Origin of the sequence: Enterococcus sp. CWB-B31 (assembly GCF_020567645.1) — a bacterium.
In the GTDB taxonomy this organism is placed as follows: Bacteria; Bacillota; Bacilli; order Lactobacillales; family Enterococcaceae; genus Enterococcus_L.
In genome coordinates, this window is the sequence record NZ_JAJDJW010000001.1 from 405,361 (window position 1) to 520,703 (window position 115,343).

The 115,343-nt window shown below is 38.3% G+C and carries 102 protein-coding genes, 2 pseudogenes and 1 riboswitch (2 of these 105 only partly in view); of the genes and pseudogenes, 77 read left to right on the plus strand and 27 right to left on the minus strand.

Translation table 11 applies throughout. The annotated features are described in order from the left end of the window. The 3 genes from LI954_RS01640 to LI954_RS01650 form a co-directional block, all read left to right on the plus strand. Positions 1–347 carry the 3' portion of a hypothetical protein gene (locus LI954_RS01640; RefSeq protein WP_202066465.1) on the plus strand. It extends 58 nt beyond the left edge of the window, so the window shows 347 of its 405 coding nt (coding positions 59–405); its start codon lies off the left edge, out of view; it ends in the stop codon at positions 345–347. Positions 348–359: 12 nt separating this feature from the next. Continuing rightward, complete coding sequence (locus LI954_RS01645; protein WP_202066467.1) at positions 360–989, plus strand: WxL domain-containing protein; 630 nt, start codon at positions 360–362, stop codon at positions 987–989. A gap of 92 nt (positions 990–1,081) precedes the next feature. Further along, a complete protein-coding gene (locus tag LI954_RS01650; protein ID WP_229443316.1) occupies positions 1,082–2,179 on the plus strand; it encodes a DUF916 and DUF3324 domain-containing protein in 1,098 nt (365 codons plus the stop codon). A 317-nt stretch (positions 2,180–2,496) separates the two neighbouring features. On the opposite strand, the gene LI954_RS01655 is transcribed toward LI954_RS01650, so the two are convergent. The 3 genes from LI954_RS01655 to LI954_RS01665 all read right to left on the minus strand — a co-directional run bounded on the left by LI954_RS01655 (position 2,497) and on the right by LI954_RS01665 (position 4,750). Beyond that, a complete protein-coding gene (locus LI954_RS01655; RefSeq protein ID WP_229443317.1) occupies positions 2,497–3,498 on the minus strand; it encodes a peptidylprolyl isomerase in 1,002 nt (333 codons plus the stop codon). A gap of 463 nt (positions 3,499–3,961) precedes the next feature. Then, positions 3,962–4,321 carry a YtxH domain-containing protein gene (locus LI954_RS01660; protein ID WP_202066473.1) on the minus strand — a complete coding sequence of 120 codons (360 nt, stop codon included), beginning with the start codon at positions 4,319–4,321 and terminating at the stop codon, positions 3,962–3,964. Beyond that, entirely contained in the window at positions 4,322–4,750 is a 429-nt protein-coding gene (locus LI954_RS01665) for an HIT family protein (protein ID WP_229442306.1), read from the minus strand. A 430-nt stretch (positions 4,751–5,180) separates the two neighbouring features. Here LI954_RS01665 and LI954_RS01670 point away from each other — a divergent pair, with 430 nt between their 5' ends. The 5 genes from LI954_RS01670 to LI954_RS01690 all read left to right on the plus strand — a co-directional run bounded on the left by LI954_RS01670 (position 5,181) and on the right by LI954_RS01690 (position 9,630). After that, positions 5,181–5,918: an ABC transporter ATP-binding protein gene (locus tag LI954_RS01670; RefSeq protein WP_202066477.1), complete on the plus strand. Its 738-nt coding sequence runs from the start codon at positions 5,181–5,183 to the stop codon at positions 5,916–5,918. Position 5,919: 1 nt separating this feature from the next. Further along, on the plus strand, positions 5,920–7,137 hold the full coding sequence (locus tag LI954_RS01675; RefSeq protein WP_229443318.1) for an ABC transporter permease: 1,218 nt from the start codon (positions 5,920–5,922) through the stop codon (positions 7,135–7,137). Positions 7,138–7,140: 3 nt separating this feature from the next. Then, the gene (gene dat, locus LI954_RS01680; protein WP_229442308.1) at positions 7,141–7,992 is read left to right on the plus strand and encodes a D-amino-acid transaminase; all 852 of its coding nucleotides are present in this window, start codon (positions 7,141–7,143) and stop codon (positions 7,990–7,992) included. A gap of 148 nt (positions 7,993–8,140) precedes the next feature. Beyond that, complete coding sequence (trmB, locus tag LI954_RS01685) at positions 8,141–8,788, plus strand: tRNA (guanosine(46)-N7)-methyltransferase TrmB (RefSeq protein ID WP_229443319.1); 648 nt, start codon at positions 8,141–8,143, stop codon at positions 8,786–8,788. Between the two features lie 569 nt (positions 8,789–9,357). Then, positions 9,358–9,630, plus strand: a complete 273-nt coding sequence (locus LI954_RS01690; protein WP_229443320.1) for a hypothetical protein — start codon at positions 9,358–9,360, stop codon at positions 9,628–9,630. 173 nt (positions 9,631–9,803) lie between these two features. On the opposite strand, the gene LI954_RS01695 is transcribed toward LI954_RS01690, so the two are convergent. Then, a complete protein-coding gene (locus LI954_RS01695) occupies positions 9,804–10,139 on the minus strand; it encodes a PepSY domain-containing protein (RefSeq protein ID WP_202066484.1) in 336 nt (111 codons plus the stop codon). A gap of 250 nt (positions 10,140–10,389) precedes the next feature. Here LI954_RS01695 and pepA point away from each other — a divergent pair, with 250 nt between their 5' ends. The 3 genes from pepA to ytpR all read left to right on the plus strand — a co-directional run bounded on the left by pepA (position 10,390) and on the right by ytpR (position 12,592). Continuing rightward, positions 10,390–11,466, plus strand: coding sequence for a glutamyl aminopeptidase (gene pepA, locus LI954_RS01700; protein WP_202066486.1), 1,077 nt, complete (start codon positions 10,390–10,392; stop codon positions 11,464–11,466). A gap of 9 nt (positions 11,467–11,475) precedes the next feature. Next, entirely contained in the window at positions 11,476–11,799 is a 324-nt protein-coding gene (locus LI954_RS01705) for a thioredoxin family protein (RefSeq protein ID WP_202066488.1), read from the plus strand. 178 nt (positions 11,800–11,977) lie between these two features. Then, entirely contained in the window at positions 11,978–12,592 is a 615-nt protein-coding gene (gene ytpR, locus LI954_RS01710; RefSeq protein WP_229443322.1) for a YtpR family tRNA-binding protein, read from the plus strand. A gap of 1,134 nt (positions 12,593–13,726) precedes the next feature. On the opposite strand, the gene LI954_RS01715 is transcribed toward ytpR, so the two are convergent. Further along, positions 13,727–15,010 (minus strand): S1C family serine protease, encoded by a 1,284-nt coding sequence (locus LI954_RS01715; RefSeq protein ID WP_229443323.1) that lies wholly within the window; start codon positions 15,008–15,010, stop codon positions 13,727–13,729. 552 nt (positions 15,011–15,562) lie between these two features. On the opposite strand from LI954_RS01715, the gene rlmH reads away from it, so the two are divergent. After that, positions 15,563–16,042 (plus strand): 23S rRNA (pseudouridine(1915)-N(3))-methyltransferase RlmH, encoded by a 480-nt coding sequence (rlmH, locus tag LI954_RS01720; RefSeq protein ID WP_229443324.1) that lies wholly within the window; start codon positions 15,563–15,565, stop codon positions 16,040–16,042. A gap of 150 nt (positions 16,043–16,192) precedes the next feature. Beyond that, complete coding sequence (locus LI954_RS01725; protein ID WP_229443325.1) at positions 16,193–18,835, plus strand: AAA family ATPase; 2,643 nt, start codon at positions 16,193–16,195, stop codon at positions 18,833–18,835. Positions 18,836–19,106: 271 nt separating this feature from the next. On the opposite strand, the gene LI954_RS01730 is transcribed toward LI954_RS01725, so the two are convergent. Continuing rightward, positions 19,107–19,466, minus strand: coding sequence for a hypothetical protein (locus tag LI954_RS01730; RefSeq protein WP_229443326.1), 360 nt, complete (start codon positions 19,464–19,466; stop codon positions 19,107–19,109). A gap of 563 nt (positions 19,467–20,029) precedes the next feature. Then, a complete protein-coding gene (locus tag LI954_RS01735) occupies positions 20,030–20,296 on the minus strand; it encodes a hypothetical protein (RefSeq protein WP_229443327.1) in 267 nt (88 codons plus the stop codon). Between the two features lie 146 nt (positions 20,297–20,442). Between LI954_RS01735 and LI954_RS01740 the strand changes: the two genes are divergently transcribed. Both LI954_RS01740 and LI954_RS16295 read left to right on the plus strand, forming a co-directional pair. Then, complete coding sequence (locus tag LI954_RS01740; RefSeq protein WP_229443474.1) at positions 20,443–20,661, plus strand: hypothetical protein; 219 nt, start codon at positions 20,443–20,445, stop codon at positions 20,659–20,661. Further along, entirely contained in the window at positions 20,658–20,915 is a 258-nt protein-coding gene (locus LI954_RS16295; protein ID WP_420705959.1) for an integrase core domain-containing protein, read from the plus strand. Before LI954_RS01740 ends, LI954_RS16295 begins: the two co-directional genes overlap by 4 nt. 156 nt (positions 20,916–21,071) lie before the next feature. Here LI954_RS16295 and LI954_RS01745 read toward each other — a convergent pair whose 3' ends face one another. Both LI954_RS01745 and LI954_RS01750 read right to left on the minus strand, forming a co-directional pair. Then, positions 21,072–22,400, minus strand: coding sequence for a DUF4872 domain-containing protein (locus LI954_RS01745; protein ID WP_229443328.1), 1,329 nt, complete (start codon positions 22,398–22,400; stop codon positions 21,072–21,074). 14 nt (positions 22,401–22,414) lie between these two features. After that, the gene (locus tag LI954_RS01750; RefSeq protein WP_202066670.1) at positions 22,415–23,890 is read right to left on the minus strand and encodes a phytoene desaturase family protein; all 1,476 of its coding nucleotides are present in this window, start codon (positions 23,888–23,890) and stop codon (positions 22,415–22,417) included. Positions 23,891–24,472: 582 nt separating this feature from the next. On the opposite strand from LI954_RS01750, the gene LI954_RS01755 reads away from it, so the two are divergent. The 27 genes and pseudogenes from LI954_RS01755 (at position 24,473) to LI954_RS01885 (ending at position 50,760) form a co-directional block, all read left to right on the plus strand. Then, positions 24,473–24,772, plus strand: a complete 300-nt coding sequence (locus tag LI954_RS01755; protein WP_202066672.1) for a phosphopantetheine-binding protein — start codon at positions 24,473–24,475, stop codon at positions 24,770–24,772. Between the two features lies 1 nt (position 24,773). Continuing rightward, complete coding sequence (locus LI954_RS01760; RefSeq protein WP_229443329.1) at positions 24,774–25,979, plus strand: beta-ketoacyl-[acyl-carrier-protein] synthase family protein; 1,206 nt, start codon at positions 24,774–24,776, stop codon at positions 25,977–25,979. Continuing rightward, the gene (locus LI954_RS01765; RefSeq protein ID WP_202066675.1) at positions 25,972–27,198 is read left to right on the plus strand and encodes a hypothetical protein; all 1,227 of its coding nucleotides are present in this window, start codon (positions 25,972–25,974) and stop codon (positions 27,196–27,198) included. Before LI954_RS01760 ends, LI954_RS01765 begins: the two co-directional genes overlap by 8 nt. Positions 27,199–27,203: 5 nt before the next feature. Further along, the gene (locus LI954_RS01770; protein WP_202066677.1) at positions 27,204–27,650 is read left to right on the plus strand and encodes an acyl-CoA thioesterase; all 447 of its coding nucleotides are present in this window, start codon (positions 27,204–27,206) and stop codon (positions 27,648–27,650) included. Then, positions 27,622–28,374, plus strand: coding sequence for a hypothetical protein (locus tag LI954_RS01775; RefSeq protein WP_229443331.1), 753 nt, complete (start codon positions 27,622–27,624; stop codon positions 28,372–28,374). Before LI954_RS01770 ends, LI954_RS01775 begins: the two co-directional genes overlap by 29 nt. 2 nt (positions 28,375–28,376) lie before the next feature. Then, on the plus strand, positions 28,377–29,393 hold the full coding sequence (locus LI954_RS01780) for a BtrH N-terminal domain-containing protein (RefSeq protein WP_229443476.1): 1,017 nt from the start codon (positions 28,377–28,379) through the stop codon (positions 29,391–29,393). A gap of 4 nt (positions 29,394–29,397) precedes the next feature. Continuing rightward, entirely contained in the window at positions 29,398–29,832 is a 435-nt protein-coding gene (fabZ, locus tag LI954_RS01785) for a 3-hydroxyacyl-ACP dehydratase FabZ (protein ID WP_202066686.1), read from the plus strand. Between the two features lie 5 nt (positions 29,833–29,837). Further along, positions 29,838–30,896 carry a beta-ketoacyl synthase N-terminal-like domain-containing protein gene (locus LI954_RS01790; protein WP_202066687.1) on the plus strand — a complete coding sequence of 353 codons (1,059 nt, stop codon included), beginning with the start codon at positions 29,838–29,840 and terminating at the stop codon, positions 30,894–30,896. After that, positions 30,893–31,633, plus strand: a complete 741-nt coding sequence (gene fabG / locus LI954_RS01795) for a 3-oxoacyl-[acyl-carrier-protein] reductase (RefSeq protein WP_202066688.1) — start codon at positions 30,893–30,895, stop codon at positions 31,631–31,633. Before LI954_RS01790 ends, fabG begins: the two co-directional genes overlap by 4 nt. Before the next feature lie 19 nt (positions 31,634–31,652). Next, positions 31,653–32,369 (plus strand): SDR family NAD(P)-dependent oxidoreductase, encoded by a 717-nt coding sequence (locus LI954_RS01800; protein ID WP_229443333.1) that lies wholly within the window; start codon positions 31,653–31,655, stop codon positions 32,367–32,369. A 21-nt stretch (positions 32,370–32,390) separates the two neighbouring features. After that, positions 32,391–33,737, plus strand: a complete 1,347-nt coding sequence (locus LI954_RS01805) for an aspartate aminotransferase family protein (RefSeq protein WP_202066690.1) — start codon at positions 32,391–32,393, stop codon at positions 33,735–33,737. Positions 33,738–33,760: 23 nt separating this feature from the next. Next, positions 33,761–35,176: a phytoene desaturase family protein gene (locus tag LI954_RS01810; RefSeq protein ID WP_229443335.1), complete on the plus strand. Its 1,416-nt coding sequence runs from the start codon at positions 33,761–33,763 to the stop codon at positions 35,174–35,176. Beyond that, positions 35,173–35,868 (plus strand): ABC transporter ATP-binding protein, encoded by a 696-nt coding sequence (locus LI954_RS01815; protein ID WP_229443337.1) that lies wholly within the window; start codon positions 35,173–35,175, stop codon positions 35,866–35,868. Before LI954_RS01810 ends, LI954_RS01815 begins: the two co-directional genes overlap by 4 nt. 2 nt (positions 35,869–35,870) lie before the next feature. After that, on the plus strand, positions 35,871–38,135 hold the full coding sequence (locus LI954_RS01820) for an FtsX-like permease family protein (RefSeq protein WP_229443338.1): 2,265 nt from the start codon (positions 35,871–35,873) through the stop codon (positions 38,133–38,135). Between the two features lie 43 nt (positions 38,136–38,178). Then, entirely contained in the window at positions 38,179–38,961 is a 783-nt protein-coding gene (locus LI954_RS01825) for a 4'-phosphopantetheinyl transferase family protein (RefSeq protein ID WP_229443339.1), read from the plus strand. 15 nt (positions 38,962–38,976) lie between these two features. Next, positions 38,977–40,725 (plus strand): acetyl-CoA carboxylase, carboxyltransferase subunit beta, encoded by a 1,749-nt coding sequence (gene accD, locus LI954_RS01830; RefSeq protein WP_229443340.1) that lies wholly within the window; start codon positions 38,977–38,979, stop codon positions 40,723–40,725. Beyond that, complete coding sequence (locus LI954_RS01835; protein ID WP_202066696.1) at positions 40,715–41,185, plus strand: acetyl-CoA carboxylase; 471 nt, start codon at positions 40,715–40,717, stop codon at positions 41,183–41,185. The genes accD and LI954_RS01835 overlap by 11 nt, the downstream gene beginning before the upstream one ends. Continuing rightward, the gene (locus tag LI954_RS01840) at positions 41,182–42,564 is read left to right on the plus strand and encodes an acetyl-CoA carboxylase biotin carboxylase subunit (RefSeq protein ID WP_202066697.1); all 1,383 of its coding nucleotides are present in this window, start codon (positions 41,182–41,184) and stop codon (positions 42,562–42,564) included. The genes LI954_RS01835 and LI954_RS01840 overlap by 4 nt, the downstream gene beginning before the upstream one ends. Before the next feature lie 53 nt (positions 42,565–42,617). Further along, entirely contained in the window at positions 42,618–43,052 is a 435-nt protein-coding gene (locus LI954_RS01845; RefSeq protein WP_229443341.1) for a hypothetical protein, read from the plus strand. 162 nt (positions 43,053–43,214) lie between these two features. Then, positions 43,215–43,817, plus strand: a complete 603-nt coding sequence (locus LI954_RS01850) for an accessory gene regulator AgrB (protein WP_202066699.1) — start codon at positions 43,215–43,217, stop codon at positions 43,815–43,817. Next, entirely contained in the window at positions 43,814–43,948 is a 135-nt protein-coding gene (locus LI954_RS01855) for a cyclic lactone autoinducer peptide (protein ID WP_202066700.1), read from the plus strand. The genes LI954_RS01850 and LI954_RS01855 overlap by 4 nt, the downstream gene beginning before the upstream one ends. Before the next feature lie 464 nt (positions 43,949–44,412). Next, positions 44,413–45,321: pseudogene (locus LI954_RS01860) on the plus strand (IS982 family transposase). 142 nt (positions 45,322–45,463) lie between these two features. After that, positions 45,464–45,928 (plus strand): GHKL domain-containing protein, encoded by a 465-nt coding sequence (locus tag LI954_RS01865; protein ID WP_202068129.1) that lies wholly within the window; start codon positions 45,464–45,466, stop codon positions 45,926–45,928. A gap of 329 nt (positions 45,929–46,257) precedes the next feature. Then, positions 46,258–47,286, plus strand: a complete 1,029-nt coding sequence (locus LI954_RS01870) for a sensor histidine kinase (protein ID WP_202068128.1) — start codon at positions 46,258–46,260, stop codon at positions 47,284–47,286. Positions 47,287–47,295: 9 nt separating this feature from the next. Beyond that, complete coding sequence (locus LI954_RS01875; protein ID WP_202068127.1) at positions 47,296–48,030, plus strand: LytR/AlgR family response regulator transcription factor; 735 nt, start codon at positions 47,296–47,298, stop codon at positions 48,028–48,030. A gap of 625 nt (positions 48,031–48,655) precedes the next feature. Then, positions 48,656–49,930 (plus strand): annotated as a pseudogene (ltrA, locus tag LI954_RS01880) (group II intron reverse transcriptase/maturase). A gap of 314 nt (positions 49,931–50,244) precedes the next feature. Next, complete coding sequence (locus LI954_RS01885) at positions 50,245–50,760, plus strand: DUF1456 family protein (RefSeq protein ID WP_229443342.1); 516 nt, start codon at positions 50,245–50,247, stop codon at positions 50,758–50,760. A 1,233-nt stretch (positions 50,761–51,993) separates the two neighbouring features. Here the strand turns inward: LI954_RS01885 and LI954_RS01890 are convergent. From LI954_RS01890 to LI954_RS01920, 7 genes are all read right to left on the minus strand, one after another. After that, positions 51,994–52,833, minus strand: a complete 840-nt coding sequence (locus LI954_RS01890) for a sugar phosphate isomerase/epimerase family protein (protein WP_229442625.1) — start codon at positions 52,831–52,833, stop codon at positions 51,994–51,996. Between the two features lie 48 nt (positions 52,834–52,881). Then, positions 52,882–54,270, minus strand: coding sequence for a glucuronate isomerase (uxaC, locus tag LI954_RS01895; RefSeq protein WP_229443343.1), 1,389 nt, complete (start codon positions 54,268–54,270; stop codon positions 52,882–52,884). Positions 54,271–54,313: 43 nt separating this feature from the next. Further along, entirely contained in the window at positions 54,314–55,819 is a 1,506-nt protein-coding gene (locus LI954_RS01900) for a UxaA family hydrolase (protein ID WP_229442623.1), read from the minus strand. Between the two features lie 562 nt (positions 55,820–56,381). After that, the gene (locus LI954_RS01905; protein ID WP_229442622.1) at positions 56,382–57,794 is read right to left on the minus strand and encodes a tagaturonate reductase; all 1,413 of its coding nucleotides are present in this window, start codon (positions 57,792–57,794) and stop codon (positions 56,382–56,384) included. Between the two features lie 466 nt (positions 57,795–58,260). After that, the gene (locus LI954_RS01910; protein ID WP_202068120.1) at positions 58,261–59,274 is read right to left on the minus strand and encodes a LacI family DNA-binding transcriptional regulator; all 1,014 of its coding nucleotides are present in this window, start codon (positions 59,272–59,274) and stop codon (positions 58,261–58,263) included. A gap of 162 nt (positions 59,275–59,436) precedes the next feature. Then, the gene (locus LI954_RS01915; RefSeq protein WP_229442620.1) at positions 59,437–60,807 is read right to left on the minus strand and encodes an MATE family efflux transporter; all 1,371 of its coding nucleotides are present in this window, start codon (positions 60,805–60,807) and stop codon (positions 59,437–59,439) included. Between the two features lie 737 nt (positions 60,808–61,544). After that, positions 61,545–62,876 carry a glycoside hydrolase family 28 protein gene (locus tag LI954_RS01920; RefSeq protein WP_229443344.1) on the minus strand — a complete coding sequence of 444 codons (1,332 nt, stop codon included), beginning with the start codon at positions 62,874–62,876 and terminating at the stop codon, positions 61,545–61,547. A 486-nt stretch (positions 62,877–63,362) separates the two neighbouring features. On the opposite strand from LI954_RS01920, the gene LI954_RS01925 reads away from it, so the two are divergent. From LI954_RS01925 to LI954_RS01950, 6 genes are all read left to right on the plus strand, one after another. Beyond that, positions 63,363–64,706, plus strand: a complete 1,344-nt coding sequence (locus tag LI954_RS01925; RefSeq protein ID WP_229443345.1) for an ABC transporter substrate-binding protein — start codon at positions 63,363–63,365, stop codon at positions 64,704–64,706. A gap of 113 nt (positions 64,707–64,819) precedes the next feature. After that, positions 64,820–64,990: a hypothetical protein gene (locus tag LI954_RS01930; RefSeq protein WP_202068117.1), complete on the plus strand. Its 171-nt coding sequence runs from the start codon at positions 64,820–64,822 to the stop codon at positions 64,988–64,990. Between the two features lie 172 nt (positions 64,991–65,162). Continuing rightward, positions 65,163–66,044 (plus strand): carbohydrate ABC transporter permease, encoded by an 882-nt coding sequence (locus LI954_RS01935; protein WP_202068116.1) that lies wholly within the window; start codon positions 65,163–65,165, stop codon positions 66,042–66,044. Between the two features lie 15 nt (positions 66,045–66,059). Then, the gene (locus LI954_RS01940) at positions 66,060–66,917 is read left to right on the plus strand and encodes a carbohydrate ABC transporter permease (RefSeq protein ID WP_202068115.1); all 858 of its coding nucleotides are present in this window, start codon (positions 66,060–66,062) and stop codon (positions 66,915–66,917) included. 23 nt (positions 66,918–66,940) lie between these two features. Beyond that, positions 66,941–67,375: an RDD family protein gene (locus LI954_RS01945; protein WP_202068114.1), complete on the plus strand. Its 435-nt coding sequence runs from the start codon at positions 66,941–66,943 to the stop codon at positions 67,373–67,375. A 19-nt stretch (positions 67,376–67,394) separates the two neighbouring features. Next, positions 67,395–68,555 carry a glycoside hydrolase family 88/105 protein gene (locus tag LI954_RS01950; protein WP_202068113.1) on the plus strand — a complete coding sequence of 387 codons (1,161 nt, stop codon included), beginning with the start codon at positions 67,395–67,397 and terminating at the stop codon, positions 68,553–68,555. A 215-nt stretch (positions 68,556–68,770) separates the two neighbouring features. Here LI954_RS01950 and LI954_RS01955 read toward each other — a convergent pair whose 3' ends face one another. The 3 genes from LI954_RS01955 to LI954_RS01965 all read right to left on the minus strand — a co-directional run bounded on the left by LI954_RS01955 (position 68,771) and on the right by LI954_RS01965 (position 70,093). Then, positions 68,771–69,118 (minus strand): hypothetical protein, encoded by a 348-nt coding sequence (locus LI954_RS01955; protein ID WP_229443346.1) that lies wholly within the window; start codon positions 69,116–69,118, stop codon positions 68,771–68,773. A gap of 121 nt (positions 69,119–69,239) precedes the next feature. After that, complete coding sequence (locus tag LI954_RS01960) at positions 69,240–69,731, minus strand: hypothetical protein (protein ID WP_229443347.1); 492 nt, start codon at positions 69,729–69,731, stop codon at positions 69,240–69,242. Continuing rightward, a complete protein-coding gene (locus LI954_RS01965; RefSeq protein WP_202068110.1) occupies positions 69,731–70,093 on the minus strand; it encodes a hypothetical protein in 363 nt (120 codons plus the stop codon). Before LI954_RS01965 ends, LI954_RS01960 begins: the two co-directional genes overlap by 1 nt. Before the next feature lie 300 nt (positions 70,094–70,393). Here LI954_RS01965 and LI954_RS01970 point away from each other — a divergent pair, with 300 nt between their 5' ends. The 3 genes from LI954_RS01970 to LI954_RS01980 all read left to right on the plus strand — a co-directional run bounded on the left by LI954_RS01970 (position 70,394) and on the right by LI954_RS01980 (position 73,257). Continuing rightward, on the plus strand, positions 70,394–71,398 hold the full coding sequence (locus tag LI954_RS01970; protein WP_202068109.1) for an amidase domain-containing protein: 1,005 nt from the start codon (positions 70,394–70,396) through the stop codon (positions 71,396–71,398). 46 nt (positions 71,399–71,444) lie between these two features. Further along, positions 71,445–71,756 (plus strand): hypothetical protein, encoded by a 312-nt coding sequence (locus LI954_RS01975; RefSeq protein ID WP_202068108.1) that lies wholly within the window; start codon positions 71,445–71,447, stop codon positions 71,754–71,756. Between the two features lie 622 nt (positions 71,757–72,378). Further along, the gene (locus LI954_RS01980) at positions 72,379–73,257 is read left to right on the plus strand and encodes an AraC family transcriptional regulator (RefSeq protein ID WP_202068107.1); all 879 of its coding nucleotides are present in this window, start codon (positions 72,379–72,381) and stop codon (positions 73,255–73,257) included. Between the two features lie 474 nt (positions 73,258–73,731). Here LI954_RS01980 and LI954_RS01985 read toward each other — a convergent pair whose 3' ends face one another. Continuing rightward, a complete protein-coding gene (locus LI954_RS01985) occupies positions 73,732–74,223 on the minus strand; it encodes a cysteine hydrolase family protein (RefSeq protein ID WP_229443348.1) in 492 nt (163 codons plus the stop codon). Between the two features lie 167 nt (positions 74,224–74,390). Between LI954_RS01985 and LI954_RS01990 the strand changes: the two genes are divergently transcribed. The 5 genes from LI954_RS01990 to LI954_RS02010 all read left to right on the plus strand — a co-directional run bounded on the left by LI954_RS01990 (position 74,391) and on the right by LI954_RS02010 (position 78,965). Beyond that, a complete protein-coding gene (locus LI954_RS01990; RefSeq protein WP_229443349.1) occupies positions 74,391–75,323 on the plus strand; it encodes a helix-turn-helix transcriptional regulator in 933 nt (310 codons plus the stop codon). A 445-nt stretch (positions 75,324–75,768) separates the two neighbouring features. Continuing rightward, positions 75,769–76,701, plus strand: coding sequence for a PLP-dependent cysteine synthase family protein (locus tag LI954_RS01995; protein WP_229442602.1), 933 nt, complete (start codon positions 75,769–75,771; stop codon positions 76,699–76,701). A gap of 1 nt (position 76,702) precedes the next feature. Further along, positions 76,703–77,848: a cystathionine gamma-synthase gene (locus tag LI954_RS02000; RefSeq protein WP_229443350.1), complete on the plus strand. Its 1,146-nt coding sequence runs from the start codon at positions 76,703–76,705 to the stop codon at positions 77,846–77,848. A gap of 113 nt (positions 77,849–77,961) precedes the next feature. Continuing rightward, positions 77,962–78,330 carry a methyltransferase domain-containing protein gene (locus LI954_RS02005; protein WP_229443351.1) on the plus strand — a complete coding sequence of 123 codons (369 nt, stop codon included), beginning with the start codon at positions 77,962–77,964 and terminating at the stop codon, positions 78,328–78,330. A gap of 176 nt (positions 78,331–78,506) precedes the next feature. Continuing rightward, on the plus strand, positions 78,507–78,965 hold the full coding sequence (locus LI954_RS02010) for an S-ribosylhomocysteine lyase (RefSeq protein WP_202068102.1): 459 nt from the start codon (positions 78,507–78,509) through the stop codon (positions 78,963–78,965). A 373-nt stretch (positions 78,966–79,338) separates the two neighbouring features. Here the strand turns inward: LI954_RS02010 and LI954_RS02015 are convergent, their stop codons facing one another. From LI954_RS02015 to LI954_RS02025, 3 genes are all read right to left on the minus strand, one after another. Then, positions 79,339–81,969, minus strand: coding sequence for an HAD-IC family P-type ATPase (locus tag LI954_RS02015; RefSeq protein ID WP_229443352.1), 2,631 nt, complete (start codon positions 81,967–81,969; stop codon positions 79,339–79,341). A gap of 740 nt (positions 81,970–82,709) precedes the next feature. Continuing rightward, positions 82,710–83,378: a response regulator gene (locus LI954_RS02020; protein ID WP_229442592.1), complete on the minus strand. Its 669-nt coding sequence runs from the start codon at positions 83,376–83,378 to the stop codon at positions 82,710–82,712. Then, positions 83,375–84,904 carry a Spo0B domain-containing protein gene (locus LI954_RS02025; protein ID WP_229442590.1) on the minus strand — a complete coding sequence of 510 codons (1,530 nt, stop codon included), beginning with the start codon at positions 84,902–84,904 and terminating at the stop codon, positions 83,375–83,377. The genes LI954_RS02020 and LI954_RS02025 overlap by 4 nt, the downstream gene beginning before the upstream one ends. Positions 84,905–85,152: 248 nt before the next feature. Between LI954_RS02025 and LI954_RS02030 the strand changes: the two genes are divergently transcribed. The 8 genes from LI954_RS02030 to ribE all read left to right on the plus strand — a co-directional run bounded on the left by LI954_RS02030 (position 85,153) and on the right by ribE (position 94,891). Further along, the gene (locus tag LI954_RS02030; protein ID WP_202068134.1) at positions 85,153–86,421 is read left to right on the plus strand and encodes a 2-hydroxycarboxylate transporter family protein; all 1,269 of its coding nucleotides are present in this window, start codon (positions 85,153–85,155) and stop codon (positions 86,419–86,421) included. Between the two features lie 49 nt (positions 86,422–86,470). Continuing rightward, complete coding sequence (locus LI954_RS02035; protein ID WP_202068097.1) at positions 86,471–87,631, plus strand: NAD(P)-dependent malic enzyme; 1,161 nt, start codon at positions 86,471–86,473, stop codon at positions 87,629–87,631. A gap of 914 nt (positions 87,632–88,545) precedes the next feature. Next, positions 88,546–90,078, plus strand: coding sequence for a cardiolipin synthase (gene cls, locus LI954_RS02040; RefSeq protein ID WP_229443354.1), 1,533 nt, complete (start codon positions 88,546–88,548; stop codon positions 90,076–90,078). A gap of 72 nt (positions 90,079–90,150) precedes the next feature. Beyond that, positions 90,151–91,098, plus strand: coding sequence for an L-lactate dehydrogenase (locus LI954_RS02045; RefSeq protein WP_202068095.1), 948 nt, complete (start codon positions 90,151–90,153; stop codon positions 91,096–91,098). 195 nt (positions 91,099–91,293) lie between these two features. After that, a riboswitch (FMN riboswitch) is annotated at positions 91,294–91,428 on the plus strand. Positions 91,429–91,545: 117 nt separating this feature from the next. Continuing rightward, positions 91,546–92,604, plus strand: coding sequence for a bifunctional diaminohydroxyphosphoribosylaminopyrimidine deaminase/5-amino-6-(5-phosphoribosylamino)uracil reductase RibD (gene ribD, locus LI954_RS02050; protein WP_420705960.1), 1,059 nt, complete (start codon positions 91,546–91,548; stop codon positions 92,602–92,604). Between the two features lies 1 nt (position 92,605). Continuing rightward, entirely contained in the window at positions 92,606–93,226 is a 621-nt protein-coding gene (locus LI954_RS02055) for a riboflavin synthase (RefSeq protein WP_229443356.1), read from the plus strand. Continuing rightward, positions 93,227–94,408, plus strand: coding sequence for a GTP cyclohydrolase II (gene ribA / locus LI954_RS02060; protein WP_202068093.1), 1,182 nt, complete (start codon positions 93,227–93,229; stop codon positions 94,406–94,408). It begins immediately after the preceding gene. Positions 94,409–94,423: 15 nt separating this feature from the next. Then, a complete protein-coding gene (gene ribE, locus LI954_RS02065; RefSeq protein WP_229443358.1) occupies positions 94,424–94,891 on the plus strand; it encodes a 6,7-dimethyl-8-ribityllumazine synthase in 468 nt (155 codons plus the stop codon). Positions 94,892–95,236: 345 nt separating this feature from the next. Here ribE and LI954_RS02070 read toward each other — a convergent pair whose 3' ends face one another. From LI954_RS02070 to LI954_RS02080, 3 genes are read right to left on the minus strand one after another with little or no spacing between them, the layout of a single operon-like run. Beyond that, a complete protein-coding gene (locus LI954_RS02070; protein ID WP_229443359.1) occupies positions 95,237–96,691 on the minus strand; it encodes a response regulator in 1,455 nt (484 codons plus the stop codon). After that, positions 96,663–98,447 (minus strand): sensor histidine kinase, encoded by a 1,785-nt coding sequence (locus LI954_RS02075; RefSeq protein ID WP_229443360.1) that lies wholly within the window; start codon positions 98,445–98,447, stop codon positions 96,663–96,665. The genes LI954_RS02070 and LI954_RS02075 overlap by 29 nt, the downstream gene beginning before the upstream one ends. Continuing rightward, positions 98,432–99,070, minus strand: a complete 639-nt coding sequence (locus LI954_RS02080; protein WP_202068089.1) for a DUF624 domain-containing protein — start codon at positions 99,068–99,070, stop codon at positions 98,432–98,434. The genes LI954_RS02075 and LI954_RS02080 overlap by 16 nt, the downstream gene beginning before the upstream one ends. A gap of 727 nt (positions 99,071–99,797) precedes the next feature. Between LI954_RS02080 and LI954_RS02085 the strand changes: the two genes are divergently transcribed. From LI954_RS02085 to LI954_RS02125, 9 genes are all read left to right on the plus strand, one after another. Continuing rightward, positions 99,798–101,114 (plus strand): ABC transporter substrate-binding protein, encoded by a 1,317-nt coding sequence (locus tag LI954_RS02085; RefSeq protein WP_202068088.1) that lies wholly within the window; start codon positions 99,798–99,800, stop codon positions 101,112–101,114. After that, the gene (locus LI954_RS02090; RefSeq protein ID WP_229443361.1) at positions 101,098–102,042 is read left to right on the plus strand and encodes a carbohydrate ABC transporter permease; all 945 of its coding nucleotides are present in this window, start codon (positions 101,098–101,100) and stop codon (positions 102,040–102,042) included. Before LI954_RS02085 ends, LI954_RS02090 begins: the two co-directional genes overlap by 17 nt. A 6-nt stretch (positions 102,043–102,048) precedes the next feature. Further along, positions 102,049–102,885: a carbohydrate ABC transporter permease gene (locus tag LI954_RS02095; RefSeq protein WP_202068086.1), complete on the plus strand. Its 837-nt coding sequence runs from the start codon at positions 102,049–102,051 to the stop codon at positions 102,883–102,885. A 15-nt stretch (positions 102,886–102,900) separates the two neighbouring features. Then, positions 102,901–104,013, plus strand: coding sequence for a glycoside hydrolase family 88/105 protein (locus LI954_RS02100; RefSeq protein WP_229443362.1), 1,113 nt, complete (start codon positions 102,901–102,903; stop codon positions 104,011–104,013). 270 nt (positions 104,014–104,283) lie between these two features. Beyond that, on the plus strand, positions 104,284–106,932 hold the full coding sequence (locus LI954_RS02105; protein ID WP_229443363.1) for a beta-galactosidase: 2,649 nt from the start codon (positions 104,284–104,286) through the stop codon (positions 106,930–106,932). Positions 106,933–106,943: 11 nt separating this feature from the next. After that, complete coding sequence (locus tag LI954_RS02110; RefSeq protein ID WP_229442574.1) at positions 106,944–107,786, plus strand: sugar phosphate isomerase/epimerase family protein; 843 nt, start codon at positions 106,944–106,946, stop codon at positions 107,784–107,786. A gap of 93 nt (positions 107,787–107,879) precedes the next feature. Then, entirely contained in the window at positions 107,880–108,188 is a 309-nt protein-coding gene (gene rhaM / locus LI954_RS02115; protein ID WP_324254738.1) for an L-rhamnose mutarotase, read from the plus strand. Positions 108,189–108,542: 354 nt separating this feature from the next. Next, positions 108,543–108,725, plus strand: coding sequence for a hypothetical protein (locus tag LI954_RS02120; RefSeq protein ID WP_229443364.1), 183 nt, complete (start codon positions 108,543–108,545; stop codon positions 108,723–108,725). A gap of 413 nt (positions 108,726–109,138) precedes the next feature. Next, positions 109,139–110,020 carry an alpha/beta fold hydrolase gene (locus LI954_RS02125; RefSeq protein ID WP_229443365.1) on the plus strand — a complete coding sequence of 294 codons (882 nt, stop codon included), beginning with the start codon at positions 109,139–109,141 and terminating at the stop codon, positions 110,018–110,020. A gap of 312 nt (positions 110,021–110,332) precedes the next feature. Here the strand turns inward: LI954_RS02125 and LI954_RS02130 are convergent, their stop codons facing one another. Next, entirely contained in the window at positions 110,333–111,139 is an 807-nt protein-coding gene (locus LI954_RS02130) for a hypothetical protein (protein WP_202068081.1), read from the minus strand. Positions 111,140–111,650: 511 nt separating this feature from the next. Between LI954_RS02130 and LI954_RS02135 the strand changes: the two genes are divergently transcribed. From LI954_RS02135 to LI954_RS02150, 4 genes are all read left to right on the plus strand, one after another. Further along, positions 111,651–112,775: a M20/M25/M40 family metallo-hydrolase gene (locus LI954_RS02135; RefSeq protein WP_202068080.1), complete on the plus strand. Its 1,125-nt coding sequence runs from the start codon at positions 111,651–111,653 to the stop codon at positions 112,773–112,775. A 2-nt stretch (positions 112,776–112,777) separates the two neighbouring features. Further along, positions 112,778–113,617 (plus strand): YitT family protein, encoded by an 840-nt coding sequence (locus LI954_RS02140; RefSeq protein WP_202068131.1) that lies wholly within the window; start codon positions 112,778–112,780, stop codon positions 113,615–113,617. 21 nt (positions 113,618–113,638) lie between these two features. Beyond that, positions 113,639–114,844 carry a hypothetical protein gene (locus LI954_RS02145; protein WP_229443368.1) on the plus strand — a complete coding sequence of 402 codons (1,206 nt, stop codon included), beginning with the start codon at positions 113,639–113,641 and terminating at the stop codon, positions 114,842–114,844. Positions 114,845–114,945: 101 nt separating this feature from the next. Next, positions 114,946–115,343 carry the 5' portion of a GTP pyrophosphokinase gene (locus tag LI954_RS02150; protein WP_229443372.1) on the plus strand. 241 nt of this gene lie beyond the right edge of the window, so 398 of the gene's 639 nt are visible here — the first part of the coding sequence; its start codon is at positions 114,946–114,948; its stop codon lies beyond the right edge, outside the window.

Here is a 115,343-nt window from a genome sequence, read left to right on the forward strand (position 1 = left end):
TGACTTTCTTATTTTCCTCACAACAGGCTCAGGCAACTGTTACAAATGGAAATATCCATTACTTTGAGGAGAGTAGTACAGAAAGTTCTACCCAATCTGAAAGTTCCACTGACGACAGCTCTTCTACAAGTGAGAGCAGCACTACAAACAGCAGCAGTACCAGTACTACTGACACTCAGAATTCAGGCGCTCCTACGCAGCCTCAAAATTCCGGGCAGTCTGCTCCAATTGTCAAAGAAGGTACGGATGGGAATTTTCTAAAAACCAACGACACGGTCAATTATCTTTTTGTTGTCGTGGGAGTAATCTTTGTATTAATCGCTATTTATAATTTGAAAAGAATATAGGGGGAGAAAAACATGAAAAAACATACAACTATTTTATTATCTGCTGCGATTTTATTAGGAATTGGCTTAGGCTTTGGTACTACAAGCTTTGCGGAGGACAAAACCACAGATGCGACAGTAAACTATGCACCGGGGGAATTGATCTTTGATCCGGAAACAGGCGATCCGGCTGCATCATTACCAACCAACTTGAACTTTGGTTCACATAAAATTCAGTCAACTGAAGATGAAATTTGGGTTGCAACAGTTGATGGTGTACAAACATCAGCATTGACTACCGGAGCGGTTGCTGTGAGTGATAACCGTGGCGATGAAGCTTCAGGCTGGTCAGTAAAAGTACTACAAACAGATCAATTCAGTGATGGCACAAGCGAATTGACAGGTGCAGCACTTTCTATTGATGCCGGTGCAATTACAAATAATCTGAGCTCTATCCCAACAGGTGCTACAATTGCCAACAGTACGTTAGATTTAGAATTAGGAACAACAGCAGATGTTTTAACAGCAGCACCTGGTGAAGGTGAAGGGGAAACATCTTTGGCGTTAACTAAATTTGAATTGTTTGTTCCTAAAGATGTAGATAAAAATGAAGCAAATTATCAAACAACACTTACTTGGACATTATCAGCTACACCAGTTTAAAAACTAAATGAACGAAATCGGGGCAAAATCTGTACACGTAAATTTTGCCCCAATTTTTAAGAACTTGTATTATCAGCCTGGAGGAGAATGATATGAAGAGAGAACGCCGTACATACCAACCGATTATTTTTGCAGCAGCGATAGCTATTATTTATATTTTCAACTTAGTTGCTTTTCCCTCACTGGTTCATGGAGAATCGTTGAACAGTTTTGATGCAAGTATTCAAGTGCCAGACAGTCAGTCTGATAAGAACTTATCTTATTTCGATGTGACTCTTGATCCGGGAAAGGAAGAGAAACTGGCGATAACATTGGTGAATAAAAGTGAAAAAACTCTTTCATTGAAAGCTTCGTTTAACCGAGCAGTGACCAACAGCGGCGGAGTGATTGAATATTCCGGAATTAATGAAGATACCTCTAAATCCGCACCTTATGATATTGAACAACTCGTTACATTAAGCGAGGAAAATATTCAGCTGGAATCAAATCAGACGAAGGATGTTACGTTAACGGTCAAAATGCCTGAAGAAAAGTTTTCTGGAGTTTTGGCAGGTGGTATCTATTTCGAAGAGGTGTCTGATGAAAAAACAGAAGGAAATGTAAAAAATGTCTTTTCAAGAGAGATAGCTTTGCTGATTCATTCAGATGGACAGGAAGTCCAACCGGAGGTGACGATTACCGGAGCAAAAGCTGATCAGGCGAATTACCGAAATGTCATTGAAGTAGGAATTGAAAATACAGCAGCAGCTTATGTGAAAAAAGTGAACATCGACTACACAGTATTACTGGATGGAAAAGAAGTTTTGACAGGTAAAAAAGAACAGCTGAGTATTGCGCCCAATACCTTGTTTCCTTTCAGAATTCCGTTTGATGGGGAAGAGTTTGACGGCGGCGAGTATACCGTAGATATCAAAGTAAGCAATGATCAGGGTGAATGGGAAGGCAGTCCTCAATTTACAGTGACCAAAGAAGAAGCTGCAGATATGAATGAACAGGATGTCACAGTTCAAAAATCCGACTTTGAAATTCCATGGTCAACAGTGGCATTGATAGCTGTTTTGTTGGCATTGGCTGTTGTGGTGATTATCACGATTAACAAGAATAGAAAATTGAAGAAGCAGCTAGCTAAAAAGCATAAAAAGAGAAAAAAACGCCCGAGAGCTCAAGCGGTAAAAACTAAAGCAGAATAAACAGGAGCGTCCTTCAAAAAATTAAGCTGTTTTCTATGGTTAAGTGCAGTTGGTTTTGAGGTTGTGACAGAACACTTCTGTCACAACCTCAAACTCAAGGCAAAGCATTAAATGCCTGCAAGCTTCGCTGCCCGGGTAATTGGCAAAGTTTCTCTTCTCCAAACAGAAGAACTTAAAATAAAACCAGGAGTTCTCTGATTTTTATTCCTAGCTCTGCGCTTTTATTCAGTTTTTTTGTCTTACCAATACAATTTGATGTAGAACCCTAAAAAAAGCCAGCTGAATACTCAGCTGACTTTTTTTATCTATCATTGTTATTATTTTGAAGATTCAGTTGTGCTTGATGAAGATTCTGTTTCTGAAGAATCAGAAGATTTTTCAGAGGAAGAGCTTGAAGACTCTTCAGTTGCTGTGCTTGAGCTTTCTGTCTGCATGTAGCCTGACAACACATTCTTGAATGCATCATCTTTGATCTTCACGTTTGCAGCTGTCAGTTCATCACTGATTACTTTAGAAGTAAATGTTTGGTCAGCCATTTGTGTTTCCTTGGCAATTTCTTCTAATTGTTCTCTGTAAGGTTCAAGATCGTTCCCTTTAGAAGATGTTTTAGTCATTTTCACAAGGTAGTAGATAGTTTGGTAACCAGTACTGTCAGTTGCAGAAACTGGCTCACTCACTTCACCGTCTTTCAGTTTGTAAGCAGCCTCCTGTACAGCTGCAGGGATTGTAGTAGAAGTAGAGTCAAAGGTTACTTTCCCGCCATCTTCTTTAGTTGTATCTGTAGATTTTTCTTTGGCAATCTTAGTAAAGTCACCGTCTTTATCCAATTCAGCTTTAATTTCTTTTGCTTCATCTTCAGTAGCAACTGTAATGATTTGAGCTTCTACTTCAGGATGGAAGGACGTCCATGCTGTTTTGATGTCAGTTTCAGTTACATCAACATTAGCCTCAAGCCCTTTTTGGTATGCAAGCCCTTGTTTGATCAATGCCTTGTAAGATTTAGTAGTATAGCCTGCTTCCGACAAGTAGTCATCAAAATTGTAACCTTGTGCTTCAGCACTTTCTTTTGTTTTGTTAAATTCAGCATCAATCTCTTTATCTGTCACTTTATCCCCATATTTGTCTTCAAAAACTTTGAAGATAATCATGTTTGCTACAGTTGACTGACTTGTGCTTTCATTTTTGATTCTGTCATAGAAATCTTCAACAGTGATTGTTGAACCTTTCATTGTTGCGATATTGTCAGAACCGCCTGAACAAGCTGCTAATGTAAATACTGCCATGGTACTCGCTGCAGCTAAAATTAATTTTTTCTTCATTCGTTTAGCACTCCTAAATAGTCGTATTTTTGCATTTTTATGTAGAAAGGAATTTCTCACGTTTACTACTATACCACAATCCATGCTCGAAAAGAAACATAGATTTGATAGTTTCAATAAATTTTCAAACTTAGGACACAATTTAAATGAAGTATTTGAAAATTAATTAAGGAAGCAGAAAAAAAGGAGAAATTTCCTCGGAAAAGCTTCATGTAAGAGAGGATGGGACAGTTTTTTCCCGATAGGAAGGCTGCATTGAAATAGAGTATTTTCATCGACTTTCTGCAACTGTGGTTCTCACTGCTGGGAATTTCGATCTATTAATTTCTATAGGACACCTATCGATTAGGAAGGACTTCGTTCAGAGCCTCGGTGTACGGAGGCTCTTCAGGCAGCTGTCGCTGCATTGCTGGCCTCAATATCAATTGAAATAGTCTGATAGTCATGGTTAGAGCCGCAACAGCTATTCTTGTTCCTTTTTCTCCTCCAGTTCAGGCATTTCCGGCAGTTCATTCTGGATTTTAGTCAGCTGCTCCTGAATTTTTTCCAGACGAGGCTTCGCCTGAAAATTAAAATTCGTAATATCTTTATTGATTCCTTTTACAAATGGAGGAATCACAGTTTCAGCAGTTTCCTGGAAATCAGCCAGGTTTGTTTTGAATGTTGCCAGTTTTTCGTTGAAATCATCGTGCAGATACTTCCAGTCATCGATTTCATCAATAATTTTCTGCTTGGTTTCTTTTCCACTACGAGGGGCCATAAACAGTCCGCCGATTCCGCCTACAACAGAGCCGAATAATAATCCTTTGATAAATCCTTTCATTTAAACATTCACCTGCTTTTCAACAGCTGCAGCAATTTCCTGCAGTTCTTCCTGTGTATAATTTTCCTGATTATTAGCAAAACGCATACTGAAACCGTCCTCTTTGGTATATCTGGGAATAAGATGGACATGGGAATGGAAGACAGACTGATAAGCCAGCTCTTTATTATTGTTTACGATATTTAATCCTTCCATTTCTGGAAAAGCTTTTTCCAGTGCCAGAGCGATTTTTGGAATGCGGGCAAACACTTCTGCCGCCAGATCAGCATCATACTCAAAAATATCCGTCACGTGTTTTTTTGGGATTAACAGCGTATGCCCCTTTGTTGTCTGACTGATATCCAAAAAAGCGTAGACTGTGTCATCTTCATAGATTTTATAACTGGGAATTTCTTTATTGGCAATTTTACAAAAGATACAATCTTTCATGATAAACCTTCTTTCATAAGCATTTACTTTCCTTTTACTTTACCATATCTGTCTGAAAATGTGTAAGAGTTCCGCAATTGTCTACATGATATAAATGAAAATTTTATTTTTTTGAAATAATAAGCTGATTAAGGTCTGTAGAGAGTGGTGTCTTTCAATTATCTTCTTACCGGACTCAGCCAAGTGAGAAGGATTCAGCATCGGTTTTTGCTCAATTTTCGGGAAATCTTATGTTTGGAGTAGTATGTTGGTTTAAAGACCTTTTTATCGATCTGTTTTGATAATGATCAAAGCAAAAATAGTCAAAAAATAGTTTCTTTCTATGTAAAAGGAAGGATAGAAATAGATAGTTTAAAATTATTCCTCTCAGAGCCATTTTATCTTTGCCTCGTGTTATAATAAAATCATTAAAAAATTTGGAGGCAATAAGATGAGCTTGAAAATTGAGCATTTAACAGGGGGCTACGGTCATGTTCCTGTTTTGAAAGATATAAATTTTGAAGTAAAAGCCGGAGAAATGGTTGGACTGATTGGGTTAAATGGTGCCGGCAAGAGTACGACGATTAAGAATATTATTGGTTTGCTGACTCCTCAAAAGGGAAAGATTTTGATTGATGGCCAGACACTGAATCATAGTCCGGAGAGCTATCGCAAGAAGATAGGCTATATTCCTGAAACACCTTCTTTATATGAAGAATTGACGTTGAAGGAGCATATTGAAGTGACGGCAATGGCGTATGATATATCCGTAGAGGAAGCATTTCGCAGAGCAGATGTACTGTTGAAAACCTTCCGCCTTGAAAATAAGCTGGAATGGTTTCCGGCACATTTTTCAAAAGGGATGAAGCAGAAAGTGATGGTGCTCTGTGCCTTTTTAATTGAGCCAAGTCTGTATATTATCGATGAGCCATTTTTAGGTCTGGACCCATTGGCGATTCATGCGTTGCTGGAATTGATGGATGAGATGCGGAATCAAGGAGCAGCCATTTTGATGTCCACACATATTCTGGCTACTGCGGAGAAATACTGTGACCGTTTCGTTGTGCTTCATGAAGGTGAAATTAGAGCAGTTGGTTCGATGGAAGAACTGCGAGTAGAATTCAATCTGCCGGACTCATCATTGGATGATATCTACCTTGCACTGACTAAGGAAGAAAAGGTGGGGTAGTATGTCGGAACTGTATCGTATGCGTCTATCCCGTCATTTGAAAAAAATGATGAAATATATGCAGTATGTGTTTAATGATCATTTTGTAATCGTCTGTGTCTTTCTGTTGGGAGGACTGGGCTTTTATTACTCGGAACTTCTGAAAAATCTGCCTGAAGAATTTGTCTGGGGCAGGCCTTTGGTTCTTCTGATCTGGCTGGCCATTCTTTTTATCGGCAAGCTGGCAACCTTGACACAGGAAGCAGACAAAGTATTTATTCTGCCGAAGGAAGCGGAGATGCCGGGCTATTTTAAACGAGCATTGAGCTACTCAGCAATTCTTCCCGCCGTTTCTATTTTTTTAATCAGCGGGATGACAATGCCGTTGGTAGTAGTGACTACAAGGGAGACCTTTGTATCGTTTATCTATTATCTGTTTATGCTGCTGCTGTTGAAGTTTACTCATCTGAAATGGCAGGAGTTTGATCTCTACCAAATTCCGGGCAATAAAAGTCAGCAGTGGCAGCTGATTTGGCTGTTGGGAAGTGCAGCGGCGATAGCGGCCAGTCTGTATGTGGTGCCTTTGGCCGGACTAATTGTTGCGATTATCTTGTGTGGAATGTTAGGTTACTTTTTACCAAAGTTAAAAGCAGGTATCTCTCTGGACTGGGAAAAGATGATCAAAAAAGAAAACAACCGGATGTACCAGATTTACCGGTTTATCAACTTATTTACAGATGTTCCAGAAATCACAGGAAGTGTAAAAAGAAGAAAAGCATTTGATCCTCTTCTTAATAAGATTAAAAAAGAAAATAAAAATACGTATTTATATCTGTATGCCCGCAGCTTTCTCAGAGGCTCTGAATATAGCGGACTATTCCTTCGTCTTTTGGGATTGGGCGGTGTGATTCTTTACTTTTCCAATGACTTCATTATGTCATTAGGTGCGGCTATCGTATTTCTGTATTTGATGGGTTTCCAGATGATACCGATTTACAGTCAGTTTGACTACATGGTGATGACCCAGTTGTATCCAGCGCCCGCAACTCAAAGGAAACAGGCGGTCAGTTTTCTGCTGATGGTTCTGTTATTCACGGCCGCCGCAATTTTCAGTATTCTTACCTTAATTGCATTGCCGAATAAGCCGGAAGCACTGTTGGTTGTGGCGGCACTGGTTGTTGAAGTAATTGTATTTACAAAGCTCTATGTTCCGCAGCGTTTGAAGAAAATGGAGGGATAATGAATGAAGGTTTTATGGAATGATCAAATCGTTGATCGTGGAGAAGTCAAAATTGATATGGAAGACCGCGGCTATCAGTATGGTGATGGTTTGTATGAAGTAATTCGTGTGTATAACGGGAAGTTATACATGAAGGAAGAACATTTGGAACGCTTGTGGCTGGGAGCCGAAAAGATTAAGCTGGTCCTTCCGTTCACGAAAGAAACACTCAGTCAAAAGCTGGAGGAGCTGGTTGCTGTAGAAGAAATTACAGAAGGAAAGCTTTACTTCCAAATTACCAGAGGGATTGATTCTCCACGTAATCATGTGCTGCCCGATCCGTTAAATGTGACAGGTGTGCTGACTGCGAATGTTATTCCGTATGACCGTCCTGTAGAAAAGCAGCGAAAAGGAATCGGTGTTGGAATTGTTCCGGATACCCGTTGGCTGCATTGTGATATAAAATCACTGAGCTTGCTTGGTAATGTAATGGCACTGGAGCATGCAAGAAGCAGAGGGTTTGAAGATGCGGTTCAGATCCGTGACGGTAAAGTGACTGAGGCTTCTGCAGCGAATTTCTGGATGGTGAAAGACGGCACGATGTATACACATCCAGATGGTAATCTGATTTTACCAGGTATCACGAAAAAGAAACTGGTAGAGCTTGCAGGAAAACTAAGCATTCCGCTTAAAGAGGAAGCATTTGATAAAGAAGAACTATTTTCAGCAGATGAATGCTTTATCTCTGGTTCACTGATTGAAGTGGTCCCTGTTGTTAAAATCGAAGACCATGTCGTTGGCAGCGGACGGCCGGGAGGAATCACGCAGAAGCTGCACAATGAATATATGGCTGAAGTGGAACGTATCTGTAATTAGAATACCATTGACAAGTGAATGAAAAGAACGTATAAATTTAGAAAGAACATAAGCCTGAGAGATCCACCATTCTCAGGCTTGTTGTATGTTTTGAATAGATGTATTATTTATAAAATATAAAAGATCATAGTAAGTGAGGAATCCTGAAATGCGTGTAAGAAAAAGACCGGGAGCAGAAGAGCTTTTAGCTGCACATCCGGAATATGTAGTAGATGAACCTGAAAAGTGGCAGGGACGTTGGCACGAACGATTTGGCAATGACTATCCGATTCACATTGAAATCGGCACAGGGAAAGGACAGTTTGTTGCAGGTATGGCTAAAGCCAACCCTGAGATTAATTATATTGGTATTGAAATGCAGGTCAGTGTGCTTTCAATCGCTCTGGAAAAAGTACTGGAAGAAGAACTGCCGAATTTGCAGCTGCTTCATGTGAATGGTGAAGCCCTGACCCAGTATTTTGCTGAAAATGAAGTGGATCAGATTTATTTAAACTTCTCCGATCCATGGCCGAAAAAGCGTCATGAAAAACGCCGGCTGACATCAAGACCATTTTTAGCGGTTGATGAAAAAATCTTAAAACCAAATGGCGAAATTCATTTTAAAACGGATAATCAGGGATTGTTTGAATACTCGCTGAGCAGTTTTTCAAAATACGGCATGATCATTGAACAGGTTTGGCTGGATCTCCATAGCAGTTCTTATGAAGGCAATATCATGACAGAGTATGAAGAAAAATTCTCTGCCAAAGGTCAGCCGATTTATCGGGTGGAAGCAAGATTTCAGGCAGAAGAATAAATAAGTAAAGTTAAACCATCAGTAAAGGCAAAAGCTGCGATGAGCTCAAACAGATAAAAGCAGCCTCTGTCTGTGTGGTGGCTTATTGTACCTCGCCCAATCTGCTGATGGTTTTCAATTTTAATGTAAGCCGACACCTGCTGAATTGTTCACCGTCTGTGTCTGTTGTTTAACGAAGTCGCTGGCAACAGCTAAAGAAATAATGGTATGCTCCAGCAATTCATCAAGTACATTTACATTTATTTCATAAAATCGGTCTTATTCTCAGTATGCCTACAGCTATTTCTTTGTATATGGAATAAATTCTGACAAATTTATCCCCATCAGAGCGTTGCATACTATCCTGCTAATACCACCTAGATGAGCTACCCTCTATTCAAGGAATACTTATCGAGGCTGCGCATACAGCATGTCTTGTATGACCAAAAGACATGCGACGAGCATTCGAAGAAGCGTAGGAGCAAGCTCTTACACATGTGACGAGCATTCGAAGAAGCGTAGAAGCAAGCTCTTAAAATATAGTATAGTAATGAAGTTTTCCAAACTCACAGGATTGAATAGGCTACACTTTGTTTGACAATTTTTCTGTGGAAAATAGAGCGTTAAAAAACACGATCTACGGTGATTTGTTGGCGAAGCGAACCATTGATAATGAGTTGGGGGATGTTATCCGGAGGGAATCGTCTGTGCCGTTTCTAGGCTCAGGCGACAAGACAAAAACACATACCCCAGAAGGCTCATTGTCAATGGCAACCGTAACAGAACAAACGGATGTGCCTCAATTATTTATAGAAACTGTCAAAAAATTGTTGCCATTCCAGGATTGTCAGTTCGCATACTAGCAACCTCTTAAGGATGAACATAAATGGCTGTCCATTTATTTCAATCAGAGCAGTGTATACCACCCTACACCTTTTCTTTGGTAAACAACTTTTTCGTGTTTGTTCTTCCTCCGTCTCATTCTATAAAAAAAGAAAGGCCCACGGAGAATGGCCTTTCATCTGTATTCCAATGTTTATAAGCGATTGACTTCAATTACCGTACCAGTCTGTGCATCTGCGACAAATGCATACTGAACCAACGAACCGTCCTCAACCCGAGAAACTCCACCGTTATATGTTTTGGAATGAATCGCAAATTTTCTTAATGGTTTTTTTTCAAGTTCAATCCAAGAGCCTTCAATAGGACCTTCTTTTAAGAACGCAGCCTTTACATTCTCCAGTACAGAATCTGCATCAATCGTTCGTTTTTTTTGATACCATAAAGCAGACAGAACACCGCTGATAACGCCCAAACCGGCGCCCAAGGCCAAGCCGCTCCTAAAATAGTTTAATTCGTTTTCTTCACCCATCAGGAACACCCTCCGTTTATTTAAGAGTATTGTTAAATATTATCATCCTATATAATACCATTCTAACACAGAGTACGCCAAAGAAAGAACCGAAAAAATGTGCATTGCCGTTATTTTGCGTTATAATTAGAAAGAATTGTAAAAATGACAGGAAAAAATGCGTGTTTGAATCCCACATCCGTTCTGATTTTGACGGTGCTGAGGAGGTATTTTTTTCTGAGCTTAAAACGACGATAAGGCAGGGATTGAAATGGAAGAAAAAACATTCCAGCGTATTAAAGAATTAACAGAATTACAGGGGACCAGCGGAGCAGAAGAAGATGTTCGTGCGTATATGAAAAAGCATATCACGCCTTTAGTTGATGAGGTTCAGTATGATGGATTGGGAGGGATTTTCGGTCTGAAGCGCGGAAAAGAGTTGGATGCGCCAAGAGTCATGGTGGCTGCACATATGGATGAAGTCGGATTTATGCTGACACAGATTAAAGACAACGGACTGTTTGAAGTAGTCCCTCTGGGCGGTTGGAATCCTTATGTTGTTTCCGCACAGCGTTTTACTTTAAAAACGGGGAAAGGCAACTATCCTTGTATTTCTTCGTCTATTCCGCCGCATTTACTGCGGGGAACAAATGGTCAGAAAACACTGGAAGTAACAGATGTCCTGTTTGATGCTGGTTTTGAATCAAAAGAGGAAGCTGAAGAATACGGCGTTCGCCCAGGTGATACAATTGTTCCTAAAACGGAAACCATCAAAACAGCGAACGGTAAGAATATTATCGCAAAATCATGGGACAACCGTTATGGCTGTACATTGGTGCTGGAAGCATTAGAGGCGCTGCAGAATGAGACTCTGGGACATACGCTGATTGCTGGAGCAAATGTTCAGGAAGAAGTTGGTCTGCGCGGATCAAAACCTTCTGTTCATAAATTCAAACCAGAATTGTTTTTTGCGGTGGATTGTTCAGCAGCGGATGATATTAAAACAAAAAAAGGTACCTATGGTCATTTAGGTGAAGGTACATTGCTGCGGATTTTTGATCCGGGAATGATTACATTGCCGCGTGTACGTGAGTATCTGCTGGATACAGCGGAAACAAACAACATTCCTTATCAGTATTTTGTTTCCAAAGGCGGAACAGATGCTGGTGCAGCGCATACAACAAATAACGGTGTACCAAGTGCAGTGATTGGTGTCTGCGGACGTTACATTCATACACATCAAACCATGTTCAGCATCAAAGATTTTGAAGCGGCAAGAGAGATGCTGATTCAGGTTCTAAAAGGACTGGACCGTACAACAGTCAATACAATTATTTATGGAAAGTAGGTGAAAGCTGTGATTATACCTAAAAATCTGGAAGAATTAGCCGGTTATGTGGAAAATGGCAAGAATGTCTTCTTTTTTACTGCAGACTGGTGTGGAGACTGCCGTTTTATAAAGCCTGCACTTCCTGAAATTGAAGAAGAATTCTCTGATTATCAGTTTATTCAGGTGGATCGGGATGAATTTATCGATGTTGCCGCTCAATGGAATATCTTTGGGATTCCAAGCTTTGTCGTTGTGGATAACGGTAAGGAGTTGGGAAGACTGGTCAATAAAGACCGCAAAACCAAACAGGAAATTGCAGACTTCTTAAATGGATTGGAAAGTTCCAAATAAAAGACCTCAGATAAAAACTGACAAACAGCAGAAACGATACAACAAATAAAACGAAACCGGTGAAGACTGAAAAGGTTTTTCCGGTTTTTTTGAGGGACTGCCGACCTGTAAGAAAAGATAGGCAGATACCGGCTTTTTTGTTAAGATAGTACAGGAACAGAGTGGAGGAGGAAGATAAATGATTTTTTCATATAATAAAGAGCATGTAGGTGATGTGCTGCTGATTATTGTTGCGGATGATCAAGCAAAAGAAAACTACGTGGAGCGCAAAGGCAATGTAGCCAAAGTCACTGTTGACAAGGGTGAGGTGGTTGCGTGGAATATTTTTAAGGCATCAACCATTCTTGGTGAGATCAAAGGGAATGGACAAGTAGAATTAACGGAAGAACAAATTAATCGTTTAAACAAAGAATTGGCTGTCAATGGTTTTATAGAAACTCTGGCTGCAGATACAAAACCAAAAATTGTGGTAGGCTTTGTAAAATCCTGTAAAAAGCATCCGGATTCTGATCACTTATCTATTACAAAAACAGAAGTGGACAATGGAGAAATCCTTCAAATTGTCTGTGGTGCGCCAAATATTAAAGCCGGTCAAAAAGTAGTGGTAGCTAAGCCCGGTGCGATGATGCCTGACGGAATGATGATCTGGCCCGGTAAGCTTCGCGGAGAAGAAAGCTGGGGAATGATCTGTTCTGCCAGAGAGCTGAATATTCCTGATGCACCACAGAAAAAAGGTATTTTGGAGCTGTCGTTCGATGCGGTAGTGGGAGAAGCTTTTCCGATTGGCGGATAAGAAAGATTAAAATGCAAGCAAAATAAAGATAAAAAGAAAAGGACGCAGTCGCGGTGATTGGACTTTTTCGGTTAGAAGCTGTATGACAGCATCTGATAGAAAGACGAGTAAATCAGCTTCTAGACTGAGTCTTTTTTTTGACATTAAAGGGATTATAAAATTGGGGGTTAACAAACTCAGTAATAGCAAGGGATAGAGAAGAAATCATTCAGTAAAAAGAACTGAAGAAAAAATCTGAATCCAGACAAAAGACCTCGGGTGTGTGTACCGAGGCTTTCTTACTGGAGACTACAGTCTCGAGGATCATACCATCACAGCTGCAAAACTGATTATTGTAGCAAGTGCGAGGAACTGCAAAGAGGTTATGACAGAAGTGTTCTGTCTCAAGAACCAAGTAGGCATCATGCATCATCTACTCTGACAAGTCAATCGTAGTGATTTATTTCCAGAACTACTGTCTCTATGAGTCTAACGATTCTCGAGACAAACCATTACGCTGTAGCCGTTTTTCTGTGTCTACGGTTCTCACTACACTACACTTCGTTTCGATCTCATCAATTTCTAAACGGCAGAGCCATTAAGAATTGAAGGACTTCGTTTCGATCCTCGAAGCATGGAGGTACGCTTCTACGAATGCTCGTCACATGTCTGGGAGGCATGTATGAACTTGCTCCTACGCTTCTACGAATGCTCGTCGCATGTCTGGGAGGCATGTATGAACTTGCTCCTACGCTTCTACGAATGCTCGTCGCATGTCTGGGAGGCATGTATGAACTTGCTCCTACGGTTTCTACGAATGCTCGTCGCATGTCTGGGGGGCATATATGAACTTGCTCCTACAGTTTCTACGAATGCTCGTCGTATGTCTGAAGGACAAGTAAGAATGTGCTCCTACGCTTCTTACGAATGCTCGGATCATACAAAGACTGGAACACCATTTATTTGGTTTTAGGGATATCAGACATATTTATGTCACAGTTACTAAATTGTTTATTATAGTCTGGATGAAGTAAAAATACTTCCAAATTGAGAAGGATGAATGATACTGGGTGATAATAAGAAGTTTGGCTGAAGCTCTGGATATACAAAAAAGCCTCCGGAACGAATGAAACGTTCCAGAGGTTTGTTCTATGTCTATTCTTGGGTGTTGTTCAATGCTTCCTGATCAATCGTCAGTTCAACAGTTACTGTCTGTTCTTTTGAACCACGGTAGAAGGTTACCTCAATAGAGTCACCAACTTTTTTCTTGTAAAGAGCACTTTGAACGTCTGTTGATGTTTCAACATCTTCGCCATCAATCTTAGTGATAACGTCATATTTTTCCAGACCTGCTTTTTCTGCAGGTGTAGCGGACTGGATGCTGCGAAGTACGACGCCGGTTGTTAAATCTTCTGGTGTGTTAAGAATTTGTTCTCTTTGCTGAGCAGAGATGTTTGCCATATCAATCATTGTTACACCCAAAGCCGGACGAGTTACTTTACCGTCTTTTTCCAGCTGGTTAATAATGCTGACTGCATCATTACTTGGAATAGCGAAGCCCATTCCTTCTACGCTGACAGAGTCGCTGGATTGAACAATTTTAACAGAATTGATACCGATTACCTGTCCTTCAATATTCACTAGAGGACCGCCGGAGTTTCCAGGATTAATTGCTGCATCTGTTTGAATCGCATTAATGTTGATAGGATCGCCATCATCATTTGTATTTGTGATATTTCTATTCAGAGAAGAAACAATGCCCTGTGTTACAGAGTTCGCATAATCAGAACCCAGAGGAGAACCAATGGCAATGGCTGGTTCACCGATCTTCAAGTTATCAGAATCACCGAATTCAGCTACAGCATCCACTTTATCAGAAGAAATTTTGATAACAGCCAAGTCTGTATAAGAATCAGTTCCTACTAGTTCACCCTGTACTTTTGTTCCATCATGAAGAACAATTTCCAAAGCTTGGGCACCGCTGACCACGTGGTTGTTGGTCACGATGTAAGCTGTGTCTCCATCTTTCTTGTAAACCACCCCACTACCTTCACTGGCAGCTTCCAGATCTGCATCGGAACTGTCAGAAGACTCAGAGTCACTTTGTGTTCGGTCATCAAACAACCCGCCATACATGCTGTTTGAATTTTGGCTGACGCGCTGCATATTAACTACAGAAACTACTGCATTCTGTACTTTTTCCACAGCCTCCGTGATATCACTGTTGACATTCACGCTGACATTGCTGACGGTTGTATCACCACTGTTATCCTGTGGGGTTAACTGCTCAGAAGAGCTGGGTGAATTATTTAAATTATTTCCGTTCACTGCATATAGACCACCAAAAGCAAGTGAACCGCCAATCACCCCGCCGGCAATACCAATACCGAATTTTTTTAATAAACCATTTTTATTAGGTGTAACATCTTTTCTATCCATTATAAATCCTCCTGCGTACATTTCATTTTCTTTATTCATAGTATAACTTTCTTCAACACATTTAGTCTATAACACAGCTTTGAACTTTCTATGAAAAACTTAGGTAAAAATTCATCTAAATGAGAAAACGTAAAGTCAATTTATGAAAAAATAAAGAAGAATTGTGTGGAAAAAACCGACATGAGTTATCCACAGGTTTGTGGATAATGTGCATAACCTGACAGGGGAATATTTGTTTGTATTTAAAATTCAGTCAGAATAACCATAAAAAGAGACTGAACCTGTGGATAAGTCTGTGAATATGTGTATAACTATGTGGAAATACTGTGGAAACCCTATCCACAACATGATAAAATTGGTGGAAAAGATTAGATGTGTCTGAGAATGTCGGTGGCAAAAGAGTCAAAAATATAAGGGAGCGTATCTACAAGAAGGTTGGGTTGGGAAGAAAAACTGTTGTTTTTACTGAATTATACTAAAATTATGGAGAGCACGGACATCATCGCTAGTTTCAGACAGGCTATAATAGAAAAAAAGAAAAGATGTGGATAAATGAAAATTAAGATTATCACTGTGGGAAAATTAAAAGAAAAATATCTGGTTCAGGGCATCAATGAATACCTGAAAAGACTGCAAAGCTACAGCAAAGTGGAAATTATAGAAGTCCCTGATGAAAAAGCACCAGAAAAACTCAGTGAGGCTGAAATGCTTCAGGTCAAAAACAAAGAAGGTGAACGAATCATGGCGAAGCTGTCGGATGCCGATTATCTGTTTGCCTTGGCAATCAACGGCAAACAGCCAAGCAGTGAAGAATTTGCCGGAGATATCGAACAGTTGGGCATCTCCGGTAAAAGCAATCTCGCCTTCGTGATTGGCGGCTCGCTCGGACTCAGCGAAAAGGTATTAAATAGAAGCAATCAAAAAATCTCCTTCGGCAAAATGACCTATCCACACCAGCTGATGCGGCTGATCCTGATGGAACAGATCTACCGGGCATTTCGAATACAGAAGGGGGAACCGTATCATAAATGATGCGATTCGCTTGAATAAGAACGTTGATTTAAATGGCTTTTGTTTAGCGAAATGTAGGTTAATGATTAGGTGGGAATTTTGGAATGCGCTAATTATTATATGCAAACAGGATGTTTATAAAGCTTATAGAATAGAAGGGGTGCATAATGAATGTATGTAAATATAGATAAAGTGTTAAGCAAACTTGAGCAAAACGGTTATACTATTAGTAATTTTGAACAACAAAATAATAATGGAGTATTATGGTCTTTTAATATAAAAAACTTAGATTGTAAGGTTACAGTATATGATTCTAATCCGGATATGCCAAATACAAATATTCAGGGTAATATATCTAATGATGATAAATATCATATAAAAAAGATGATAGATGATACAAAAATCAAGAATTTGAAAGTCGATACAGATATTATAGAAGAGCAGTACATGGAATGGGCAGCAAAATACCAAGGTGAAAAGGTTGGTGTATGGTATGCTCCAGTATTAAAAAAACTAGGATATACACTAGAGAAGATTGATTTTCCTTATGATCAACGTATAGTAAATAATTTTTTTGAATATGATAGTTTTGATTTGTTTTTACCGATATATAAATCGTTTTTTAAAGAAAAAGATGAAGATATTAAAAGAATTATCTCAGGAGTGAATGTTTGGTATCCAAGGGATGAGAGATATAAAATTAAACTGTTTACAGCTAATATTGCGAAAAAAGAATACGATGAAGGGACTAGGTCGAGAGAAACTAATCTTGGTGGAATACCCAATCTAGGGTCTCTATTAAGATCATATCTCAAATTTTTGTATTTTAATCATAATAGTAGCTCTGATCAAAAAATCGCAATGCCTCAAGTAAAACATAAACAAGAGGAAAGCTTAAGTAATGATAAAATTAAGTTAAATGATTTACCGACACTAGAGTTGGAAAGAATTGAATTATACAATATAAAAAGATTTAGAGAAGAAACAATATTTGAATTTGGTGAGTTAAATAAAATAAATACAATAAGTGGTCATAATGGATCTGGAAAAACAACAATAATGGAAGCAATAATGTTGGTAGAGAAAGTGTACTTTTTATCTATTATAGAAGAGAGAAATATATACTTTAATTCAATCGCGTTAGAATTTTATGAAATGTTTAATGAGAAAGATTCATTTATCAAATTATTTTTTAACAGTGAATTATTTGAAGAACCTCAGGAAATTAGACTAGAAAGTTCAGATGAAAATGAACAAGATTTTTATAGTATTCATTATTCATCAAAAGAGCTTGAAAAATTAATAGTTCAATCTTGGAATATAAAAAATCCTAAGAATGTTTTTGTATATCTGCCAACAAATAAGTCGGTAATAGAAAAGGATTATACATTTGATAATGTAATCTTAAACAATGAAAAAAAATATTCATCAGTACTTGAAGCAGTATTAGATCCTAAAAATACATATAGCCATTTATATGATCTAATATTTAATGATTATATTACAGACAGAGTGATACCTAGAAAACCACCTAGACTGTCTTATTTTAATAATACGAAAGAAGCTTTCCAAGAATTAATACCACATTTAGAGATAGATAATTTTTCTACTAAAGAGGTTGAAGGACAAATATCATTATTTATAAAGTCACCTTGGGGGAAATTTGATATAAGAAAATTGAGTGCAGGAGAACAATTAATTTGGTATAGTTTGATTTTCATCTATTATATTGGTGAAGATAATACAATAATAATTGATGAACCTGAGAATCATCTTCACGAAAGTTTGTTACTCAAGTATGTTGACTTCTTAAAAAATAGAATAAAGGTTAGAAATGTATTATTACTAACGCATTCTAAAAAATTGATTTATTCAAGTTTTAATGATGGAAGTAATTATCTTTTTGATGATGAAAACAAATTAATCAAATTAGATACTCATTTTGAAAATGAATTAAGGAAGGTTGGTATAAGTTCTATAAATGAAAAAATGTTATTTGTAGAAGGAATTACAGAAAAAGAACACTTGAAAAGTTTAGAGCAAAAGTATGGAATAACAATTTATGAACTAAACAATTGTGAGGATATTATAAGAACATGTGGTGTGATGTCTAGTATGGACAAATTATTGTACAATCCATGTTTTGTATTTATGATAGATAGAGATACTAAGACAGATGAAGATATAAAAAAACTTATGGAAACTGACGTAGAATATTATGATACTCATTTTATTGTGCTAGAAAAACATGAAATTGAAAATTATCTATTGGATGAGAAATGCTTTTGCAAGGTATATAATGATATTGAAAAAAATTTGTCTGGAGAGTCTCCAAATTTCATAACTGATGAGGACATTTCAAAAATATTTAAAGAAGAAGCAGACAAGTATGTGAGCAATGCAAAATCTAAATTTATTGATTTTAGACTAAATGAAATGTTAGGAAAGATAGCTAGAATTTCAAAATATAAGGAAGTAAAACATAAGATTGAGAACAGTGATACAGGATCAGGATTAAGAGAATATATTTTAGAGCTAAAAGAGACTATTAATGACCAATTAAATAATATAGATGAATTAATACTGAATGAAGTAGAAAAAACTTACATTTCAAATTGGGAATCAGATTGGAAGGACTTGTCTCCAGGAAAAGATGTTTATAATCAATCAGTAAATAAGATTGCCAAAAAATTAGGGGTAACCAGAGAAAAATTTGTTAAGAATATTCTTCAAGAGTTATATGTAAATGAGGAAAGTGAGCTTAACTTGCTTAAAAAAGAAATATTAGTTAAATTCGAAAAACAAATTAAATAAGTTGTTTGTGTTAACAGGTTATTGGAAATATTTAGGAACGTTGATTGTAAAATGATTAATTTTTAACTTTTTAGTTGTTTATAACTCGATTAGAATCCGGATAAACGGTGGGAGCAGGAGCGCAGATCATAGTTGCGACGAGTAACCGCAGAAACAAGCCTTTCAGAAATAGGCTGAAATTCACAAAAAATTGAAGAACAATTTTCGTGAATTTTGGCCTACTTCTCGAGACTAAACGCCTTTGGCACATCCTCAGGTAAATGAAATTTTTCTATTTTGCTTTCCCGTATATCTCCCTTCTAAAGGGTATAGGACTTTTCTTCAACTTCCTTCTTTGTATAGCTTTTCTAGAGTATGTTCTATTGATTCCTTGTTTCTCGGATAAGATTTGTTTGTAAAATTTTTTCTTATAGGGTTGCCAAGCCCAATATCTGTAATAATACTCTTCTCCACCGCCAATATTGCTATTGAGCGTTCGATAATAATATTTATTGACCTGATAATGATCTTTTCTTAAATAGTCAATTATCCAACCGACAATAAAAAGAGCAACTATCATTAAGGCCAGGTAGAAAAGAAAAATAATTAAAGGTCTTAGTTCTGAGGGGACGTTTTTAATAGGACTGTTCATTTTTATTTCCTCCCGAAATATTTGCAAAAAGCTATTTTTTTAGTGATATATCAATAGTTGTTTTTTTCTAGACCAATAGAAATTTTTTTGCTTAGTAATAAAAAAATTTTTTGTTGGTCATATTTGAACTGATTCTCTACAGAAAAAACAAACTATATATCCATGATGATTGATTTGTATTTATGCCGTGAAATAAATAGAGCTTATTTTTAAATAAACTGTATTGATTATGATTATTGTTACTCAGCATAATATTGCTTAATATATTCTATGCTTGATTTATCTGTTACTAGACAACTGAGCTCTTTTTGCTTAGTTTTGCCGCTGTTCATTAGCCAGTTTAATGAGTCAATAAATAAATAGGTATTGTCAATCAGCAGCAGTTTTACATGTGATGGTGGATTATAGACAAGATTGTCTTTTAATAATTTACGTAGAGCAGTTATTGCTTTTAAGGCCTCTTCTTTTCTCCAAGGTATATCTTTATCTACTATCTCATCAATTTCTGTCTCCAGTGATCGTTTTTTACCTTTGTGTCCAAAAAAGATTTGGACGGTAGTGTCTTACTTAAGCTGATTATCTATAATCTGTAAAAAGTTTTCGTTTACTACATAAGCACTAATCCAAGGAGAGACAATGGTGATACTTTTCTGGGTCAGTTCAATGAGTTTCATCAATAGTTCATTATGTTCTTTACCACCATAAACGATATTCTCTGGTATCGTTTCACTAAAGTAATCAGCAATAAGAGATTGTTGATGTAGTGGAGAAACTCCAGATAAAATGTTTATAACTTTTTTTAATTCCTTTTGGTCCTCCGTAATTTCCATAGAATCAAATAGACTATAGGTATTTCCATGCTTAACTATTTCATCAACGCAACTCTTCTTATGGTAGAGGAAAAGCAATCGAAGAAACAGTAAAAGAAAATTTATTGAATCGACAATTTGAACAGAGCCAAATCGATGCTGTTTGGGTGACGGATATTACTTATATTCCTTGTAATGACGGTCTCCTCTATTTGTCCACCTATATTAACTTGGCAACTCGTATTCCACATTGCTATATGGTGGATTCAACCATGAAAAAAGAAATTGTCGTCTATCCATTACACATTTATAAAGGAGAATTGCCTACGGTAATTCATTCCGATAGAGGTAGCAATATCGGTCTCTTATCCATCAAGAGCTGTTGACCGACCACCACATCACACATTCAATGAGCCAATCTGGGACTCCTGTTGACAATGCAGTAATCGAATCATTTCATCGATCGATCAAACGAGAATTAATCGAACCCAACAAGCATAAAAGTAAAATAGAGATGAAGGTGTTAATCCAAGATTATTTAGAAGACTACTATCCAAACAAAAGAATCTATACAAAATTTATGATGACTCCTCGACAATTTGAGGCGAAGAAAATAAGTAATCTAACCGACTTTAACTAAACTATTGCAGGTCCCTCTCCTGTGTATTTTTTTTATTTTACACACCTTATTTTTTCTGTCTAGTCTAGCCGATCCAGAGTTTTACTAAGAAAAAAAGACTAAGTTTGAACTAAATAAATCGGAGCTGAGTATTATTTAAGTTTCCATGTATTGAAATTATCCAGCTATTTGGTCTTTAAAACTTTCTGATTTTAAGGTAGTTAGTTCTTTTAACGGTCTAGTTTTAAAACCATAGTTTATCGTTCCATCCCAAAATTCTGTTGATAATTTTTTGTTTGAAGGTGTCCAATAGAACATTTGGTCATCAGGAGCAATGTTTAAATCTATTGTATTTTTTTTAGTTACAATCAAATCAAATTCAATTCGGCTATTCATAAAATACCGAATAATTTCTTCAAGCGTATTGAAGGAATTAGTTTCTATTTTTTGAATAGGAAAACTGGATGTAACTGATTTATTTACGTGGTTTTCGGTCCAAGACCATAATGTGTACATGGCTTTTTTTTCAATAAGTGCCACTTCATTCAACAAATTCTCTATTTCACTGAAAGCCTGTTTTAAAGAAGCTGAGTGAATATCTATGGAAGCAATTTCTTTTGATACATTTTTCCACTTTTTTTGAGCAATCTTATATAAACCAATAATTTTTTTAAGAATTATTGCTTCTTCCGGATAAAGAGACGCTACTTTTTTTAAAAATTTTATATAGTCTCTTCTATAAAGACCGCCATTTCCAGCAAGGATACAGAAGTAATAGAAGAGCTTTTTATTTTTTTCCAGATGTTCTTTTTCTGACAAGATATGTTTCAATTCTTGAGACATGTGATCGAGACCATTTAACCCTTTACTCTCCCAATTAGACAGAAGAAATAGCTCTGCTGTGTGGTGGATAGCCTCTAAAATCATTTGCTTAGACAACGGAGCCATGTTACTTTGTTTAGTCATATTATAGTAAAAAATTCGGCCTTCAGAAGGATAAAAGACATTGGTGTCTTTTGGATAGACTGCACAAAGAAAATCTGAAATAGACAGTTTTCTCATTTTGAAACTGAAATTATCATAAAAGTAAACAAACTCAGAATCTATTTTATGAACCGTTACATAATGATTTACATTACTTTCTTTTACATATGAAAATAATTCTTTGCTTTGAGGATCCTTCATATATTCTCTTACAGAGATTTCAATAATTGCAGACGAGTGGTCATTGAGAATAGTTGATAGAGTAGCAAGATAGTTTTCCTCCTCAGCCAAAATAATACTGATCTCCCTGTTTAGCAACGTAGAGAGTGTAAATATTCCCTGGTGGGTTGAACCTAGTGCTGAAAAGGTCCATCCGGATTGGGGCAGATTGGTGTAATTATACATGAAACTAAAACTTTGACTAATCCCAAAGAGAAGTTCATCTGTGATTGATGGATTATTTTGAGCAAGAAGATTACTGAATGATGCAATATAGCACGAGCTGTGCATTGAGTGTTTCATTGAATGCCCCCCATTTATTCTTGATACTGATAGGTTTCTTTATTGTCCAGCGATAAAATATGATTGGCTGCACGGATACCTTCTTTCACTGCACCATATGTACCGCCGGCGATCGATGTCCATTGGCTGCAGAAAAATAGATTTTTAATGCTGGTATTGGTAGTTTCATGTCTTTGACTACTGATGACAAATTCTTGTTTTTTTTCAAAACCATACATGGAACCTTTTCGATTGTGAGTATAGCGCTCATAGGTTAACGGTGTCGCAGAAGCCTTACAGATAACTTTAGTTTCATCAATAATTGGAAAATACTCTTTTAGAAGAGCGATGAAAAGCTCTTCAATTTCTTTTTTTACATCTTTATAAATGCCGTGTGTTTGACATTCTTTCATAAAATCAAAATTCATAGCAAAACCTAAACATAGCTGTGACTTATTTTCAGGCGTACTTTTTGAATCTTTGGAATATAGGAAAGAAACCATTAAAAATTCTGTTTCTACAGGAATTTTTTGCTGGGCCACTTTGCTGTAAAAAGTTCGGTCACCGATGTAAATGCTGTGATAGGTTTCGCTGATCCCCAACGACTCAAAAGGTTGATCTAGTCCTAACCAGATACCAAAACTAGAACTGGAAGGAATAAAATCATTTCTAAGTTTTGGGTTCCAATATTGTTCATTATTTAAACGATAAAAATTGTTATAGTCGTTCGCCCAAACCACATAATCAAAATTAGAATATGTTTCTCCATTTTTGAATTGAAGCTCTGTCAATGATCCATCATCTATCAGTGTGGCACTCACTTCTTTTCTCCGATGAATAGTCCCTTCAAACTGCAAAAATAATGTTTCTAAATCTGCAATTACTTGTTTGCCCCCGCCAAAGACCATCTTATTTTCAGGAGTATCCTTTCCAACACAAAGAGTAGCAGGGATTGTGATTGCTGACATGTCTGCGGTTAAGTCAAATAAGGCATAAAAAACATTTGCGAATAGAGCATCTTCTCCAAAGAATTCAATAAGAACAGTTTCGATTGTTCGTTTTGTGAATATCAGGTATTCTTTCAAACGTTCTACAGAAATAGATAAAATGTTCCCGCCAGATTGATCAATTTCGTTGAGAATATCTAATACATCATTCATTTTTTCTTTGAATTGTTCCACATTGACACGTTGGTGGGGGAACTCTCTTCTGAGGACATTCAACAGGTCATCATCAATTAGAATTTTGCGATCATTAATATGGTATTGCATATAATAATATAAGAAATTGTCATAGGTTAAATCTAATACTTGATCGAGGATCGTATAGACAGTGGAAGGAAAACGATAAACAGAGGTATGAAAAGTAAAGCCTTTTTTCTCAAATCCATCGCCATATCCGCCAAGAACAGAATGTTTTTCAAATAATTCCACGTTGTATCCTTGTTTTGCCAGTAATGCAGCACAGGTCAATCCTGAATACCCACTGCCAATAACAGCTATTTTTTTCATTTATAAGTAACCTTCTTTCGTTTGCTGTTTATAGAAATAGTATCTATGAAAGTGAAATAGAATGTTTTGATAAATCATAAAACACGGTTTTCTTATCAAATTTGAGTCTATTTTATTCGATTAGAACAGAAATGACAGAGTTATTGTGAATGAAGGATATTGAGTACAGAAGTTGTTCGTATCGAAAAAATGATTTATTTGACTTTTATTTATATTAGGTAAATAAGTTTTTGTTCCTACCATTTATTAGGATTCTAACTATCTGCAATATAGTTCAAAAAGTGATGTTGCGAACGCCGACTTCATATTTTGAAAAAATTTTTTTCTATTTAATCATCTGCTTGATGTGTGTTGCTGCAATTTTTGTTATTTTATATAGCTTCAATGAGCTACGTGGTAAAGGAAACGACGAAAAAGATAGCAAAAGTGCTGTTGTTCGTGGAGAAAAAAAGCAAAAATGTATGATTTGGACGATTGTATGAAAAACCGCATTGTAGTGGTCCATTTGGCGATATAGTTAATGCAACAAATACATGGTGTTAACCATTATTTGAAAAAATAGATTTATTGGAGGAATTTGAGATGACAGAACAAAACGTAAAGGTAGCAAAGGAAAGTTTGGAAATGAAAGTATTAGAAATGATTATTGACAAATTGGATCTTGATGATGTAGATGTAGAAAATTTTGATTTCGATGCTCCGATTTTTGAATCTTATTCTGATGAAGAAGTTGGTTTAGGCTTGGATTCAGTTGATGCTTTAGAATTAGTTGTGGGATTGAACGAAGTATTTGAACTGAAAGTAAGCGATGAAGACATGGCGATTTTCCGAAGTGTTCAAAGTATTGCTGATTATGTAAGAGAAGAAAAAGGAATGGAATAATATGACGAAACATCGAGTAGTTGTAACCGGCATCGGCGTTATTTGCGCAAATGGTGATAATAAAGATGAATTTTTTGAAAATACTATAAATGGTGTAAGTGGATTGAAGGAATGTTCATTATTTGATGGTTCAAAGCTTAGTACGTCCTTTGTAGGTGAAATTGAACGGGAGATGCCATATCTTACTACAAGTTCTGATGAACCTGAAAGAATTGATTATATCGTTAAAAATTCTGTAGAAGAGCTACTGGAAGATAGTGGGTTAACAAAAGAAAATATTCAGCAAATGGAAGATCGAGCGTGTCTTTCATTTGCCACTTCTTTGGCATCTAATGGCCGGATTCTTGGATATGTGAATGACAAAGAAAATGGCAAGAAAAATGCAGACTGGTTAGTTAAGATTCCTCAATTTGTTTCAACAATCAAAGAAGAAACAGGTGTAGAAGGTGGCTGTTATACAACCATGTCAGCTTGTGCAGCAGGAACAACAGCAGCTGGGATTGCTTTTGATTTAATCCAACAAGAAAATGCTGATTTGGTCATTGTTGGTGGAGCAGATCCAATGACGGAGTTTTCTAATTATGGTTTTCATGCACTACGTTCGTTGAGTAATAATCAGTGTCGCCCATTCGATAAACAGCGAGATGGTATCAATATTGGTGAAGGCGGAGCTTTTTTCACTTTTGAGACATTAGAAAATGCGAAAAAAAGAGGCGCTAAAATTTATGGTGAAGTTTTAGGCTATGGAATTAATAATGATGCTTATCATATTACTAGTCCAGATCCTAAGGGAGTTGGAGCTACGGCTTCTATGAATATGGCGGTAAAAGATCATCCATATGTGTTGGATAAAATTAACTATGTGAATGCTCACGGTACAGGAACAAAATTGAATGATGTCATGGAGGCTGGAGCCGTTGATCGATTTTTTGAAAAATCTCAAAAACAGCTGTATGTATCATCAAATAAATCAATGATTGGTCATTGTTTGGCTGCCGCTGGTGCATTGGAATTGGCTTCAACAATGTTATCGATTCATCATCAAATCGTACCACCGACAATTCGGTTGGAAGATAAACTGGACGAGTGTGGAGCGAATCATTTCAACACTTCTAAGGAAGAACTGGTTGTAGATTATGCACTCTCTAATTCATTTGCATTTGCTGGCAATACAGCAAGTATCTTTGTAGGAAGAGTTCATGAATAAGCGCATTGGAATTATTGGCAATAATCTGTCAGGTGATTTAGCTGCGTCATTGTTGAAGAAGAAATACGAGGTCCTTCGCTTTACTGACCAGATCGAGGATGTATCTGTGTACCCTTTTTTTGGAAATGATTTAAAAACAGGGATCATGAAACAGTTTTTTGAAGACACTGTTGAGGACTCGCTAGAAATAAGAAAAAACGCTGTTCAGCTATCCATTGTATTAGATAAAGAAGAATATGTGTATGAGATGAACATTCAGAGTTTTCAAAAAAAATTAGAAAATGATTTTCCGAAAGAGGTAGAAGGAATTAATTATTTCTTTTCAGAAATAGAACGAATAGGAATTGAGTGGTCTGAATTTATTACAAGCAGATTTGATGGGAAGAAAGTAAAATTTTCTGCTTCTGCAAAATATTACAATAAAAATGTTGAGGAAGTAATTGAGTATATTGGTATTCAAGATCCGACATTTATCAGGATTATAAAAACGCTTATACCAGTTAAAGAAGTTACATTTTCTGTTTTTGCAGGATATCTCTATACTCAATTCTTTGATATTTGTGCGTTACCATTTGATGCTTTGGCGTATTGTCAGAAAGTAGGTAAACAATCCTCAGAGCAAAGAATAGTTCATGATATATCAGAGTTGAAGATAGAAAAGTTTTCAAATGATACGGCTGAATTTGAAGAAACTATGGATGCCGTTATTGATTTGAGACAGGTTACTAAAAGTAGTGAAAATTCAATCAAAGTCGGATATTTATCCCCTCAGATAACGTTGGCTTCGGATACGTTATATCTGATAAATCAGGGAGATCAAATCATCACGAAGGTCTGGAACAGTCAACTACTAAATTACAATGCTCCATCTCAATGGTGTTTTGAAGGAGTCTCTTATAATCGAGAAACTATTTCCATGGGTCAAGTAGAAGAATGTTTGACACCTTTTGTGACAAGTAGCAGCGAAACTGAGGTCGTAGATGATTCAAAAATAAATCAAAGGTTTGACGTAGTCAATGGTGCAGGATACGCATGGGCATTTAGCAAAAAAGAGTCGCTCAAAGATCCTACTAATTTAATTAGAAAACATACTTCTACAGATTTTAGCTGTACTCATTGGGGATTTGCCTGGTTTTCAGCAGCCTATCACATTTTGAACGTTGTGGATAATCAAATGAATTTTACATCCGATAGATACAAAATCAGTGAAATGAGGTGAAAAGGATGAATTATGAATATAGAAATCAAGTTCGTTTCAGAGATACTGATGGTTATGGGATTGTTCATCACAGCAACTATTTCTGCTACTTTGAAGAAGCTAGAATGGCTTTTTCAAGAAATATATTAGGATTTAGTGGCGATATGTTGAATGGACGAGCGTTAAAATTTCCGGTAATCGAAGCCACATGTAAGTATCGTCAGGCGGTTCAGTATAATTTTGAGAAAACACTGATTCAATTGGAATTTTCTATTATAAATAATTGCAAAGTCCGATTTACCTATAAGATGAAATCAGCTTCTGGGAAAGTCATCGCAACAGGTGAAACGATTCATGCCATGGTAGACGATCAAGAACAACTACTTTTAAGTGTTCCAAAGTGGATAATGGAAAGAATCGAAGCTTATGAAAGAGGTGAAATTGGTGAAAAGATGTTTTCCACGTTTAAGTAAGTCTTGGATTAAAAGCCACGATTTAGAGTTGAACACCTATTTCAATGTATTAAAATATGCAGGTTCTTACGTTGATCAGGATCTATTATATCTAACTTATGGTGGCTTTCTTGTGAAAAGCGGAGAGCATCAGGAGTGTAGAATCGGTAAAGAAGCCAGTATGGCATACAGCTTGGGACTTTACTTGGAAAGTTTTCATCACGATGATCCGAAATTATTTATGGAGAATGTAAAAAAGAATATCAAGATGAGATTAGCGCCACCAATTGTTTTCGTAAAAGGAGAACTACTTGAGGAATCAATACAGCAAGTACCCGTTGTTTGTTGCGGTTACTCAGAAGAATCATTATTGATTATCAATCCTAAAACTGGAAAAGAACAATGCTTAGCTATCGAAAGTTGTATAAAAACAAACAATCAATGGGAAATGATCATGTTGAATGTTCCCGGAATGAGCAGGATTACAGATGTTTCGATAAAATTCTCAGTTCAGTCAGCGGTGTCTTACTACTTGAAACGATTTAATACAACTATGGCGAATAAGAAACAAGAACAACTGTTAAAAAATCTTTATGTGAGTCAAGGAAATTTGCAGCAGTTAAAATGGCTGGAAATCGCAGAAGGCTATCGAGAACTTTTAACGAAAGAAACTAGAGCGCAGTTGAAGAAAATCGCAGCTGATTATGAAACCATAACAATGGTGAAAGGAGATATAGTTGCTTGAGTATGTTGACAGTTGATGTAGTAAATACACACACACCAGGATCAAATTGTGGTACAAATGCTTCAAAAGTGCTGCTTCAGGCGCAAGGCTATCCCTTTTCTGAAGCCATGACCTTTGGTTGCGGTTCTGGTTTAGGCTTCATTTATCAGTATTATAAAGAATCGGATGAATGCTTTTTATCAGGAAAAAATGAGAGTCTGGAATTGAATTTAGCTACATTATTGGGTGGAGAGTATGTTAGTGGAAACTTTGACGATCCAGATAAAGCGTTTGACACAATCATTACAATGGTCGGTGAAGGAATTCCAGTTATTTTAGACCTATCGATCAAACATTTACCATACTTTAAACCTTATTTAGCCAGTTTGAATAATATCGGTTTTGGCTTACATAATGCAATTATTGTAGAGTGTGATCGAAAGAACCAAATTGTGACACTATTGGATCATCGTTGGGCAGAACCAAAAGTTATTTCTATTGAAGATCTTAAATCAGCAATGGGAGCAACAGAAAGTGGAGTAAATCCAAGAAGTAATTATAGAAGCATTATTTTACCCTCTTATTCAGGTTCGTATCATCAGGAAATGATTCAAGCAGTGGAATTGAATATTCACAGAATGAAGTATCCGTTTGCTTTCAAAATGGGATTGAAAGGACTTGGTACATTCCGTAAAGAGCTACTAACGATTGTATCAAATAATGATCTTTATGAGGAAAAACAAGAAACTATAGCAACCTTCGGGATTTTAATGGAAAAATTAGGAACTGGCGGAGGTAATTTTAGACGTATTTATGGACGTTTTTTACAAGAAGCGGCAGAAATTACTGGAGATAAGCAATTTTTAGAATCTGCAATTCATTATAAAGAAGCTGCCAAAGAATGGAAACTACTTTCAAAGATTTTGACAGGTTCAACAATGAATCAAGAACAACAACAACAGTTAGACCGTTGCTTGACAAAAATCATAGAGATAGAAAATCAGGGAATCCAACTATTAGAGTGGATAGTAAAGGAGTAAATGGATGGAATATAGCAAAATTTTAGAAACCTTACCTCACAGATATCCAATGCTGTTTGTTGATGATATTCAGGAAATAGATTTTGGAAGATATGTACGAGGAATTAAATGTATCAGCGTAAACGAGCCTTGGGCACAAGGTCACTTTCCAGATGAGCCGGTTTTTCCCGGCGTGTTATTGATTGAAACGATGGCCCAAATTGGCGGCTTTATGTTTTACAGTGATGATGAACGTTCTTTAAAAGCTTATTTATCAAAAATTGAAGATGTTAAATTTCTTAAAAAAATTCGCCCTGGTGATCAAGTCATTGTTGAAGCAAAATTTGTACAAAAAGTATCAAAATTTGTTCGAGTGAAATGTAAAGCAAAAGTTAATGGAAAAATTGCTGCCAAAGGAATTATTACCTACTATTTTGATACTAATTTTGAATTGGAGTGAACACATTGGAAAATATAAAAGTAATGGGAATTGGCGTTATCAGTAAGCTTGGAAATGATCTGGATGAGATTTGGGCGAATTTAGATATGAGAGCTGAATCAACAGATAGTCATGGCAAAATCGACTTTGAATCTGTCGTTCCTAAGAAGAAAAGACGGAGAATGAACCGTTATTCAGAAATGACTGTTTACACAACACATAAAGCATTGGAATCAAGCCATATTGATACGGAATCTTTAGATAAAACTAAAGTAGGAACTATTTTTTCAACAGGATATGGTCCAATGGTTTCTAACTTGGCTTTTGCTGAAATGGTTCATGAAGGAGATCAGGATTTATGCAGCCCAACAGTTTTTGCAAATACAGTTTCTAATACCTGCGTAGGACATGTGTGTATGGAATATGGATTCCAAGGTGTGAGCACAATTTTGATGGGCAGCAATAATATTGCTTATTCCAGTTCATTATTGAGAAAAGATGTAGCAGATCATATTGTTACTGGATCAGTTGAGGAATATTGTGAAGAACTCTATGAAGCCTTCAATCAAAAAGAGATCACGAAAGCTGTTCCTGTTCAGGAAGCCTCAGTTACCTTTGTTTTAAAGAAATCAGATGAATCAAACATGGGATACTGTGAAATTATTGAAACGAAAGACTGTAATTTAGGAATCTATCCATTGATCGAAAAAGTGAACGAAGCAAGAGTGAAGCAAAACCTCACTAAACTTTTGAAGCAGGTGAATGGAGGAAATCACTCTGAAATTGATTTGATTATTGATTCCAGTAACGGCTCATACTTTGATACATTAGAAAGTGGTATTTTGAAGGATATCTTTGGAACGCAAATTCCTCGCATTGACAATGTGAAGAAGCTATTCGGTGAAACATTAGGCTCCTCGTGTAATGTTGGACTCTTAGCAGGAGCATTGATTTTGAAGAACGGATATGTCCCAACAAAATTGGGGGGAAATATCAAAACAGACCGTTTAAAAACCATTCTAATCACTGGATATGATGTTTCAGGAAATTATACAGCAACGGTTATTACAAAGGAGAAATCATGAGATTAGATGATAAGAAAGTCATTGTTACTGGCGGATGCCGGGGAATAGGCAGACACATTACAAAAAAGTGTTTGGAACTAGGTGCAACGGTTGCTGTTACATATATACATTCTAAACAACATGCAGACCAGTTAAAAGAAGAATTGCCAGAATTTGAGAAAAACCTTCACATTTTTCAATTAGATGTTTCTAAAAAGGATGCTGTGAAAGCTCAGGTAAAAGAAATGATTGAAACCCTAGACGGGGTCGACTGCTTGGTGAATAATGCAGGAATTACAAAAGACAAACTGTTTTTCATGATGACAGATGAGGAATGGGAAACTGTTATTGAGACAAATTTAAATGGAAGTTTTTATATGTCCAAACAGGTGATTATGGAAATGATTAGAAATAAATCTGGCTCGATTATTAATATGAGCTCAGTCAGCGGTGTTATCGGAGTTGCTGGTCAGGCCAATTACTGCGCCTCTAAATTTGGAGTAAATGGTTTAACGAAGTCTTTATCAAAAGAGCTTGCAACAAAAAATATTCGAGTGAATGCTATTGCTCCAGGATATATTGATACGGAGATGGTGCAGCAAATTCCAGAAAAGAAGCTTAAGGAACTAAGAGGATCTATCCCGATGAAACGATTGGGAGCACCGGAAGAAGTGGCAGATTTGGTTGTGTTTCTTTGCAGTGATCATTCAAGCTATATTACTGGACAAACAGTGGTGATTGATGGCGGCTTGACATAAAAGGGATGGGGTAACTGAGATGAAAAAAAAGATACTTATTTTCGGTGGCTCTGGCGGGATTGGCTCAGAACTTGTGGTAAAACTGACTGAAAAATATGATGTTATCGTTTTTGATAAGAATAAAAAAAAGCATTTAGCATATCAGCGTGCGGGTATTAAAAGCTTTCTGGTTGATTTAACAGAAGAAGCATCAAAAAAAGTGGTGTTGGATTATGCTCATCAAGCTAGTGAACTATACGGAGTGATATTTGCCAGCGGATTGATGATTCCAGGGAGTGTCACAGAACTTTCGAAAGAAGAATGGCTGCTGACAATGAATGTTAACGTAAATCTAGTGTTTGAATATACTAAATTACTATTACCTTACTTAACGAAACATACACATGCCCATATTATTGCTTTAGCATCTCACTTAGGCGTTGTTGGCACCTATAATATGAGTGCGTATTCGGTATCAAAAGCAGCTGTAATCGAATTGATTAAATGCATGGCGTTAGACTATGGTGATCAAGGTGTGTTGGTAAATGCTGTTAGCCCAGGTTTCGTAAAAACAAACATGCTGTCGAATGCAATGAATCAGCTTTCAAAGAATAAAAAATGGATGTTTACAACAGGCGGTCTTCCAAAACAATACATTCAAAACAGTGATATTGCCCAAGCAATTACCTTTATTTTAAATCAAACGAGCATGACTGGAGAGAATATTGTGATTGATGGCGGTTATACAGCTAGATAAGCAGTATAGAAGGGAGAAACAATGAAAAAACGGTATAAGAAAGAACAAGGAAAAGCTGTTTGGAATTCATTTAAACAAATGAAATCATACTTAGATAAAAACTTTCAAATATTAACAGAAGTTGATAATGAAAATAATTTTATCAATCAAGATGGCAAAAAGGTTTATGATGGAGTTTCCAATCTCTTAAGTGCAAATGTAGGACATAAAAATCTACGTGTTATCAAAAGCATTGTAGATCAGTTGAATACGTTAGATAATTCTACGCTGTATACAACGACAAATGATCGAGCTATTGAATTTTCTGAAAAAATGAAGGAACTGACAGATCAACATTTTCATAGCTGCTTTTTTACAAACAGCGGGTCAGAAGCCTGTGATACAGCCATTAAGATTGTTAGAAAATATCGATATAACCAACAGAGTCGCAAAACAGGGATTCTTGCATTAAGTGGTGGATTTCATGGGGCAACGATTGCTGCTCAAATGGTCGCACAGGATTGCTATAGCAATGAAGAATATGCACTTTCACCTCAAGGCTTCTTTCAAGTAGAGCCTCCTATCCTTTCATGTAATGACTCAGAGTCGGAAAAAGAGCAAAAGATTACAGAAGCTGTCGAACGATTTGAGGCCTACATAAAAAGAGAAGATACTGCAATAGGTGCGTTTATTTTTGAATTGATACAGTTGTCAAATGCAGTTAATGTGTTGCCCCAAGACTATGTTGAGCAAGTATTCTCTATTTGTAAAGAAAATGATGTGCTAATTATTGTTGATGAAGTAGCCACAGGATTTGGTCGCACAGGTAAGATGTTTGCTTCGCAGCAATACGAGGTATACGGAGATCTAATGATGGCTGCTAAAGGGATGACTTCGGGCTATATACCGATGGGGTGTGTCATGGTTACCGAAAAGATTTTCAATGAATTTTGGAGTGACTCAGAAGGTGCAATGTTGGATCACGGCTATACTTCTGGTGGTCATCCGGTTGCTTGTGCTGCTGCGTTAGCCACAATTACTGAATTAGTAGAGCAGAAGCTTTCTGAGAATGCAGAGAAAATGGGGAGCTATTTGAAAGAACAGTTGACATTTGAATTGAAAAATAACTCTTTATTAGAAGAAGTAAAAGGCAGCGGTTTGATGATTTCATTGATTTTTAAAGAAATTCCTATGAAGGGAATGAGTGAATGGGGAATTGCCGAAGTTGCATCTAAATTTATGCTAAACAAAGGATTGATGCTTTATCCAGACGATACGAATGTCTTGATTGTAGCACCACCATTAACAATTACTAAAGAAGCTTGCGATCAAATGGTAGCAATCATTACTGAAACAATGAAAAAAATTGAATTATTTGCAGAGACTTAGCATTTGGAAAGGAAGTCAGTAGTATGAAGAAGAAAATCAGCGTCATCGGAGGTGGAATATCCGGTTTAGCAGCGGCAGCGCTAATGTCCAAGGAAAATGAGGTTATTGTTTTTGAAAAAAGTGATTTATTGGGCGGGTTATGCCAGACGATCACTTCTGGAACAACGAACTATTATCTAGGCGCTCACCATCTAGGTGGAATATCTAAATCTGGACCCATTGGAAAAATTCTTAATCAGTTGGCTATTGATTATGATGAAACGTTCATTGAAACAGAATATTTGACGATCCTTCTTGATGGAAAATCACATCAGCTACCAGTCAAACTTTCAGAGTTGTCCGTCTATATTACAGAAAATTTTCCAGATGAGACAGCAGTTGAAGCGTTTATTCAAAAACTAATCAGCTATCAGCAGGCTTTTATTGTGAATGATGATGCATTGCTTTTAAAGATGTTTATGGAAACATCACAGAAAAGTTTTAATCAGTTTTTATCAGAGTATTTTACGAATGAACTACTGAAGAAACTGCTGCTTTCATTTGGACCAGGATATGGTGCCGTTTTAGGAGAAGATTCAGCTTTTACAGTTTTAAGTCTCGTTATTTCTTATAGTATTGGTGCTTGTTATGTAAAAGGTGGACCACAAAAACTAATTCACAAACTTGAACAACAAATAATCACAAATGGTGGGAAAATTCAAAAGAATGTGGAGTGCTTAGAGCTACTTGTAGATAAAGAAACTGCTGTTACAGGAATCCGTTGTAAAGAATTAAAAACAGAAACGATTTTCGAGATAGAAACAGACAAAATTATATCTACTGTTTTTCCATTTAATATTCTGCCAGAAAGCTGCCAGAAACTAAGAAATAGTACAAAAATGAAGAAGTTGGAAAAGGGTCCATCTGTTTTTCGGGTTTTTGCAGAACTATTAGAGGATGTCCTAGGTCTATCAAGCGATAATACTTACCTTGGAAAGGACACATCACCTTTGATGAAGGAACAACTATATCTGGCACCTTCCAGTGACAAATTACCGATTTGCATGATTAGCCTTCCTCACAAAGCTGACCCCTTATTTAATGAATCTAAAAGAACAATAATGTTTACTTTTCTATTACATAATCATAAAGAAAAAGTGGAACTGGTAGCTGTTTTAAAATTGATTAGAGAGGCAATGCCAGAAGTCTCTGATAAATTAGAGGCCCCATTTGCTTTGGAAAATGATGATTATTCTAAAGTTGTCTCTGTAGATGAAGGTTCTGTGTTTGGCTGGATAAGGACAGGAAAATCTGTTCAGAATACGAATAGCTTTTCACCTGTTTTTAAAGGTATCAACGGTCTGTATATCTGCGGCAATTGGTCAACAGACTTTGGTGTCTATGGAGCATTTAGAAGTGCATATAAAATTTATACAATTTTGGAGGAGAACGCGACATGATCAAAATAAATAATCTAGTGAAAAAGTACCTTAATGGAGAAAATAATCTTTATGCAGTGAACAAAGTGACGTTTACAGTGGAAGACGAAGAATTTTTAGTTATTTTAGGTCCTTCCGGTTCTGGTAAATCAACTTTAATGAATCTTATGTCGGGCTTAGATACAAGTGATCAAGGAAAAATTATTTATGAAAATAAAGATATAAGCAAGCTTTCTGAAAAACAACGGACAAAATTCAGAAGAGATGAAGTTGGTTTTATCTTTCAAGGATATTATTTGATGTCAGAACTGAACGTATTAAACAATATTAGAATGGGAGCAAATCTGGTTAATAATCGTGATTTCTCTAAAATTATACAGTCTTTAGGTCTGGATGATTTGTTGGATAGAATGCCTCATCAACTTTCTGGCGGTCAACAACAGCGGGTTGCAATTGCCCGAGCATTGGCCAAAAGACCAAAATATCTTTTTTGTGATGAACCAACAGGAGCATTAGACGAAAAAACCAGTAAGCAGGTACTAAAACTGCTAATTGAACTTCAAGAGCAGCTAGGCTTTTCTATTATCATGGTTACCCATAATGCTGGTATCGCTGATATTGGAACAAAAGTGATGAGAATGAAGAACGGAGAAATTGAAGAAATTTATCAAAATACAAATAAAAAGTCAGTCGATGAGATTAGGTGGGGATAATTATGAATTTTTTATCACATTTCAAGAAGAATAAATTAGATACATTATGTACGATGGTTGTTGTATTTCTGGCGATCACGATTGGTACGATATTTATAGAAAGCAATCTTGATTTGAAGCAGTCTTTGGATAAAGTGAAAGCAGAAGGTGCAGTCAGTGATTTTAGCTACTATCCTTCGGTAACTGAACAGGACGTGTTAGAAGCTGGAGGTGTGACTAAGTCCATTGAAGCGAAGAATCAAGAGCTAGCTAAAAAATACGATTTTACCTGGGAAGAACATCGGTATTCCATAGTAAGAGAAAATAACCTTATTTACAGAGTAATAAGTGCTGATAGAAAAATGGATCGATTTCTTTTAGAAGAAGGGGAGCTGCCAGTAAAAGACAGTGAACTGGTTGTAGATAAAAATTTTGCTAAAACAAATCAGTTAGAGGTTGGTCAAACCTATACTTTAAATGATGAAGAATATAAAATATCAGGAATCGTTACGGTTTCCAATATACTATCACCGATAGTAGACGATGCGGGGGAACTTTATGATGAAAAGAGTCAAGGAATAATCGTTCTATTCAAACAAGAGTATGATCAGAAATATTCAAATAGCAGTAGTAGCACATTTGTTGGGAAGTTTTTTGGAAAGAAGTCTAATTTTAGTGAAATGCAAAAAGACACACAATTTTATCAACTGGAGTCCAATGAAGAAAATCCAGCAGTTTATGGCACGATTACTTCTATAATGAATATGAATATGATTATTGCTGTATTTGCAGTGAGCTTATTGCTGCTGATTGCGTTCATACTAATCATGGTTTCAACAAGAAAGCAAATTGATCATGATATTGTCAATATTGGCGTACTGAAAGCTATGGGCTATTCAAGTTTAGAGATTGTAAGAAAATATTTTGTGACATTTTTCATCGTGTTCATTCCAGCAGGAGTTGGCTATTTTGTTGGGTATTTACTATCGCCAATTTATTATGAAATGATGTTTCATTCTCTGCTTTTGCCTAGTCATGAGGATGGGATAAAGCCCTTGCTTTTGATTATGTTGGTTCTGTTACCTTCAATTTGTGCTGGATTATTTTCTGTTGCTACTTGTCTTTTAAAGATAAAAAAACCAGCTCTACAATTAATGAAAGGTCAAGTGAAGACAAAAGTAAGCAAGCGGATTATTAAGGCCAATATTAGAATAAAAGAACATAATTTTCTGGCAGGTTTGAAACGTATTATTGTACGTTCTAGCATAAGTACACTATTTTTTGTCGGTTTTGGTGGATTTGCATTAGGTGTTCAAAGCCAATTTGCGTATATGACGTATTTTATGACTGAAAATATGGTGGAAAATGCCACAGAAGGCATTGCTTATGAGAGAGAGGTTCATTACACAGAAGAATTGAAACCCGATGCAAACTTAGCAGATACCGTTTACTACTACTATTTATCTGCTTCTTTAAGTAAAGGAAATCAAAATCTGACGAATATCACTTTGAATATCTTACAACAGGAATCTGCTTCGTTGTTGACCTTACACAAGAGTACGGGTGGACAAAAAAAAATTAACTTAGCCGACGAAAACGGATTAGTCATCAATCAATGGATGAGTCAAAGGTATGACTTAAATATTGGTGATTCAGTATCTGTCACATTAAGTGGTAAGAAGCATGAATTAAAAATCTCAGCAGTGGATCAGAGAAACTACGGAAAATCTGTGTATCTTTCACAGGACATAGCTTTGAAAACAGGGCTACTTGATAAAGAAACGTACAACAGTGTGTTGACGAATCTAGCACCTGAAAAGATTCAACGTAATCCTGTAAGCACCATTGAAACCAGTAGCCTAGAAGACAAAATGCGTTCTGAGAACGAAACCTACCAACTGTTAGCTGTGTTCTTATTTATGTCTGGTTTAATTATGGGCTTGGCAATACTGATTCTAGCATTCTTAAATGTATTAAAGAGCTATAAAAAATATATTGCAACAATGAAAATGATGGGTTATTCAGCAGAAGAGTGTAATCAAGCAGTATATAGCGGTTTTAGAAAAGTCGCTTTTATTGGCTACGTTATATCCATCCCATACTCAATCCTTTTATCCATGATGATGTTTGGATTCTTATCTAAAACAACGGATATGCTGTATCCAATGGATGTTAGTCCACTGTCTGTAGTTGTATGTCTCGTACTGACGGCTATATCGATTGAATTATCTATTATGATTGCTAAAAGACAGCTTAAAGAAGTATCGTACAAAGAAATACTAGAATAAAATGGCATGAAAAAGACTGTTCATCAGGAAGAAGTGAGAATAAATGATTATACAAGGAGAGATTACATGCTTTGAGAAAAGGCAGGATAAAATTGAAATTTTTGAAGGTATCTGGCATAGGTATGCATATACCTTCAAAGAGGAGCTGGAAGAGCACAGCAGAAATTACGAAGAGTTTTTAAGTGAAGAAGAATTGTCTATCTTAAAAAAGAAAGAACGTTGTAACAAAGGTCAAGAATATGTTTATAGCCGTACGTTTGCAAAAGAGTTTTTCCGTCAGATGATTGACAGTGAACATTTATTTCTTGATATGAAGGACGTTGAGATTCGAAATGATACCGATGGTCCAACCAAAGGGAAACCTAGAATTCATGTCAATAATCGCAGCATCAAAGGATCAACCTCACTTTCCCATAGTGATTCCAGTATTCTTATCAGTCATGGTAAGAATTGCTGGATGGGGGTTGATGTACAGGAAGTGATTACCAGTGAAGCAATAGTAGAAAATGAAAGTATCTTTTCTTTTGAGGAACGCAGAATCATTGATTCTGGAGAGTGTTTTCCCAAAAATAAAGCTTGGACAGCAACGTTGATATGGAGTATCAAGGAGGCTGTTGGTAAGGCTCTTGGCGTAGGCTTAAGTTTAGGCTTGAAATCAATCAGTGTGATGGATATTCGAAACGGGCAAATCTGGATCAATCTAATTCCGGAAGTTGAGAATGTATTGCTTAGTCCAGATAATCGACTGATTATCTATTACAAACAACATGAGAACACATTTTTTGTTATATGCTGTATGTTTGAAAAAGTGAAGCTGGAAGCGTAAAGGGAGGGGAGTTATATGACGACGTATAAAGTCAAACCAAAGAAAAAAATATACAGGCAATTAAAACAAAGAGATCAGACAACCATTATTGAAGATTGCTATATAACTTGTAAAAGTTGTAGTAGTTGCTTACTGCAGAGCGTTTATCAAGAAAACCACTATGTCTGTTATAAATGCGGATGTCACCAGAACATACACGGGAGAGATCGAATAGCATTATTATGCGATAAAGGGTCATTTTTGGAATTTAATCAGATGTTTAAAACCAAAGATCCTCTAAATTTTGATGGATATAATGACAAATTGATTTTTGATAAAAAGAAGAGCGGGTTACAAGACGCTATCATTACAGGTAAAGGAAAGCTTCAGGGGCAAGATTGTGTGATTGCCGTTATGGAAAGCTCATTTCGCATGGGGAGTATGGGCGTTGTTGTTGGAGAAAAAATATATAGAGCAATACAAACCGCCTGTGAACTTGAGCTGCCATTTGTAATTTTCACAGCTTCAGGGGGGGCGCGTATGCAAGAAGGCATGTACAGTTTAATGCAAATGGCAAAAACAATTCAAGCTTTTGAGCTATTAAGAGCGAAAAAATTATTGAGTATCGTTGTAATGACTCATCCAACTACAGGCGGTGTTTCTGCCAGCTTTGCCAATGTTGCAGATATTATTATCGCTGAGCCTCAGGCGACGATCGGTTTTGCGGGACGAAAAGTGATTGAGAAAACACTGAAGGAGCAACTGCCAGAAGATTTTCAAACCGCCGAATTTCTTTTCAAGCATGGGCACGTTGATGATATTGTCTCAAGGAAAGAACAGCGTGACTATTTGATAAAGCTCTTTCAAGTGTTTGGTAAGAAAGGGAAGCTTTCTCGAAAAGGAAAAACATTTCGAGCAAGGGCAGGAATGCCCTTAGATAAGAGTGGTAGTAATGCGAAGGAACATTTGGATTTGGTTAGAAAAATGGAGCGCCCGAATGCTGAAGATTACATTCAACGGCTATTTCCAGATTTTATCGAATTGCATGGTGATCGAACATCTGCTGATGATCAAGCCGTTCTTACAGGGTTAGCTGTATTTCATAATATTCCAGTAGCGGTCATTGGGCAAAACAGAGGGAAAAACTACAAAGAAAATAGTGAGCGAAATTTTGGAATGGCTTCCCCGGCGGGATTTAGAAAAGTGAAACGGATAATCGAATTAGCAGAAAAATTTAATTGCCCTGTTCTCTCTTTTGTAGATACGAAAGGGGCAGATCCTACTGAAAAATCTGAAAAGTCTAACCAAAGCTGGGCAATCGCGCAATGCATTCAGACGATGTTAAGAGCAGATATTCCAACCCTTTCTTTAGTGATTGGAGAAGGCGGCAGTGGGGGCGCACTAGCGGTGAGCGCGACAGACAAGCTATTCATGCTAGAAAAATCCGTTTATTCGGTTATTTCTGCTGAAGGGGCAGCTTCTATATTATGGAAAGATAGTAATCTAGTTGCTAAAGCAGCTGAAAGTTTAAAGATAACAGCTGCGGATTTGGCGGAACGAAAGATTATTGATGGAATCATACCTGAGATTACCCCAGATGCTAGTCAGGATATCGATAAACAAGTAGGAGTGATTGATACATTTTTGTTTCATGAGCTATCAAAATTATTATTGCTTGATGCTTCTGAAAGGATGCAACGAAGAGTTGAAAAATATTTATCGATGGGAACGGATCAAGTCATAGGTGGCAAAAGTGAAGAGGAGCTGATAAAAGATGTTCAATAGCACAAAATTACTATTTGAAGCGATGAAGTATTGCGAGCAGACAAAAGTCAAAAGTTTTGAATATGAAGCTGAAGGCTTGCGCATCATTATCAAAAAGGAACCGCAAGGGATACTAGTTCAAACGAATGACAAAGAGTCACCGAAAAAAAGTATATCAGAAGCAACTGTTTTCGAAGCAGAGGAAAAACTGTATCAGAATACGGCTACTATGAATAGTAAAGAACTGATATCAGAAATGACAGGTATTTTCTATGATCGTTCAGCACCTGATCAGGAACCGTATTTAAAAATCGGTAAAAAAATCAATGTAGATGATGTTATTGGTTTGGTAGAAGTGATGAAGTGCTTTATGGAAATTAAAGCTGCAGCTTCAGGCACTGTTCAAGAAATCCTGATATCTAACGGAATGATGATTGAGTATGGACAGCCTTTAGCGGTGATTGAGGAGGCATCAGCATGATTCAAAAAGTGTTGATTGCCAATCGCGGTGAGATAGCTATCCGAATTATCAAAGCTTGTAAGGAACTAGGAATTGCTACGGTTGCTGTGTATTCAGAAGCTGACAAAGAAGCGCTTCATGTGGCGTTTGCTGATGAAGCTTATCAAATTGGGCCGGCTTCGTCTATTGATAGCTATTTAAAAGTAGAAGCTATTGTTAATGTTGCTAAAATTACTGGTTGTCAAGCTGTACATCCAGGATATGGTTTTCTATCTGAAAATATGGAGCTATGCCGTATATGTGAAGAGGAAGGAATTACATTTATTGGTCCATCCTTAGATAATCTATCACAGCTGGCAGATAAGTTTGAGGCCAAAAGACTTGCAAAAACTGCAGGTATACCAGTAATTCCAGGAAATCATCAGGCGATTGAAACATCTGAACAGCTGCAAAAAGAAGCTGGAAAATTAAATTTTCCGATTCTCCTTAAGGCTACACATGGCGGAGGTGGGAAAGGAATCAAACGTTGTGAAAACCTAGAAGAGTTGCTTCATTATTATGAGATTATCAAAAAAGAAGCAGAAAAAGCCTTTAATAACCAAGGCTGCTATATTGAAGAATGCATTCAACAGTTTTTACATGTAGAGGTTCAAATACTAGGCGACTCTCAGGGAAATATCATCCATCTAGGAGAACGAAATTGTTCGATTCAAAGAAAGATGCAAAAAATTATAGAAGAGACACCCTCTCCGTTATTGGATGAAAAAATTCGGACGGAATTGTGTGAGGCAGCCTGCCGTTTTAGTGAAAGTCTAAATTATCTTGGTGCTGGTACGGTAGAGTTTGTATATAATTATAAAAAGAAATGTTTCTATTTTATGGAGATGAACACGCGTGTTCAAGTTGAACATCCTATTACAGAAATGATCAGCGGGGTAGATATTATAAAAGAACAGATAACTATTGCTGCTGGACTTCCACTTAGCTGTACGCAAGAAAATATTCAATTAACGGGGTATTCCTTAGAATGTCGAATTAATGCAGAAGATCCGGAAAATAATTTCTTTCCATCTGCAGGAAAAATTGATTTTCTAGTATTACCCACAGGATCTCCAGGTGTTCGAGTAGATACATTCATTTATTCAGGGTATCAAGTACCTCTATTTTATGATTCAATGCTGGGAAAAATTATTGTTCATGATAAGACTAGAGCAGGAGCTATTAAAAAGCTTAAAGTAGCATTAGAAACAACAATTATCAGCGGAATTAAAACGAATGTATCTTTTCTTCTGGCCGTTTTATCCGATCAGGACTTTATTAGTGGTCACTATGACAATCACTTTATAGAAGAAAATCTTCAGAATGCGTATTCTAATCCGAAGCTTTTAAAAAGAGCATGAGAGGGATAGATACAGTAAGGATGTGAATATTACTGAAAGCAGAAGTAATATCAATGAGAGAATTGCTAAAATCTGTCAAGCTTCAAAGTATTGATAGAAAGCTCTTAAATGAGTTAGTTCAAACAGGTGACTTTCGTCCGTTCCTGTTTGACATTTTTTTCAAAAGTGACTCTTTATTTGATTTATCTGGTGATTGTGCACTGATATTTATCAATAAGAATATTTTTTACATAAGAGAAGAAGAGAGGATTGATATACTAGAAAATGTAGATTTTCCAGAATTCACTGCAGGTAGTTATTTACTTATAGTCTCTGCCAAGGATGATTTAACAACAGAGTCTGGTAAAACTGAAGGAGTCCTACAGAAATTTGTTAAGCAATATTTAAAAGACAATGCCATAGACTATGAAATTCAGGAAATACCTTTGGCTAATAATCGGCTATTTAAATTATGTGCTATTTACAAAATTGAGATGGAAACGATTTAAATCAGATTAAAAAGTATATAGGGAATACGCACTTTTGATTACAGAAGTGTGTATTCCCTATATGCTTTTTTGCAGTTTCGCTCTTTTTGTGTATGGATAAGAAAAAACACACAGTTTGTCCGAGTTGATTGTTACTATAAATTCAAGAGGTGAGCAAATAATATGGAAAAAATTAGTCAAAAGTTGTCATTTACAGATCGGCTTGTCGATCAGAGCGCAGAAGCAATTTGTCAAAAATGCAATCTGGATAGGATTGAACAGTTGAAACTGAAACTTGGGTTAAATGTATTTATAATCAATGTAACAAAATTAGTTATTATTTATTTTCTGGCCTACTTGTTTCAATTATTAACAGCTGTCATTATTTTCCATGTTGGTTTTATGATGATTCGAACATTTTCTTACGGTGCTCATGCTAAATCTAGTCAGCTTTGTACGGTATTCAGTACCATTATATTTTTAGGTTGTGCTAAATTTTGTATGATGGGTCCTTTTTCAGTCTATGTTCTCATGATGTTGTTTGCAGGAACCAGTTCAATTTTATGGATCTATGCACCAGGAGTAACTAAAAAGAATAAGATCTGCTATGAAGAAAAGAAAAGACTGTTGAGACAAAAGGCGTTGTGTTCTAACGTGCTAGTTTTCCTTATTGCTTTAGGTTTTAATCAAACGTATATTGCGAACTTGTTAATGACAGGTGCTTTTGTGGCAGCACTGCTGACCATGCCTGTACTATATAAATTACTAGGAGATGAAAGAATATGATGGGAAAATTAAAAGGAAAAATGATGGATTTGTTGGCGGTTTTATTAGTATCAGGTGGGGAATTATCGATTAATCAGTGTTGTATTGGATTTGGGTATGAAATTGAGATTCCAGAAGAATTACTTCAATGATCTTTGTCACTATCTACTTCATATCTAAAAATATTGTTGGATAGCACTTCGTACAATTTAAAGAGAGTTGTCTTAAAAATAGTTGGAGAAGCCCGAATAATCTAATAAATGTCTAAAAAAAAGTATGAAATTTATTGAATTACTAGATAAATAGCATTGATTAAATTGTTTTATATATGATATCATTAACAGACAACTATTAGTTCGTTTAAAATGAACATTTTGAAGTGTATTTGTATATTTATTGGCTATGTGAGATAGTTCAATATATTATTTTTTGACTTTTATTATGTTAATGAAAAATTGGGGGTAGGAAAAAAATTATACTGGCATTTTTTGCTAATATACTAATTCTTATTTTATGTAGTTAACCCATAGTGCTAGTTAAAATAGTTTAAACATGCAAAAAAAGAAAGTTCTTGCTACACTAGCCTCAAATCGGTTAAGAAATGAGATGAAAAAGCATGCAAGAACCTTCCAACTCTCATTTTACTATAACTTTCGAAAATTTACTGCTTCGAGTATTACGGTTGTATGAAGAATATACTCCTGATACAGTCAAAAACCGAAAAAACAAACAGTTAGCGAAACAATCAGATGTCGTTATTCTAACTTGTTATCTTTTTGGCATTCTTCATTTATGTACAACGCTCATTGGCATTTATCGTTTAGTTTGCTCTATTTATGGAAATGATTTTCCTAACAGAACTCGTTTTATTCGAACCCGCAATAATCTTCAACCGACTCTCGCATTAATCAATTAAGCATTTATGAAAGGGAATTCAAGTGAAGTGGATGCAGTTGGGCTAGTGGCTAGTCTCCCAATGCCTTTGTGTCAGCCAATTCGTAATAGAAGAGCCCATTCTGCTCAACCACTTGCCAATATTGGTTATAATGCAACGAAGAAACGCTGGTTTTACGGGCTAAAGTTTCATGCGATTGTCAGTAGAAATGGTCTGATTTTAAACTTTTTACTGAGTTCTGCTACTTTACATGATGCGAAAGTAGTAGAAGATGTAACAGAATCCTTTTTCATTCCAACTATTCTAGGTGATGCAGGGTATGTTGGAAAGGAACGAGCAAATCGTCTATCTAAACAAGGGATTACCTTGCTTGCGATTCCTAGAAAATCTATGAAAGAAGCGAATAAAATAGATTATTCTCTCTTCAAAAAACAAAGAAAAGCAATTGAAACCGTCTTTTCTTCTTTAGAAATCCTTGGAATAGAGGGGATTCACGCACATTGTATTCAACGTATTATGACAAGAGTACAACTAACGGTTCTGCTTTATAATCTTTTGTTGGCTGAAGCACATAAAGAAGATAGTGAAACATTAAAATTTTCAATTGGACTTGAGAAATTAAGTGCTTAATTAACCAGCACTGTGGGTATAGTTATATCGGGTATATATACAAATCTTAGATGTTTTATAATTTATATTTTAGAAAAAGAGGATGACTTTGATCGGTTGAAAGACTACTATTTATCAATCGATCAAAAAAGCTCAGCAGCTGATGCAGAAAAATGATTTTAAGTTGTCAGAGATCAGTCGTTTGGAAGTCACAGAAATCAAGAGTATCGTGATTTCAAAATTGTTGCAGTCTCAATGGGCTGGAATTGAGACTGAGCTGGAGATAAAAGAAGTAATCGATGAGATTAACATGGACCCAGTGATGTTGATTCGTTGTTTAGGGATTATTTTAGACAATGCGATTGAGGAGACCAAAGGAAACGCGGATGAGTTTATCCGAATGGCGGTCATCAAAGAGATACACAGTATCAGTTTTATTGTGCAGAATACCATTAAAGCAGATCATCCAAAGCTTTTTGAAATGAATCGCAGTGTTTTTTCTACAAAGGGAGAAAACCGAGGCTTAGGTTTAAGTAATTTGAAGGAAATGATTGACCCACAGATGAATGTGACACTAGAGATGCTTATTGATAATGACTGTTTCATTCAAAAAATTGAAATAGCTTAGTGAGATTTTGATTATTTTACTAATATATTGGTTTGAGGAGGCAGTAGATTTAAGTTAGGGGGGACTTATTTTTGATATATATAATCATTTGTATTCAATATTTCATTGTATTGTCAATGAATTCACACTTCATTAGTGAAAAATTTCTAAGCTTGAAAGGAACGCTATTATCACTTGTTTTTGGTGTTATACTTGGATACGTATTTGGATATATAGGTATATATATTCAATTTTTAGTGTTTTTCTCTGTTCTTATATTGAATTATTATTTGAAAAAAACGTGGAATAAGAACCTGTTGTACGCTTCCTTAAGTTGTAGCTTAATCGTATTGTTTGATCATATTGCATCATTCATACTCTTATATGGTCAAAATGAAATAATCAAAGAAGTAGAGATAGGTTCACAAATGCTCTTTTTATTACGAGTGTTTTTCTATTTTATGTTTGCTGGAATAACCATTTATGGTATTAAAAAAATTCAAAAACGCGTGCATCTGGATGATGTTGGAACTTGGCTGGTTACTTCATTATCACTAGGCCTATACATAATATTATGTACAATTATTTTTTTTGCGAATGCTGAAGGGAATCTATTAAGTACAGTTTTACTTAATAGTTTCTTCATTACTTTGTACTTTACGTTTACAGTAGTTTTGTTATTTATCACCTATTTCTATATGAAAAAAAGAAGTGAAGACAAATACAAAGAGAAAGAAAAGCAGAATCTGAAAGAATACACAACATATCTTGAGAGTAATTACAATGAACTGAGAAAATTTCGTCATGATTATCAGAATATTTTGACGTCGTTAGAAAGCTTTATTGAAGAGGATGACTTTGATCGGTTGAAAGACTACTATTATCAATCGATCAAAAAAACTCAGCAGCTGATGCAGAAAAATGATTTTAAGTTGTCAGAGATCAGTCGTTTGGAAGTCACAGAAATCAAGAGTATCGTGATTTCAAAATTGTTGCAGTCTCAATGGGCTGGAATTGACACAGAATTGGAAGTAAAAGATAGAATCAATGATGTGAACATGGATTCAGTTTCTTTGATTCGTTGTTTAGGAATTATTTTAGATAATGCAATCGAGGAGACAAAGGAAAATAAAGAAGGGTTCATACGAATGGCAATTATAAAAGAGATGGAAAGTATTAGTTTTATTGTTCAGAACACAATTAAAACAGGGCACCCGAAGCTTTTTGAAATGAATCGCAGTGGTTTTTCTACAAAGGGAGAAAACCGAGGCTTAGGTTTAAGTAATTTGAAAGAAATGATTGATCCACAGATGAATGTGACACTAGAGACGCTTATTGATAATGACTGCTTCATTCAAAAAATTGAAATTACTAATTAGAGGTGAACTATGTTAAGTATCTATGTGTGTGAAGATAATCCAAAGCAGTTGGAGAATTTAACCACTGCAATAAAAAACTACATATTGATGAAAGATTATGATCTAGAGTTTACTCTGGCAACTGCTGATCCTCAGGAAGTATTGACTAAAGTGAAGGAACGTCAGACAACAGGATTGTATTTTTTAGATGTAGATTTGAGTAATGAAATGACAGGGATTGGCCTTGCTGTGGAATTGAGAAAACTTGATACGGCTGGGAAAATTGTTTTTATCACAACCCATGCTGAATTATCTCATTTGACATTTTCTTACAAAGTAGAGGCGATGGATTACATTGCAAAGGATGATCCAAATTTAACTAGGAAAATTCAGGATTGTATCAATGTAGCACATGAACGTTATTTGAATGATTTGAATCCCAATAGATCATTTTTCCAAATCAAATCTGGTGAAAAAATTATCAAATTGAATAAGGAAGAAATTCTATTTTTTGAATCTTCTTCAACGCCTCATAAGGTTGTTGTTCATTTAGAAAATCGTCAAATAGAATTTTATGGCACAATCAAAGAGCTGGCTGAGAAAGATCGCAGTTTCTATCGATGTCATCAATCATTTGTCATCAATTTAAATAATATCAGCGAAGTGAAAAAAGCAGAGCGGATAGTTATTATGAATAATGGAGAAACTTGTTATGTGTCAACACGCTATTTGAAAAAACTATTGAATTTACTTGATCAAAAATAGATTAGATAGTGTGTCTCTTCTTATAAATGTGGGACAGGAACAGAAAAAAGTTAACAGTTTTAATTACTCAAACCAGTACATCAGGTGTGCTGGTTTTTATGTTGTGCGCCAGGCATGGCGACTATCTAGGTGGTGAAAGTCCACTGCGAGGGTACACATCGACCAATCGCTAGAGAAACACAAGGTGGCATTCGTGAGGATGTGGCTGAAGGAAGCGTGTATCAAATTCTTGGCTCGACGAACAGAAACCTGATACCAAGGCTCGGTAAGTGGATAAGGTTCCTGAACAAACCAAAGTCCAAAAGATGTGCGTAAACTTATCGGATAAATCAGGCGAGTAAAAGAGGAAAGTTAGTCGTCTTACCCTGGGAGGTCTCACGGACGACTGAGGAGAACCCTAATAAGAAAGTCGGTCGAAAAAGGTTTATCGTGAGAAGTCAGCAGAGGTCATAGTAATGGAATTTTTTTTTTCCCATGAAGGACCGAACAATTTATAATGTTTCTACACCACGAATGCGTGAAAGAGTTAATTCTGAATGTGTTAATGAGGAAAGTATGAGCGTATCTCAAAGGATAATCAAAAGAGAATAATCTTTCGCTACGTGACAGGAAGGAAGAAACGAGTATGGAACTTTTAGAACAAATCTTGAGTAATCAGAACATGAACCAAGCTTACAAACGTGTTTACCGTAATAAAGGGGCAAGTGGAGTAGATGGAATTACAGTGGAGGAATTGAAGGAGTATCTTCGTGAACATAAAGAGGAGCTGCGTTCTCAAATTCGCCAACGTAAGTATAAGCCACAACCAACATTACGAGTAGAAATTCCAAAAGAAAATGGAAAAATGCGTCAATTAGGTATTCCGACTGTAGTAGATAGAGTGGTCCAATAGGCAATCAGCCAAATACTAGGTCCAATGTTTGAAAAACAATTCAGCGAATACAGTTATGGATTTCGTCCGAAACGTAGTTGCGAAATGGCGATTATTCAAGCAATAGAGTATCTGAACGATGGCTATGACTGGGTAGTTGACATCGACTTGGAACGTTTCTTCGATACGGTTCATCAGGATAAACTCATGCGAATCATTTCCTACACTGTGAAGGACGGGGACGTCATTTCACTGATACGTAAATACTTGGTAAGTGGTGTGATGGAGGATGGAAAGTATGTGGAGACGCCTGTGGGTACACCACAAGGAGGGAATCTCAGTCCATTATTAAGCAATATCCTGTTAAATGAACTGGATAAAGAGCTGGAAGCAAGAGGATTGCGATTTGTCCGCTATGCCGATGACAGTTTGATTTTCGTTAAGAGTGAGAAAGCGGCAACACGAGTATTGAACTCAATGACACACTTTATTGAAAAGAAACTGGGACTGAAAGTGAATGCCGAGAAAAGCAGAATCTCCCGCCCCAACAGGACCAAGTTCCTTGGATTTGGCTTCTACTTTGATACAAACACCAAGAAGTATCAGAGTAGACCTCATAAGGATTCAATCAAGAAGTTTCAACGAAAACTCAGAAAACTAACGAAGAGAAACTGGAGCGTTTCGTTGGATGAGAGAATCACCAAACTGAATCAGGTGATAAGAGGTTGGGTGAATTATTTCCGTATCACGAAGATGAAAGGTAACTTGGTAGAAATTGACCAAAAACTCCGCTCGAGGCTCCGTGTTATTATCTGGAAACAGTGGAAGAATAATGGTAAACGCATTCGATCACTCGTTCAACTGAGGATTCCAGAGGAAGAGGCCAAAGGGCTCACCTATTGTCGAAAAGGGTATCGCTATATTGGGTTGTCCAAAGTTGTTCAACGAGCACTCTCAAATAAACGGCTTGAGCAGAGAGGAATACCGTCTGCTCTTGGACATTATCTAAAAGTACACACTGAAATATAAATTGAAACGCCGTATATGCGAACCGTTCGTACGGTGTTGTGAGAGGGGCGGAAAGTTAGCTAACTTTCTCCTCTACTCGATTTAGAGAAATATAGACTGATAGAGTGAGTCTGAATATATTCACTTGTGATACGCAGAACCCTATCATAACTCAGTATGGTTTTTAAGATGATTAAGACCCTGATATAGCAACGATAAATTCAATGTTTTCAAGAGAAGCTGTGAAAGTGGGTACACTAAAGCTGTAATAAGAAAAACTACCAGCTATTTTTATGATATAGTAAGAGCATCTGGAAAAATGATGGAGGAAATGAATGAACAATAATGACATATTGCTGCGTCTGAGATATGCCTTGGATATTAAGGATACAGATATAGTGAAAGCTTTTGAACTAGGCGGGATGACTGTCTCTAAAGAAGAAGTGAGGGCAATGCTGACCAAAGAAAATAATCCACAGCAAGAAGAAAATGATATTTTTGAAAAAAATATCTATGTTAAAACTATCAATAATCAAGTACTGGATATATTTTTGAACGGATTGATTCTTTTAAAACGAGGAGAACCGAAGGATGGATCAACAGATAAAACGCCATTAAAAAGTAGTGAAGTCCGGTATATGAATAATATTTTATTGAAAAAGGTGAAGATTGCTTTAGCTTTGACCAGTGAAGATATGCTGGATATTTTGGCTGAAGCCGGTGTCTATCCTTCAAAAGGAGAACTGGGGGCTATTCTGAGAAAGGAAGGACATCGTAATTTTAAACCGTGTGGAGATAAATATGCGCGTAATTTTTTGAAGGGCTTAGGCGTATGTTATCGCAGAAATTAATAGAAACAGGACATAGTTGAAATATGAGGCAGCAGATTTGGAAATGGTTCATTCGCTTCAGGAGAATCTAAACAAAATCGTTGTACGATACGAATCAAATGTTGCGAAACAGTGATAGAACGGATTGTTACAGCGCGTGATTCATTCAATACAAATGAAAAAGAGACAGTTGGAACAGAGCTTGATAGGAAGAAACGCTTTTGGTAGATAGATTCTGATGGAACAAATGAAAATCATAGAATTGCAAATGTTTTACTTGGTAGGTTAGTATTGAAGGATGCTCAAACAGTCGACAGTGAATACTAGAGGAGAAGTTATATAAAGGTCAAGGAATAAATGCATTCCGGTTAAGTCTACTTTGAAATTGAGGAGCTTCAAAAGGAGCAGACAATTTATTGGGATATGCGTTTGAAGCCTAACCACATATTCCCAAAATGTAGTGGCCTATGGATCGCCATGCATAGTGAAGAAAAAACTAGAAGGATAATGATATAGTCAGCTATCTATTGAAATTAGAAGGATCGATCATCATTAGTGGGTGATTGATCTTTCTTCTGTATTGAAAACCATTCGCATAGCGGATTGGCTAAAAAATCAGGGACTGTGACATTAATATGTCTGAATCCCCTAAAGCCGAATAAACAGTATTCCAATCTTGTATGGTCCGAGCATTCGTAAGAAGCGTAGGAGCAAGCTCTTGCATGACTACTCAGATATGCAAGAGCATTCGAAGAAGCGTAGAAGCAAAGCCCCTCCATGCTTCGAGGATCGGAACGAAGTCCTTCAATTCTTAGCGGCTCTGCCGTTTAGAAAATGATGAGATCGAAACGAAGTGTAGTGTAGTGAGAACCGTAGACGCAGAAAAACGGATACAGCGTAATGTTTTGTCTCGAGAATCGTTCGACTCGTAGAGACAGCAGTTCTTCTACGCTCCGCATACAGTTCTACTACATCAAGTGAGCTAGTTTCATTCAAGGAATACTTATCGAAATTATGCATACCATTCTGCTAAAGTACGAATATAAGCAGAAGTGGCAAAGTAGAACTACCATCTCGGAAATAAGTCGAATAATACTGAAAATATGAGCAGCTCAAGGTAGGCAAACGGTCAATGCGTAATGTTTTGTTTTCTCATGCAAGCGCATATCGCAGTTTAGAGCTTACTCGGCGTATGGAGAAGCCTTGTCACAACCTTGTAAATAAGTGTTTATTAAGATTTGCCCGATCAGCTCTCTACACCTGTTCATACATTTCTTTTAGGTGTTCCAGAGTTCTTGGCAGATGCTTTTCAGGGGTTGCTTCCAGACTGGCAAACATCAGGGGTTTGTCGTATTTTAGGAATTTCAGGATTTGTTCATAGTTCATCCAGCCGGTGCCGACGGGGACGATTTTGATTTGTCCGTTTTCAACTACAAAATCTTTTAAGTGCATGGAGCAGATATCATCTTGTAGCTGGTTCAATGCCTGATTGATTACCTCTTCCTGTTTATGATAGTTTTCTACAGATATCAGATTCGCACAATCCATAATGATTCGCAGATTCGGCGACTGGATTTCCTGAATCAGCCGTTTGGCCAAATCAGCGGTATGGAGAGGGTGATTAATTCCAGCTTCAATGCCGACAGTCACACCCAAGCTTTCGGCATAGGCAACCATTTCGGCAACAGATTGTCTGGCAGTCCGGTAGGCATCTTCTGTATAATTCTTGGTCGTATAGCCGGTTCCTACGCTGCCTGTTTCAGTTCCGACAACGGCTGCCTGAAAGCTTGAAGCCACTGCAATGTGCTGTTTGAAGTCGTTAATTGCCTGCGTTCGAACGGTAATATCTGGACTGGCTAAGTTTACATAACAGCCTAAGACAGAAACCTTGATGCCCAGCCGGGAGAAATAGTCTCCGAAGTAATGTCCTGTACCGCTGGAGATGCTGTCCAAACTGGGAAGTGCATCGGGAAATGATTTCTTTACTGCCAACTGAATATGAGAAAAGCTGTTTGCAAGCAGCTTTTCTCCCAGTTCTTCACGTGAAGCGGCAGTGATGTCGTGTGCACGAATGCCTAAATTTAATGGCAGCATAATAGATTTTTCCTCCTTTTTCTTCCTTTATAAATGGCAGGAATCAGACTAAAAATTGAAATAGGTTTCTGCATTTGTATAACTGATTGCTTCAACTAAGTTTCCTAACAAGATTCCATCCTCCGGTGCTTCTCCTCGTTCGACGATTTCTCCGATGAATTCGCAGAGAACGCGTCGGAAATATTCGTGGCGGGTGTAGGACAGGAAACTGCGGGAATCCGTCAGCATACCGACAAAGTTATGAAGGGCACTTCCGTTGGCGAATTGGCTTAGCTGCTGACGCATGCCGTCTCTGGTATCGTTATACCACCAACCTGAGCCCAGCTGTATTTTTCCTTTAACCTCTTTTTGGAAACAGCCGATTAATGCGGTTAAGGCTGGATAGTCATTTGGATTTAAGGAATAAACAATTGTTTTCGGTAACTGGTCTGTCACTTCTGCCCGATTCAACAGCTTTTGAAGCGGGATTGTAATGGATAAGTCGTTGATACCGTCATAGCCTGTATCAGGTCCTAATTGATCAAACATTGTCTGATTACAGTTGCGGTACGCATGGATATGAAGCTGCATTGTCCAGTTATGCTGGTGGTAAAAATGAATTAAGCGTATTAGTGTTTCTGTGCGATGGGCATTGATTTCTTCTTCTGACAGCGGCTGTCCCTGACAGGCTTTTTGGAAAATCCGTTCCAGTGTTTCTGTATCTGCTTCCTTATATCGTAGAGTATCTAGTGCGTGATCAGATAAGCGTCCACCCAGTGAATGAAAAAATTCAACTCTGCTGCCAAGTGCGGCAATCAGTTCTTCATAGGTAGAAATATCCAGTCCGCTGCTTTCAGCCAATTGTTTTACCCAAACTGAAAAGCCTTTTTGATCGATGTTCAGTGCTTTATCTGGGCGAAAAGAGGGCAGGACTTTAAAGGCAGGTTCATCTTCTGCCAATAATTGGTGGAAGCCCAAATCATCTACAGGATCGTCTGTTGTACAAACCACTTTTACATTCGAATTTTTAATGATTTCTCGTCGTTTAAAAGCCGCACTGGTGATTTTTTTATTCGCCTGTTCCCAGATCGCTTCTGCATTTTCTTCGTTTACCAATAAATCAATTCCGAAGAAGCGCTTCAATTCAAGGTGCGTCCAAGTATACAGAGGATTGCCGATTGTTTTAGGAACAGTTTGACACCAGGCCAGGAATTTTTCATAATCTGAGGCATTACCTGTAATCTGAGACTCTGGAACACCGCAGGCGCGCATCAAGCGCCATTTGTAGTGATCACCTTTTAGCCAGGCCTCTGTAATGGATGTAAAGGCTTTGTTTTCATAAATTTCCTGAGGCTCTAAATGACAGTGATAGTCAATGATCGGCATTTGGGCAGCATGATTGTGAAACAGCTTCTTTGCCCAGCTTGTAGAGAGTAAAAAATCATCGTTTAAAAACATTTATTTTCCTTCTTTCTAAGGGAATCGTTCTTTTTTCTGTTATCTAAAGAGTGACACCTGTTTTGAAAATAGCCACTTCTCTTACATCGTTTTCTTCATTTCTTGTTGATTCACCGCTGGCTACAGCAATGATCTTCTGAATGAATTCTTCTAAGACAGCTTCCATCGGCTGTTCCAGTAATGTGCCGGCATTAAAATCCATCCAGTGACCTTTACGTTTAAAGATGTTGCTGTTGGTTGCCACTTTCACAGTAGGGACATACGCACCAAATGGCGTTCCCCGTCCTGTAGTAAACAATACAAGATGACAGTCGGAGGAAGCCAGAGCAGAAGCGGCAACTAAATCGTTTCCTGGTGCCTGCAGCAGACTTAAGCCCTGTGTTTTGAGTTTTTCTCCATATTTTAAGACATCAACAACGGGGGCTGTTCCTGCTTTTTGTGTACAGCCAAGTGATTTATCCTCCAGCGTAGTGATGCCACCGTCTTTATTTCCGGGAGAAGGATTTTCATAAACAGGTTCTCCGAATGCCAGAAAATACTGTTTGAAGTCATTGATCAGCTGAACAATTGCGTCAAAGACTTCTTCGTTTTCAGCACGAGCCATCAGCATGTGTTCTGCTCCAAACATTTCAGGGACTTCAGTTAGAATCGTACTACCGCCCTGTGCAATTAAAAAGTCAGAGAAAGCTCCTAATAATGGGTTTGCAGTGATCCCTGAAAAGCCATCTGAACCGCCGCATTTCAAGCCGACATTCAACTCAGACAGTGGCACATCTTCTCGCTGATCATTTTTCGCAGCCTCAAAAAGCTCTTCCAGTAAAGCGACACCAGATTCTACTTCATCGTAAACATCCTGAGCGATCAAAAACTTCACTCGATCAGAATCATAGTCACCCAGTTTTTCTTCGAACGCGTCAACCGTATTGTTTTCACAGCCAAGACCAAAAACGAGGACTCCTCCTGCATTTGGATGTTTGACAGCATCAATCAGAACCTCACGTGTATTGGCATGATCAGTTCCCAGCTGTGAACAGCCATAGGGGTGCTTCAAAATTGTGATGTTGTCAAAGGGTCCCAAATCTGGATGATTCACTGTAAACCGCTTTAACATCAGTTCAGCCATCCCGTTTACACAGCCTACTGTTGGGACGATAAATAAATCATTACGAATACCGACTTTTCCGTTGCTTCGGCGATAGCCTTTGAACGTCAGCTCCTTTTTTGGATAGTGTACTTGGTGGAGTTCAGGTGTATACGTATAGTCTAGTTCCCCGGATAAATTTGTTTTTACGTTGTGCGTATGCAGCCAGGCGCCTGTTTCTGCAGCAGAAAGCATATGACCGATCGGATAGCCGTATTTGATGACATCCTGATTTTCTTTCATTGGCTGCAGTGCAATTTTGTGTCCCTGCGGGATATTCTGTTCAGCGGTTAACTGGATGCCGTCAATGTTGATAGACTCTCCAGCAATAATGGGACGCAAAGCTACGGCTACGGTGTCTCTTGGATTCAGCTTTAATAAAGCTGCTTTTGTTTGAGTGTTGATCATGAGCTCATTCTCCTTTTTTTAGTTGAGATCAATCCTTTGCTAATTAATTATTGGATTGTTTTTATTTTTAAGGTCCGATATCCCCATTTCTAAGCGATTGAAATAGCAAGAACTGCGGTTCTCCTTTTCTTAATTGAGATCAATCCCTTGCTAATCAATTATTGGATTGCGTTTATTTTTAAGGTCCGATATCCCCATTTCTAAGCGATTGAAATAGCAAGAACTGCGGTTCTCCTTTTCTTAGTTGAGATCAATCCCTTGCTAATCAATTATTGGATTGCGTTTATTTTTAAGGTCCGATATCCTCATTTCTAAGCGATTGAAATAGCAAGAACTGCGGTTCTCCTTTTCTTAGTTGAGATCAATCCCTTGCTAATTAATTATTGGATTGCGTTTATTTTTAAGGTCCGATATCCCCATTTCTAAGCGATTGAAATAGCAAGAACTGCGGTTCTCCTTTTCTTAATTGAGATCAATCCCTTGCTAATCAATTATTGGATTGTGTTTATTTTTAAGGTCCGATATCCTCATTTCTAAGCGATTGAAATAGCTGAAACTAGAATTAACCTTTGTTTAACTGTTGTATCAGTGCTCGAGTCCCTTGTCTTTCTATAAAGGCACAATCTTGTTCTACTTGCGAGATGAGTTCTGGAACGCTGGTCAGATCTTGTCCCCATAGAGATTTGTTGCTCAAAATGGTTGAGACTGCGGTCTCTGGGGTGTTCCAGGCGGTTTGGATCGCAGCAATTACTTCTGTGTCGTCTTGAGGAGTGATTTTATCTCCTCGATAACTTAGGAGTAAGGAAGCCAGAGCAGCGGTCATATATGGCGGCAGCATCTGCTTTTTTTTCGCATATTGCAGAAATACCGGCAGTAAGCGGGCCTGAAATTTTGAGATACTATTTAAAGAAATTGCCGACAATTGGTGATTGGCAAAAGGATTCAGGAATCGTTCCTTGATTTGTTCCGAGTAGGCAATCAGTTCTTCTTCCGGAAGGGAAAGTACAGGAATCAACTCATCTGTAAACAGGTTGTCAATGAAGGTTCGAAAATCGCTGTCTTTCATGACTGATTCAACAGTATCCAGTTCAGCCAGCATAGCTAACGGAACCATCGCTGTATGCGGACCATTCAATAAATGAACTTTGCGTTCTCGATAAGGAGTCATATCATTTGTAACAACAACATTTAGACCGGCTTTTTCCAAGGGGAGTGTCTCTTTTAGTTTTTCAGGTCCTTCAATCACCCAGAGCAGGAAAGGTTCTGCTTTTACCATTAAATTATCGATGTAGCCGTGTTTTTCATTTAGCTCTTGGGCTGTGTCACGAGGATAACCGGGAACGATTCGGTCAACAAGACTGCAGCAAAAGGTATTTTCTGTTTCCAGCCACTGAATAAAGTCATCCCCCAACTGCCACTCTTCGGCATAGGTCAAAACAATTTCTTTCAACCGCTCGCCATTTCGATCAATTAGTTCGCAGGGAATGATAGTGAAGCCTGACTTGTTCAGTTGAAATCTCCTATATAAAAGAGCTGTCAGTTTTGCCGGGAAGCTTTGCTGCGGACCATTATCCAAAGTGTCATTCGGATTATACTGGATTCCGGCTTCTGTTGTATTGGATATAATAAATTCGGCTGCATCATTTTCGGCTAAAGCAAGATATTTTATCCAGTCTTCATATGGATTAATAACTGATTCGACAGAGGAAATAATCTCTGCTTCATTAATAATTTCTCCATTCATTAACCCCTCAAGAATGACGGTATAAAGGGAATCCTGTTCTTTCAACATAGCGCCCAATCCCTGAGCGATTGGCTGGACAATTGTTGCCCGCCCATTGAACAGGTTCTGTTTATTCATTTGCTGAAGCTGCCAGTCAACAAAGGCTCTCATAAAGTTGCCTTCACCAAATTGAATGACTTTTACAGGGAGTGGGAGCTCTTTTTTCAGTACTGCTGCTGATAATTGTTCCATTAGAATGACATCCTTTCTTTGTGTGCACACGTGAACATTTTTATTTATAATAAGAGGAGAGGTTGTGGCAAAGCTTCTCCATGCGACGAGTAACCGCAGGAACAGAAGTATTCCCCTCAAGAACCAAGTAGGGTAACATGCATCATCTACTCTGACGAGTCAATCGTAGTGATTTATGACAATAAGAAGGATAATCCGAAAATTGTTATGGAGCACTATTCATGAAATGAATAGCTGTGGATTGTTACCTACTTAGCGCTTTCTATATTTTTGAGATTATTCGGTTTATTTTCGAGGGACCTGCTTCTAGAACACCATTTATTTGGTTTTAAAAGTTCTGGATATACTAATGTCACAGACTCCTGCTCCAAAAACCAAGTATCAGTACGACTAAAATATTGGCCGTATCTTTTTGTTTATTCTGATTCAATAGCGGATATGTATCCGTACGTTCATTTTTCAGCTGTTAAAGATTTTTTTCTGTTTCCAGCTTGGCTACTGATTTTCTGATTTCCAGTCGAGTTGGGATCTTGACTTGTGAGCTTGTTGTCTGGTTGCCGGCAATCAAATTTAAAAGCAGCTCAGTTCCTTGCCTGCTGATTTCGTTAATTGGTTTATGCACAGTGGTTAATGGCGGATTTAGATAAGCAACGAATGGAATATCATCGAAGCCTATAAAAGAAATGTCCTGTGGAATATGAAGTCCGCTTTCCTCAGCTGCTCGAATGGCTCCGATTGCCATGTCATCATTTGCGCAGAACACCAGTGTCGGCAAATCTTTTAATAAGAGAATTTTCTTCATTTCCTGAAAGCCGCCTTCGATGCTGTAATCTCCTTCAAAAAAATAAGTCACATTGATCGGCAAATGGTGTTTGGTTAGACTGTTTATCAGTCCGGCTTTCCGTTCTCTTGCAGAGCGAAAGCCCTCTATCCCGCCGATACAGGCAATTTTCCTGTGACCCTGACTGATTGCATAATCGATGGCTGTTTCAACACCGGCAGCGTCATCAGCACTGATATTAATAATATGTTTATCCTCCAGCTGCCTATTGAGAACGACAAACGGGATTTGCTGTTGTTTGAGGAAGTCAATGAAGCCCTGATCACTGTCACTCTGACTCATGATAATAATCCCATCGTAACGCTGAAAATTAATCTGCTCCAGGTTTTGAATTTCATCAATTCCCTGAACTGAAAGACCATAGCTTTCGTCAAGTCTGGAATGGATTCCTTTGATTACATCGACAAGAAAACTGGAACTGGTTCCTTCTTCGATACTGGAGAAGAACAGACCGATCATATAATTTTTCTGGTTTACCAGACTTTTTGCATTGAAGTTTGGAACATAATTCATTTCAGCTGCCAATTCATGAATCTTTTTTCGTGTTGCTTCCTTGATGAGCGGGCTGTTATTCAATGCTCTGGAAACCGTCGTATGGGAAACGCCGGCAGTTTTTGCAATATCTTTGATTGTGACCATAGCGCACCTCGAATTATTTTTGTTAACGTTCACATTATAAAACCTGTCGTCGCTTTTGTCAATCTATAAAATGATATGAAATGCCTGTATAAAAGCATTGCACACGTTAAAATTAATTGTAGAATTTAGTAATTTATGTTATCTTAATCAAAAAAAATTTGTTTAGATCAGCTGGTGACGATACCATTGGCTTCCTTTAAATCTCAGCAGGAAAATACTTCCGCGAATGAACCACTCTATTGTCATAACTGTATAAATTCCTGTTAAGCCAAAACCAAAATGAATGCCAATCAGATAGCCCACGCCAATTCTGAAGATCCACATTGAGAGTAGTGAAACAACTGTAGTGAACTTAGCATCACCCGCAGCCCGCAAAGCTGCCGGAAGAACAAAACTAATGCTCCAAGAGATAAAGTGCATGACCAGAGCAATGATAAACAAGCGGAAAATCATTGGAAGGATGATTTCCGGAGGATTGAAAAGCTTCATTCCCAGAGGAAACAAGGGCAGCAGGGTCAAATCAACTATTAAGAACGCAATCATACTTAAGATAACAAAAGACTTTGTTAGCTTTTTTGCATCACCGATGTTTCCATTACCAATGCATTGTCCTACAATAGGGACTAGGGAAATGGCCAAGGCATTTGGAATAATCTCAGCCAACTGAATCCATGAAGAAGCGATGGCATTAGCGGCAATGGCATTAGTTCCCAAGCCGACAATCATGATTTGGACGATGATTTTTCCTCCATTAAAAAACATGGCTTCTGCAGCAAAGGGCAAACTGATTCTGACAATTTTTCTGATGAGTGAAAATCGAATCCGAGTAAAATCTTTTTTCTTTAGGAATAATCGTTCACGGTTGGCATAAAGAGTATAGAAAGCAAAAAGCATACCTATACAACGGGAAATATTTACTGAAACAGCTAAACCACGTATACCCATGTTTAATTGGTTAATAAAAATGAAGTTAAATAAAATATACATTGCATTCATCAGCAAAGAAAGCTTTAGTGATGCTTTTGTCTGCCCAATTCCTCGTAAATTTCCATTTACTCCTTCTACAACTGCCTGCATAGGATAGCTGAGAAGCAGTCCTACTAAATAAATTTTTGCATTTTTTAATACAGCAGCTTCTGCATTTCCAAACAGCAAATTAAGAATACCTTCATGAAAAATAAGTAAACTGCCTGTGACAATCAACGCCATTATTACAGCACTAAAAATGGTCCCGCTGCAGACTTTACTTAATTCCTTGTAGTATCGGCGACCGTAATATTGGGCAATCAACACAGTTCCTCCTAAACCAACGGAGGTGAAAATCTGAACGAGAAAGAAATGCAGACTTCCCACCATGTTTACAGCACTGACAGCTTGTGTTCCGGAAGAGCTGATCATAGCAGTGTTGATGAAATTGAACCCTACAAGAAAGAATTGATCAATAATGACCGGAATGACAAGTGAAACAACAAAAGAAAAAGGGATTGCTTTTCCGGAGAAAAGAATTTTGATTTTTTCAGATAATGAGTACAACAGGCATGATCCTCCTAAATTATTTTCATACGGTTATTTGCAAAATGCAATGCAAGTAAGTTAATTCTATGGCTAATTACCTTAAGCACTGAATAGAGTTTGTTATTAACAGGTGGTTGATCTGGCAAGGAGAGAAAAAGCTGGAAATTTCCTGTTTGCCTTTTGTACTTTTATTATAGGACATTCTCTAAAATGATTGCTTTATGTTTTTATCCAAGCGGAGCTTGCAGGCTGTTTATTTTTCTAAAATCAATGGTTTGCTTATTTTAAGTATTGTTCTGGCTAGCCTACCTTTCCACTGTGATTGCCTAAAAAGCAGTCTTCAAAGGTAGCAGTGACAAAAGGCAAGGTCTGCCCAAATAGGTATTTGTTCCTCCTTAATCGCTGGTCAAAAGACAGAAATAGGAATGAAGGCCTGCTTGTTGATCTTTCGGTGTTGAGGTTGCTGCAATATAATCTGACTCAGAGCTTTCATCGCTGTGAAGTCGGTAATGAAAAGCTGACTTCACAGCAAAAAATAAAATTGATCATTCCTTCGATAAAGCAATACTCATAAACTTATCGGCAATAGTCTCTTTTTTCTGTATTAATACCACAATCCCTCCTAAATCTAACGTAATTTTATTGTGTTTGTTCTGTGTCGTCCTGCATATAGGTTGTTAGCTGATTGATGATTCATTGACAGGTTTTACCAAACCGCGATAGAGCAGGAGCTGCTTCAGACCATTTAAAAATAGTCAATCAAGGATTGTATTGATTTCTTCTATCAACTGTTCATTTTTTTCAGAATTGTAAGAGCGGATTTTCTTCAGCTGTATATTGTTGCAATTGACAAGCTGGAAGGCTGATCCAATGTGATTTTCGATGGAAATACGGTCAAAAATCAGATCCTTTGAGAAGCCAATGTAAAAGCCTTGATTTTTCGTCTCAGAGATTCCTGCCATCATTGCAGGAACACCGCCTCTTGAGTTTTTTGCCATGGAGATATCGACGGAGCTGAATGTAATGTCGGAAACGTACTGTTCGGCCAATCCATAGATAAAACCTGCAGAAGCCTGAACATTTCTAGCCGTAATATTTGCAAAATGAATCCGGCGGAAACGTGGCGTTCGTTCATCAAGTGGATAGGGGGTTTTATCCCAAACATAAGACTCATTTCCTTTTGGTCCGCAAAAATAATACAAATTAAGAATAAATGGACAGAGAACGTTATCCATAACAATATTGTTTACACGAATATCTTCTATTGTTCCTCCTCTGCCGCGGCGGGATTTTAAACGAATTCCCCGATCCGTATCTTGAAATATACAATTAGTGATCGTCACGTTTCGGATATCTCCGCTCATCTCACTCCCAAGCACGACCCCGCCGTGTCCATGAACCATTGTACAGTTGGAAATGGTGATGTTTTCACAGGAAACACGTTCAGGAGTATCTTCTGTTCCTGCTTTTACAGCGATACAATCATCCCCTACATCAATATGGCAATTGCTGATTCGAACATTTGTACAAGATTCTGGATTGATTCCATCGGTATTGGGCGAATTAGCAGGATTTTTAATAGTTACATTATCTATGGTTACATTTTCGCATAATAAGGGGTGAACGGTCCAGCTTGGAGAGTCCACCAAGCGTATATCTTTAATTGTGACTCTTTGACATTGATGGAAGCTTATCAGTCTGGGTCTGGGATATTTAAGGATGTCAGAATCATCACGAAAAATTTCCCACCAGCTTTCTCCGCAGCCATCCAAAGTACCGAATCCCGTGACAGCAATATTAGTCTGATTTTCTGCGTAGATACAGGGCGCATAAACTTCGCGCTGGACACCTTCCCAGCGTGACTCAACCACTGGATAGTCATTTTGTGAGGTGGAAAACTGAAGTGCTGCCCCAATCTCAAGATGAAGTTCCACGTTGCTTTTAAGAAAGAGTGCACCTGTCAAATATGTTCCATGAGGAATGATGACCTTGCCGCCGCCGGATTCAAAGGCGGTATCAATTGCCTGTTGAATAAATAGTGTGTTCAATTTTCCTTCTTTTGCACCATAATTTGTGATGTAATACATTTGATATTCTCCTGTCTTAAATTGGTATTAAAAGGTCAACAAAAATTCTTGCCGACTAATTTTGACAAATACTGTCATAACAACTGTTTTGTTAACGTGTGCATGCTTTTGAAAGAGAAAAAACTGATAGTAGCTAGTTTTTATTTTTGTTATTTTATTGAAATGTACGGAAATTAATTTCACAAAAGAGTGTTCATTAAAAATATAGTATTTTTGTTAAAATAAATTTATTTGCCTTTTGCAGTATCGTATTTTTCACTAAGTTGATAAATGATTGATATACCAATCATTGTAGCGGTTACTAAAATAAAATCAAGGCTGTTTCAAAGATAATCCAGTATATTTTTTTAAAGTCAATATAGTATAAAAACGATTAGTTTTAGCCACTAACTTGTCTTGATACTCAAGAAATGTTGACGTGAACAATTATTGATATATAGTTATTGTAAACGCATACTTAAAAATAATTTTTTGGAGGAAATAAAAATGAAAATGAAATTATTTGGACGGACACTTGTTTCAGGTATAGCACTTACAATGTTGTTGTCTGGCTGCAGCGGAAGCAGTTCAGCTGGATCGAAAGTAGAGGGAGCAGGTGTATTGACAGATGAAGAAGTGACTATCAAGTTTGCCTGGTGGGGAGCAGATATCCGCCATGAAGCTATGAAAAAAGTTGTTGAGTTATATGAGGAGGAGCATCCGAACGTTACTGTAGAAGTAGAATACGGCGCTTGGGAAGGCTGGCAGGCTAAAACCTTAACTCAGCTATCTGGTAAAACAGAAGCGGATGTTATGCAGGTGAATTACAACTGGCTGTTCTCTTATGGAAAAGGAAAGAATGTTTTTTATGATTTAAATGAAGTGAAAGATTATTTGGATTTATCCAATTGGGATAAAAAATATCTTGAAGCCATGCAGGTGAATGGCGAACAGGCAGCTGTTCCTCATGGTATGACAGGACGTGTTCCAATGTACAACGAACAGCTATATAAAGATAATGGTTTGGAGCTGCCTCAAACATATGAAGATCTGATTAAAGCTGGAGAAGTTATCGGAAAAGACAATACAGCAACCGGGGAAGACAATAAATATGCTTTCGTCAACATGGGTAAAGTTTCTAAAGATCTATTTATCGCTCAAATGCTCTTTAATAAAACTGGAGAAGTAATGCAGACAGATGGAAAAGTTAATTACTCTGAAGCAGATGTAAAAGAAGTTCTAGAGCAATATCAGGCATTTGAAGATGCAAATGCTTTTCCAACATTTGCACAAGACGGCTCTATTGATACAAATGCCAATCCAGAATGGGTGGAAGGGCAAGCCGGCGGTGTATATGAATGGGCGAACTCATTGGCACAATGGGCAGAGTCCTACAAAGGCGGTGAAGCGAAAGATGAGCTGCTCGTTGGAGACTATCTTTTGCCAGCTGCTGATCAAAACGTGAGTATCTACGTTAAACCGAACTTTGGTTATGCAGTTTCACGTAATTCAAAAAATCCGGAAGTTGCGGCAGACTTTATCAATTTCCTGCTGACAGATGAAGATGCAGTGAAAGAAACTGGCGATACGTTGGGCATCTCCAGTAATAAGATTACGAATGAGCTTCAAGTGAAGAACAATTTGTTGGAAGGTGTTGTAAAGGACGGTTATGAAAAACTGGATCAATACGAACAAACAGTAATGGATCCATATTTTGAAGATGAAAATGTACGTAATGAACGCTACACAGTAATCGAAGCATTCCGTACAGGTAAGCTGACCGCTGGTGAAGCAGCGAAACAGTATATCAGCAAACAACAAGATGCATTAGATAAGCATTACCAGAAATAATTTGCTGGAAAGAAGAGGTTGTGACAGCCCCTCATGAGTGTTTGTCACAGTCCCTTCTTTCTGCTTAAAAGAACATGGGGGCGTGTAGATACTTTAGTTTATTGAGAGGATTTATGAACGATTTTTTTCAACTGATGCATTTCGGTAATTTTCAGCTGGTATTTGCTGCAAAACTTGAAGAGGTTTTACATAATCGTTTAAAAAAAGAAAACCTAAAGGCGAGCAGTCATTCTTTTAAAGTTCCCCGACAGCTGCATCTATCCTATGTGAATCCAAAGGTTTGAGGCTATCCGAATCCCGCTGGTTCATGTGCGTGGTTGACAGGTTTTCTGTTCCACTGAAACAGAAACTATTTCATTGTACACATAAGCCTGCTTAATCAATCCGAGTTGTCTGCAGGAGATATAATTATAAAAAATACGATTACGTGATATTGATAAGGAGTTGACACAAAATATGAAAACAAAGAAAAATTATCTGATGTATGTGATGCTTCTTCCATGGCTGATTGGGTTTGTCATTTTTAAAGTTTATCCAATCTGTGCATCTTTCGTATACAGTTTGCAGGAATACCCTATCTTGGGAGATCCGGAGTTTGTCGGACTGCAAAATTATATTGAAATTTTTACTAAAGATGAAACCTTCATGGCGGCGTTGGGTGCTACTTTAAAGTATGTATTGATCGGGACACCTGCTGTGGTGATTGTTTCCTTCATTGTTGCTGCAATTTTGAATTTTAAGTTAAAAGGAGTAAATTTCTTCCGTACAGCATACTACATCCCCTCTATTCTTGGCGGGAACGTAGCGGTTTCCATTTTATGGACAATGCTGTTTGACGTAAACGGGCCGGTCAACACGGTCCTGAGTATTTTTAATTTGGGTGGAGACGTGGCAATCAACTGGACGAAAGATCCAACCTTTGCTATTTTCACTCTAGTTATTTTGAAGACCTGGCAGTTTGGTTCAACGATGCTGATTTTCCTGTCAGCACTTCAAGGCGTTCCACAATCCGTCTATGAAGCAGCTTCCATTGATGGGGCAAGTCGTATCCGCCAGTTATTCAGTATTACGATTCCGATTATTACTCCGGTGATTTTGTTCAATGCAGTCAATGTACTGGTCAAAGCTTTCCAGGAATTTAACTCAGCTTATTTGATCACTAAGGGCGGACCGAATAAATCAACCTATTTTTTAAACTTATATATTTATGACCAGGCTTTTCAAAATGGAAACTACGGCTATGCCAGTGCATTGACATGGATATTACTGGCAATTATTGGTGTCTTCACGATTGTCATTTTCCGCAGTTCCAATCACTGGGTTTACTACAACGATTAAGGAGGAAACAATAAGATGGAAATGAGCAAGTCAAGAAGACGCATTAATGAAGCTATCCGTTATGTATTGCTGATTATTGTCGGGATTATTCTGATTTATCCACTGCTGTGGATGATCGGCTCTGCCTTCAAGGAAAACCGAGACATCTTCGGTACGTTAACCCTTTTTCCTCCTGCAGGAAAAGCTGTTATGACAAACTTTCAGGAGGCATGGCAGATTACAAAGGAGAATAATATTTGGTTTTATTTTACCAATACATTGAAATTTTTGATTCCTAAAACAATTTTCACTGTTATCTCTTGTACACTGACTGCCTATGTTATTGCACGTAAGTCATTTAAAGGGAAAAAATTTGTTTTTGGCGCAGTTATTGTTACGTTGCTGATGCCGGAATTGGCATTTCGGATTCCATTATATCTATTGTATCGACAAGTAGGTTTGCTGGATAGTTTTGCTAGTTTGTATGTCAGTGATATTTTCGCCTCCTCTTCCTTCTTCATCTTTATGATTGTTCAGTTTATGCGGACGATTCCAAAAGAATTGGATGAAGCAGCTGTTATGGATGGCTGTAATGATTTTCAGATTTTATGGAGAGTGATTGTTCCGGTAATTAAACCAATTTTGATCACTGTTGCATTGCTTAGCTTTATGTGGGGAATGAATGATTTCCAGGGTCCATTGATTTATTTAAACAGTGCAGATAAGACAGTCCTGTCTGTTGTGCTGAAACAGCAGTTGGATGGAGAAGCGATGGTCAATTACGGTCGAGTCTTTGCGGCTTCTTGTTTGGGACTGCTGCCGATGATTGCACTGTTCTTTGCAGGTTCGCGATATTTTGTTGATGGCGTTGCAAGTACAGGTGGTAAAGAATAATAGGTCAGGAAAGGAATAGAAAGATGACATTCTTAATAAAACGAATAATGGCACAGGCAATTGATTTCTTTTTAGGTATTCTGCTGCTTTTTGTATGTTTCGGTCTGCTGCTGCCTCAAGTAAAGCTGATTATTTCAAATGATGTGGTTCGATCAATTTTAGGGATGCTTCTTTTCGTTCTTGCCTATTTTTTGATTCAATATCCATTTATGATAAATGGACAGACAGTTGGCAAAGGCTTTTATCGCCTGCAAATTATTTCCACAGATGAAGAACGGACGGATGTTCCTGCAGCTGTCGTATTTCAACGGGAAATCCTGTGTAAGCTGATGAGCTGCTTCTTTATCTGCGTACCGATGCTGACTGGCAAATTAGGCGGGCATGAGGAAGCAACGCATACGAAACTTATTGAACTGAAAAAAGTTCGGGTAAAGAGAGAAATAGAAGAAGTGCAATGAAAGAATAAGGAGCAATGTGATGGAAATGATTAAGCAGTATTTTGATGAACTTCTCGCTGATTCTTCTCCGGAGAAATCCGTTTGGAATCAGGAAGCGATTTTGGAAAAGAAAAAGCCTCACTGGAGTTACATCGATGGCTGTGTATTAATTGCTGTTCAACGAATGTACAATGTAACAGGAGAGAAACAATATATTGACTTTCTAAAGAAGTTCATTGATTATTTCATTAATGAAGAGGGTGAAATTCTAGGTTATTCGCTGGAGAGTATGAATTCAGATTCCATCAATGAAGGGAAGGTTCTCTTCGACTTATACGATCAGACGGGGGAAGAGAAGTATCGGAAAGCACTTGACCGATTATACGGTCAGTTGGAAAAACAGCCGCGTACTGAGAGCGGCAGCTTTTGGCATAAACTGATTTATCCCAACCAAATATGGTTGGATGGGTTGAACATGGTTCAGCCCTTCTATCTGGCCTATGGTCTGCGGTGGCTGGCTGGAAACAATCTGTCAGACGTATTAATTCAATTTAGAAATGTACAGAAATACATGAAAGACCAGCAAACTGGATTACTTTATCATGGCTATGATGAAAGTAAAAAGATGTTTTGGTCTGATCAGAAAACGGGCTGCAGCAAGAGCTTCTGGAGCCGTTCAATCGGTTGGTACGCAATGGGATTGATTGACACAATTGAACTCCTTCAGACCACCTGTTCGGAAGCTGCCGAAGAGCTGTCTGTTTACCTGGTTGAATTAATCAATTCTATAATGGTGTATCAGGATCAGGAAAGCAAGCTCTTTTATCAGGTGACGGATCAGGCAGATCGACTAGGAAATTATCTTGAGACCAGCGCCTCGTGTGCAATTGCGTATATTTTGATAAAGGGTGTAAGACTTGGAATTATTGATCAATCATATGTGGAAAAGGGTGGGGAAATTCTTAGAGAGGTTATGAATCAAAAGATGGTTCAAGAGAATGGACGGATCAAACTAAAGGACATTTGTCTGGTTGCCGGCTTAGGCGGAATGCCTGGAAAGGGAGAGTATCATGAACGGGACGGCACTTATGAATACTATATTTCTGAGCCTGTAGTAAGTGATGACGGCAAAGGAATTGGTCCCTTAATCTATGCTTATTCTGAATATATGGAGGCAACGGTTGATTCGCTGTTTGAATGACTGGATAAGTGATATATGCTGACTATCTAATTCCAGTATAACAGGAATGGATAGCCTCTTCCGGTATTGGAATATTTTTTTGAAAAAGTATAGGGAACCAAGTCAAATAATCCAGTTTTCCCTAAAGTTTGCTTGGAGAATATCTTAGTAAATGATCGAGCTGTTCCCCCTGTCTTCATTAGTTTGGCAGGAAAGAGGGAATAGCTCGATCATTTTCACCGTGTTTGGATAGGAGCAGGAGTGTTCAGGGGAGCCCGACCCTTCTTTGGATCGAACAGTGTTTTTGAATAGCTGTTGCGTATAGAGGAGCAGGGTGTTTTTTCTGCTGTACATTTCTCGTCATTAATGAGAACATATTTCCCCTCTGTTAGGGAATAATACACTTGGTCTCTTGATTCATCTGAATAAATGATTACTATTGAATTTGATATTTTATCAGTAATTGCTTGTATACATAATGTTGTGCAGCTCTCAAATGCTAATTTTATTTCCTTAATACTAGAAAATTTTACATTTTCAAAATAAGAAAACAATTTTCTTATTTTTTCTTTATTTATCTTCATAAGATTTCCTCTTACTGATCATTTTTGAAAAGCCGAACTATTTTCAGATTTAGGAATTTTGACTGTTCGCCTTTTGGAAAATTGACCCGGACGATCTGCAGCTGCTGCCGAAAAATTTTCTCTAAGAATCCGAACGATCCTTTTTGCAAATATCGTCTAAATCAAAATATTTAAATGTTTCTTCAAATGAATTAGAGGTTCTGAATCTAAAATATCTCTCATTTAAGTCTTCTGTAGACAATTGCTTTTTATAAACAGCTGCACAATCAAATATTACTGATATAACAAAAGGAATTTGCATATCTGCTATATTATCTGCAATCGAGAACTGAGGCCTATTTAGATTAAGCAGGTGTGAATGGATTATACAAACCAGTGAAGCATACGTCTCATTTACTAATAGTTTATCCTCTAGTAAGAATTGTACATCTTCCAAGTTTCCTTTTTGTTCTGGTTCTGCCCAATGAAATTTATAATCCTGATCCTGATAAATCGCAATAAGCAGTTCCTTGTCTTCATGTTCAGCTACTTGCTTCAGTCTATTCGTAATTTCAAGAAATTTTTTACTAGGAATTTTTTCATAATGTAACAGTTGCTCCGCTGTAATTTCCATTACTTAACACCTTTCTGATCCTTTTTAAGGAATTGCATCCTAGCATCTGGTAAATCTCTATAGAAACTGACAGAACTGTCTTCGTTTACAAGTACACAGTCTTCTTCATTATATACATGATCATAAAAATACTTTCTCATGTAATCTTTATTTTCAATAGTTTCACTATTGATTCCTTTTCTGAAATACCTAACCAGGTTGTATACAAGCTTAAAGAATGAATGGACCATATCTCTTCTGCTTCTTCTAAGGACACATTGCTTGCCAATTTTTTCAATACTATCTTTTATAAATTTCACTTCTACTTCAGTTTCTGAAAGATCAGGAAATTCTTGAATATAATCATATAGACATTTTTCCATTATGGTTTACACTTTTCTTATTGATGATTTTGAATCAAGCCAAAGTGATCCTTAGTTGGAATTGTATGAAACGGATCAACAAGAGATTGACCCGTATCGTTTCCATAATGTTTTATTAGAAAGGCTACATGTTATGAGAAAAAGACTCATTAATTTTACTTCGTAGCAAAGAAAACGCTTTCTTGTTTCGGTATTAAATGTTACAATTAAAACGAATTAAACACCACAGAAAGGAGAATATATATAAATTAGTTACACTAATTATATTTCAAAGTAAAAAAAGAATAAGGAGAGTACTTTATGAAAATTAGTAAATTGAAAGTCGCGCTAGTTATGATTACCATCCCGTTTGTATTGTCTGTTAAAGCAAGTGCTGAAGAAAGCACTATAGCTGGAAATGAAGGTAGCAGTCTAGGACAAGTCATTATGCAAAATGAGCGAAAAAGATCAGTTTCTGATTTCGACTTAAGTTCTAAATTGATAGATTCCGAAACAAAATTACTAGTTGCCGCTAAAGAACAATTAGGGAAAACATTCGAAGACAAATTTAGTTCTGAATACTTCAATTTCCTAAATGAAGTTGCCAATACTGACAAAATTAAAATTGGATCATCCGAAAGTGAAAACATTGAATTTAATGAGTTTGCTTCCATTTATACAAACCGAATTGGTTCGATTACGCCTATTACCGAAATTGAAACATCTACATTAGATATGTTTAACGCGCGCACGTCACTTTTGAACAAAACTTACAATGAGATAAAAGAAGAAAATAGAGCTTCAATTTTAGCAGCTGAAAATGCCGGTAGTAGCCGAATACAATCTAGAACGGGATTTGGTGTTTATAGCGCAACAACATATGCTAAAAAGCATGCTAAAAGCTACAACACTAATTATCGTGCGTTCCCTTCAGACTGTACTAATTTTGTTTCACAAATTGCTAACGCTGGTGGAAAAAGCCAAAGTTACTATCAAAATGCTAGTGGAATGACTTGGTATTATGTAAACGCTTTGTCCTACTCACCAACATGGACTTTAGCACACCAGTTTTTTGTATATTGGACAGCCAGTGGAGCATCGACTTCTCAGTACACAACTAAAACCTCTGCTCAACAAGGAATGACTGAAGGTACTTTCGTAGCTTATTGGAAGAAAAACACCTATGAAATTACTCACGCTTCATATGTTAGCCAAAAATCTGGCACTAAAGCATATATCACACAGCACACAACTGATCGCTTAAATGAAGCATGGGACGGTCTTGACGTTTCTGCTTACAGTTCATTTATTCTATTAAAATTCTAAATTTGATATAATTACAGATAAATGATAGCGTTTATGGAGGAAAATCATGAAGAAAGCAAGCCTAAATACAAAACTTAAAATAATATTTTTCACAGTTATTGCTCTATTTTGTTTCACACATTTAACGCCTGAAATCGCTCTTAGATCCAATATTTTTTTCTCTGGTCATTTTAAAGAAGCTTTTTCAAGCAAAGTAGAGAAGTCAGAATCTACAGAAAAAGAAAAGTTTAGGTATTCAATTTTTTTCAAAGTTTCTCCTCCTCCTTTGGATGATAATACACATTCCTATTTAGAAACATATGAAGTAAAATCAGTATTTGGAATTTTTTATTGGGCCAAATATTTTGGTGAAGCATAAATACTGACTACATCAGCTCTGGTCAACTTCTAATGATCGGAGTCTTTTTTCTTTATTTCTACATAATCTCCAAATTGTTGCACGTACTCTCGGCTATAATGATCACAAGTAAAATAATACTTGCCATATACCTTTTTTGCCAACTCTCCGCAGTCACATTGCACATATACTATCATAGAATCATTACATGGTGTTTTCGGTATCTTCCATTGATCAAATATTTGTCTTCCCATTAAACACTCCTCTAGTCATTTCTTTTTACTGATCATTGATTCAACACAGGTATTTTCCTGTGAAGCCCGATCAGCAGTATTTGATTTTTATTTTAATGATCTGGTTGCGTTTTAATCATCTTTTTTTGTATTATTTAGTTACAGACATCGCTTTAAGCGCAGTTTCTGATTTACTGGATAATTGAACATTTCTTTTAGAGAGGAGAACCGCAGTATCTTAGTGATTTTATTCATTTAGAAATAGTGCTCCTACGGTTCTCTCTCCGTTGAGATCCTCGTCGCAAACGCATCAACTTAGAATAGCGTTGGCTATCGGACCTCTGGGATGCAAGCAATTGATTCTTTAAGAACAGAAATCAATTGGTATCAAAGTAAGAAAGGAGAACCGTATGAGACATATTATTTATAGTGGTATGATGGATGGCTTGGTAATAGAACGCTGCACGCGGCATGAAGAATATAAAATGGTAAAGCATTGGCATCCAGAAGTTGAATTTCAATATTTTCTTTCGGGAAAACGTCTGTTTTTTATTGAAAACAAGGATTATGTGTGTAAGCCCGGCAGCTTAGTGATCGTTGATTCCAATCAGGTTCATAATACTGCTTCTGATAAAGAATTGTTTCATGACCGGGTACTTCTCTCTTTTGAAAAGGAAAAGTTTCAAAAGATTTTAGCAGACACGGATTTTGATATGGATGAATTTTTCAGCTTATATAACGGATTGATTCAGATTCCTGAAACAGACCGTTCCTATTTAGAATGGCTATTGATGGATCTGGCTAATGAAGTGAAAAAGAAGCAGTCTATGTATCAACTGTCAGTACAAGTACGCTTAACGGAGTTGTTTGTCTATCTGACGAGATTAAAGACCAGCGGGCCGCGTGAAAAGAAAGTGGCGAATACAAATGAAGTAGATGAATTGGTTAATCGAGTTGCCCTATATATTCGGGACTCGTATAAAACAGCCGGTTCTTTACAAAATATAGCAAAATATTTCTATTTAGATAAGAGCTATTTATCCAGAATATTTAAACGTTCGACGGGCTATACCGTTTCTGAATTTACCAATATTCGAAGAATCCAACAGTCACAGAAGCTGTTGGAAGACACAGATTGGACGATTGCTAAAGTAGCAGAAGAAGTAGGCTATCAAAATATGACCTATTATAATCGGGTCTTCAAAAAATACATTGAAACTTCTCCGCTCCAATACCGTAAAAAGAAAATTGCTTACAGGAAGAGTCTGCGTGAAAAAAATAATAATTAATTGGACTTGGAGGATATACTTTCACTTTGATCTAATCCTTGCAGCACAGTAGATTAAACGTGACGAGTTGCCAATTAGACATGTTTGTGCCGAGACTCGAACAAAGTCCTTCAATTCTTAATAGCTTTGCCATTTAGAAATTGATGAGATCGAAACGAAGTCCTTCAATTCTTAATGGCTCTGCCGTTTAGAAATTGATGAGATCGAAACGAAGTGTAGTGTAGTGAGACTTGTAGATACAAGAATTTTCTTTAGTATAAAAACTTTTAGTGATGGTATGTGCAGCTCTAATAGAAATGAACTTGTCGACAGTTATTACTGCAGTAAGAGATAGGGGGATGCGAAGCCATTCTGATAAATGTGTAAGTAGTCAAACGTTAATAGGGACTGTACATAAAGACCTTTGAACACCATTTAAGAGGATGTGACAGAAGTATGTTACATCCTCTTAAATGTGTTAGGCAGGAAATTTTCTTAAATGAATAAGCTATCCAAGCAGCTAATCTTGCTTCCTTTACTTTCATAGTAACGCAGCATGTCATCAATTTTTCGCTTATCATAACTGGTAATGCAATCTGATAACACCGTAACGTCATAATCTGCTTTACGCAAGTTATAGCAGGTTGATTTCACACAAGCAACAGCGTCTGCTCCTGTGATATAGAAATCGCTTATTTCATTAGCTGTAATAAACTCTGTAAATTCTTCACTGGTTAATGCGTTGCCCTTATACTTTGTGAAGATATTTTTTGAGACTATTTTTAAATCAGGAGCTAATTCAGCGCCGGAAGTACCAGTTTTAAATGTCCGCGTGCCGGCTGATAAATTTTCATGTCGAATATAAGCAACATGAATCTCCTGTTTGACTGCCCAATCAATAGCGGTATTGATATTTCCGATAATTTCCTTGTAATTTTTTGTGATGTCGTTTTGAATGTCGATGATGACTAAAGCTTTTTGCTTCATGGCTTCTCCTCCTGATTAAGATCTATCTGAAAAATTTGTTTCTGTAATAATTGTCAGACAGATATTAGTAATTGATTTGTTTAATCTTTATTATACCTGGCAATTGTTGACATCAGTATGGCAACAATCTATAATGGAAAAAATAAATTTTGAAAGGCGGCTGTTAGATGAAGGTGGAAAGACTTGTCAGTATTATTATGATTCTTCTTGATAAAGAACGTGTGGGTGCACAGGAGCTGGCTGAAAAATTTGAAGTTTCACCCCGAACAATCTATCGGGATATAGATTCTATCAATCTGGCAGGAATTCCTGTTCGTTCAGTATCAGGAGTGGGCGGCGGCTTTGAAATCATGCAGAATTACAAGGTAGACAGAAAAGTATTTTCGCCAACTGATCTTTCCACGATACTGATGGGGCTTTCCAGTCTTTCCGATATGGTGCATAGGGATGAACTGGTTAATGCTCTTGCAAAAGTCAGGAGCTTTATCCCTGCTGACAGAGCGAAAGACATTGAATTAAAAACAAATCAATTACTTATAGATTTGAGTCCTTGGATGAGCAACAGGAATATACAACCCTATCTGGAAAGAATCAAAACAGCTTTACAGGAAAACAGACAGCTTTCGTTTGACTATACAGACCGTCACGGAAATAAAACCGCACGAACAGTTGAACCCTGTCAGCTTGTGTTGAAAAGCAATCACTGGTATATGTATGGGTATTGCTGTGAAAGAAATGATTTTCGCTTATTCAAACTATCTCGCCTGTCAAACCTGCAAATTCAAGAAGTGGTTTTTTCACCGCGCGACTATCAAAAACCGCAGCTGGATGTTAGTGATGTTTTAGCAGAAATGGGAACACATATTACCCTTCGTTTTCATCAATCTGCTATAGAAAGGGTGCTTGATTATTGTACAGTTGAAGACTTGTTGGACGATGGTGATGAGCATTATATCGTTCGATTTCCCTTTATAGAAAATGACTATTATTACAACATTCTTTTCAGCTTTGGCGATAAATGTGAATGTTTAGAGCCAGCACATGTCCGCACAGAAATAAAGCGCAGAATACAGGATATAGCAGCCATATATAAAAGTTAATACAGGAAATACGATGGAAAAGCAGCCTTAAAAATAGAGCAATATTCCACAAAGTTCGGATGGATTTCTTGCATCAATTACTGAATAATGCATAAGGCAGGATGGATTTTCCCGCCAAGAAGGAGCATATATCCAGCAGAGTTTTTCTGTTGACAGAAATTTTTTCCTATGCTAACCTTTACAACATCGTAAGAACCAAAAAAATTGGAGGAACCGGACATGACATTCAGCAAAACTGTTGCAGTTAAATCTTGCTGTTGTTGTATGGTGCTAAAAAGCAGCATACCATTTTGTCATGCCTGTTAACTGCCCAATTTTTCGATTATTTTTGATACCATGAATAGGAGCTTTTCTATTCTTTGGTGACGACCTAATGGAAATTCAAGGTGCTGATTAATAGTCAGTACCTTTTTTGTTGTTTAAAAAAATGTTAAAGGAGTTTACTATGATTATTGATTCTATCCAAGCAGCTGTCGGTCATACCCCGCTGCTGCGTTTCACCCATCGTGAGTTTGCTGAAATTCCTAAAGGCTCCTCAGTTTATGCCAAGCTGGAATACTTGAATCCCGGCGGCAGCATTAAGGATCGTTTAGGTGTCTATCTGATTGAGGTCGGGTTGGCAAGCGGCAAGATAACCAGAGAGACGACGATTATTGAACCTACTGCCGGTAATACGGGTATCGGTATTGCTATTGCAGCACTTGCTTTCGGTTTGCGGACGATCTTTGTGGTTCCGGAAAAGTTTAGTTTGGAAAAGCAGGCATTGATGCGGGCTCTAGGGGCGGAAATTGTTCATACACCTACCGAAGAAGGAATTATCGGGGCGATTGCCAAAGCTGAAAAGCTTCAAGAAGAATTTGCAGACAGCTATCTGCCTTCGCAATTTGAAAATCCTGCCAATCCCCAAGCCTATTATCAATCGCTTGCTCCTGAACTGGTCGCCGATCTTGGTGAGTCAATCACCAGCTTTGTGGCGGGGGTTGGCAGCGGCGGAACATTTAGCGGAGTTGCACGTTACCTGTTGGAAAGAAATACGGCGATTCGTTTAATCGGTGTAGAACCGGAGGGTTCAATTTTAAACGGCGGAGCAAGCCACAGTCATGAAATCGAAGGAATTGGGGTCGAGTTCATGCCGACCTTTCTGGAGGGGCTGCCTATCACTGGTTATGCCGCTATCACTGATTCGGATGGATTCGCCATGACCAGAAAGCTGGCTCGGGAACATGGGCTTTTAGTGGGCAGTTCGTCAGGAGCTGTAATGGTCGCAGCATTGGCAGAAGCGGCACAATTACCTGCCGGCAGTCAGGTGGTCACGATTTTCCCTGATGCCGGAGATCGTTATTTATCCAAAAATATTTATTCGCGGGAGGACTATTAATATGCATATCAATACGAAACTAATTCACGGCGGGATTTCAGAAGATAAAACGACTGGAGCAGTTAGTGTACCAATCTATCAAACCTCTACGTACAAACAAAATGGAGTTGGGCAGCCAAAGGAATACGAGTATTCCCGTTCAGGTAACCCAACGCGTCATGCATTGGAGGAATTAATCGCAGACTTGGAAGGCGGTGTACAGGGATTTGCATTTGGCTCAGGATTAGCGGGTATTCATGCGATCTTGTCCTTATTTGTACCGGGAGATCATCTGCTTATGGGTGACGATGTTTATGGCGGAACTTTTCGTATATTTGAGCAGGTTTTTGTTAAAAATGGTTTGGAGTATACGATTGTTGATACAAGTGATCTGGCAGATATTGAGAAAAATATACAGCCAAATACCAAGGGGCTTTATCTGGAATCTCCCAGCAATCCATTATTGAAGATTACAGATATCAAGTCTGCAGCTGATATTGCTAAAAAGCATAATTTAGTTGTGATGGTGGATAACACTTTTGCTACTCCTTATTTCCAGCAGCCGTTAACATTGGGGGCAGATATTGTGATTCACAGTGGAACAAAATACCTCGGCGGACACAGCGATGTGGTCTCTGGCTTAGTGACGACGAATGATCCTAAGCTTGCTCAAGAGCTGTCCTTTTTGCAAAATGCGATAGGGGCTGTATTAGGTCCGCAAGACAGTTGGCTGATGCAGCGGGGGATTAAAACATTAGGCGTAAGAATGGAGGAACATCAGCGAAATGCATTAGCGGCAGCAGAATTTTTAACAAGTCATCCGGCAGTCGCCAACGTTTATTATCCTGGGCTGTCCAGCCATAACGGTTATGAGGTGGCGAAAAAACAAATGAGCGGCTTCAGTGGTATGATTTCTTTCGAATTAAAGAATGAAGCTGCTGCAACTGCTTTTGTTGAAGCACTGCAGCTGTTCACTTTAGCAGAGAGCCTGGGCGGGGTGGAAAGTTTGGTGGAAGTTCCGGCAGTCATGACGCATGCATCAATCCCGAAAGAGAAAAGAGAAGCTGCAGGGATTAGAGATGGACTGATTCGTTTGTCGGTGGGACTTGAATATGCAGGGGATCTCTTAGCGGATCTTGAACAGGCATTTGAAAAGTCTGGTGCCTAACTATAGGTCTGGAATTTATGCTGATTTTTAAAGAATGGACAGCAGATTACGATGAGGAGGTCAATGGTGGTAATCCGGAGTATTAGAAAGTATTTACCGGCTATTGAAAAATATTGGATGAGATCATCAAGGCTTCCAGTGAAATAGTGCTGGAGTTTGAGAGTGATATCGGCAACTTGATAGAAAAACCGATCACTGCGGGAAAGACTGTTTATCTGGTAGAGCCTTCTCCGGAAATGCGAAAGATTGCCAAAGGGAAAACAAGCCTTCAAAATTCAACTTTTTATGCTGGTGGTATGGAAAACTTCCCTGAATTACCGGCAGTGGTTGATGTGATCGTTTCAAACAGGGTGTTTCATCAGTTGAGAGCGGCTGAAAAAAAAGGGCCGTTGAGAATTATGGTCAATTGTTGTCAGAGGGCGGAAAAATCATATTTGGTGATACAATGTTTCTATCTCAGGCGACTTATGCTAAAATCGTAACAGAGAAAAAGCTTTGGGAGAATTCAATCTTGCAGCAGATTTGGAGCGGGTGTATTATCCGCTCATGGTCGACCTGGAGGAAAGTTTTACCAAGAACGGTTTTCAGACCATCTACCGCCAAATGAATTGTTTTGTCTGGCTGGTTATCGAAAAAAAATGAATGGAGGAAAAAGCAGATGAAAATGAATGTTGAAAGTTTTAATTTGGATCATACGAAGGTTAAAGCGCCTTATATCCGGGTAGCAGATAAAAAAACAGGTGCGAACGGGGATTTAATCGTGAAATACGATGTTCGTTTGAAACAGCCGAATCAGGATCACATGGCAATGGCAGCATTACATTCTTTGGAGCATTTGACAGCAGAATTGATTCGTAATCATGCGGATTATATTGTTGATTGGTCACCAATGGGCTGTCAGACAGGGTTCTATTTAACTGTCTTGAATCACGACAACATTGATGAGGTTATGGAGGTTTTAGAATTAACCATGAAGGATGTGCTGGTGGCGACTGAAGTTCCGGCCAGCAATCCGGTTCAGTGCGGCTGGGCAGCCAGCCATACACTGGAAGGGGCTCAAGCATTAGCTAAAGAGTTTTTGGATCAGCGTGAGGAATGGGGCAATGTCTTTGCTTAAGCTCGATACTTTGGAGCGGCGAAGATTCTGAGGTAAGAGGATAAATCTGCTTTTAAGGGTTCTTTTATGTATTTTTTTATTGCTGGAAGAGCTGAATTTGAAAATGAAAATATAGAGAAAGAGGTTGTGACAGAAGTGTTCTGTCTCAAGAAATAAGTCGGACTATACGAAAATAGCTACTCATATTTTCAGTATAGTTCGACTTATTTCCGAAGAGACAGCTTCTGGAACACCGTTTATTCGGTTTTAGGGATCTCAGACATACTTTTGTCATAGTCCCTTAATTCTATACCAGACTGCCTATGGCAACGGTTGGTTTTCCTTTAATTACCAGTGTTAATTTTATAGTGTTTCAGCTCAGAACTATCTATTATCAGAGGCTTCTTGTTATTGTTTTTTCCAGTTCAACAAAAACAAATAGAATGATTCCTGCTGTCAGGGAAAGACCGATATGATTCAAATCAATAGCGGCAGTTCCTAAGATTGTATGCATGAACGGCGCATAAATAAGCAGGCTTTGCAAAATGAACAGGACAAGCAAGGAGAGCCAAAGAACTTTGTTGGTCAGTATTTGAGCATTAATGGAAAAATCAGTGATTTCCCGACAGTTGATCATGTAGAAAACCTGACCGAATACGATTGTCATAATCAGGGTAGTCTGCATAACAGCAGCTGAAGCTTCACGAGTTGCCAGGAAATCATTGACAAAAAATCCAAGAGCAGCCAGTAAGATGGAAACATAGATAATTCGAAAAACAGCATACTTGTCTAAAATGTTTTTTTCTGGATCTCTGGGAGGGGCTGCCATTCTGCCTCTTCCCAAGGGTTCAAAGCCTAGTGCAAAGGAAAGGGTGATTGTCGTAACCATATTTAGCCATAAGATTTGTACAGAAGTCAGCGGCAGCGGTCGATCCAATACAATCGAAAGAACCACCAGCAGCCCTTGTGCAAAAGCTGTGGGCAGAGAAAAATAAATAGTTTTCTTTAAATTGTCATACACTCTGCGACCTTCTTTTACAGCACTTGTAATCGTTGCAAAATTGTCATCAGCCAGTACCATATCTGCAGCATCTTTTGTGACCTGCGTGCCTTTTATTCCCATTGCAATACCAATATCTGCCTGCTTTAATGCAGGTGCATCATTGACGCCGTCACCGGTCATTCCGACAATGTATCCATTCTTTTGTATCGCATGTACAAGACGTAATTTATGCTCCGGCGTTGTTCGAGCATAGACATCGTTTTTCAAAACAATCTCTGCGAGTTCATCATCAGACAATTGTTCAATATCTTTTCCTTCCAATGCATGGTCATACTGTTCCAGACCAATCTGCTTTGCAATCGCAATGGCAGTGTCCTTGTGGTCGCCTGTAATCATTTTGACAGAGATGCCTGCTTTTTTACTAACTGCCACTGCTTCGATTGCTTCCGGTTTCGGTGGATCTATGATGCCATACAGCCCAATCAAAATCATTTCATCTTTTAGATCCTGATGTGAGAGCGACTCTTTTTCCTGAGGGACCTCTTTAAAAGCAGCAGCTAGAACGCGCTGTCCTTTTTGCGCCTGTGCCTGAATTTTTTCCTGCCAGTAGGTCTCATTAAATGGCTGTCTTCCATCTTTATGGAGTTGAAACTCTACCATGCGCAATAGAATATCAGGGGCTCCTTTCAAATAAATGAAGCGGCGATGATCCACCTCTACTAAGGTTGCCATATATTTATATGAAGAATCAAAAGGGATCTTGCTGATGTCATGTTCTTCCTCTATGATCGACAAATGATTTGCCCATTCAAGCAGAGCGCCTTCTGTTGGATTCCCAATCACTTCCCGCTGTCCATTTTTATAAGTAATTTTTGTATCATTACAATATCGGGCAACCTCGATCAGTTTTCTTAGTACATCATCCTCTTCTGCCTGAGTTAATTCTTTTTGGTACATTTCAGGCTCTATCTGACTGCTTTTTTCAGTTCCATCTACCGTTACAATTGAAACAACCTGCATTTCATTTTTTGTTAATGTACCGGTTTTGTCGGAGCAAATGATTCCCATACTTCCCAGAGTTTCTACAGCGGGCATTTTTTTGATGATCGCTTTTTTTTGCGCCATTCTGGCAACTCCTACAGATAAAATAATCGACAGTACTGCAGGCAGACCTTCCGGAACCGCTGAAACGGCTAGTGCAATCATGGAAGACAATAATTTGCTTCCTGTAAAATCACGAAAAAAAATACTGAAAACTGTCAAGCCGGTGATTAGAGCAGCTAATGTATAAAAAATTTGTTTATTCAGTATTTTCATTTTCTTAATCAAAGGCGTTTCACTGTTATCAATACTTTTTAAGTGTTGACTGATTTTCCCAATTTCGGTATCATCGGCAACACTGACGACTACGCCTTTACCGGAGCCGCTGGTGACTAAGGTTCCTGAGAATACCATGTTCGTACAATCACCAAGCTCCACATTTTCCGTAATCATCTCACTGTGTTTTTCTACGGGCGTTGATTCTCCAGTTAAGATTGCCTCTTCAACGACTAGGTTATAAGCTGCAAAGACACGCAGATCTGCAGGAATGATATCTCCCGGATTTAAGCAAACCACGTCGCCCTTCACCAATGTTTCAGCATCTGTTACCTGTTTTTCTCCATCACTCAGAATCACGGCGGAGGTACTCATCATGTCATTCAGACTTTTAAGAGAATCTGTCGCTTTTGCTTCCTGAACATAACCAATAATTGAATTAATAAGTACAACGAAAAGGATAATGGTCATATCAATAAAATCGCCGGACAGACCTTTTAATACGGCGGAAGCAATCAATACATAAATCAGCAAATCATGAAAGTGAGCGAAAAATTTTTTTAATTTTCCATCTTCCTTTTCTCCGGTCAGTATATTTTTCCCGTCTTGCTCCAGCCTTTTTTTTCTAACTTCCTGACTCAATCCTATTTCAGATGTGTCCAGCACTTTAGACAGTGCGGTCATATCCATTTGATACCATTTCATAAAGATCTCCTCCTTGAAAAAGTGTAGATATCTTCTCTATTTTACTATAGAGTCAGCCAAACGAATAAAGATATGATTCTTTTTGATTGTAGGAATGCATCTATAGGAATAGTAAACAACAGTGGGCAAATATTTATATTCATTACTAAGGGATAGATAGTATGTGAAGCGCTGATGGGGATAAATTTGTCAGAATTTATTTCACATACAAAGAGATAGCTGTATGCAGATGACAATCTTTGTATGTGAAATATTCATCTCAAGAAATGATAGGATTTATGTTTTAGTCAGTGAGAAACGAAAAGATCGGACGGCCAAGAATTTCCGCAGCATTAAAGGAGATTCGGGAATTAGCAGATGCTTTACAGGGATAGTTGTAGCTGATTTGACTCGATTTAGTAATGGAATCAGGCAGCTGCTTTTCACAGCCGAGTTGCTTGTGGTCTGCTGGCCGAATGCTTGATCCTAATGATTCTTGCAGTTGCGTTTTACAGGAGATAAACCTTTGTTACTATTCGAATCATAGGGGATATATAGGCGATTAGTCTCCGGACAGAACAAAATACTAGGGTGTGTCTGAAAACTCAAGCGGCAAATATTTTGATGATTTTTATCGAACTCCTTGTCATAAATACTCGCTTATGAACCACATAAGCTGCGTTTTCTTCCTTGATTTCAACAAAAATCACTGAAAAATTTGAATACCACTAACTTTTCAGACACGCCCTAGTAGTTTAGGTTTATTTAAAGTAATAAATTTTGTATGGGCGACCAATTTTAGTATAGATAGTTTCAGGCTTCAATCGATTTATTGTTTCTAAATAGCGCAAATATTTACGAATAGATACATGAGAAAGGTCTGTTTTTTTGACTAATTCATTTAATTTAAATGGTTGATTCAGGCTATTGATTGTATCAATAATTAGTTCTAAGGTTTCATTGGACAATCCTTTTTCTAGAACTACCTCAGAAACAGCTGTATTAGCAGAATTTCCCCTTAAATTGTCAATGACAGTTTGATCGATTGTTTCTCTCTTTAAACTTTTTTCTTTTTCAAGAAACAATTGAATACTTTGTTCGAAGCGTTCAAAAGTAAAAGGCTTAATTAGGTAGTCCAATGCTCCGAAATGCAGCCCCTCTTGTACACTTAAGGCTTCATTTGCAGCCGTAATCAGGATGACCTCTACATTGATTTGCTGATTTCGTAACATACGTAAAAATTCCAAGCCATTGTCATCTTTCAAGTGAATATCCAATAGAATTAAATTGATTTTTTTATCGGTAATCAACGCCATGGCGTCTTTAACAATACTTGATGAATAGATATTTATAAAACTATTCATTCTTTCCAGATAATTTCTATGAATAAATTCTACCATAGGGTCATCTTCAACAATTAAGACATTCATATTGCTCCTCCTTCATAGCTGGTTTTTAAAATCAAAATTATTCCCGATGATTGGGTTTCAATCGTAAATGTTCCTTCAGCATCTTTGAGTAGCTCTTTAAAATAATTTTCTTGGAAAAAGACAGATAATTTATCAGTGTTTATAGTACTATCGGTTAAAATGTAGCTTGAAGTCAATAAATTACTTGTACAGTCAATGGTTACTGGCAGTTTTTCAGGTAATTCCTGCTGCAATAAAACATGATGGATATAGCGGTATAAGCTAATGATTGTAATTGTCTTTTTTTGATCCAGATAATCAGGTAATTCAGAGAAAAGTTCAATTGCTAAATCTATCCCATATTTTGAAAACTTCTCTTGTTCACCAACTAAAAAAACAGCGATCATAGGATTTTTTACCAAAATGGAAAGACTGTTTGTAAACGTTTCTTCTGGATTTAAAATGTCATTAAGATAAATTTTTAGTTCATTGTAAGCTGCTAAATCTACTAAACCATAAATAACATGAAGCTTATTCATAAACTCATGGGATTGATTTTGTAACGCTGATACATAGGAAGTGGTACTTGCCAGCTGATCCATAACGAAAAGAGATTCGGTCGCATCTCTAAGAAAGATAATGGAACCTACTGCTTGTTTTCTCACTAATATTGGTGCTATATAAAAAAGATAATCTTGGCCATTTTGCCGATATAATTGCTCGGCATTACGTGTAAAGTTCAGCTGAGCTTTATCCTGTATTAAGGCATCCACTAATTGTCCTTCTAAAGAATCGCTGTTTCCGCCCAATTGAAGATAGAACTCTTTTGCGGCTGTGTTTGCCAAAGTGATTTTACCTAATCTATCGATTACGACAACTACATCTTTCGTTTCATTAAGCATCGCATTTCTCTCTTCTAAAAGTTTTGTGATTTCCTTAGGTTCTAAGTTTAATAATTGGCGTTTTAAATAATAAGCAACTAAGGTAGATGTGAACAAAGCAATTCCAACACTGATGATAAGAGAAAAAGCATAGCGTTCTCTGGAAGCTTTAACTAAGGTATCTAAAGAAGTCAGTTTAATTCCTAAAGCCACAACGCCAATTTGCTTGGAATCCTCAAAAATTGGTACAAATCCTCTTAATGAGTCACCTAATGTTCCTTTGCTGATAGAGATATGTTCTTTCCCTGACATTGCTGTTGTTTCATCTCCACCTTCAAAGGGCTGCCCGATTTTACTTATACTGGGATGGGTTAAACGAATCCCCTCCATATTCATAATGACAACAAAATCAAAATTATAGATTTCAGCTATATCTAATGTATATTGTTCAAGTGCATCCGAGGATTCATTTATTAGTAAAGCGCTTTTAATTTCTGGTTCTAAAGCAACTTGCTTACCTACAGAAAGCAACAATTGCTCCTCTTCTTTTTGTACCCGATCAGTATTTTCCTTTAATATTAATCCGTAAAGAATGGTGTTTGTTGTTAATAAGGTAACAATAAAGATAATCGATAGTAGCAGCCATAAGCTAATGCTCTTTTTCATGATGATCCCTCCATGGAAATTATACCATAGTCTTTTTCCCGGCCATTTCCTTAAATTAGTTGAACTACTTAAATTAGTTAAATAAGCTTCATTACCTGAAATATCATGACTATACTAAAGATACAAATAAATCAGGAGGGAAATTTATGGAAAAGCGTGAATGGTCAAAAACAAATCAGCAAACAGAAAAAAAAGCTACTGTAACAAATCAGCCAGCAGAAAAAGGAAATGCTATTTTAGAGAGGTGGATGAAAATCCGAGTTGGTTCTACTCCTCTGCCAGTCTATATAGTGTTGGCTGCAGTTATTATGATTACAGGTTACTTGCAGCAATTACCAGTAAACATGCTTGGCGGCTTTGCTGTTATATTAACCATGGGGTGGCTATTAGGGACAATTGGAGCAAATCTTCCTGTTTTAAAACATTTTGGCGGGCCGGCAATTTTATCTTTACTAGTTCCTTCTATTTTAGTTTTCTTTAATCTAATTAATCAAAATGTGCTGGATTCAGCAGATATACTTATGAAGCAAGCCAACTTTTTATATTTTTATATAGCTTGTCTCGTTTGTGGAAGTATCTTAGGAATGAATCGAAAAATCTTAGTTCAAGGACTTATGAAAATGATTATTCCAATGATGGTTGGTATGATTTGTGCAATGGGAGTGGGAACTGCTGTGGGTTTGTTGCTGGGAATGGATTGGAAACATACACTCTTCTTTATCGTAACGCCAGTTTTGGCAGGAGGAATTGGTGAAGGAATTTTACCACTTTCCTTAGGATACAGTGCAATTACAGGCACAGGCAGCGAGCAATTAGTTGCGCAACTGATTCCTGCAACAATTATCGGTAATTTTTTTGCTATCGTATGTTCAGCATTACTTTCCCGGTTTGGTGAAAAATATCCTAAATATTCTGGTAAGGGTCAACTGGTAAAAATATCCGACAATGATGACATGGCAGATGCATTAAAAGAAGATAAAAGCCCATTTGATATAAAATTAATGGGTGCTGGAGTCCTAGTTGCATGTGCATTATTCATTACAGGGAACTTGCTGCAGCATTTAACTGGATTTCCTGGACCTGTTTTGATGATACTTGTTGCAGCTTTCTTAAAATATGTAAATATCGTTCCTAAGGAAACACAGACAGGTTCAAAACAATTATACAAATTTATTTCCGGCAACTTTACCTTTCCGCTGATGGCAGGCTTAGGTTTACTGTATATTCCTTTAAAAGATGTAGTTGGAACACTAACATGGCAGTATTTTATTGTTGTTATCAGCGTTGTTTTTACTGTAATTGCGACTGGTTTCTTCATCTCTCGTTTTATGAATATGAATCCTGTCGAAGCAGGGATTGTATCAGCCTGCCAAAGTGGTATGGGAGGAACTGGCGACGTTGCAATTTTAAGTGCTACTGATCGTATGAACTTGATGCCTTTTGCTCAAGTAGCCACACGTTTAGGCGGTGCTATCACGGTGATAACCATGACGGCTATTTTAAGAATGATTTTCTAAAATCTAAAGTATTCAGACAAACCCTAATTTAGTTATGGAGGAAATAACAATGAAGAAAGATGTAAAAGAATTAGCATTAGAACAAGCAAGGAAATACGGCGGGAAATTATCTGTTGTTTCTAAAGTTGAGATTAACAATCGCCACGATTTGAGTGTTGCGTATACTCCAGGTGTTGCAGCTGTTTCTTCAGCGATTGCAGATAACAAGGCATTGGCACATGAGCTAACAATTAAGAAAAATATGGTTGCTGTAGTTAGTGACGGCTCTGCTGTTTTAGGCTTAGGAAATATTGGCGCAGAAGCAGCAATGCCTGTTATGGAAGGGAAAGCAGCTCTGTTTAAACAATTTGCAGATGTCGATGCTATACCCATTGTATTGGATACGCAAGATACAGAAGAAATTATTCAAATTGTTAAAGCTATTTCACCGACCTTTGGAGGAATCAACTTAGAAGATATTAGTGCACCCAGATGTTTTGAAATCGAAAAACGATTAATTGAAGAATGTGATATCCCTGTTTTCCATGATGATCAACATGGAACAGCAATTGTGGTTTTAGCAGCAGTTTATAACAGCTTGAAGTTAATCAATAAAACATTAGATAAAGTTAAAATTGTGATCAATGGCGGCGGCTCTGCCGGACTTTCTGTTGCAAAGAAATTTCTGGCAGCCGGTGCAAAAAATATTATAATTGTTGATAAAATTGGCATTATCAATGAAGATGATTGTGCAAGTTTGCCGCCACATCACGCTGAAATTGCAAAAGTGACAAATAGAGATAAAGTTTCTGGTACATTGGAAGATGCTTTGGTTGATGCAGACATCTTTGTCGGTGTCTCTGCGCCGGGGGCTCTAAAGCCAGAATGGATTCAGAAGATGGCGGATAAGCCTGTTATCTTTGCAATGGCAAACCCAGTACCAGAAATTTTTCCTGATGAAGCTTTAGCAGCGGGTGCCTATATTGTTGGTACAGGTCGTAGTGATTTCCCGAATCAAATCAATAATGTTTTGGCTTTCCCAGGGATTTTCAGAGGTGCGCTGGATGCACAGGCAACTAGAATTACCGAAGAAATGCAGATTGCTGCTGCATTAGGTATTGCTAGTTTAATTCCTGAAAATGAACTGACTACTACCAATATCATACCAGATGCTTTTGAAGCCGGTGTAGCAAAAATTGTTGCTAAATCAGTTGTTGAGGCTATAAAATGATGATTCAATAAAGTAAATCTTTGTTCAATAACCGCCAGATCAAACTGGTTCCCCTGGTATTATCAGGAAAATATTCTCTTTATAATTATGTTCTCTGTGTTTGAATATCAGTAAGCGTTCTATCTCTATATATAAAGAGACTTTTTAGCTAAAGCTGACTTCTGTACTTAGTAAGCATATTTTTAAATTTCCTTATGGGCCGGGGTAACCAAAGAAAAAAATCTTTCCGAAAATAAAAATCGGAAAGATTTTTTTTCGATGTTAAAGGAGCTATAAAAGTTTTGGTTAAGCAAACCCGGTGATGCCAAAGAATATAGAAGAAATTATTCGGTAAAAAGAGGCGCTATAATTTTGGAGACTGATAGAGAAAATTCTATCGGTTCCAGTTTTTTATAAAAAAACAAAGAAGATACACAACTTTTCCGCTAGAATAGAATCACCACAACACTAACTAGTAAAGGAACTATTTAATTAAGTATATACAAAAAAATCAAATTTTTTGACTGCATTTTTACGACAGACTATACTCAACTCAGTGACAGCTGGGTGCAGTTTTTGTTGTTATCTTAGAAAAACAGCTAAAAGAGCAGACAGTTTTCTTCAGTCCTTTATGAAAAGATTGCTCTCAAAATAGATGCTTTGTTTGTTATAGTTTATTTCGAAGCAGGGAATAAGAACGGTATTTCTTTTGAGCGACAGGTAGGATTATCATGAGTAATTCCAAAGAAAGAAATAAATATAGAACCAAAGCTGAACTCATACCATAAAGCTGTCAGGGGAAGGTGCAATTCTCGACAAAAAGACAGACTATGCGAGTTCATTAATGCGGTACTCAGTCGGACGGAAACGATAAGAAGAGTACTACTGCAAAAAAACTATTCCACTAAATCAAATCATAAATGGGGAGAGAGACCATGAAAAGCAAACTACAACAATATAAAATTCTTCTAATCCTGCTGATTCTTGCAGTAGTTTTGCTGGCTGTTTTTTTTAGCAGTTTCAGTTTTATTCTTGGTATAGTTGAACTTTTCGCAATTCTGGTTTGTGGTCAGCTAGTGTTCTTCGATCAGAGGAATGCTGCTTCCAAATTCGCCTGGATACTGACACTCCTCTTCCTGCCTCTGATTGGCATCATTTTATATTTTCTGTTGGGAAAGGAACCGCATCAGCGCAGGCTGCCAAAGAAACAGATAGAGGATGAGCAAAAGCTACAGGACTTTGTGTCGGAGCATTTGCAAAAATATCCCGAGATTATTCAAAATGAACATCCTCTGTCGGAGGATATTTTTCATCTTTCCTCCAAATATCCAACAAATGGGAATTATGTGAACATCTTGAGTGAAGGAAAAGAAGCATTTGCCTCTTTATTGAAAGATATCGGGCAGGCCCAAGACCATATCCACGTTTTTTATTTCATTATTAAAGGGGATGAGACGGGGACAGAATTGGTTCATGCGCTGATAGAAAAGGCAAAAGAGGGAGTCAAGATTCGTTTTATGTATGACAGTCTGGGTTCCATTGCTTTTCCGAATCAGCTGTTGGAGGAGCTGCGCAGTCAGGGGATTGAAGTGCGAACCTATGACCTGTTGAATTCTCCCTGGTTGAGTAACAAAGCCAACTGGCGTAATCATAGAAAAATGGTTATTATTGATGGAGAAATCGCTCATGTCGGTGGAATGAATATAGGAAATGAATACAGCGGGCGAGGGGAAAAATTTGTCTACTGGAGAGATACCAATATTCGTTTACAAGGACCCTCAGTCATTGAGGTACAGGAATGCTTTATTTATGACTGGCTGTTTTTGGATAAAGGGCAGTATACTCTATCTCATTTTCTGGTTAATGATAAACGCTATTTTCCATTAGTGGAGAATGAAACTGCAGCAATAGATTCTGAAATTGTTCAGGTTATTTACGGCGGACCGTATGACAAGGAGCGGGTCATTAAAGATTCATTTGTCGATCTGATCAGTAAGGCTGCTGTTTCCATCAAAATTGCCATGCCTTATTTTGTTCCGGATGAAGAAACATTGGGCGCTTTAAGACGGGCAGCGCGCTGCGGTGTAAAGGTCCAGCTGATCATTCCCGGAAAAGGGGATCGTGGGATTTCGTATCATGGAACAAATTCGTTTATTGACGAGCTGCTTTCAGCAGGGATAGAAGTGTATGCCTATGACCGCTCTTCTTTTATTCACTGTAAATATATGATTATTGATGATCATGCAGCAACAGTTGGCTCGACGAATTTTGACATCCGCAGTTTTTATCTTAATCATGAACTGTCACTCTTTATTTATGGTCCTTCACCGGCGATTGAGGAGTTGACTGACCAGTTTGCCATTGATCTGAACAATTCCGGTCAAGTGAATGAAGCCATACAGGCAAAGAGAACGCTGCTTGAAAAATGTAAGGAAAAAATCAGTGCGTTGTTTGTGCCGATTCTTTAAGGCAGCAAACAGATAAGCCTAGTGTATAATTGCTGAAATCAACATATTTATTAGACAGGAAGGTGAACGAGTATGAATAAAATTATTGTAATCGGTAATGGAGATGTCGGTTCAAGCTACAGCTTTGCTTTGATGGCCCAAGGGGTAGGAAGTGATGTGGGGATTATTGATCTGGATGCGAACAAAGTCGCTGGTGATGTACAGGATCTTACTCACGGACTGGCTTATGTCGGACCCAAAAATATCTATTCTGCGACTTACGCAGATTGTTCTGATGCGGATATGATCGTGATCACAGCCGGAGCTGCTCAAAAAGAAAACGAAACCAGACTGGATCTGGTGAAACGGAATGCCGCTATTATGAAGTCCATTGTTGAAGCTGTTATTCGGGAGGGGTTTAATGGAATATTTCTGATTGCCAGCAACCCGGTGGATGTGTTGACGCATTATGTAAAAGAGCTGACTGGATTTCCTCCAAAAAAAGTAATTGGTTCAGGCACGTCTTTGGACAGTGCAAGACTCAGAAGTGCGGTAGGCGAAAAATTTCAGATAGATCCAAGAGATGTGAATATTTACATTTTGGGAGAGCATGGAGACACACAATTTCCTGTTTGGTCGCATGGCAATATCGGAGGGTTGAAAATTACAGAATGGCTGGATCAGCATCCAGAGTTTTCACAGGAGGATCTTTTGAAGCTGTCAGAAAATGTCAAAAACGCTGCCTATGAAATTATCAATTATAAAGGCTCTACGCATTATGGAATAGCAATTGCTCTGGCACGAATTACTCAGGCGATTCTGCAGGATGAAAATTCGGTGCTGCCGGTTTCTGTTCATTTGGAAGGACAATACAACAGTGAAGATGTTTGTATTGGCTCCAATGCGGTTATAAACAGAGAAGGCATTCGGGAAATTATTGAGACGCCTCTTGATGAGGACGAGAAGAAGAGCATGCAGCATTCCATCCAAACCTTAAAAAACATGCAGGACAGTATACTGGAAGATCCGGCATTGAGGTAAAGCCGACTGGTATAAAAGGATGGGTGCTTTCAGCAGCTAAATCGTATAAGATGTTTGGGAAAGAAATCTCATCTTGTAATCGACTTACTTTCCTAAGATTGGAAGGCACCTATTTGCTGTAAATAATTTATCAGCTGTATGGAAAGAGATTGACATTCTGTTTTTGCAACTGTATTCTTAAACTGTTAATTGAATAGATTTCTTCGGGGCAGGGTGTAATTCCCGACCGACGGTGACAAGCAATACTTGAAGTCCGTGACCCGCATATTTGCGGTTGATCCAGTGAAATTCTGGAACCGACAGTTAAAGTCTGGATGGGAGAAGAAAAACTTAGTAGAACTTGACGGGAGAAGTGTATCTTTTTTTGTCATTGTTTCTTTGAGTTTGATTTGTAACAGCCCTGTGTATTTGTGCGGGGCTGTTTTGTTTTGGAAAGGAGGAATTATTTTGCATGAAATGTTTATGAAGCTGGCAATTGAGGAAGCAAAAAAGGGGCAGGGGAAGACCTATACAAACCCTTTAGTTGGCTCAGTCATCGTTAGTGGAAATGAAGTGATTTCGCAAGGCGCACATCTCGAATTTGGACAAGCGCATGCTGAAAAAAATGCAATTGATTTATGTAAAACTCCCGAAAAATTATTCAATTCAACACTCTATGTTACCTTGGAGCCCTGTGATCATTATGGAAAGCAGCCGCCATGTACAGCGATAATCAGCAACTCAGGAATCAAATGCGTAGTCATTGGGCAGCTGGACCCTAATCCGCTGGTTTCAGGAAAAGGTGTGGAAAAGTTAAGAGAACAGGGAATCCAGGTGATTACAGGTATTCTGGAAAAAGAGGTTCGTTCATTAAACGAACACTACAATTATTTTTTTGAAAGGCAGATGCCGTTCGTTACCTTAAAGCAGGCAATGTCAGCGGATGGGAAAATTTCTTTTGCCCGAAGACGAACACAGCTAACGCAGGAAGCGGCTTCAAAAAGGGTTCATGAAGAAAGAGGAAGCTATCAGTCAATTTTAGTGGGAAGTGAAACGATTTTAACGGATAATCCCAATTTATTATCAACAAACAAGTCTCCATTTCCTCCCGTTCGCATTGTGCTGGATCGAAGAGGACGAGTTTTAGTGCATCCCCAATTTAATATTTTTAAAGATAAAACAGCACCCGTACTGATTTTTACTGAAGCAGTTGTAAACACCGAACAATTGCCAGGGCATGTAGAAGTAGTCTCGTTATCAAAAGTCACGATTCCAGCAGTACTCCATGCGCTGCAGGAAAGAACCATTCAGTCTGTTTATGTAGAAGGTGGAGCAATAATCCATGATGCTTTTTTAGCAAGCGATTGTTGGGAAGAAATAATTTGTTATATGACACCGACTCTCTTGGGTGGAAATAGTCTTCCGGCGATGTCAAGTAATCGAGAGACTAGCCATTTAGCTTCAATGAAGTTCACAGAGATAGAAAAAATCGGTGAAGATTTTCGAATTGTCGGAAGGAGAGAGTGACATGTTTACAGGGTTGATTCAGGAAAAAGGAAAAATTATTCGAATGAGCCATATGGGGCAGACTGTAAAGCTTACCTGCCAAGCTTCGGCAGAATTGCTCAGGGACTATCAAATTGGAGACAGTATGGCCATAAACGGGGTTTGTCTAACTGCAATTTCAATCGCTCAACAACAATTTACCGTAGATATTATGCCGGAAACCTATCAGCGGACAAATTTTTCCCGCTTGAAAGTGAATGATGAAGTAAATCTGGAACGGGCACTCCTATATGAAGGGCGTTTGGAAGGACATTTGGTTACCGGACATGTAGACGGCATGACTCGCCTTAAAGAAAAAAGAGTACAGGAGAATGCGCTTGTTCTTACATTTGACTTTCCAGATTCATTTCATGGAGAAATTATTGCTCAGGGTTCTATCGCTGTTAACGGTGTCAGTTTAACTGTTACACAGATTACGAGTTCGAGTTTTTCCGTCAGCTTGATTCCTCATTCAAAGGATCAGACCAATTTAGGGAAATTAAATTGTGGCGATTATGTAAATATTGAAACTGATGTGTTGGGAAAATATGTGAAAGCACAGCTGGGTGTATACCAGCCGACAAACTGGAAAGGACTGGTTTAATTGAGTAGAGAGAAGATTCAGGAAGCCATAGCGTTTCTAAAAAAGGGCAAGCTGATTGTGGTGGCAGACGATGATGATCGGGAAGCAGAAGGCGATTTAGTTGGTATTGCAAATCTGGTGTCGGCTGAAAATGTCAACTTTATGGTTACCTTCGCGAGAGGCTTGATTTGTGCTCCTGTCTCTAAAAAAATTGCGAATCGTTTAAATCTTGCAGAAATGGTGGGGAATAATACGGACAGCTTTGGTACAGCCTTTACTGTCAGTGTTGATCATGTAGAAACAGCAACAGGTATTTCAGCTTATGACCGTGCCAAAACGATTGAAGCGTTGGCGAACAAGGAGAGCCTGTCGGAAATGTTTAATCGGCCGGGGCATATTTTTCCACTGATTGGTAAAGAAGGGGGTGTACTGGAAAGGCGTGGTCATACTGAAGCAGCCATTGATTTAGCCAAGCTGGTTAACCGGAGTGAAGCGGCTTATATATGTGAAATTCTAAACGAGGATGGAACCATGGCAAGACGGCCTCAGCTTGAAGTATTTGCAAAGAAGCATAACCTTCCGTTTATTACAGTTGAAGAACTGGTGACTTATCTTCATGCTGAAAAAACATCAGCTGTTAAATTGCCTACAGTTTTTGGCGAGTTTGACTTAATGCTTTTTGAAGATCAGCAGCATAAAGAACATTTAGTATTGTCCAAAGGGGACATTCGCCATACAGAGGAGCCGTTAATGGTTCGGCTTCATTCTGAGTGTTTAACGGGGGATATTTTTGGCTCTTATCGCTGTGACTGCGGGGAGCAGCTGCATGAGTCAATGCGAATGATTGAAGAGAAAGGAACGGGGGCTGTTTTATATCTGCGTCAGGAAGGTCGGGGAATTGGGCTGAAAAATAAATTACGCACCTATCAATTGCAAGAGCAGGGAATGGATACGGTTGATGCAAATCTGGCTCTGGGTTTTCAGCCGGATGAGAGAAATTATCAATTTGCGGCAGATATACTGGCTGCTTTAGGCGTTGAAGAGATTGATTTGATTACCAATAATCCTGAAAAAATCGAACAACTGGAAGCATATGGCATTAAGGTGAAGCATCGTATTCCAATTGAAATCCCAGCGGTAGAAGAAAATAAAAAGTATTTGCAAACGAAAAAAGAAAAATTTCATCATTTATTATCTAATTAAGAGAGGAAGAAGAATATGACTACGTTTGAGGGACAGCTTATTGGAAAAGGAATGAAAGTTGGTATTGTCATTGCCCGATTTAATGAATTTATTAATGCCAAACTGCTCAGCGGAGCTATGGATATTTTAATCCGTCATGGCGTACTGGAAGAAAATATTGATGTTTACTGGGTACCGGGGGCATTTGAGATCCCTTTTGTTACAAAGAAATTAGTCAGTGCCAAAAAGTACGATGGATTAATTACTTTGGGGACCGTTATTCGAGGTGCGACAACTCATTATGAACTGGTCAGTAATGAAGTAGCAAAAGGTGTAGCACATATTGGACTGGAAGCGGATATTCCCGTGATGTTTGGTGTGCTGACTACTGAATCTATTGAACAGGCGATTGAGCGGGCAGGAACAAAAGCTGGGAACAAGGGTGGCGAAGCAGCGCAGGGATTGATTGAGATGATCTCACTAAATAAACAGTTGATTGGATAAAAATATAATCAACTGTGAGAGGAAGGGTTGCTCGTTCTTTTCATTGAAGTACACAGATTAACATTTTCTATCATTTTCTTGGACAAAAGTACCAAATCATTTGTGTAAAACACTAGTGACTATAGCATAATAATGGGATATCTTTGTGCATAAAAATATTTTGATAGAATTTTAATGGTTAAGTAGTAATAGTTGCAGAGTAAAGATTTTTGTATAGTGAATTGAGAAGATGTATGTATATCAGTCAATAAAAATAGATTCCCCAACATAAAAAGACGCTCTTTTCCACCTTTAAGATGGGAAAAGCGTCTTTTTATGTTGGAGGAAGGAATCTATCCTTGTGATTTATTTAGCTGTTTCCGCTTGTTTGACAAATTGCTTAGGGGTTTTGCCAGTATACTTTTTAAAGGTCTGGACAAAGTATTCCGGGGCATTGCTGTAGCCGGTCAGATTGGCAGCTTCATAAACCCGATAGCCCTTTTTCAACAGATCAATGGCTTTTTCCATGCGATAGGCAGCCAGCTTGCTGTTAAAGCGTTCACCTGTTTCTTTGTAGTAGATCTTCCCGATATATTCGGGATTCAAAAACAGCAGATTGTTGGAAATCCATTTGAGGGAAAGGTGTTCCTGACTATAGTAGCTTTCAATAATGATATTGACGTTTTGAGCAATACTTGTATTTTCACTCAGACAGGTCTGCTTTTCAAACAGCTCGATCCCGTGAATCAGCAGATACTGCAGCTCACGGCAGTCACTTAGCAGAATCACCTTTAAGGAATAGTCATCGAAAACAGAATCTTTTTTCAGGGAGTACTTCTCAAAGAGAAGATTCAGCAGATCGTTCACCTGCAGCTGCAACAGCTGCACAGGATAAAAAGTTAACCGACACTGCTCGAAAAACCCCTTCACTGTAATCTTGCACTTAGTCAGCTCACCTTGAGCCAACAGGTGAAGGAATTGGTCTTTGAATCCGGAGAACTGTTCATTGCTGTACACGACATCTTTGATTTTCAAGTGAGTTCCGTTAAAAAACTGCGGTGAATCAAAGTAGTAGGACTTGTCAAAATTTCCACGGCTGAGTTCAAAGCAGGTCTGAAGCTCCTGCTGACTATTAATTGTTTGGTAGAAAAAAAGCCCCTTATTTAGTTGGTTATTTTGCTTCAGCTGTTCAAAAAGTTCCTCAAAATTCTGATTTTTCGGTGTAGTAATCAAGTATCCGGTATCTTTGACATACCCTGTGATCAGATGGCTGGACAGCTTGTTTTCCTTAACTGTCTGAGAAATCAGTTGATAGCTGTCACTGTGAAAGGTAATGATTTTGAGTGGAAAGGAGATTACATTGGGCCAAGGATCAATGTCTTCCCGAAGGCTGACGCTGCGTTCAATGCAGCGCTTGATCCAAAGACGGTTTTCAATATCCCGCTGATCCAGCAGCTCGATGGATTCGCTTAAAGCCTGCTCCAGCTTCACACGTTCCACAGGCTTTTCAAGGAAGAAACGCAGACCCAAAGACATGGCTTCTTTGGCATAATCAAAGCTGCCGAAGCCGGTTAGAATAATCATTTGACTGTCAGGCTGACAGCTTTTGATTTTTTTAATAAGTTCGATTCCGTTGAGTCCAGGCATGTTAATATCTGTTACGACAATATCGATTTTCTCAGATTGACAGATGGTTAGGGCCTGTTCGCTGGAAAAAACAGTATGAACAATATCCAGCGGCAGCTCCAACTGTCTGATCAAACCACTGACCCCGTTGGCAATCAGCGGTTCGTCATCTACGATCAGTATGCGTTTTATCATGCTCATCTTCCTTTCGTTCAGTTAAAGGGATCCATATACTGACAGTTGTTTCTTTATAAGCTTGTGAATGAATGGTTAATTTTGCGTCGTCTCCATAATACAATGCCAGACGTTCCTTGATATTCTTCAGTCCAATTCCGTATTGGCTTTTTTGATTGAGATTGGCTTCAAAGCCGGGACCGTTGTCTGTCACTGAGATAACCAGCAGTTCTGCCTGTTTTTCAATTTTTAAGATAATCTGGCAGGAGCCGGTCATTTTTTCAACAGCATATTTGAATGCGTTTTCAATCAGCGGCTGTATGGTCAGCTTGGGTATCTGATGGCTCAGATCTTCCACTAAAATTAGTGAAAGGAATTCGACGCGCTCTCTGAATCTGATTTTTTGGATAGTTACATAGGCTTCGATTAATTCCAGCTCTTCCTGCAGTGTGGTGTTTGGAGACGAGGTATCAATTTTCTTTCGAAACAGCAGAGCGAGTGCGGTAACCATTTCGGAAATCTCCTGTTGATTGTTAGCCAGTGCCAGCCAGTTAATTGAATCCAGTGTGTTATACAAAAAGTGCGGATTCAGCTGTGCTTGCAATGCCACAAATTCAATTTCCTGAGACAGAATTTTCATCTTGTAATTATCGGTAATCAGCTGGTTGATCTCATTGACCATCGCATTGTGGCTGTTATACAAGATAACGATCTCATCATTCTGCTGATCAGGAACACTGATGGGGGTTAAGTCTTCCAGACGTTTGGTGTGAGGGATAGTTGCCATTTTTCCAGCCAGTTCAGTAATCGGACGAGTCAGCTGGTTGGTAAAGCGGTCAATCAGCTGAAGCAGTATTAGGAGAACAAGCCCCAATGCAGCCAGCAGAATTGTTTGGATGCGTACCAAATCCTTCAAAATATTTTTATCCGAAATCAGGTAGATGAAATTGAACGCTTCATGATTGGCAATCGTCACATAGTAGGAAGTCCCCTGATAGTTGAAATGAGTAAAGGTATTGCTTCCCATTAGCAGCTGCTCCCTGAGCTCTGGCAGCAGAGCATCCTTATCCTCTTTTTGCTGCAGCGTATGATGAAAATTATCACTGTAATTTATAAAGAAAAAGAAATCTTCCGAATAATTAGGGTTACTGTTCAGCTCTTCAGTGATAAAGCTGGTATCTACAACAAAGATAATCGTGCCGAGAAAATTCAGTGTTGGTCCGCTTGTTTCAAAAATTTTACGAGCATACACAGCCTGAGACAGGGAATCTGAAAAGAACCAAACCCCTTTGGCCGGCGAATCCGAAAGCTTGTTACTGATGTCGTTAACGGACAGGTCAAGAAGGACATTGCGGCTGTTATTCATAAAGTTGGCAAAATTATCATCCTTAGTATTAAGAAGATAGCTGTTGTTGATATTGCTGCTGTTTCTGGTTAACTGACTGACTCTGGAATACAGGGAGCGCTTCAGCTGATTTCGTTCTTCTTCTGAGAGATCCTCTGCATTGGCGCTCTTCAGCTCCCGCTGCAGATCATCATCATCGATAGCCCGATATGTCAGCTGCTCTACCTCGGCAAAATGGCTGTAGAGGCTTTGGGAGTTCATAATTGTCTGATTATAGGCACTTTCATAGGTTTGCTGCGCCAGAACTCTGCGCCAGACCAGAATGATAATGAGAGAAAAAATAGCAAATACGATGATAATTCCGCCGATCAGCACACGGAATTTATCGCGAAAGCTCAGCTGTTTAAATGTCCTTTTTATGGTTGTGAGCATGGCGTATCCCACTGCTTTTTCAGTTGTTTTGTTTTTTCGATCATACGACTGTGGAAAAACTCTGTAAAGTAACAGAGCACAGTTGCTCCGCACAAGAGAAGTAAGCTGCTCTTCTGGCTAATCAGCAGCCACAGGGCATAGACTGAAAGTACATTGGTCAGATTTAAATGAGGGAAGCGTGTCAGCATAAACAAGCTCAGTGAAAAATTCTCTTTGGTAGTCAGCTCTGGATTTTTGGCAATATTGAAAAACAAATTCCAGATAATAAAGAAGCCGAACACCCCTGCTGCCAGATACAAGATATTCAGCAGCTGGTTTCCCCCGAGAAATACGTTTGTGATCCGAAAATTCAATAATAATAGACAAAAAAAGAAGGTACTTAAAAGGAAATAGGTGTTTGTCTTAAAGAAGCAGGATTTGTATAAATCCCAGAATTTCCTGATACCATGATAGTTCTTTTCTTCTCTTAATTCAGAGGTAAGCGTTATCAAAGAAGCCGTTGCCGGAGCGATTCCAAATAATCCCAATCCTAGTGCCGAAAAAAGAAGCCACAACAGATTAAGATAGACAAAATACGCTGTGTAACTAAAAATATCCATTAATGAAGAAGTGAATTTGAACATGAAAGCATCCTCCCTATAAGCCATGTGATTTAGGACCTGCATAAAAACCCTAGTGTATCGACCGATTTAAACCTAAGTTATGCTTCTAATCGAAGAAACATGGAACATATCCAGTAGTATTATATATGAGGCTGATGGATATACTCTAATATAAATGAACAGCAGCTCCTATTCCGGGATGACTATTTACTATTCAAAGCTTGTCGTCTGCATACAGCTACCTCTTTGTATATGGAATAAATTTTAACAAATTTATCCCCATTAGCGCTTCGCATACTAGTAATCTCTTAGTGAGAAAAATAAATGTTTGCCCATTTATTTCAATCAGAGCATTGCATACCATCCCACTAGCTGTTACTGCAACAGTGGGAAATCCTTGTATCTACGAGTCTCACTACATTACACTACACTTCGTTTCGATCTCATCAATTTCTAAATGGCAAAGCCACTAAGAATTGAAGGACTTCGTTTCGATCTCATCAATTTCTAAACGGCAGAGCCGTTAAGAATTGAAGGACCTTGTTCGATTCTTGATAGTTTTCCGACCGGCCCTAGTATATTTTGAGTATAGCACATCTGGTGTCTATCTTTTTCAGGTAAAAAAAGGGAGGTCGGTTTTTTTACATTTTTCCTCTGATTTTTTCCTTTTTATTCTACAGGAAATGCCATAAAATCAAAGTTGTAAGCGGGCACGGAGAGAAAGTATGACTTATAGGAGGAACAAAAAATGAAAAGAAAAATCTTAGCTTTTTTAGGAATCAGTGCACTTGCTTTAGGACTGGCAGCCTGTGGTTCAGGGAGTGAGGAAAAAGAGAAGACAGCTTCCGGCGATGATAAGACAAAGGTCAGTTTTACATGGTGGGGAGCCGAAGTCAGACATGAAAAGTACATTGCCGCAATTGAAGTTTTTGAGGAACAGAACCCGGATATCGATATTGAGTATGAGTATGGTGCCTGGGATGATTACTGGAAAAAGCTGGCGACCAAATCAGCTGCCGGTGAACTGCCTGATGTGATGCAGATGGATGCGTCCTATCTGGCACAGTATGGAGAGAAAAATCAGCTTGCAGACCTGACAGATTTTGTGGTAGACGGCGGAGGTATCGATATTTCCAACATCAATGAATCTCTGATCGAAACTGCAGCAATGAATGATAAGCTGTATGCTATTGCACCGTCAATGAATGCCATGTCCATGCTGGTAAACAAAGGAATTACTGATGAAGCGGGAACAACGGTGGATTTCAGTAAGTATACATTTGATGATTTTGTCAAATCTGTTTCAGATACCCAAAAAGCAACCGGCAAATACGGTTGGATGGATGTTTCTGACAACTCTGTTTTACTGCAGTATTATCTGCGTACTCAAGGAGAAGAGCTGTATAAATATGATTCAAACGGCAAACCCAAACTGGCTTTTTCTGAGAAGAGCTTCGTAACCTTTATGACAGCTATTCAAGAACTTGCCGAATCTGGAGCTCTGCCGACAGCAGAAGTTGTAAACAATCTTAAGAGCTTCGATGAATACCCATTCTCTTTGGGCGAAGCTGCGTATTTACAAACATGGACGAATCAGTACGTAACGTATCAGGAGTCTGCCAGTGACGGAGTGGAGTTCTCACTTGAGCTGCCATTTGATGCAGAAAAAACAGGAGCAATGTACTACCGTCCAACCTTCTATTATTCTATTTCAGAAACGTCAAAGGAGAAGGACGCCGCAGCGAAATTTGTTGATTTTATTGTAAATGATGAAGAAGCCAATAAGATCATTGGAACCGAACGTGGAATTCCAGCGAATGCAGCAGCTAAAGAAGCGATTTATGAAGAAATGACAGAGACAGAAAAAGCAACTTCTGATTATTTGGATAAAATCGAATCAATGGTTGGCGCTGCTTCACCTGTACCGCCGGTAGGGTATTCTGAGTTGAACAGTCACTTTAAAGACCTGTACGCAGAAATCACTTATGCGACCATGACGCCGAAGGAAGCGTATGATGATTTTGCAGCGAAGGCTGAGGAGATATTCGATGAAAACTATGAGTAATTCGATCAAAGGGTTAGGTGGGCGCTTCCGGCGCCTCTCCACCCAAAAACAGGACACAGTATCGGGGTATATGTTTATATCCCCTTTTATTATCGGCTTTTTGACCTTTATCGTGGTACCAATGGGGATTTCCCTGTTTATGGCTTTCCACAATTATGATCTCCTGACTGAAGCCGCATTTAGCGGGCTGGATAATTTCAAGAAAATTATTTTTGATGACCCTAAATTTCGTCAGTCACTGGGTGTCACTCTTAAATATGTAATTACCGCAGTTCCGCTGCGTCTGGTCATCGCCTTGGCGGTCGCAATGCTGATTAACCGTCCCTCTAAACTTTCCGGCTTATACCGGGTGCTGTTTTACATACCATCAATCATTGGAGGAAGTGTGGCGGTTTCCATCATGTGGCGCAACATCTTTGGCGATTCAGGTCTGATTAACGGAATACTGACATCAATCGGGATTGATCCGGTTTATTTCTTTAAGAATCCCGGAACAGCTCTTCTGACTTTGGTATTGCTGGCCGGCTGGCAGTTCGGCTCTTCGATGCTGATCTTTCTTTCAGGGTTGAAGAACATTCCGATTGATTATTATGAAGCGGCCCAGATTGATGGTGCCGGTAAGATTCGTCAGTTTTTTGGTATTACACTGCCTTGCCTGACCCCGATCATTTTCTTTAATCTGGTGATGCAGACAATTCAATCATTTCTAACCTTTACACCGGCCTTTATTATTTCGAATGGGACCGGAGCTCCGCGAAACGGTACCCTGGTTTACTCATTGTATGTCTATCAAAAGGCTTTCAATGATTTCAAGATGGGGTACGCATCGGCATTGGCCTGGATTTTACTGATTATCATTGGGCTTGTGACCTTGGCGTTGTTTGCGTCATCAAAATTCTGGGTATTCTCAGAATCAGAGGAGGTATAGGAGATTATGCAACAAGTGAAAAAACAAAGCATTATTTTTGATGTCTGTATTTTGATTATCGCCCTACTGATGCTTTATCCGATTTTTTGGCTGATTTTCAGCTCACTGAAACCAAATACGGATATCTTTAAAACCGCTACGGAGCTGTTCCCGCGAGAATGGACCCTGGCGAATTTCACCAAGGGCTTTCAGGGTATTGCAGGAACGCCTTTCCTGACCTATATAGGCAATTCACTGAGAATCTCATTGATTGCTACGGTTGGGGCTGTTTGTTCCTCTGCGGTTATCTCCTATGGATTTGCCCGTATTCCTTTCAAAGGGAAGGGCTTCTGGTTTGCCTGTGTACTGGTTACCATGATGCTTCCTCAGGAAATTATTATGGTACCGCAATATCTGTGGTTCAATAGGCTGAACTGGGTCAATTCGATTTTACCAGTAACCGTTCCTTCTTATTTTGGACAGGCCTTCTTTATTTTCCTGATGGTGCAGTTCATTAAGGGAATTCCAACGGACCTGGATGAAGCAGCAAAAATTGACGGTTGCGGCCGGATCGGAACTTTTTTTCGGATTATCCTTCCTCTGATTAAGCCTGCTTTGGCAACTTCAGCAATTTTCTCTTTTTACTGGAAGTGGGAAGAGCTGATTGGTCCGATGCTGTATTTGACGAAACCGGAAAGCTACACTGTTTCTATTGCATTGAAGCAGTTTCTCGATTCCTCAAGCAGCTCCAACTGGGGTGCAATGTTTGCCATGTCAGTTGTTTCTCTGATTCCAGTGCTGGTTATCTTTTTCATGTTTCAAAAATATATTGTTGAAGGGATCAGTACTACAGGGCTGAAGTAAAGAAAGGTTGATAGAATGAAAAAAAATCACAACGTAGTCGAACATATTGTTTCAAAACAGATAATTCAGGAAAAAATAGCACTGGTTATCGAAAATCTTACAACGATTCAGGATAACGGAGATTTCTTTATACATTTTGAGGATGTAGTCGTTGATGACAAGAGCTGGAATGTCTGGAACTGGCCTCAAGGTGTTGGGTTATACGGCTTGTATAAGTATTATGAGCTGACAGAGGATGAGCAGGCATATCAGGTGGTTCTTGAATGGTTTGAGAAACAGCTGCAGACGGGCGCCCCTCCCAAAAATGTCAATACGATGGCTCCTCTTCTGACAATGGCTTTCCTGTATGAAAAGACAGGAGATCAACGTTATCTGCCTTATTTAGAAGTATGGGCTGAATGGGTGATGAAAAAGCTTCCGCGCACCCGCGAGCACGGGTTCGAGCATCTCACCTATGGACCTGAACGCTTCCAGCAATTGTGGGATGATACCCTGATGATGACAGTGCTGCCGTTGGCCAAGATCGGTCGACTGTTGCAACGTGATGATTATCTTGAAGAGGTTAAGCGGCAGTTTATGCTGCATATTAAATACCTGACGGATCGAAAGAGCGGGTTATGGTACCATGGCTGGACGTTTGAGGGAAATCATAATTTTTCTGAAGCATTGTGGGGTCGGGGCAACTGTTGGATTACAATAGCGATTCCCGAGGTAATTGATATTCTGGATTTGAAGCCGGGAGATGGTTTCCGTGCCTTTCTTATTGATACTCTGGAGCGGCAGGCAGCAGCCTTGGCTGAATATCAGCATGCATCCGGACTGTGGTCCACATTGATCAATGAACCGCAAAGCTATGAGGAAAGTTCGGCGACTGCCGGCTTTGCATACGGAATTCTAAAAGCTGTGCGCAAAGGATACATTGATGAGAAATATCAGATGAACGGCGAACGTGCCATTCAGGCGCTGGTTGATCAGGTAGCAGCTTCCGGCGAGGTGCAGCAGGTTTCTGTGGGTACTGCTATTGGTGAGAATCTGGATTACTACCGGACGATTCCGTTGACTTCCATGGCTTATGGTCAATCGCTGGTTGTTTTAGCATTTTCGGAATATCTGTATGACTTTATTTGATGGCTGCCAGAGGAGTTTCAAGAAAAAAGCTCCTAACTTTGAGCTGTTTTGGAACTTTCCGGGAAATGATGGTACAAACGGGTTGTCCATTCGATCGGCTTTGATCTCATGCAGAAGGAATGGTTGGCATTCATTGCAGATAGTTGTCTTGAGTCATTTCAGACTTATGGGATCAGCCTGTAAGCAAAACAAACGATCATGATAAAAGACTGGGACGGGACTGAAACCGAAGTCCCGGTCTTTATTATTTGTTAAAGAAGGGAAGGTCTTATGAAAATTTTGTTAGCCGGAGATTCAACCGTTGCGCACTATGGTTCCCAAAATCATCCCATGAGCAGCTGGGGGGATGGACTCAGCAAAAAATTGAAAGAAGAGCATCCGGAGATTCAAGTGGAAAATTTTGCCAAGTCAGGTGCTACTACTCGCTCCTTCGTAGAGGAAGGTTGGTGGGAGCAGCTGATTGAAGCAATCGAAAACAATGATATTGTAGTCATTCAATTTGGGCACAACGACCAAAAATTCATGAGTGGAGTTTCTCCTAATGATTATTATCGCAATCTGCAGCAAATGGTGCTGACTACCCGGAAGGCAGGTGGACAACCGGTACTTTGTACACCGCCGGAACGGTACGAAATTCAGGAAGGAATGCTTCAGCATACCCTGGAGCGGGAGTGTTTGTTAATTAAAAGGTTGGCCAAGGAGCAGGAGATTCCCTTAATCGATTTGAATGAGTATTCTTATTTTTATTATTCTTATTCACCGAATATTGAAGAGACCCGTTCTTATTTCACCTGGCTGGCTCCCGGAGAAGCAGCAAATTATCCCGGAGGCAGTTACGATGATACGCACTTTTCTGTTAAAGGCGGAGATATTTTGGGACGTTATGTGTATTTACGTTTGCAGCCTTTATTAAGAGAAGCCGGGTCAGAGACATTATTTGATGATCTCTACTACGGTGCGTGTATGTATCCTGAATTGTGGGAGGAGGAGATTGTCAAAGAAGATATTCAGCATATGAAGTGCTTGGGCATGAATTTTGCTCGTATTGGAGAGTTTATCTGGAGTAGTCTGGAACCCGAAGAAGGGGTGTATGATTTTTCAACACTGAGGCATTATCTGAAATGGTATCACGAAGCAGAGATTCAGGTGCTTCTTTGTATTCCAACACCTACACCGCCGCGCTGGCTGACCGCGGACCATCCAGAGCGCTGTATTCACAATCAGGATCAAACTATTATGGTACATGGCTCCCGTCAGCATGTTTGCACTAATCATGCGTACTTCCGTCATCGTGCTTATTTATTAACCAGAAAAATTGCTCGACTGACAAAAGAGTTTGACAATATTATAGGGATTCAGCTGGACAATGAATTTAAGTGTCATGTGGACCTTTGCTTCTGTTGTTCCTGTCAGGAAAAGTGGCACAAAGCACTTCAATCAGAATATGGAAGAATTGCCTATCTGAACCAGCAGTGGGGAACTAAAATCTGGAGTGAGGAATACACCTCTTTCGCTGAGATTCCGCTTCCGCTAAGAACACCCTTTGTTCATAACTCCTCCCTGATGAATGCGTTTCGGCTCTTTACTGCTGAATCTCTCAATGAATTTGCTCATGGGCTGTGTCATATGATTCGTATGGAAACGGATATACCGATTACTCATAATACAGCATTGGGCTTTCACCTGATGAATCGGGAGCTGTTCAGTGAGTTGGATTTCGTATCCTTTGATACCTATGCACCGGCAGCAAATTATCCCGGGTTTACATTAAATCTGGATCTTTGGAAAAATGTGAAAACAGATGTATCGGAAGTAATGCTGCTGGAGACGAGTACGTCGCATGCTGGACATATCGAAAACTACATTGCTCCGCATCCTAATGGTTATCTGACTGCTGAGGCATTTGCCGGTTTTGCAGGCGGACTGAGAAGCTTTTGTTACTGGCATTTCCGTGGTCATCGCTTCGGTGTTGAGCAGCCGCACAGTACTGTCGTGACTCCTTGGGGCAAACCGGGGAAAGGTTATCAGGAAGTGGCGGAGATTGGAAAGATGCTGCAGCAGCTTAAGCCTCAACTGTTATGCAGTATCCATCAGCCGGCGACAATCGGGCTGATTTATTCCGATTGTGCCAAACGATTTTTTACAATTGAATCTGGAGGTATCTATGATTATCGCAGCTTGATCACAGAGTACTACGGCTCTCTGATTCATCAGGGGGTGTCGGCGGAGGTTATACAGGAAAGCAGCGATTTCGGTTCCTTTGAAATATTGCTGGTTCCGTTTATCCGCTATATCAGTCAGACGCTGCTGGAAAAGCTGAAAGCTTTTGCTGAAGACGGTGGGCGCATTGTTTTTGGTCCGCTGACTGGCGATCGTACGGAGATGCTGACCTGGCCGGAGCATAATGGTCTGGATCGGCTTGGTGACTGGCTTGAGGTTGAGAATATACTGCAGTTTGCGACTTCTAAAGAGCAGCCCTGTTTGTTGGAAAATTCAGAGGAAGTATTGGCAGGCTTGGTCTCTGTTCTGACTCTGACTGATAAATGGCAAGTTCTGCGGCGAACTGCTGAAGGAAATGCGATGTGGGCGAAACGTCCTGTGGGTACTGGCGAAGTTTTTTATTTAGGTGGTTTACCTGAAAACCTGAACAGTTCCACCTCTTGGCAGCAGTTTGTGATGAAGGAAATCAGGTGTCATGATCGGGATATTGCGTATGTGCAGATATCTGATGGTCTGGTCAAATATCAGCGAATTGAACAGGAAACAGGTGTACGGCAATTCTATCTGGTCAATTTAAGCGGAGTGTCTGCAGAGTATCAACTGATTAAGGAAATGGAAATGGAGAGCGGAGTATTGCTTTCCATGGGAGCGCATCAGCTGCAGGCGTATGAAACCTTGCTGCTGAAATGCTCAGACTAGGAGGGAAAGACATGTTAAATTATGCGATTCGCGGACATGATCTGACAACATGCAACACGATTGAAGAAATGGCAGAACAAGCAGCAGCTCAGGGCATTTATTCTCTACAGCTGGCACTGGGAATCTCTTTTCCGGAATGGTCTGGAGCAGATAAATTGAATCCCGGAATGGGTCGGTTCATAAAACGCAAGCTGGCCGAGAAGGGAGTTGAGGTGGGACTTCTAAGTTGTTACATCAACATGCTTCATCCTGATCCTATTCAAAGAGAGAGCCTGCTGCAGCGCTTTGAAGCATATCTGAAGTATGCACACTATTTTGGTGCTTCAATGGTTGCATCTGAAACCGGCTGTGTCCTGCCGGAGATATACTATACTGAAAAAAACTTTACTGAAGAAGCCTTTGAAGACCTGGTTTCCGTCATTAAACGTCTGGTTGAGACTGGCGAGAAGTATCAGATGATGGTTGGGATTGAACCTGGGCTAAATCATCCGCTGTATTCCGTTGAGCGGGTGAAACAGCTTTTGACGGCTGTTAAATCTGATTATCTGGGTATTATTTTAGATCCTACCAATTTGATTCACAGCGGCAATGATCAGGAGCAAGTTGGGATTGTTAAGGAAGCCTTTGAAAGCTTTGGCGAAAAAATTGTTGCTGTCCACTTGAAGGATTTTGAAATTCAAAAGGATCGAATTGTTCCTGTAAATCTTGGAGAAGGACGGATCAACTATCTGGCAATTCTTGAAATCATTGAAAAGTACCGCCCACTTTCCTATGTTGTTCTGGAGGAGACTAAAGATGATGGAGCAGCCAGAGGACTTAAGCTGATTAATGAAAGGAGACAGGGCATCTTATAAAATGGTAAGTTTGTTTTATAGAGTATTGGGAAGTGGAGAAGAAATAACCAGTCTCATAGATAAAGAGATATACAGGAGAGGAGCAGTTGAAAGGTGAAAAAAGCGTTTGTTATGCAGGTCTACCCTGATAAACACCAGGAATATGAACAACGGCACGCCCAACTCTGGCCGGAGATGCGTCGGATGCTTAATGAATACGGGGCAATCAGCTACTCCATTTTTTTAGAAAAGGAAACCAGCCAGTTGTTTGCTTATCTGGAAATAGAAGATGAACAACGTTGGCGGGAAACAGCTGCTGCAGAGATTAATCAAAAATGGTGGGAATATATGGCGGATATTATGGAAACGAATGAAGATCATTCGCCAGTTGCTGCTGATTTGATAAAGGTATTTGAGCTGTAGACACTAGTGTATACTGCGGCAGAAAAGAAAGATATCAACTCAGGGAGTAAAGCAGCCAACCATGATCGGGGTATATAGAAAAAGTTTAAACGTGCATAATGTATATTGGAAGATCAGCCGTATCCGAATGAATGGATACGGCTGTTTTGACGGTGAAAAGCCTGCTTGGGTTATAAATCTGAATCAGTATCTCGCTTAATCTCTGTTTTGATAAATAGATTGTTGTATAATTAAGAACAGTAATGACTTGAAAAAGATAGGATGAAGTCCGAATCGCTCACAAGATTATTTGAATGATGTTCTTGTTCGAATGGCATATGCATCCCAGTGTGCTAGAAGGGAAATACGATTTCTTTGCCTCAGACAATTTCTGTCATTTTAGAAGGACTCCTTCATGGTAAAAGCAAAAGTATTCGTGAATTTTACGAGATTGAAAATCATAAACAACTATTTGAGTACTTGGAAAAACTGCTGAGAGAAGAACATCCGCTGACTGTTCAGAAAATTAAGAGAATTCATATTTTGTTAACTGATTGACTTCTGTTACGAAGAGATGGCTGTATGCGTATGACAATCTTTGAATGTGAAGTATTCATCTCCTAATAGGAGCAGCTGTTCATTTATATTGGCGCATAACTTAGATTTTGATCGGTCAACACATTAGGCTGCTTATTAAAAACGATATAACAGCATCCAACAACTTCATATCAGAGCCTTAAAATTAATGATTAAATAGATAATTATGGTAATGAGGCATCTAATTACTAAATGGTTTAGATAGTTAAATCGCCAGTGAAGGATGTTAAAGAGCTTTGTTCAAAAGAATACAAAAACTATCAAAGAAAAGTAAGGTGATCAAGATGAATAAAAAGAGAAAAAAAATAATACAGAACAATGAAATATCAGAAATAGCGACATATTCCTTGGCAGGGCACAGACAGAAGATATTGATGGAGGGAAAGAAGGCGACAAATCCAGTTGTGATTTTTTTACATGGCGGACCTGGAGCACCTTTTCCTTTTTGTACGGGAAGCCGGGGGATGTTTCCAGAATTTACAGATAAATTTATAATGGTATATTGGGATCAGTTGGGATGCGGGATTAACAATTGCAGGTTAGACAAAAATTTTAAGATTAACAATTTTGTAAATATGACTATAGATTTAGTTACAAAGGTCAAAAAGAAATTCCCTGAAAATCAGATTACTCTTTTTGGTATATCCTGGGGGTCTATTCTGGCAGCTAAAGCAGCTGAAAAAGCCCCGCATTTAGTGGATAAAGTACTTATATACGGGCAGGTGCTAAAGGAACTGGCATTTAATGAGGAAACATTTGGTACGTTACTGAATGCTAAAATGTCTGAGAAGAAAAAGCGACAATTAAAGTCAATGTGGGAAAAAGAACCAAAAACAATAGAAGATTTAGAGAAAGTTATGGGGTGGATTCGAAAATATACAGACGGATATCTTTCAAAAGAAGGGGAAAAGATGTCATTAAGTAAATTATTATTAGGAATTTTAAACAGTCCGGATTATACATTGAAAGATGCAAGAGCTGCAATTATAAACAGAAGTATGAGAAATAGAGGGTTATTGACAGATTTAATGAATGTAAATTTAACTGAAGAGTTAAAGAATATGCAGGTACCATACCGTATTTTACAAGGAGATACTGATAGTGTAACTTCAACGATGATGGTTAAATCCTTCGTGAATAATAGTAAAAACTCTAATTTAAGTGCAAAAATAATTGAAAGGAGTGGACACATTCCAAGTATGGAAGGAATGCAGCAGATTTTAAAAGAGGCAGATTTATTTTTGGAAATCAAATAAAAATATGAATGAATATACAAACCGGAAAATTGGATAGTAGCCGCCATGTTTAATTAGTGGAAGCAGGTAATTTGGGTTTAGTTACCTATTCATGGATGGTAATGGAAAAATGGTTTTGCTATATCTTAGTATGTGTTATCTACAAGCTTCAATTGTTATGTGAAAAGAATGGCGTGGACAATTAAATTATAAACGGATGACCAAATTTCAATAGTTGAAAAGAACTGCCTCCCAGCATATTTTGGGGGCAGTTCTTTTGTTTCAAGCTGCATTTTCTGTTCACGTAACGTTTTGCTTTTCTTTGGCTTAATTTTACTCATCATTTGCCAGCTTAGTATAGTGTTCCATCGTCATTGCAGAAATATTCTGCATATGTCGGTAAATATCTGCCAGTAAGGTTTGAGAAATTTGTGCCAGTTTTTCGTATTCTTCCGAAGTCAGCTCTTTCATCTTTTGTTTTTCTATAAGCTCTTGTTTAGTTTGGAGAAGATAGGCGTTGTCGCTGAATAAAATACTGACCTCAACGGATTTATAGATACCGTGAAGCTCTTTAAAAATATCCAAAGGAATAAATTTTAAGTAAATCGCATAAAAATCAGTAATCTCCTTTCGCATATAGTTGCCGATTTCTGTTGAAAGCTCCAGAGCGGAAAGATGAGAGAGATTCTTTCCGAGGAGTTCCAAATTGTATGATTTCATTGAAGGAGTTAAATGCTCGGCCAACAGTGTGCTCTCCCAGAATTGAGCGGAAAGTGCGGTTTTCCGATGGGCATATAAGTTGTAAAATGCTGCATCAACATCTTCATAAGTGTTTGTTGAAAAGTTTTCCAGCAAGCAATATTTAATTGTCCAGATGAGCTGTACCTGTTCTTCTTTAGCGATGGAAAAATAGTCTGTATCTTCCCGTAACTCTTCTATCTTTTCTTCCCGCTTTCGTAAAAAGCCTTCCAGAAAAAAAACAGTGGCATAAACCTCTACTGGTGTAAAGGCTAGACCGGAAATCAGATTAAGCAAAATGCCTCGAGGGGATTCACCAAAGAACAATAATAAAAGATTGGTTAACGCAAATAAAACAAACAGTAACAAGATAAAAAAAAGCTGTTGCCGGTCTCTTTTCAATATCCTTCATCTCCCATCGTTTTTCTGAATACAAACAAAACGGTTATTCCGGTTCCTAACTTTATAAGTGTACCACGGCTGGTAAAAAAGGTCTGGTCCGAATAACTTTGGATGAAGTTTTGGAGTTTTCACGAAAAATTATTTTACAACAGTTTTGTTTTTCTTACTTAAAAAAATATCAGGAAAATCAATAGCTGATAAGGGAATAGTCAGATGGGGAACAAGATGGAAAAAAGTTTTTACTGTAAAAACAGGATATTTTTTTTAAATAACAAAATCTGAATCTTTGACCAGATTTTTACATAAGGATATACTCAACTTAACAACAGAGAATTACGGAATTCCCTGTCATTTTTCATCATACTCAAAAAGGAAAAGAAAATTTACTTTTTTTCAGTCCTGTATGAAAAAGTTGATCTCAGGATGAATCATTTGTTTGTTATAGTTTATCTTGAAGAAAGGGTTGGCTAATATCCCTTTTAAAAAACACAAAATAATGGGAGTGATTAAAATGAGTACATCAAGATTGGTAAGGACGTTTGAAGAGTTGGTAACAATTGATTCGGTTTCAGGAAATGAAGCAAAGGTTCATGAATTTTTGAAGGAAAAATTTGTCTCCTTTGGAATGACAGTTACAGAGGATGAGAGTATGGAATCAACAGGCTTAGGTGCAAATAATATGATTGCCACACTTAAAGGAGCTGTCGGGAAAGAACCGCTGATGTTTTCTTCACACACGGATACAGTGACACCGGGAAATGGTATCGAGATGATCGAGAAAGACGGCGTTCTCTATTCTAAAGGAGAGACAATTCTTGGAGCAGATGACAAGGCTGGAATTGCGATTATGCTGGAAGCAATTCAGCGGATTAAAGAAGAAGGAATTAAAACTGGTGATTTGGAATTTGTCCTGTCTCCAGGTGAAGAAATCGGCTTGATCGGCTCTTCTGCGCTGAATATGGATTTAATAAAATCCCAAATCGGCTATGTACTTGACAGCGGAGGTTCTGTAGGACGAGTAACAGTTGCCAGTCCGACACTTTATATGTATGACGCTGTAATAACCGGAAAGGCCGCACATGCGGGACTTGAGCCTGAAAAGGGTGTTTCAGCTGTGGCAATTTTGTCAGATGCATTAAAGAAAATAAAAATGGGCAGAATTGACGAGCGGACAACTGCCAACATAGGAGTTATCCAGGGGGGCGAAGCCACGAATATTGTGATGGACTCGCTTCTGGTAAAAGGAGAAGTTCGTGCAATCGATCCTGAAAAAGCAGAGGAGCTGATTGCTGAAATGACTGCAGCGTTTGAACAGGCAGCCTCCCTTCATGGTGGAACAGTGGAGATCACCATAAAGAAAATGGCGACAGGATTTGATGTTGATAATGACGAAAAGGTTATGCAGCTGCTTTTGTCAGCAGGTGAAGCGCTTGGTTATGAAGTGATCAGAGAAACAAGCGGAGGAGGAAGTGACGCCAATGTTTTCAATGAGAAAGGAAAGCGTGTGGTCAACCTTTCGATAGGCTATGAAAAAATCCATACAACGGATGAATATATTCCGGTAGCAGAAATGGAAAAGGCAGTTTTGCTGGTCATGGAGCTAGCTAAGCAGTCACCGGAGAGAACAGGGGTGTGACAATGAAAAAGCAGGGAACACAAATTTTAAAGATTGCTGCAGCAGTTTTGCTGCTGGCAATCAGCATTAACATGTTTCTGGGGCCGCATCATATTGCGGCCGGCGGGGTGAGCGGTATTGGGATTTTGCTTGAATACATGCTTGGAATCAATAGAGCATGGGTGGTTCTGTCATTTAATGTGGTATTGCTGATACTTGCTGCAATTTTTCTTGGAAAAAAAGTTTTTTGGAATACGTTGTTCGGCAGTATATTATTTCCGCTATTTTTACGTGTTGTTCCTGAGATTATGCTGACAACGGACCGTTTATTATCAGTGATATTTGGAAGCATCATTTTTGCAGTAGGTGTAGCTCTTTTATACAAAATACAGGCATCCAGCGGAGGAACGACAATCCCGCCACTGATTTTTGAAAAATATTTCGGTTTAAATACATCTATGGGTCTATTCTTAACGGATGTGGTAATTGTCTTTATGAGTCTTTATGTTTTTGGATTTGAGGAGTTTCTTTTTGCCATTCTGTCTATAGGAATTACATCAGTTGTTATGACCTATATTGAAACTGGCTTAAAACGAAGAAAAGCTATCATGATTATCAGTCAGTCTCATGCAGGAGATATGAGAACACAACTTCAGCATGAGATGAACCGTGGGTTGACGATTTTTGATATTCGAGGCGGAAAAGATGATGAAGGCAGAGAAATGATTTTGATGGTTGTTGCAGATCAGGAATATCCTCGAGTAAAAAGAGTGATTGATCAAATTGATCCGGACAGCTTTGTGATTACTTACAATGTTGCTGAAGTACATGGATTGGGCTTTACGTATCATCCAATCCAGTAGGAGAAAAAGGAGGAAATAAAAATGGAACCAATATTGGCTTTTACAATTGTTATGTTAATTTGGACAGTGGGGGAACTGGTTTCGTCGAAAACAAAAGCATTGATTTCAATGATGCTTGTAGCATCCATGATTTTTCTAATCGGATTTGCTGCAGACTTGCTGCCTCATGATCTGATCCAACAATCCGGACTGCTGGGGTTGGGGAGTGCGGTAGTGGGCGTAATTATTGTTCACCTTGGAACAATGATGAGCTTTGAAGATTTGAAGGCGCAGTGGCGAACTTTTGTGATCGGTTCAATTACTGTAGTGGTTATGTCTCTGGTGTTGATTTTTATTGGAGAATTAATCTTTGACCGGAATATTGCAGTTGCCGGAACAGCAGCGATTACCGGCGGAACGTTGTCCATTCTGATGGTTCAGGAAAAAGTTACAGAGCTTATGAGCGCTGGAGGAGATTCAGGTCTGCTGTCGGGATACCTTTTAGCGGTTTTCCCTCTGCTGATTCTCAATCTAAAGAATCTGGTCGGATTTTTAGTAACTGCAAATATTTTAAAGAAAGAAGCTACACGGGTGCAGGGAGAGTATCGTAAAGGAAACCTGACGTTCTATGAAAATGAAGTGAAGGAAAATACAAAAGAACAAAGCACAAGTATTCTTCCGGAATTTCTTCAGACTGCCTATGGTACGTTATTCATTTTAGGAGCTACAGTTTATGTAGCCAGGCTTTTAAGCGATTTGACGAATGGAAATATTAATACCTTCGTGATTGCTTTGCTCCTAGGTATTATCTTGAGACACTTTAAAATACTGAAGCCCAATGCATTGTCATCAACAGATGCTTTTGGTTTGATGATGGTTTCAATAATGGTTATTGCCTTTGGACCTTTGGCGGATATTGTTCCAGCTGATCTTCTTAATCTGGTTGGACCTATTGCTTTCTATCTGGCAGCAGGAGTCCTGGTAATTTTCCTAATCTCTTATTTCCTTGGAAAAGCGGTCGGCTATTCAGGACCATTGTCTATCGCTGTTGGGATGACGACACTCTTTGGTTTTCCGGGAACAATGGTCTTAACGAAAGAAGCTGCAGCAGCAGTAGGTGAATCAGAAGAGGAGATTGCTGTAATTGAGCAAAATTTACTTCCGATCATGGTAACGGCAGGATTCTCAACGATTACAATCACCTCTGTACTTACAGGAGGATTGATTGTCGGACTGATGCTTGGTTAACTGAATAACCGAAAAATAGTATGCGGTGAGAGCTGATAGTTGCAGCTCTCCCTGCCTTTCCGGCAAAAAGTATGAGTTGTTAGGTAGAAGGGATGGAAACGATGAATCAGTCACTTTCACATTGTCAAATGGAAATTCGCAATGCTCAATTTTTTTTTGAGTGCGCGATGAAGGAATGCGAAACGAAGTTTAATATATTACTTGCCGAGTTGTCTTTGAAGAATGAACATACGGCGATACAGCGAATAAGCTCCAGAGTAAAAAGCAGCAGTTCGATTTTTGAAAAATGCCGAAAAAAGAAGCTGTCTGTGACAACTGACAGTATTTTAAACGGAATTTTTGATGGAGCTGGTGTTCGAATTATTTGTTCCTACATTGATGATGTTTACAGAATTAGAGAGATGTTTTTAGGACAGGATGATGTAGTTCTTGTGAAGGAAAAAAACTATATTCAATGTCCCAAAGAAAATGGCTACAGAAGTCTTCATTTGATTGTGCA

What these genes read in the sequence shown, in the direction of transcription:
- LI954_RS01645 (WP_202066467.1), top strand. Translation starts at nt 360, where the DNA reads ATGAAAAAACATACAACTATTTTATTATCTGCTGCGATTTTATTAGGA.
- LI954_RS01650 (WP_229443316.1), top strand. Translation starts at nt 1,082, where the DNA reads ATGAAGAGAGAACGCCGTACATACCAACCGATTATTTTTGCAGCAGCG.
- LI954_RS01655 (WP_229443317.1), bottom strand. Translation starts at nt 3,498, where the DNA reads ATGAAGAAAAAATTAATTTTAGCTGCAGCGAGTACCATGGCAGTATTT.
- LI954_RS01660 (WP_202066473.1), bottom strand. Translation starts at nt 4,321, where the DNA reads ATGAAAGGATTTATCAAAGGATTATTATTCGGCTCTGTTGTAGGCGGA.
- LI954_RS01665 (WP_229442306.1), bottom strand. Translation starts at nt 4,750, where the DNA reads ATGAAAGATTGTATCTTTTGTAAAATTGCCAATAAAGAAATTCCCAGT.
- LI954_RS01670 (WP_202066477.1), top strand. Translation starts at nt 5,181, where the DNA reads ATGAGCTTGAAAATTGAGCATTTAACAGGGGGCTACGGTCATGTTCCT.
- LI954_RS01675 (WP_229443318.1), top strand. Translation starts at nt 5,920, where the DNA reads ATGTCGGAACTGTATCGTATGCGTCTATCCCGTCATTTGAAAAAAATG.
- dat (WP_229442308.1), top strand. Translation starts at nt 7,141, where the DNA reads ATGAAGGTTTTATGGAATGATCAAATCGTTGATCGTGGAGAAGTCAAA.
- trmB (WP_229443319.1), top strand. Translation starts at nt 8,141, where the DNA reads ATGCGTGTAAGAAAAAGACCGGGAGCAGAAGAGCTTTTAGCTGCACAT.
- LI954_RS01695 (WP_202066484.1), bottom strand. Translation starts at nt 10,139, where the DNA reads ATGGGTGAAGAAAACGAATTAAACTATTTTAGGAGCGGCTTGGCCTTG.
- pepA (WP_202066486.1), top strand. Translation starts at nt 10,390, where the DNA reads ATGGAAGAAAAAACATTCCAGCGTATTAAAGAATTAACAGAATTACAG.
- ytpR (WP_229443322.1), top strand. Translation starts at nt 11,978, where the DNA reads ATGATTTTTTCATATAATAAAGAGCATGTAGGTGATGTGCTGCTGATT.
- LI954_RS01715 (WP_229443323.1), bottom strand. Translation starts at nt 15,010, where the DNA reads ATGGATAGAAAAGATGTTACACCTAATAAAAATGGTTTATTAAAAAAA.
- rlmH (WP_229443324.1), top strand. Translation starts at nt 15,563, where the DNA reads ATGAAAATTAAGATTATCACTGTGGGAAAATTAAAAGAAAAATATCTG.
- LI954_RS01725 (WP_229443325.1), top strand. Translation starts at nt 16,193, where the DNA reads ATGTATGTAAATATAGATAAAGTGTTAAGCAAACTTGAGCAAAACGGT.
- LI954_RS01730 (WP_229443326.1), bottom strand. Translation starts at nt 19,466, where the DNA reads ATGAACAGTCCTATTAAAAACGTCCCCTCAGAACTAAGACCTTTAATT.
- LI954_RS01735 (WP_229443327.1), bottom strand. Translation starts at nt 20,296, where the DNA reads ATGGAAATTACGGAGGACCAAAAGGAATTAAAAAAAGTTATAAACATT.
- LI954_RS01745 (WP_229443328.1), bottom strand. Translation starts at nt 22,400, where the DNA reads ATGAAACACTCAATGCACAGCTCGTGCTATATTGCATCATTCAGTAAT.
- LI954_RS01750 (WP_202066670.1), bottom strand. Translation starts at nt 23,890, where the DNA reads ATGAAAAAAATAGCTGTTATTGGCAGTGGGTATTCAGGATTGACCTGT.
- LI954_RS01755 (WP_202066672.1), top strand. Translation starts at nt 24,473, where the DNA reads ATGACAGAACAAAACGTAAAGGTAGCAAAGGAAAGTTTGGAAATGAAA.
- LI954_RS01760 (WP_229443329.1), top strand. Translation starts at nt 24,774, where the DNA reads ATGACGAAACATCGAGTAGTTGTAACCGGCATCGGCGTTATTTGCGCA.
- LI954_RS01765 (WP_202066675.1), top strand. Translation starts at nt 25,972, where the DNA reads ATGAATAAGCGCATTGGAATTATTGGCAATAATCTGTCAGGTGATTTA.
- LI954_RS01770 (WP_202066677.1), top strand. Translation starts at nt 27,204, where the DNA reads ATGAATTATGAATATAGAAATCAAGTTCGTTTCAGAGATACTGATGGT.
- LI954_RS01780 (WP_229443476.1), top strand. Translation starts at nt 28,377, where the DNA reads ATGTTGACAGTTGATGTAGTAAATACACACACACCAGGATCAAATTGT.
- fabZ (WP_202066686.1), top strand. Translation starts at nt 29,398, where the DNA reads ATGGAATATAGCAAAATTTTAGAAACCTTACCTCACAGATATCCAATG.
- fabG (WP_202066688.1), top strand. Translation starts at nt 30,893, where the DNA reads ATGAGATTAGATGATAAGAAAGTCATTGTTACTGGCGGATGCCGGGGA.
- LI954_RS01800 (WP_229443333.1), top strand. Translation starts at nt 31,653, where the DNA reads ATGAAAAAAAAGATACTTATTTTCGGTGGCTCTGGCGGGATTGGCTCA.
- LI954_RS01805 (WP_202066690.1), top strand. Translation starts at nt 32,391, where the DNA reads ATGAAAAAACGGTATAAGAAAGAACAAGGAAAAGCTGTTTGGAATTCA.
- LI954_RS01810 (WP_229443335.1), top strand. Translation starts at nt 33,761, where the DNA reads ATGAAGAAGAAAATCAGCGTCATCGGAGGTGGAATATCCGGTTTAGCA.
- LI954_RS01815 (WP_229443337.1), top strand. Translation starts at nt 35,173, where the DNA reads ATGATCAAAATAAATAATCTAGTGAAAAAGTACCTTAATGGAGAAAAT.
- LI954_RS01820 (WP_229443338.1), top strand. Translation starts at nt 35,871, where the DNA reads ATGAATTTTTTATCACATTTCAAGAAGAATAAATTAGATACATTATGT.
- LI954_RS01825 (WP_229443339.1), top strand. Translation starts at nt 38,179, where the DNA reads ATGATTATACAAGGAGAGATTACATGCTTTGAGAAAAGGCAGGATAAA.
- accD (WP_229443340.1), top strand. Translation starts at nt 38,977, where the DNA reads ATGACGACGTATAAAGTCAAACCAAAGAAAAAAATATACAGGCAATTA.
- LI954_RS01835 (WP_202066696.1), top strand. Translation starts at nt 40,715, where the DNA reads ATGTTCAATAGCACAAAATTACTATTTGAAGCGATGAAGTATTGCGAG.
- LI954_RS01840 (WP_202066697.1), top strand. Translation starts at nt 41,182, where the DNA reads ATGATTCAAAAAGTGTTGATTGCCAATCGCGGTGAGATAGCTATCCGA.
- LI954_RS01845 (WP_229443341.1), top strand. Translation starts at nt 42,618, where the DNA reads ATGAGAGAATTGCTAAAATCTGTCAAGCTTCAAAGTATTGATAGAAAG.
- LI954_RS01850 (WP_202066699.1), top strand. Translation starts at nt 43,215, where the DNA reads ATGGAAAAAATTAGTCAAAAGTTGTCATTTACAGATCGGCTTGTCGAT.
- LI954_RS01855 (WP_202066700.1), top strand. Translation starts at nt 43,814, where the DNA reads ATGATGGGAAAATTAAAAGGAAAAATGATGGATTTGTTGGCGGTTTTA.
- LI954_RS01865 (WP_202068129.1), top strand. Translation starts at nt 45,464, where the DNA reads ATGCAGAAAAATGATTTTAAGTTGTCAGAGATCAGTCGTTTGGAAGTC.
- LI954_RS01875 (WP_202068127.1), top strand. Translation starts at nt 47,296, where the DNA reads ATGTTAAGTATCTATGTGTGTGAAGATAATCCAAAGCAGTTGGAGAAT.
- LI954_RS01885 (WP_229443342.1), top strand. Translation starts at nt 50,245, where the DNA reads ATGAACAATAATGACATATTGCTGCGTCTGAGATATGCCTTGGATATT.
- LI954_RS01890 (WP_229442625.1), bottom strand. Translation starts at nt 52,833, where the DNA reads ATGCTGCCATTAAATTTAGGCATTCGTGCACACGACATCACTGCCGCT.
- uxaC (WP_229443343.1), bottom strand. Translation starts at nt 54,270, where the DNA reads ATGTTTTTAAACGATGATTTTTTACTCTCTACAAGCTGGGCAAAGAAG.
- LI954_RS01900 (WP_229442623.1), bottom strand. Translation starts at nt 55,819, where the DNA reads ATGATCAACACTCAAACAAAAGCAGCTTTATTAAAGCTGAATCCAAGA.
- LI954_RS01905 (WP_229442622.1), bottom strand. Translation starts at nt 57,794, where the DNA reads ATGGAACAATTATCAGCAGCAGTACTGAAAAAAGAGCTCCCACTCCCT.
- LI954_RS01910 (WP_202068120.1), bottom strand. Translation starts at nt 59,274, where the DNA reads ATGGTCACAATCAAAGATATTGCAAAAACTGCCGGCGTTTCCCATACG.
- LI954_RS01920 (WP_229443344.1), bottom strand. Translation starts at nt 62,876, where the DNA reads ATGTATTACATCACAAATTATGGTGCAAAAGAAGGAAAATTGAACACA.
- LI954_RS01925 (WP_229443345.1), top strand. Translation starts at nt 63,363, where the DNA reads ATGAAAATGAAATTATTTGGACGGACACTTGTTTCAGGTATAGCACTT.
- LI954_RS01930 (WP_202068117.1), top strand. Translation starts at nt 64,820, where the DNA reads ATGAACGATTTTTTTCAACTGATGCATTTCGGTAATTTTCAGCTGGTA.
- LI954_RS01935 (WP_202068116.1), top strand. Translation starts at nt 65,163, where the DNA reads ATGAAAACAAAGAAAAATTATCTGATGTATGTGATGCTTCTTCCATGG.
- LI954_RS01940 (WP_202068115.1), top strand. Translation starts at nt 66,060, where the DNA reads ATGGAAATGAGCAAGTCAAGAAGACGCATTAATGAAGCTATCCGTTAT.
- LI954_RS01945 (WP_202068114.1), top strand. Translation starts at nt 66,941, where the DNA reads ATGACATTCTTAATAAAACGAATAATGGCACAGGCAATTGATTTCTTT.
- LI954_RS01950 (WP_202068113.1), top strand. Translation starts at nt 67,395, where the DNA reads ATGGAAATGATTAAGCAGTATTTTGATGAACTTCTCGCTGATTCTTCT.
- LI954_RS01955 (WP_229443346.1), bottom strand. Translation starts at nt 69,118, where the DNA reads ATGAAGATAAATAAAGAAAAAATAAGAAAATTGTTTTCTTATTTTGAA.
- LI954_RS01960 (WP_229443347.1), bottom strand. Translation starts at nt 69,731, where the DNA reads ATGGAAATTACAGCGGAGCAACTGTTACATTATGAAAAAATTCCTAGT.
- LI954_RS01965 (WP_202068110.1), bottom strand. Translation starts at nt 70,093, where the DNA reads ATGGAAAAATGTCTATATGATTATATTCAAGAATTTCCTGATCTTTCA.
- LI954_RS01970 (WP_202068109.1), top strand. Translation starts at nt 70,394, where the DNA reads ATGAAAATTAGTAAATTGAAAGTCGCGCTAGTTATGATTACCATCCCG.
- LI954_RS01975 (WP_202068108.1), top strand. Translation starts at nt 71,445, where the DNA reads ATGAAGAAAGCAAGCCTAAATACAAAACTTAAAATAATATTTTTCACA.
- LI954_RS01980 (WP_202068107.1), top strand. Translation starts at nt 72,379, where the DNA reads ATGAGACATATTATTTATAGTGGTATGATGGATGGCTTGGTAATAGAA.
- LI954_RS01985 (WP_229443348.1), bottom strand. Translation starts at nt 74,223, where the DNA reads ATGAAGCAAAAAGCTTTAGTCATCATCGACATTCAAAACGACATCACA.
- LI954_RS01990 (WP_229443349.1), top strand. Translation starts at nt 74,391, where the DNA reads ATGAAGGTGGAAAGACTTGTCAGTATTATTATGATTCTTCTTGATAAA.
- LI954_RS01995 (WP_229442602.1), top strand. Translation starts at nt 75,769, where the DNA reads ATGATTATTGATTCTATCCAAGCAGCTGTCGGTCATACCCCGCTGCTG.
- LI954_RS02000 (WP_229443350.1), top strand. Translation starts at nt 76,703, where the DNA reads ATGCATATCAATACGAAACTAATTCACGGCGGGATTTCAGAAGATAAA.
- LI954_RS02010 (WP_202068102.1), top strand. Translation starts at nt 78,507, where the DNA reads ATGAAAATGAATGTTGAAAGTTTTAATTTGGATCATACGAAGGTTAAA.
- LI954_RS02015 (WP_229443352.1), bottom strand. Translation starts at nt 81,969, where the DNA reads ATGAAATGGTATCAAATGGATATGACCGCACTGTCTAAAGTGCTGGAC.
- LI954_RS02020 (WP_229442592.1), bottom strand. Translation starts at nt 83,378, where the DNA reads ATGAATGTCTTAATTGTTGAAGATGACCCTATGGTAGAATTTATTCAT.
- LI954_RS02025 (WP_229442590.1), bottom strand. Translation starts at nt 84,904, where the DNA reads ATGAAAAAGAGCATTAGCTTATGGCTGCTACTATCGATTATCTTTATT.
- LI954_RS02030 (WP_202068134.1), top strand. Translation starts at nt 85,153, where the DNA reads ATGAAAATCCGAGTTGGTTCTACTCCTCTGCCAGTCTATATAGTGTTG.
- LI954_RS02035 (WP_202068097.1), top strand. Translation starts at nt 86,471, where the DNA reads ATGAAGAAAGATGTAAAAGAATTAGCATTAGAACAAGCAAGGAAATAC.
- cls (WP_229443354.1), top strand. Translation starts at nt 88,546, where the DNA reads ATGAAAAGCAAACTACAACAATATAAAATTCTTCTAATCCTGCTGATT.
- LI954_RS02045 (WP_202068095.1), top strand. Translation starts at nt 90,151, where the DNA reads ATGAATAAAATTATTGTAATCGGTAATGGAGATGTCGGTTCAAGCTAC.
- LI954_RS02055 (WP_229443356.1), top strand. Translation starts at nt 92,606, where the DNA reads ATGTTTACAGGGTTGATTCAGGAAAAAGGAAAAATTATTCGAATGAGC.
- ribE (WP_229443358.1), top strand. Translation starts at nt 94,424, where the DNA reads ATGACTACGTTTGAGGGACAGCTTATTGGAAAAGGAATGAAAGTTGGT.
- LI954_RS02070 (WP_229443359.1), bottom strand. Translation starts at nt 96,691, where the DNA reads ATGATAAAACGCATACTGATCGTAGATGACGAACCGCTGATTGCCAAC.
- LI954_RS02075 (WP_229443360.1), bottom strand. Translation starts at nt 98,447, where the DNA reads ATGCTCACAACCATAAAAAGGACATTTAAACAGCTGAGCTTTCGCGAT.
- LI954_RS02080 (WP_202068089.1), bottom strand. Translation starts at nt 99,070, where the DNA reads ATGTTCAAATTCACTTCTTCATTAATGGATATTTTTAGTTACACAGCG.
- LI954_RS02085 (WP_202068088.1), top strand. Translation starts at nt 99,798, where the DNA reads ATGAAAAGAAAAATCTTAGCTTTTTTAGGAATCAGTGCACTTGCTTTA.
- LI954_RS02090 (WP_229443361.1), top strand. Translation starts at nt 101,098, where the DNA reads ATGAAAACTATGAGTAATTCGATCAAAGGGTTAGGTGGGCGCTTCCGG.
- LI954_RS02095 (WP_202068086.1), top strand. Translation starts at nt 102,049, where the DNA reads ATGCAACAAGTGAAAAAACAAAGCATTATTTTTGATGTCTGTATTTTG.
- LI954_RS02100 (WP_229443362.1), top strand. Translation starts at nt 102,901, where the DNA reads ATGAAAAAAAATCACAACGTAGTCGAACATATTGTTTCAAAACAGATA.
- LI954_RS02105 (WP_229443363.1), top strand. Translation starts at nt 104,284, where the DNA reads ATGAAAATTTTGTTAGCCGGAGATTCAACCGTTGCGCACTATGGTTCC.
- LI954_RS02110 (WP_229442574.1), top strand. Translation starts at nt 106,944, where the DNA reads ATGTTAAATTATGCGATTCGCGGACATGATCTGACAACATGCAACACG.
- LI954_RS02125 (WP_229443365.1), top strand. Translation starts at nt 109,139, where the DNA reads ATGGAGGGAAAGAAGGCGACAAATCCAGTTGTGATTTTTTTACATGGC.
- LI954_RS02135 (WP_202068080.1), top strand. Translation starts at nt 111,651, where the DNA reads ATGAGTACATCAAGATTGGTAAGGACGTTTGAAGAGTTGGTAACAATT.
- LI954_RS02140 (WP_202068131.1), top strand. Translation starts at nt 112,778, where the DNA reads ATGAAAAAGCAGGGAACACAAATTTTAAAGATTGCTGCAGCAGTTTTG.
- LI954_RS02145 (WP_229443368.1), top strand. Translation starts at nt 113,639, where the DNA reads ATGGAACCAATATTGGCTTTTACAATTGTTATGTTAATTTGGACAGTG.